This is a genomic window from Micromonospora orduensis, assembly GCF_006228125.1.
Taxonomy (GTDB): domain Bacteria; phylum Actinomycetota; class Actinomycetes; order Mycobacteriales; family Micromonosporaceae; genus Micromonospora; species Micromonospora orduensis.
Window position 1 is genome coordinate 1 of record NZ_VDFY01000157.1, and the last position, 103,599, is coordinate 103,599.

Sequence of the window (103,599 nt, forward strand, 5' to 3'; positions counted from 1 at the left end):
GCCCGGGGCGGGCTCGGGACGGCTCCGCCGGCCCACGGTGGGGGCCTGCTCGGCGGCGGCCGGCGTCGGCCGGACCGCGCGCAGGCCAGCGCCGGTGTTGCTCAGGCCAGCGCCGGTGTTGCCCAGGCCGGACAGCTCGCCGACCGATTCGCCACGGCGGGCGGCGGCGCGTCGGCCGGGGGTCGGCGCGGGCGTGCTCACGCGAGCGCCGAGAGCACTCACCAGCGCCTCGCAGCCGGCATCGCAGGCCCGGACCGAGGCGACCGCCTGGCGGACCGTCTCGGCCACCGCGGAGGTGAGCGCCCGGTTCACCGCCGCGCGGCGGGGCGTCTCGGAGATGGCGACCCGCAGCGCGGTCACCGCGTCGTTGATCTCGTCGGCGTCGGCCACCCCGTCCGCGGCGAGGTGCGCGGCGATGGCGTCCGCCGCGACGGACACCTCACGGCCCCGGGCGACGGTGCCGCCGAGCATGCCCGGCTCGGGAAGCGCGTCCAGCACCGCCAGGGAGACCGGCTCGGCCGGATCCGGGTACGCGCGCAGCGCCGCCGGATACAGCTCGCGCAGCACCTCGCGCAGCGCCACGGCGGCGGAGTGCCGACCACTGGCCAGCGCGGCGTGCGCGGCGAGCACCTGCTTGTAGCCGGCCAGGTCCCGGGGTGCGGGCAACGTGACCGCGGAGAGCGCGCCCGCCTGCAACGCGCGGGCCAGGCCCACGGCGCGTCGTTCGGCAGGCGGCGACTGCATCTCCTCCAGCGAGTCGTCGTCGGCGAACCGCTCGGCGAAGTCGTCCACCGAGTCGTCGTCGGCGATCGCCAGGGGTCGACCCGCCGCGCTCAACAGCGAGGTGACCGTGTGGTCGTCGCTGTCGGCGGCGATGGCCGCACCGCTCGGCCCGCCCGACCGCTCCACGAGCAGCGCGACGAGCTGGGCGTAGCCAGCGGCGTCGTCGCTGATCTCGCAGACATGCAGCAGACGGCCTGCGTCGTCGACCACAGCGGACGTCAGCGTCGAACCGGCCGAGGCCGGTCGGTCAGCCGAATCCGCCGAGGCCAGACCGCAGTACACGCGCACGAGCGCCACGGCGTCGTCCTCCTCCCGGGACAGGTCTTTCCTCTGCCAGCAACTGATGCTCCCCGGAACGGGTCAGTCGCGCCAGTCCACCACCGCAGAGATCTTGCCGACAATGGTGCGCCAGCCCAAACTTGCGGTCTGTGCCCCGATCTTCTTCAGCCGCCGACGGCCCATGAAGCCGCCGATCCCGCCGTTGACGGTCGCCCGCAGCGCCTCGTCCAGGTTGTCGAGGCTGGAGCCGGCGGAGAGCATGTCGAGTACCGCAGGCAGCCGCAACGCGTACGAGAGGTCACGGGCGATCTCGCCGGCCTCGATCAGCAGGGTCGAATCCCAGGCGTCGTGACCGCCGCGCAGGTTCTCCACGACGAGGTCGAGTTCGTAGGTGTCCTCGTCGAGCGGCGCGATATCTGCCGGCTCCACCCGTTCGGACAATTCATTCCAGCTGTCCAGTTGAGACAGATCATTGGGCGCGCCGGACCGGATGAAACTGACAAGCGACTCGGGCGTCTTGAACAGCAGCAACTTGCCCCGGTGGCTGAGGAAGACCGGCACCTCCTCGTCGTCCGCCTCGTCCGTGGCGTCCTCGTCGTCGGCCTCGTCGGTCTCGGTGTCGCCTGTCGCGTCGGCGTCCCGGCGGCGCCGCGACGGCTCGTCCTCGTCGCTCTCGGCGAACTCCTCGGCCAGCTCCTCGTCGAGGATGACGACGGTCTCGTCGTCCTCCTCCTCGATCACCTGACGGCGGGCGAGGAACGGGTCGTCCTGGTCGCGCTCGGTCACGTCGGTCGGGGTCAGCTCACCCGCCGGCCGGTACGCGCGCAGCGTGAAGCCGGTGCCGGCGGGCAGGGCGATCTCCACCGGGTCGATCCGCACCTCGTCCCAGAGCGACCGGTCGGCCGACGTCGACGCGCGGCCGGTGTCCTCGGTGTCATCTGGCTCGGCCGCGCCGGTGGTGTCGTCGAGCTCGGGCTCGTCGGCGTCGGGCCGTTGGGGCGACTGGCGGGCCACGCTGACCTCCGTGTGCTTCGGGTTGCCCACCCGCCGGTGTCTCGGACCGGCGAGTGACTCTGGGCACATACCCTAGTCGGCTGCTCGGGAAGACCGGAGCCCGCACCCCGATGGCGTCTCCCCGTACCGCCCGGGCCTGCGGATCGCCACCGGTGGCGCACCGGCCGCCTAACAAGTAGCGTAGCTACACATGAAGGCGCAGGAGCTGCACGGCCACCTCGACGCCCTGCTGCTCGCCGTCCTCGAACAGGGCGCGCTGCACGGGTACGCCATCATCGAGGCCCTGCGGGCGCGCAGTGACGGCAGCCTCGACCTGCCCACCGGCACCATCTATCCGGCGCTGAGGCGGCTGGAGCGGGCCGGGCACGTGGCGAGCACGTGGAGCACTGTCAACGGGCGGGAGCGGCGGACGTACCAGCTCACCGACGCCGGCCGGCGGGCGCTGGCCGGGGAGCGCGCCGGCTGGCGCGAGTTCCAGTCGACGGTCGGCCGTTTCCTCGACCCCGGCACCGCGCCCGGCGCCCCGGTCTGAGCGTGCCCGGCGCCCGGTGCGGTCGGGACGTCTCAGCGCGCGGTGGCCAGCACCCAGCCGCGTGCCGCGCGGGCCAGCGAGAAGTAGGCGGCGCCGGCCAGCACCACGCCGATGATCATCGGAGGCCAGCTCAGCGCCGCCTCCCAGAGGTCGAGTGACCAGGCGAAGAGCGCGCCGCCGGCCAGCACCCCCAGGGCCAGCACACCGGTCAGGGCGACACCCACCGCGCGCTGTGCGGTGGCCAGGCCCGGTCGTGCCGTACGGGCGCTCGCCGCGACCACCAGCAGACCGGCCACGGAGAGCAGCAGCGCGCCCATCCAGATCCAGTTGACCGTGGCGGAGAGCAGCAGGTAGACGGCCGGCGGGCGGGGGCCGTCGCTCCAGCTCGCCCCCCGCCAGGTCAGGTCGCCGGCGGCCACCCCCACCCCGGCGATCGCCAACATCCGCAGGGAGAACCCGCGCAGGGCGGCCGTCGCCAGCTCGGCCTGCCAGGACGGCAGCAGCTGCGCCGGTGAGCCGAACTCGGCCACCGCGCGGCGCTGCGCCTCGGTGGGCGGCACCCCGCTCTCCCGGTACGCCTCGACGGCGTCCAGCAATCCGTGCCGGGCCTCGGTGAGCAGGTCGGACTTCAGGCGGGCCGGGCCCTGCAACCGGGCGGCCAGTTTGCGCAGGTGCTCGTCGACCAACACGTCCTCACAGCGCGGCATGGCACCACCCTGCCACGACTTCGAGACGCCGACGTCCGGGGGAACCCTGGTCCGTCCCCGAGCCAGCTCAGGGGGCGAGCGCCAGGTACCCGCGTTCGGCAGCCTCCTGGAGCAGCCACTGGTCCCGGTACCAGCCGGGGGCGGCGACCAGGTCGACGTGCCGGCCGCGTTGGATCACCCGGCCGCCGTCGAGGACGACGATCTCGTCCAGCTCGGCCAGGCCGCTGAGCCGGTGGCTGATCAGCAGCACCGAGTGCCCGGCGGGGGTGGCGGCGAGGGCGGAGGCGAGCACCGCGTCCGCCGCGGCCGGGTCCAGTCCCTCGGTGGGCTCGTCGAGCACCAGCACGGGCGGCGCGGCGAGCAGCGCCCGGGCGAGCGCGAGCCGTTGCCGCTGACCACCGGAGAGCTGGCCGCCCTCCTCGCCGACCAGGGTGTCCCAACCCGCCGGCTGGGCGCGTACCCAGTCCAGCAGGCCCGCGGCGGCGGTGGCGGCGGCCAACTCGTCGTCGCCCGCGTCGGCGCGCCCGAGCAGGAGGTTCTCCCGCACGGTGGCGTGGAAGACGTACGCCTCGGCGAGCAGCCCGCCGACCGCGCGGGGCAACTCCTGCTCGGTGTACGTCGACAGGTCCCGGCCGCCCAGCTCGACCCGCCCGGACGTGGGCCGGACCGCCCCGGTCAGCACGGCGGCCAGGGTGCTCTTGCCGGCACCGCTCGGGCCGACCACCGCGATCCGTCGACCGGCGGGCAGGTCCAGGTCGATGCCGTCCAGGGCGGGTGCGGCACCGGCCCGGTACCGCACGGCCAGTTCGACGAAGCGCAGGTCGTACGGGCCGGCGGGGTGGGGGCTGCCCTCGGCGGTCGGGGGAGTGGGCACGTCCTCGTCGAGCAGGGCGGCCACCCGGGTCAGTCCGGGGCGCAGCTGGGTCCACTGTCGGGCCGCCGCGACCAGGGCCAGCGCCACCTCGACGGCGGCGAGCGAGCCGACGGCCAGCACACCGACGAGCACCCCCGGTACGTCGGCGGCCAGCGCGGCCAGCACCACCGCGCCGGCGGTCAGCCCGGCGACAAGCACCCCGGCCGCGTCCACCGCGAACCCGGTGGCGGCCAGCCGGCGTTCCAGCCGGGCCAGCCGGCCGGCCCGCTGCTCGGCGGCGCGCAGGGCGGCGTCGGTGGCGCCGAACGCGGCCAGGTCGGCGGCGCCGTGGGTGAGGTCGACCGCGTCGGTGGCCAGCGCCCCGCGCAGTGGGGCCACCTCTGCCGCGCTGCGTCGGGTGACCACGGTGGCCAGCGCGGGCAGCGCCACCCCGGCGACGAGCAGCCCGACGGCGAGCGCCGCACCGGCCAGCGGTGAGATCAGCGTCGCGCCGCCCACGGCCAGCACCCCGACCAGGGCCGCCGCCGAGCCGGGCACCAGCACCCGCAGTAGCAGGTCCTGGACTGCTTCGACGTCGGAGACCAGCCGGCTCAACACGTCCCCCGAGCGGTGCCCGGCGGTGCGGCGGGCGGCGAGGGTGGCGAAGACCCGGGCCCGTACTTCGGTGATCATGCGGAGCACCGCGTCGTGCCCGGCGAGCCGTTCGGTGTAGCGGAGGACGCCCCGGCTGATGGCGAGGGCCCGGACCGCGACGATCGCCACGGTGAGCCGGTCCAGGGGCGGCTGGCCGGCGGCGCTCATCAGCAGCCAGGTCGCCGTGGCCATCAGGGCGAGCCCGGCGAACTCGGTGGCGGCGGCGAGCAGCCCCGCGCCGACGAGCCGGTTCAGGTACGGCCGGGCCAGTCGCAGCACCGCACGTTCGGCGGCCGTCCGTCCGGCCGGTGGCGAGCCGATGTCAGGTGCCGCGGTCATCGGGCCACCTTCCCGATCGGCGTCGGTGTCAGCTCGGTGAGCCGACCGTCCTCGATCCGCAGGATCCGGTCGGCGTCGGCCAGCAGCGCGGGCCGGTGCGCGACGAGCAGCGCCGTCCGCCCGGCGACCAGCCGACGGGTGGCGTCGAGCACCACCGTCTCGGAGGCGGTGTCCAGACGGGCGGTGGGCTCGTCGAGTAGCACCACCGGGGCGTCGCGGAGGAACGCGCGGGCCAGGGCCACCCGTTGCCGCTGCCCGCTGGACAGTCCGTGGCCGCGTTCGCCGAGCAGCGTGTCCAGTCCGTCCGGCAGGCCGGCCACCACGTCGTCCAGGGCGGCGTCGCGTACCGCCGCGGTGAGCGCCTCCGGTGAAGTGTCCGGCGCGCCGAGGCGGATGTTGTCGGCCAGCGAGGCGGCGAAGAGGTGGGCGCGCTGCGGCACCCAGGCGAGCTGCCGACGCCAGGCGTCCGGGTCGGCGGCGGCGAGGTCCACGCCGTCGACGGTGATCCGGCCGCTGGTCGGGGTCACGAAGCCGAGCAGCAGGCCGAGCAGCGTGCTCTTGCCGGCGCCGCTCGGGCCGATGACGGCGATCCGTTCACCGGGTCGGATGGTCAGGGTCACGTCGCGCAGCGCGGTGGTCCGCTCGTACGCCACTGTCACCGACTCGAACCGGATCTCGCCCCGCCCGTCGGGGGTGGCCGCGCCCTCGGCCGCCCGGGGAGGGGTGGGCGTCGCCGAGACGGTGAGCGCCTCGTCCAGCGCGGCCAGCCCCTCCATGCTGGCGTGGAAGCGGCTGCCGGCGGCCCGCAGCGGCAGGTACGCCTCCGGGGTGAGCAGCAGCACCAGCAGCGCCGTCTGCAGGGCCAGGCCGCCGCCGAGCAGCCGGATGCCGACCGGCACCGCGACCAGCGCCACCGACAGCGTGGCGACCAGCTCCAGCACCAGCGCGGACAGGAACGCGATCCGGAGGGTCTTCATGGTGGCGACCCGGTGCCCGTCGGCCATCCGGCGGACCACCTCGGTCTGCGCCCGGGCGCGGCCGAACGCGCGCAGCGTGGGCAGCCCGGCGACCATGTCCAGGAAGTGCCCGCCCAGCAGGGAGAGCCGCCGCCACTGCCGTTCGGTGGCGGCCTGCGCCTGCCAGCCCAGCAGCGCCCCGAAGACCGGGATCAGCGGCAGCGTCAACGCGATGATCACCGCCGAACTCCAGTCGGCGAGGACGATCCGGGCCAGCACGGCAAGCGGCACCGTCACGCTGAGCACCAGCTGCGGCAGGTACCCGGTGAAGTACGCGTCCAGCGCGTCCAGCCCACGCCCGGCCAGGGTGGCGAGCTGACCGGCCCGCTGCCCGGCCACCCAACCCGGGCCGTGCCGGCCGACCGCGCCGAGCAGGTCGGCGCGCAGCGTGGCCTTGACCGTGGCGGCGACCCGCGCCGACACCGTCCCCTGCGCCCAGACCAGCGCCGACCGGGCGGCGACAGTGGCCAGGAAGCCGGCCAGCGCCGCCCGGTCCAGCCGCCCGTCGAAGGCGGTGGCCAGCACCGCCGCCAGCGTGGTGGCCTGCGCCACGATCAGCCCGGCGGCGAGCACACCCAGCAGCGCGAGCACGGCGAGGTCGCGCCGGGCCGCGGGGACCCGGCGCAGGAGACGCGGGTCGAAGGGACGGCGGTTCACCAGTACACCGGTGCCCTGCCGTCGGTCCGTCCCCGGAAAACCCACAAGCACATCGCCTGGAAGCCTAGTAGGGCCGGCAGCAGCGGCAGCGCCACCCAGGCGAGCAGCCGTAGCGTCGGCGTGCTCGCGGCCGCGTCGGCCACCGACAGCGAGGCGCCCGGGTCGGTCGTGGACACCAGCACGTAGGGCCACAGGGCCGCGCCGACCAGCGCCACAGGCATCGCCAGGGCCACGCCGGTGGCGGCCAGAGCCCACCCCGGCCGCCGTCGGCTGAGCGCCGCGCGGGCCGCCAGCAGCGCCACCGCCAGCAGCACCGGCAGGAGTACGGCCACCGCCGGTCGTTGGACGCTGTCGCGTACCCGAACGGAGAGCAGGCCCACGACGGTGGCCACGGCTACCGCGGCGAGCGCCACCGGCACCAGCCGGCGGGCGGTGCGACCGACCACTGCGGCGTCGGCAGCCGGCAGTCGCAGCGTGAGGAAGGCCGCACCGTGCACCGCGACAAGCGCGACCATGGCCAGCCCGGCGGCGGCCGTGAACGGGGTGGCCAGGTGCGCCATACCTACCACGTGCCCATTGGTCTGGCGGGGCACACCCTGGAGAAGCGCGGCCAGCAGGACGCCCCAGCCCAGCGCGGCGAGCACGCTGCCGACCACCACCACCCGGTCCCAGCGCGCCCGGATCCGCTCGTCGGCCGGCCGGCTGCGCAACTGCACCCCGACGGTGACCAGGATGACCCCGACCAGCGCTCCGGCGACCGCCGGATAACAGCCGGACAGCAGCTCGCCCTCCAGCATCGGGAACGCGCCGAAGAGGATCCCCACGGCCGCCACCAGCCAGACCTCGTTGCCGAGGAAGAACGGGCCGAGCGCGGTGAGGGCCGCCCGCCGCCCGGTGGGGCCACCACCCCGGGCGAGCAGCAGCCCGACGCCGTAGTCGTAGCCGGCGAGCACCAGGTAGCCGGCGAAGAAGAGGCCGAGCAGGGCGTACCAGGCGAGGTCCACGGGTGATCTCCTCAGGCGAGGGCGGGTTCGGGATGGGCCGGCTCGTTGGGCGGCGCCGGCGGACGGCCGAGCGCCGGGTCGTCCGCGCCGCGCGCCGCGTGCCGGGCGAGCAGCACCCAGTTGGTGACGGCGAGGGCGCCGAGCAGCAGGCTGAAGCCGATAAGCGAGGCGAGCATCACCGGCGCGCCGACCTGGGAGACGGCCTGGTCGGTGGGGAGCAGCCCGTACGCCACCCAGGGCTGACGGCCGACCTCACGGGCGATCCAGCCGAGGATCACCGCGACGAACGGCAGCGGCAGGGCGAGCAGGATCAGCCAGAGCGGGAAGCGCAGCCGGATGACCCAGTCCCGGAAGAGCAGCGGGAGCAGGAGCCAGACGCAGCCGAGGGTGAAACCGATCAGGATCATGAAGCCCAGCCCGACGTTCGCCAGCACCGGCGGGGTGTAGTCGCCGGGGCCGAACCGGATGGTCCACTCGGCGATCAGCTCCTGCGCCTCCGGACCCTGGCCGAACTTGGTGGGCTGCACCTCGCCGACCGGGCCGAACTGGGCGAAGCCGAAGCCCTGTACCAGCGTGATGGCCAGCGCCGCGGTGACCAGGCCGATCCGCAGTGAGGTGCGGAACAGCACGAAGTCGGGCGTACGCCGGATCAGGTGCCAGGCGCTGACGGCCGCCATCAGCATCCCGCCGACCAGCAGCGCGGCGGACACCACGTGCCCGAACGCCATGCCGAGGCTGGGGTTGGTGAGCAGCGCGCCGAAGTCGGTGAGGTGGGCGATCCCGTCGCGGACCTCGTACCCGACCGGGTGTTGCAGCCAGGAGTTGGCCACCATGATCCAGAACGCCGAGGCGTACGCGGTGAGGGCCACGCCCCAGAGCAGCGCGAGGTGGACGCCCCTGCGGAGCCGGTGCCACCCGAAGATCCACATCCCGAGGAACGTGGACTCCAGGAAGAACGCCACAAGCGTCTCGATGGCCAGCGGCGCGCCGAAGACGTTGCCGACGTAGCGCGACAGGCCGCTCCAGTTCAGCCCGAACTGGAACTCCATCACGATGCCGGTGGCGATGCCGAGCACGTAGTTGATGACGTAGAGCTGCCCCCAGTACCGGGTGAGCCGTTCCCACCTGGGGTTGCCGGTGAGCACCCAGGCGGTCTGCATCCCGACCAGCAGGGTCACCAGCCCGAGTGTGACCACCACGAAGAGGAAGTGGATCGAGGTCGTGGTGGCGAACTGCAGGCGGGCGAGGAGCAGGGTGTCCATGGCCGGCCCTCCGTAGGTTGGCTCACTTGTCATAGCCACCCTACACGTAGCTTGGCTACATGTCTGACTACTACATAGTGTCGTAGTAAATGCTACTACAACATGTAGTAAGTGAGGGAGGTCGCACTCGACCCCGCATCGGGGCGAGGGCCGTCAGCTCAGGACAGGAAGAGGGTGATCGGGAGGGCGACCAGTGTGGTGGCGACCGCGAGGGCGACGGCGCCGAGCACCCGGGGCGGCCGGTCGACGACCAGCAGGCGCTGCACCCGTACGTCCAGATCACGGTCGCCCACGCCCAGCGCGCCGGCCGGGGTGATCCGGTGACCGGCGGCGGCGAACCGGCGCAGCGCGCCGGCAAGGGGCGCCTCGGCGTGCAGCTCGCGCGCCTTGTCGTCGGCGCGCATCTCGACCAGCAGGGCGACCCGCTCGTGCGCGTCGCGCACCCAGCCGAACCACGGCAACGCCCGGCAGAGCGCGGTGAACGGCAGCAGCACCAGATCGTGCCGCTCGTGGGCGTGCGCCCGCTCGTGGCTGAGCACCGCGGCCAACTCCGCCCGGTCCAGCAGGCTCAACGTGCCGGCGCTCACCACCACCTGCGGCTTCACGCCCGGAAGGCAGTACGCGGCGGCGCTCGGATGGTCCAGCACGAGCGCGCCGGGTGCGGCCGGGTCGTCCCGGGCGACAAGGGTGAGCAGGTCCCGGTGGCGGCGCTGGGCGCGGACGGTGCCGTGGATGCTGCGCACGGTCGTGGTGAGCAGCACCGCGCCGATGCCGAAGCCCACCCCGACACCGGCCAGGTGGAGGGCGGTCTCCCCGACAGGCAGGGTGCCGTGCGCGAGATCGGAGGTCAGGGCGAGCAGCGCGCTTCCGGTCGGCAGGTCGTACGCGCTCAACCCGAGCGCCATCGGCAGGCCCATCGCCGACAGGCCCAGCGCCAGGCCGACCGCCTGCCAGCAGACGATCGCCACCCGGGGGCTGCGCCACGTCCAGGTGGAGCGGGCCAGCACCTGAGCGGTCAGATAGCAGGCCAGCATGGTGGCGGCGAAGTGCACGGCGTACGCCATGGCGCGCCCTACCGCTCCGCTGCCTCGTCGGCCGCCCGCCGGCCCGTCGGCCCGTCCACGCGATCGGTCAGCTCGGCCCCGCCGGAGGTGCCCGTCGCGGTCAGCCCGGCCTCGCTGCCCAGCGCCGCGCGCAGCACCTCGGCCTCGGTGCCGGTGACCGAGCGGGCGAATCGCACGAGCGCGGCGTCCCGGCTGCCGCCCAGGTCGAGGGCGTCGAGCATGAGCTGGGCGATGTGCGCCTCACGGCTGGCCGCCGGCCGGTACCGCCAGGCCCGACCCTCGCGTTCCCGCTGCACCATGCCCTTGCCGGCGAGCCGGTCCAGGACGGTCATCACCGTCGTGTACGCCAGCTCACGGCCGTCGAGCGCGTCGGCCACCTCGCGCACGGTCACGCCGTCCGACGTGCCCGGGACCACGTCCCACAGCACGTCCATCACCGCACGCTCAAGATCGCCCAACCGAGTCACAAACCCAATCCTACCCCCGGTAGTAGACCCCCTCGCCGTCCCGTCCCGCCGACGAGGGCGGGCGAAGAGCGGGCCGGCGGAGGGGCGGCCCGGCGCGGCAGTGCGCCACCGCACCGACGCGCCCTCGACCGCCAACCCGGCCCGAGGTAGTACCCGCGAGCTGACCCTCCCGACGGACCCGGCCCACGTCAGGTTTCCGCGGGAGCCCGCCCACGCAGGGATCAAGCCTGACCGCCCGGAGTGGGCGGGCTCCCCCGGAAAACCCCAAGGCCGGGAGCGAATCACACCCCCTTGGGGTGCCAGACCGTCTTCGTCTCCAGCAGAGTGGTCATCCGGGTCAGGCCCGGGTCGGCGGACCAGTCGTGGTCGGCCGGTGCCGGCCGGAGCACCCGCTTGAGGTTCTCCGCGGCCTTGACCTCCAGCTCGCTGGCGAGCGAGGCGTCGGTCACCCCGGTCAGGTCGATCGCGTTGACGTCCATGTGCGAGGCCAGCGTCGGCGCGGTCTCGGTGATCGCGCCGGTGAGGATGTTGACCACCCCGCCGGGCAGGTCGGACGTGGCGAGCACCTCGGCCAGCGTCACCGCCGCCAGCGGCTCCGACGGCGACGCCGCCACCACCACGGTGTTGCCGGTGACGATCGCCGGGGCGATCACGCTGACCAGGCCGAGCAGCGCCGGGCGTTCCGGGGCGACGACCGCTACCACGCCTGTCGGCTCGGGGGCGGAGATGTTGAAGTACGGGCCGGCGACCGGGTTGGCGCCGCCGTACACCTGGGCGAGCTTGTCGGCCCACCCGGCGTACCAGACCCAGCGGTCCACGGCCGCGTCCACCTCGTCGCCGGGGATGCCCAGGGCGACGAACTGCTCGCGGCGGCCCTCCAGCATCTCGGCGGCCCGGTAGAGGATCTGACCCCTGTTGTACGCGGTCGCGCCGGCCCAGCCCTTGACGGCGGCGCGGGCGGCGACGACCGCGTCCCGGGCGTCCTTGCGGGAGGCCAGTGACACATTCGAGGACTGCACGAGATACGACCGTCCCGACTCGCTGCGCGGGAACTTCCCGCCGATGAAGAGCTTGTACGTCTTGCGTACCGCGACCCGCTCAGACATTGAGGTACCCCTCCAGCCCGTGCCGGCCGCCCTCGCGACCGTAGCCCGACTCCTTGTAACCACCGAACGGCGAGGTGGGGTCGAACTTGTTGAACGTGTTGGCCCAGACCACGCCGGCGCGCAGCCGGTCGGCCATCCACAGGATCCGGGAGCCCTTGTCGGTCCAGATCCCCGCCGACAGCCCGTACGGCGTGTTGTTGGCCTTCTCGACGGCCTCGGCCGGGGTGCGGAAGGTGAGCACCGACAGCACCGGGCCGAAGATCTCCTCGCGGGCGATCCGGTGGGCCTGGGTGACGCCTGTGAAGATGGTGGGCGCGAACCAGAAGCCGCGGTCGGGCAGCTCGCACGGCGGTGACCAGCGCTCGGCGCCCTCGGCGGAGCCGGCGTCGGACAGCTCGCGGATCCGCTCCAACTGGGCGGCGGAGTTGATCGCGCCGACGTCGGTGTTCTTGTCCAGCGGGTCGCCCACCCGGAGTTGGGCCATGCGCCGCTTCAGCGACTCCAGCACCCGGTCGGCGACGTTCTCCTGCACCAGCAGGCGGGAGCCGGCGCAGCAGACGTGCCCCTGGTTGAAGAAGATGCCGTTGACGATGCCCTCGACGGCCTGGTCGATGGGGGCGTCGTCGAAGACGATGTTGGCGGCCTTGCCGCCCAGCTCCAGGGTGAGCTTCTTGCGGGTGCCGGCGACGGACCGGGCGATGGCCCGGCCGACCTCGGTGGAGCCGGTGAAGGCCACCTTGTCCACGCCGGGGTGCTCGACCAGGGCGCGTCCGGTGTCCCCGGCGCCGGTGACGATGTTGACCACACCGGCGGGCAGCTCGGCCTGCTGGCAGATCTCCGCGAACAGCAGCGCGGTCAGCGGGGTGGTCTCGGCCGGCTTCAGCACCACCGTGTTGCCCGCCGCGAGCGCCGGGGCGATCTTCCAGGCCAGCATGAGCAGCGGGAAGTTCCACGGGATGACCTGCGCGGCCACACCGATCGGCTGCGGGTTGGATCCGAAGCCGGCATGACCCAGCTTGTCGGCCCAACCGGCGTAGTAGAAGAAGTGCGCGGCGACCAGCGGCAGGTCGACGTCCCGGGACTCCCGGATCGGCTTGCCGTTGTCCAGGGACTCCAGGACGGCCAGTTCGCGGGAGCGCTCCTGGATGAGCCGGGCGATCCGGAACAGGTACTTCGCCCGGTCGCGGCCCGGCATCGGACCCCAGACCTTGTCGTACGCCTTGCGGGCGGCGCGTACCGCACGCTCCACGTCCTCGGCGCCGGCCTCGGCGATCTCGGCCAGCACCTCCTCGGAGGCGGGGTTGATCGACTTGAAGCTGCCACCGTCGGTCGGGTCGACGAACTTACCGTCGATGAACAGCCCGTACGAGGGTTTGAGGTCCACCACCGAGCGGGACTCGGGGGCGGGGGCGTATTCGAACATCGGCTATCAGTCCAGGGTGAAGTAGTCGGGACCGGCGTAGGTGCCGGTCGTCAGCTTGGTGCGCTGCATCAGCAGGTCGTTGAGCAGGCTGGACGCGCCGAAGCGGAACCAGTCCGGGTCGAGCCAGTCAGTGCCGACGGTCTCGTTGACCATCACCAGGTACTTGATCGCGTCCTTGGTGGTCTTGATGCCGCCGGCCGGCTTCACGCCGACCTGCCGCCCGGTGGCCGCCCGGAAGTCGCGGACCGCCTCCAGCATCACCAGGGTCACCGGCAGCGTGGCCGCGACCGGGACCTTGCCGGTGGAGGTCTTGATGAAGTCGCCGCCGGCCAGCATGGCGAGCCACGAGGCGCGGCGCACGTTGTCGTAGGTGGCCAGCTCGCCGGTCTCCAGGATGACCTTGAGGTGGGCGTCTCCGCAGGCCTCCTTGGTGGCCACGATCTCGTCGTAGACCTCCTTGTAGCGCCCGGCCAGGAACGCACCCCGGTTGATCACCATGTCGATCTCGTCGGCGCCGGCCGCGACGGCGGCCCGGGTGTCGGCGAGCTTGATCTCCAGCGGGGCCTGACCCGAGGGGAACGCCGTCGCCACACTGGCCAGGTGCACGCCGCTGCCGGCCAGCACCTCGGCGACGTACGGGACCATCGCCGGGTAGACGCAGACCGCGCCGACGTGCGGGCACGACGGGTCGGCCGGGTCCGGGCGCAGCGCCTTCGCGGCCAGCGCGCGCACCTTGCCGGGGGTGTCCGCCCCCTCCAGGGTCGTCAGGTCGACCATGCGGATCGCCAGGTCGATCGCCTGGGCCTTGGCGGTGGTCTTGATGGATCGGGTGCCGAGCTGCGCCGCCCGCTGCTCCGCGCCGACCTGGTCCACGCCGGGTAGGCCGTGCAGGAAGGTCCGCAGAGCGGTCTCGGATCGTCCCAGCTCGGAGAGTTCCGGCCGGGCCGACGTCGTTGTCGCCGTCATGCCCCGAAGTCTACGCACGAAACCCCTGAGTGATCTTGGTCACGCCGGGCCGCTCCGACGTGAGCGGCGTCGCTGCACCGAGCGCAGCCACACCGCGACGCCCAACGGACCGGTAGGTTGAGCGATCGTGGACGTACACGTCATTGACCACCCGCTGGCCCAGGCCCGGCTGACCGCCATGCGGGACGCGCGCACCGATTCGTCGACGTTTCGGGCGTCGCTGCACGAACTGACCACCATGCTGGTGTACGAGGCGGCGCGCTCCTTCCCCGTCGAGCGGTACCCGGTGCAGACGCCCGTCACCGGCACCGAGGGCACCCGGCTGGCCAACCCGCCGCTGCTGGTCCCGGTGCTGCGGGCCGGCCTGGGCATGGCGGACGCCGCGCTGGGGCTGCTGCCGGAGTCCTCGATGGGCTTCGTCGGCCTGGCCCGCGACGAGGAGACCTACGAGCCGCGCGCGTACATGGAGTCGCTGCCCCGGGACCTGGCCGGTCTGCCGGTGCTGGTGCTCGACCCGATGCTTGCCACCGGCGGCTCGCTGGAGCACTGCTGCCGGCTGCTCGCCGACCGGGGCTGCACCGACATCACCGTGCTCTGCGTCCTCGCCGCGCCGGTCGGAATCGAGCGCCTGGAACGCTCCGGCCTGCCGTTGCGCCTGGTCACGGCGTCGATCGACGAGGGGCTGAACGACCGCAAGTTCATCGTCCCGGGGCTCGGCGACGCCGGCGACCGCCAGTTCGGCGGCATGCCCCGGTTCTGACGCGTCACCCCGGTCGGTGCCGGGTCCGGCGGGTTCGCGCGCGGTGTGGCGCGGACCCGCTAGCGTCTCCGGCCATGACTGGTGTTGCGCTCGCCGAGGAGCTGCTGCTCCTCGCCTACGACGACACGACCGGCAAGGCGACCATGCCGCGGATCAGCCTGGACCTCGGCATGGCCGCGGCGGTGCTGGTCGAGCTGGCCCTGGCCGGTCGGATCGCGTACGCCGACGGCTCCCTGACCGTGGTCGACCCGATGCCCACCGGCGAGCCGGTCGCCGACGAGGTGCTGGGCCGGATCGCCGCCGACACCCCGCACACGCCGGCGTCCTGGGTGCAGCGTCTGCGGCACGGCCTGCGCGACCGGATCCTCGGCGACCTGTGCACCCAGGGTGTCGTCCGGGACGTCGACGAGACCGAGCTGGGCTTCATCCACGTGCACCGCTACCCGGTGGTGGACAGGTCCGTCGAGGCGGACACCCGCCAACGGCTCACCGAGGCGCTGACCGGCGTGGCGGCTCCGGACGAGCGGACCGCCGCGCTTGCCACCCTGGTCGTGGTGCTGCGGATGGAGACCGCGCTGGGGGTGAGCGGCGAGACCGCCGCCGACGCCCGCCGCCGGCTGGAGGAGATCGCCACCGGCGCCGGGTTCTCCGGCGAGGTGAGCGCCGACGACTCGGTGGTACGGCCGTCGGTGGGCCTGGTCGTGGCGGCCCTGGGCCGCGCCGTCGACCAGGCCCTCGGCCCCCGCCGCTGACCGTCGGGCCCACCCCGCGCGGCGTGCCCTTTGCTCTGCACCCACCTAGGCACCGCTCACCGCGCGGCGTGCCCTTTGCTCTGCACCCACCTAGGCACCACCCACCGACAGGTGCGTGGTGCCTCCGCGGGTGCAGAGCAAAGGGCGGACGCGTCGCGGGTGGGGCTGCGGGGTTCAGATGCCCAGGGCAGCGCTGACCTCGGCGCGCAGCGCGGTGACGGCCGACGCCGCGCGGCCGCGGGCCGCCGGGACGTCACCGTCCACGACCGGTTCCACCACCTCCAGGTACGCCTTGAGCTTCGGCTCGGTCCCGGACGGGCGGATCACCACCCGGGCCGTGGCGGTGCGCAGGATCACCACGTCCGACTCGGGCAGCAGATCCTTGGCGCTGTCCACCGGCTGCCCGAGCAGGGTCGCCGGGGTGGCTGCCCGGATCCGGGCCATCGCGTCGGCGATCAGCCGCAGATCGTCCACCCGGACGGAGAGCTGGTCGGTGTGGTGCACGCCGAACTCCGCGGCGAGCTCGTCCAGCCGGTCGGTGAGCGTACGACCCTGCGCCTTGAGGCCGGCGGCGAGCTCCGCCACGGTCAGCGCGGCCGTGATGCCGTCCTTGTCCCGTACGTGCTGCGGGGCGACGCAGTAGCCCAGCGCCTCCTCGTAGCCGAAGACCAGTGGCGCGCTCCCGCCGCCGGCCCGGACGATCCACTTGAAGCCGGTGAGCGTCTCGTCGTACGGCAGGCCCCGGGCCGCGCACATGGCCCGCAGCATGGACGACGAGACGATGGTCGTCGCGTACAGCCCGGTCACCCCGCGCCGCATCAGGTGGTCGGCGAGCAGGACACCGACCTCGTCGCCGCGCAGCATCCGCCAGCCGTCGCGGTCGTCCCGGACCACCACGGCGCAGCGGTCCGCGTCCGGGTCGTTGGCGATGGCGAGGTCCGCGCCGGTCGAGTCGGCGAGGGCGATCAGCCGGTCCACCGCGCCCGGCTCCTCCGGGTTGGGGAACGACACGGTGGGGAACGCCGGGTCCGGCTCGGCCTGGTCGGGCACCACACCGGGCACCGGGAAACCGGCGCGGGCGAACGCGGCGGTGAGCACCGCCGCGCCCACCCCGTGCAGCGGGGTGTACGCCACGGTCAGGTCCCGCGGCCCGTCCGGGTCGATCACCGCGGTCGCCTGTTCGACGTACGAGGCGACCAGGTCGTCGCCGAGCACCTGACCGGGCGCGCCCAGCGGCACCTCGGTCAGTGGGCCGACCGCCCGGATGGCGGCCTCGATGCCGGCGTCTGCGGGAGGCACGATCTGCGCTCCCGCGCCCAGCTCACCGCCCAGCTCGGCACCCAGGTAGACCTTGTAGCCGTTGTCCTGCGGAGGGTTGTGGCTGGCCGTCACCATCACACCGGCGACCGCGCCGAGCTGGCGCACCGCGTACGCCAGGACGGGGGTGGGCAGCGGGCGCGGCAGCAGCAGCGCGGGGCGCCCCACCCCGGTGGCCACCTGGGCGGTGCGCTCGGCGAACTGCCGGGAGCCGTGCCGGGCGTCGTACCCGATCACCAGGGGGCCGGTGCCGCCCTGGGCGGCGAGCCAGTCGACCAGGCCGGCGGCTGCCCGGGTGACCACGGCCAGGTTCATCCCGTTGGGCCCGGCGCGCAGCGGCCCGCGTAGGCCCGCGGTGCCGAAGGTGAGCGGCCCGGCGAACCGGTCGGCCAGGTCGGGGGCGCTCGACGGCAGCGCGTCGAGCACCGCCGTCAGCTCGTCCCGGCTGGCCGGGTCCGGGTCGTCGGCCAGCCAGCGCCGGGCTTGCTCGCGAATGTCGTCGATGTCAGTGGTGTCCGCCGCCATGCCCCTTGATAGCACGGCGGCGGATCACCGCTGTCGGTTCCCTCCGGCTCAGCCGTCCCCGGTGAGCTGGAACGTGCGCACCATCTCGTCGAAGATGGGCTTGCTCTCGGCGAACTTGGCGTCGGTGGCGGTCAGGTAGAACGAGTACGCCTTGCCGTCCTGCGCCACACCCCGCCAGACGCCGTGCCGCATGCTGTCGCCCTCGCCACAGGTGTACTCGAATTCGGCGGCCGGCTTGTCGGCCAGCTCCGTCTCCGTCGAGGTGATCTGGTTGTAGGGCTTGACGCAGGAGGTGCTCCTGGTCTTCAGACCGTTTTCGGCCGTCTCCGCCCACCGGGTGGAGCTGCTGGACCACTTCTCGGTGATGATGCGAACCTTGCGGCCGCTGTCCTCCGGGTCGATGTAGTCCGTGTAGGAACCGCCGGTGGCCTTCTTCCAGCCCTTCGGCACCATGACCTGGATGCCGCGGGCGGCGTGCTCCTGCATCTCCACTCCGGGGCCCGCGGCGGCGGACGGAGTGGGCTGCGCCTGCGGGGTGCTCGGGGCCGGGTCGTCGCCGCCGGAGAGCGCCACCGCCGTGATCAGCAGCACGACGGCCAGCCCGCCGGCCGCGGCGAGCTGGACCTTGCGTGGCCAGCCCTTGACCGTGCTGACCAGTTGGCCCCCGGTGGCGCGGACCTTGCCGAGCGCGCCACCACCCGACGGGGCGGGCGTCGTCCAGGGCTGGCCGGTGCCCGGCACCGACCACTGGTTGCCGCCGCCGTAGGTGCCCCCGACGCGCTGGGTGGCCTCCGGTGCGCCGCCGTACCCGACCTGCTGGGTGGCGTCGGACTGGTTGCCGTAGGTGACCCGCTGGGTGGCGTCCGGGTGCGCGCCGGCGTCCACCCGCTGGGTGGCGTCGGCGTTGCCGCCGTAGGTGCGCCCGACGGCGGGCCGCCCGGGGGCGGGCATCGCGCCGGTCGGCGTGTGCAGCGGGCCGGCCAGCGCGTCGGCGCTTGTCACGTCGAGCCCGGTGGCGCCGGTGGGGGCGGCCGGCTGCGGGCGCTCGCCGCGACGCAGCGCCGCCAACCGGTCGGTCAGGGACTCGTCGGGGGCCAGCATCGCCCGGCCGCCGATCTGGTTGTCCGGCTTCGGCTCCGGCTGCGCCGGCGGGTGTACGGGTGCGGGGCGCTGCTGCACCGGCACCACGGCGTACGGGTCGGTGACCGAGTGCACGGCGGTGGCGGTGCTGCCCAGCGGGCCGGCGAGCAGCTCGCGGAGCATGGCCCGGGAGGTGTGCACGTCCAGCCGGCGGGCCGGGTCCTTCTCCAGCAGGCCCATCAGCACCCGGGTCAGCGGGCCGCTGCGCTGCGGCGGGGCCGGCGGGTCCTCGACCACGGCGTGCATGGTCTCGATCGGGTCGCCCTTGTCGAACGGCGGCCGTCCCTCGACCGCCGTGTAGAGGGTCACACCCAGCGAGAACAGGTCGCTCGGTGGGCCGAACTCCTGGCCCATGGCCCGCTCGGGCGAGATGAAGTGCGGCGAGCCGAGCACCATGCCGGGGGTGGTGAGCTGCACGTCGGTGGGCATCCGGGCCACACCGAAGTCGGTAAGCACGCAGCGGCCGTCGGTGCAGATGAGCACGTTCGCCGGCTTGACGTCGCGGTGCAGCACGCCGATCGCGTGCGCGACCTCCAGCGCCCCGAGCAGCGCGATGCCGATCTTGGCGACGGCGCGGGGAGCGACAGGCCCGTCCTCGATCACCATGTCGGCGAGGCTGCGCGCGTCCAGCAGTTCCATCACGATCCACGGGCGACCGGCCTCGGTGACCACGTCGTACACCTGCACCACGGCCGGGTGCTGGATCGCGGCGGCGGCGCGGGCCTCGCGCAGGGTGCGTTCGTACATGGCGTCGCGGTCGCTGGGGGCCAGCCCCGGGGGCAGGACGACCTCCTTCACCGCCACGTCACGGCGCAGCAGCGTGTCTGTGGCGCGCCACACCGTACCCATGCCGCCGTTGCCCACCGAGGACCGCAGCGAGTACCGGTCACCGATGGTGGTGCCGGGTGCTGCGCGGCCGTTGGCGGGACTGACTGGTCCGCCGCTCCACGTCGGGATCTGAGTCACAGAAAAGCCACCGGGGGAAATCGAGGGGGCTGGGACACAACCCCCCTATCTTGCTGGGTCCGACGCCCGATATGAAAGCCGACGCGACGGGCGTTTATCGAAGTCGACAGAACGTGCCCTGTCGTTCACCTCCTGTCGACCGGTCGGGACGCAGTGTGCGGTATCCCTCACCCGACGACAAGCCCGGGCGTCCTACCATCCGGAGATGAGCGAACGGCGGTCTAGCGAGTCCGGTTTTCCGATCAAGGGCGTCTACACGGGTGCCGACCTTCCGGAGGACCTGGACTCCCGGCTGGGCGACCCCGGCGAGTTCCCGTACACCCGGGGCGTCTACCCCACCATGTACACCTCCCGCCCATGGACCATGCGCCAGTACGCCGGTTTCGGCACCGCCACCGAGTCCAACGCGCGATACCACCAGCTGTTGCGGGCCGGCACCATGGGCCTCTCGGTCGCCTTCGACCTGCCGACCCAGATGGGCTACGACTCCGATGAACCGATCGCGCACGGCGAGGTCGGCAAGGTCGGCGTGGCCATCGACTCCATCGAGGACATGCGGCTGCTCTTCGCCGACATCCCGCTGGACAAGGTGTCCACCTCGATGACGATCAACGCGCCCGGGTCGGTGCTGCTGCTGCTCTACCAGCTCGTGGCCGAGGAGAACGGGGTGCCCGGCGCGGCGCTCAACGGGACCATCCAGAACGACATCCTCAAGGAGTACATCGCCCGGGGGACGTACATCTTCCCGCCGAAGCCGTCCCTGCGCCTGGTGGCCGACACGTTCGCGTACTGCCGCAAGGAGGTGCCGAAGTGGAACACCATCTCCATCTCCGGCTACCACATGGCCGAGGCCGGCGCGACGCCCGCGCAGGAGATCGCCTTCACCCTGGCCAACGGCGTGGAGTACGTCCGCGCGGCGCTGGCCGCCGGGCTCGCCGTGGACGATTTCGCGCCCCGGCTGTCGTTCTTCTTCGTGGCCCGCACCACGCTGCTGGAGGAGGTGGCGAAGTTCCGCGCCGCCCGGCGGATCTGGGCCCGGCTGATGCGTGACGACTTCGGCGCCAAGGATCCGAAGTCGATGATGCTGCGGTTCCACACCCAGACCGCCGGCGTGCAGCTCACCGCCCAGCAGCCCGAGGTCAACCTGGTCCGGGTGGCGGTGCAGGGGCTGGGCGCGGTGCTCGGCGGCACCCAGTCGCTGCACACCAACAGCTTCGACGAGGCCATCGCGCTGCCCACCGAGAAGGCCGCCCGGCTCGCCCTGCGGACCCAGCAGGTGCTGGCGTACGAGACGGACCTGACCGCCACGGTGGACCCGTTCGCCGGCTCGTACGTGGTGGAGGCGATGACGGCCGAGATCGAGGCCGCCGCCGTGGAGCTGATGGAACGGGTGGCGGACCACGGGTCGGCGGTGGACGCCATCGAGGCCGGGTTCCAGAAGCGGGAGATCGAGCAGTCCGCGTACCGGATCGCCCAGGAGATCGACTCGGGCGAGCGGGTGGTGGTGGGGCTCAACCGGTTCACGGTGGACGAGGAGGAGCCGTACGAGCCGCTGCGGGTCGACCCGGCGATCGAGGCGGCGCAGGCCGAGCGGCTGGCGCGGTTGCGCGCCGAGCGGGACGCCGACGCGGTGGCGCGGGCGCTCGCCGACCTGCGGGCCGCCGCCGACGGTACGGAGAACGTGCTGTACCCGATGAAGGAGGCACTGCGGGCCCGCGCCACGGTGGGTGAGGTCTGCGGGACTTTGCGTGAGGTGTGGGGGCTGTACCGGCCGACCGATCGTTTCTGATCGCTCTTCTGTCGTTTTCCCAGTTCAAGCGGTGTTTGCGGGCTCCGGCGGGGCTACCGTGGAGAGCGGAACCCCGGGCGGCGCGGCCCTCGCGGGGGCGTTCGCGGTGTGCCCACCGCGGTTTGCGGGTACCTCGACCGGGTCGTCGGGACGCACACCCTGTGCGGTGACGGTGGTCCCTTGCGTGTGAGCGTCTTTCCGGCTCGTTGCGGAGCGTGGTCGGCTAATTGTCGGAGTGTCAGTTCATCACCCCGACTAATGCGACAATTCGCAACAGGGGCCGGTGACCGGCACCGAGATTCGTGACCGCCGGGACCGGTTACGCGTTGTAGGAGGTGAGGGGCAGATGACGGCCTTCGACCGCGATCTACCTGCTGTCCCGTACCTCTCCGAGCGTCCTCAGCAGGGCATACGTGACTCTGCGCGGTCCGATCATTACCGGAACGAGGTTGCGCAGCGTCACCGCCGGAGGTCTAGGCTGTCTGCTGTTCCCGATGATCCATCCATTTCTAGTGATCGAGAATTCGACGTGACGAGTGCGTTGACGCTGCCCACCGGCAGCCAGCTGGCGTCGTCCTGGCCGGAGCCGCCGCCCGGGTCCCAGCCGCTGCCCCGCGACCTGGACCACCTCCTCGCGCTCCGGGTACCCGGGCTGATCGCCACGCGCCGTCACATCCACTCGCACCCCGAGCTGTCCGGCACGGAGTTCGAGACGGCTGCCCTGATCGCACGGGAGCTGTCCCTGGCCGGCCTGCAACCTCGGCTGCTGCCCAAGGGCAACGGCGTGATCTGCGACATCAACGGCCGCCCCGACGGCCCGGTCGTCGCGCTGCGCGCCGACATCGACGCGCTGCCGCTGGACGACTCCAAGGACGTGCCCTACCGGTCCACGGTGGAGGGCGTCTGCCACGCCTGCGGCCACGACGTGCACACCACGATCCTGCTCGGCGTCGGCATGCTGCTGGCCCAGCTCGCCGACCTCGGTGAGCTGGACGGCCGGGTCCGGCTGATCTTCCAGCCGGCCGAGGAGATCCTGCCCTGCGGTTCGCTGGAGGTCATCGAGGCCGGTGGCCTGGACGACGTGGTGCAGATCTTCGCCCTGCACTGCGACCCGAACCTGCCGGTGGGCCAGGTCGGCCTGCGGGTCGGCCCGATCACCGCGGCCGCCGACAACGTCACCGTCCGGCTCTCTGGCCCCGGCGGGCACACCGCCCGTCCGCACCTGACCGTCGACCTGGTCGACGCGCTCGGTCGGCTGATCACCGAGGTGCCCGCCCTGGTCAGCCGCCGGGTGCCGGCCAACAGCGGCCTGCTGCTGGTCTTCGGCCACGCCTCGGCCGGCACCCGCTACAACGTCATCCCGTCCGAGGCCAGCGCGTCCGGCACCCTGCGGGTGATGGACCGCGACACCTGGGAGCAGGCCCCGAAGATCGTCGCTCAGGTGGTCCGGGACGTGATCGCCCCGACCGGCGCGACTGTCGACCTGGAGTACCTGCGCGGCCGGCCGCCGGTGTGCAACGACTCCCGGGCCATCCAGGTGCTGACCGCCGCCACCGGCGCCGCCCTCGGCCCGGAGGGGATCGCCGAGACACCTCAGAGCATGGGCGGCGAGGACTTCTCCTGGTATCTGGAGTACGTCCCCGGCGCCCTCGCCCGCCTCGGCGTCGGCCGCTCCGGCCCCAACGTCGACCTGCACCGCGCGTCCTTCGACGTGGACGAGCGGGCCATCCCGGCCGGCGTACGCGTCATGGTGCAGACCGCGCTGCGGGCACTGGCGGCGGCGCGCTGACCGGAGCGACCAGGGCCGGCGACCTGCGCCGCCGTCGCAGCACGACCAGCAGCACCGCCAGCGGTACGCCGAGCGCCACCAGCCACGGCAGCAGCGCGCCCAGCACCGTGAGCAGGACGGTCATCGAGACGACGAACGCCTTCCAGCCGCCCCGGAGCCCGACCAGGAAGCCGGTCTCGGCCTTCTCCTCGGTGGCCTTCGCGGCCGGCCCGGCCAGCGCCACGGTGATCGTGGAGAGGGCGGTCAGGTCGGCCAGGCGTCGCTTCTTGGCCTCCAGCGAGGCCAGGTCGGCCTCCCGGCGACCCAACTCGTTCTCCAACGACACCAGGTCGGCGATCGAGGTGGCGCGGGCCAGCAACCGGCGGGCGCTGTCCACCCGGGCACGCTGACTGGTGATCCGGGCGTCCAGGTCGACGGTCTCCTCGGTGACGTCCTGAGTGCTGATCTCCCGGCTCTGCTGCCGGCCGAGCTTCGCGATCTCCTCCACCACGCCGGTGAACGTCGCCGCCGGCACACGCAGCTCCAACTCCGCCACCGCGTCGGCGCTGCGTCGCTGGTCGCCGCCGACGAAGCCACCGGCCCGGGTGGCGACGGCGGCGACCTCGCGGGCGGCTGCGTCCACATCGTCCACCTGCACCCGCATCGCTCCGGTGTAGATGATCGCCCGCTGGTCGACCCGCAGGTCCGGTGCGCCGGCCCCGGCCGCCCCCGGCGCGCCCGCGGCGGCGTCCCGGCCCGCCTCGCCGTTGACCGCCGGCGCCTTGGCCGCCGAACCCGCGCTGTCCCGTGCCCCGCTGTCGCCTGCGCCGCAACCCGTCACGGCCAGCGCCGCCGCCAGTGTCGTCGCCGCCAGCAGCGCGCCGCGGCGTCGTCCCTCCCGTTTGTCCATCCCCGCTCCCATCGTTGTCAGCCGGTGTGGCGATACCTCGGACGCGGCGCGCGCGGCGGCTGGTTCCGGCAGACTGCGCTGAGGACATCACGATTCGATAATCGAGGAGTCACGATGCGACTCACCAAGTACGCCCACTCCTGCCTCCGGGTGGAACACGACGGGGGAGTGCTCGTCGTCGACCCGGGGGTGTTCAGCGATCCGGCCGCGTTGGACGGTGCCGACGCGGTGCTGATCACCCACCAACATCCCGACCACCTCGACCTGGCGGCGGTGCGCCTGGAACTCGACAGGCGGCCGTTCCCGATCCACGGTCCAGCCTCGCTCGCCGACACCCTCGGCGACGCGGCCGAGGCGCTGCGCCCGGTCACGACCGGCGAGTCGTTCACCGCCGCCGGCATCGCCATCCGCGCGTACGGCGGGAAGCACGCGGTGATCCACCCGGACATCCCGGTGATCGACAACCTCGGCTACCTGATCAACGACGTGGTCTACCACCCCGGTGACGCCCTGGTGGTGCCGGACGAGACACCTGTCGACACGCTCTTCGCGCCGATCCACGCCCCCTGGTCGAAGTTCTCCGAGGTGCTCGACTTCATCCGGGCGGTCGCACCCCGACGCGCGTACGCCCTGCACGACGGGCTGCTCAACGATAACGGGCTGGGTGTGCTCAACCGGCAGTACACGGCGATGTCCGGCACCGAGTACCAGCGGCTGGAGCCCGGTAGCCGGGTGGACGTCTGAGCGATGCCCGGCCCCTCACCGGAGCTGGTGCGACAGCTCTACCGCATCCCGCCGGACCGGTTCGTGGCCGCCCGGGACGCGGCCGTGGCCGAGGCCCGCCGGGCCGGCGACCCGACGACCGCCCGGGAACTGGCCCGGCTGCGTCGCCCCACGGTGGCCGCCTGGCTGGTGAACCTGCTCGCCATCCGCCGTCCCGAGCTGGTCGCCGACCTGGTGCAGCTCGCCGACGCGCTGCGGTCCGCCCAGCGGGATCTGCGCGGGCCTCGACTGCGGGAGTTGTCCGCCCAGCGCCGGGCCGTGGTCGGCGCCCTGGTCGCCGAGGTCCGCAAGCTCGCCGCGGCGGAGCCCGACGCGCCGCCGGTCGGCAAGCTGCCGCTGGCCGAGGTGGAGACAACGCTCAACGCGGCGTTGTCCGATGCCGAGGTCGCCGAACAGGTCCGGGCCGGGCGCCTGCTCCGGTCTGCCACGTACGCCGGCTTCGGCGAGGTGCCCCGACCTCAGCTGCGGCTGGTCACCGGCACCGACGAGAAGCCGGAGCCGCGCCAGCCGGCACCCCGACGTGTGCCCACCGAGGAGGCGGCCCCCGACCGGGCCGCCGAGCGCGCCGCGCGGGCCGCCCGTGCCGAACGGGACCGGCAGCGCCGGGCGCTGGATCGGGAGCTGGCCAAGGCCCGGGCCGATCAGCAGCGGGCCGAGGCCGAGTTGGCCGAGGCGAGCGGGCAGGAGCGGGACGGCGCCGAGGCGCTGGACACGATCGAGGCCGAGCTGGCCGAGTTGGAGCGCCGGCGGGCGGTCGCCGAGCAGGACCTCAGCCGGGCCAAACTCGCCCGCCGCGCCGCCGAGCGGGCGGTCACCGCGGCCCGGCGGCGCGCCGGCGAGGTCGAGGCGGCGGTGGAGGCGTTGGCGGCCGAAGAGGGGACTGCGGACTCCGCCGGCGGCGCGGCAGACTGACCATCGATGGACGACGACGAGCGGGCCTCCGGTCCGGCGGTTCCGGGCCGGAACAGGCCGGTGTGGGCGCTCGGATGACACCGGAGCAGGTCGCCGCCGCCAGCAAACCCGTCGTGCTCGACCTGGGCGACGCGTTCAGCCGCAGCCCGACCACGCTGCGGCGGGCCCGGCTGCTCGGCATCTCCGGCTGGGCTTTCTACATCAGCGGTCGGGCCGGCGCGCTCGGCGACGTACGTGCCGAGACGGCCGCCGCCGCCCTCGGCTTCGTCGCCCCGGACGCGGTCGCCGACGGATGGGACGCCGCCGCCCGGACCGTCCGCCCGATCGAGGTGGCCGCCGCGAGCTTCGCCGAGTGCTGCCAGTGGGGCACCCGGCAGCTCGGTCCGCTACCCGGGACCGAACGCCTGTCCGCGCTCGTCGAGCGGGCGGTGGGAGCGGCGGACGCCAGCGGGATGCCGCTCTTCGCCGCCTGGCGGGCCATGCCGCTGCCGGAGAACACCCCCGGCGCCCGCACCGCGGCCGGGTTACGACTGCTCCGCGAACACTTCACCGGCGCGTACCTGCTGGCCGTGCGCGCCGCCGGAATGACCCCGCTGGAGGCGGTGCTGGCCGGGCCGGAGGGGGAGGCCGGCGCGGTGGCCTGCGGCTGGTCCCCTCCGTACCCGCCGATCGGGCCGCTGGTGCGTCGGCGGCTGTGGGCGGAGGCGGTGACCAACCGGTTGGCCGCGCCGGCGTTCGCGGCGCTCGGCCCGGCCGACGGCGCCGAGCTGGTGGAACTGCTGCACCGCACCCGGGCCGCCCTGGGCTGAGCCGACCCTGCGGCGACGAAAAATGGGCGGCGCCGGAGCCGATCGGCTGTCAGGATCACCTGCCGTGACCCTCCCCGCAGGTTGGACCACGCGCCGACCCACCCTCGACGACGTTCCGGCGATCCTCGCGGTGGTGCACGCCGCCGACACCTTCGCCATCGGGCATCCCGACTTCGACGCCGAGGACGTGACGGCGTCGCTCACGGCGCCCTTCTTCGACCCGGCACGGGACTCCTGGCTGGCCGTGGACCCGGACGACACGGTGGTCGGCTGGGCGACCGTGGACAACCCGACAGGTGTCGGCCGGGAGTTCCTGGAGGTGTACGTCGACCCGACCCGGGGCGCCGCGCTCCGGGCGCCGCTGCTGGCCCGGCAACTCGACCGGGTCGCCGAACGGGCCGCCGAGCGCGGCCTGCCCGCCCTCACCGTCCGGTGCGCGGTCTTCGCCCCGGAACGCGACTGGGAAGCCGACCTGCGAGCCGCCGGGTTCACCCTGGCCAAGCGGTACGTTCGGATGCGTCGCACGCTGGCCGACCTGCCCGCCGAGCCACCCCCGCCACCCGGGGTGACCGTGCGTCCGGTACGCCCCGACGACGACGCCGACCTGCGGGAGTTCCACCGGATCCACGACATCGCCTTCGGCGACACCCCGGACCACGAACCGCTGTCGTACGAGCGGTGGCGGGCCCGGATCGGTGACCTGACCGCCTGGGACGAGTGGTTCGTCGCCGAGGTGGACGGGGTGCCCGCCGGCGCGTTGCAGTCCTCGGATCAGGCCCTGGACCAGCAGGAGGGCTTCGTGAAGAGCCTGTCGGTGCTGCCCGCGTACCGTCGGCGGGGTGTGGGTGCGGCGTTGCTGCGCCGCGCTTTCGCCCGCTACGCCGAGAAGGGCCGGGCGGCGGCCGGCCTCGGCGTGGATCTCACCAACCCGACGGCGCCGCTGTCGCTCTACCGGTCGGTGGGCCTGCGGGAGACCCGGTGGACCGACATGTACGAGCTGTCCGTCCCGGCCGCCGGTGTGTGATTGACGACGTCGGTGGGGCCCGACGGACGCGCCGGTCGGTGACGGTTGCAGACTGGGGGCGTGGGATACGCGCTACGCGGACGCGGTGCCGGTGGGGCGGGACCGCAGCTCGTTGACGTAGTCGTCCGGCGCGCCCGCCTTCTCGGCGGCGTTCGCGATCTCGGAGAGATACCACGACGTGGGCAGGCCACCCTCGTACCCGTCGAACACGTAGATCCACGCGGTCACGTCGCCGTCGAGGGTGGAGACCCGCACGTGCAGCTTGCGGTACGTGCCGGCGGTCGCCCCCTCCAGCTCGTCGAGCTGGGCCGCGTCGTACGGGTGGATGTCGTAGATCGCCACGAACACCCGGTCACCGGGCGACTCGACGAGGGTGCTCACCGCGCCCTCCCAGCCGATGACGTCCGCCCCGGCGAAGGTCAGCCGCCACCCCTCCAGCCAGCCGGTGCCCACCATCGGCGAGTGCGGGCAGTAGGCGCGCATCCGGGCGGGATCAAGGTTTGAGCCGTAGGAGGCGTGATGACGCACGGCGATGACGATAGCCCGCCGGACGGGTGGGGGAGAATACGACAGTGCGTGTCGAATGCGCTCAGGAGAAGAAAGTCACTGTGAGCATGGACGAAGGGCGAACGCTGTGAGCCAGATCGTGATCATCGGTGGGGGGCCGGCCGGGTACGAGGCGGCCCTGGTCGCCGCCCAGCTGGACGCCGATGTCACAGTCGTGGAGGCCGACGGCGCGGGCGGGGCGTGTGTGCTCTCCGACTGCGTACCGTCGAAGACCTTCATCGCCAGCTCGGGGGTGGTCACCGGCTACCGGGACACCGAGGAGTTCGGGGTGCACTCGGACGGCCTGGAGGCGGTCACCGTCGACGCGCGGGCGGTGCACGAGCGGGTCAAGCGGCTGGCGCTCGCGCAGTCCGCCGACATCCACGCCAAGCTGCTCAAGGCGGGGGTCACCTTCGTGGCCGGCACGGCCCGGCTCGGTGAGGACGCTCTCGGGCACACCCACCGGGTCGTCGTCACCCCCGCCGACGGCTCCGAGGAATACTCGATCGCCGCGTCCTCCGTGCTGGTGGCCACCGGTTCGACGCCCCGGCAGCTGCCCACCGCCGTGCCGGACGGCGAGCGCATCCTGACCTGGCGTCAGGTGTACGACCTGCCCGAGCTGCCCGAGCACCTGATCGTTGTCGGTTCCGGTGTGACAGGTGCGGAGTTCGCCAGCGCGTACCTCGCCATGGGCGTCGAGGTCACCCTGGTCTCCAGCCGGGACCGGGTGATGCCGCACGAGGACGCCGACGCGGCGTCCGCCATCGAGCGGGTGTTCCGCAACCGGGGCATGGAGATCCTCAACAACTCCCGGGCCGACGCGGTGCGGCGTACCGCCGACGGTGTCGAGGTGGAGCTGTCCGACGGCCGCAAGGTCACCGGCTCGCACGCCCTGATCGCGGTCGGTTCGATCCCGAACACGGCCAACCTGGGCCTCGCCGAGTACGGCGTGGAGCTGGGCCGGGGCGGCTACGTCACGGTCGACCGGGTCTCCCGGACCAACGTGCCCGGCATCTACGCCGCCGGTGACTGCACCGGGGTTCTGCTGCTGGCCAGCGTCGCCGCCATGCAGGGCCGGATCGCGATGTGGCACGCGCTCGGCGAGGCGGTCCGCCCGCTGCGGCTGCGGACCGTCGCGGCGAACGTCTTCACCGACCCGGAGCTGGCCACCGTGGGTGTCTCGCAGGACGAGGTGGACGCCGGGAAGGTGCCGGCCCGGCAGGTGATGCTGCCGCTGTCCGGCAACGCCCGGGCCAAGATGGACGACCTCTCCGACGGCTTCGTGAAGTTGTTCTGCCGGCCGGCCAGTGGTCAGGTGGTCGGCGGTGTGGTGGTCGCGCCGAAGGCCAGCGAGCTGATCCTGCCGATCACGATGGCGGTGGAGAACAACCTGACGGTCAACGAGCTGGCCCAGACCATCACCATCTACCCGAGCCTGTCCGGATCGATCACCGAGGCCGCCCGCCAGCTGATGCTCCACGAACTGGAGTAGTCCCTCCTCGACGGGTTCAGTCCCAGAAGCACTCCAGGTGGTTCTCCACCGTGATCGCCTCGGCCGTGGCGCAGAACGCCGTGGCGTCGGCGCTCAGGGCGGCGTCGATCCGTCCGGCGTAGATGCTCTCGATCGAGGTCCGGTAGTCCTCGCGGTCCAGGCTGACCACGTAACCGGCCGCCCGGACGTCGGGATGCGCGCACAGGAAGCGGAAGATCTCCCACACCGTCGGCGCGGCGTTCTGCCGGTCGTACGGGTCGACGAACCGTAGCTCAAGCAGCTCCGCCAACTCGCCGACGTCCAGGTCGTCGAAGGACGCGATGCCGCCCGTGTAGCCCGCCGGGGTCACGCCGACCAGCGGGTCACGCCGGGCGGCGTCGCGGTTGAACCGGAACTCGTCGGCCTCGGCCGGTGGCGGGGCACCGCAGAGCCGGGGGCGCTCCGCCGGTGCCGACGGTGTGGCGCCGGCGGCGCTCGGCGCGGTGTCGGCCCGAGGGGCGACCGCCGGGTCCGCCGCCGCGCAGCCCGTCGCCGACGCCAGGAGGGGCAGCAGGATCATTGCCCACTGGATCGGCCGTTTCCTGACCCTCACTGAGCCCGCCCCTTCGTCATTTCCGGAAGCGGGAGCCTAACCGGTGGTGACGCGCCTTGACGGGCCGGAATGAGCGAGGACGAGCGCCACCGCGGTCAGTACGCCGACCTCGGTGAGGATGAGGAGGCGTTCGGCCAGGCCGATCAGCACCCGGTCGCCCGGATAGGCGGACCAGATCATCGCGCCCGCCAGGGTGAGGCTGAGTAGGACCAGGGTTCGTATCGTCCCGGCGGCGGATGCCAGGTCGGGTCGGCGGGCGAGCAGCCAGCCGCCGACCGGGAGGGCCAGGAAGGCGACCACGGAGGCGTACCGGTGCAGGTACGCGGCGGTGGTCATGGTGGTGCCCGGTTCGTTCGTCGGCACCACCGCGGCCAGCAGCAGCCCGGCCACCCACGCGCCGAGCAGCACCTCGGCCATCCGACCGGAGCGTGGCCCGGGTGGGCCGGTACGGCGCAGGCCGTAGAGGAGTGCCACGGTGGCGAGCGCCAGCACCACCATGGCGACGTCGATGACGCCCCCTCGGTCGGAGACGGCGAAGTCGCTGATGGTCAGCGCCCACGGGTTGAGGTCGTCGTTGACTTCCAGGTGACCGATCACGGTGAGCAGCGCCGCCACGGTGATCCCGCCGAGGGCCAGCAGACCGGTGTTCCGGGTTCCAGGCATGCTTCAGCCTGTCGCCGCGGACACCCCAGCCGGATCCGGGATGCCCACCGAAATCCGCCCCCGGGACCACCCTTAGAGGCTCGCCCCTGCCCTTGTGGCGGCATGAGGTGCGTCGATCTTGGATCTGCGCGTCACCCGCCGTGCGGGTCCGTGGAGGCGGTGGATGGCACTCAATCGACGGGGACGTCGGCGGCGGCGCGGGCGTGGCGGGCGCTGACCAGGGTCATCGCCCATCCGGCCGCGGCGAAGCCGGCCGCCGCGGCGGTGGCGATGATGGCCAGCCGCCAGGCCGACTCGGTCAGTGCGGTGCCACCCAGGTGCCCGACCAGGGCGCCGTACGTGGCCCAGCCCACCGCGGCGACCGCCTCGTAGAGCACGAACAGCCGGTACGGGTAGCGGCTGCGGCCGGCCGAGAAGCAGGCCGCCATTCGGCCGCCGGGCACGAACCGGCAGAGCAGGATGACCATCGGCCCGGGTTGCCGGAGCCCATGGGTGACCCGGTTGGCCATCCGGCGGGCGCGGCTCGGCTCGGCGTGCCGGGGTGCCCGGCGGTCGGGCGCGCCTCGACCGAGCAGGTAGCAGGCCAGGTCGCCGGCGAACACGCCGAGCGCGCCGACGGCGATGGTGACCGGCAGGCTGAGCCCGCCGTAGACGGTCAACGCACCGCTGGTGATCATGACGATCTGGGTGGGGATGACCGGGACGAAGGCGTCCGCGATCAGCAGAGCGAGCAGCACCAGGTACGCCCACGCCGGCGATGCGACGTCAGTCAGAAGTTCGGGCACGCCTGCCACCTCGCCGGATGCGGCCGATTGGGTGTCTCGAGCCTGACGGCGTGTCCGGCGTCACCGTGGACAGCCCTGGCCCGGCGTGACCGTCGACACGGCCAGGCCACCCCTGTTCAACGAGGCGAACGGGCCTCGGGTGACGGTTCCGGGGACCGTCCCACCTCCGCCCGAGCGGTCGGCGGATCGGCGCTCGTCGGCGTACCGTTGTCGGCGCGGCTCCGCCCGTCGGGTCCCCCGTTCCTGACGATTTCGAGCCGCCAGGGCCGCCGGCGGGTCCCGCGCCGGCGGCCCACCCCTCCTGCGCCGCCGTTAATCCGGGTGCGTCCCCGAGCGCCCCGCGGGTAGCGTCGCCGTATGCGCAGCGCGGTAGTGGTGACCACGACGCCGGGTGTCCCCGGCGCGCCGCTCTGACGTAACCACAGTCGACCAGGCCCCGGGGCGATCCGCCCCCGACGGCCGCGCGGCGTTCGGTGGCCAGGTCGCCTCCGGGTCGTACCCGATCCAGGAGCCCGACATGATCGACCACCGTAGGCTCGGCCGCGAGCTGGACCTCTTCGTCTCCGATCCGCTGGCCGGCGCCGGCCTGCCGATCTGGCTGCCCGCCGGCGCCGCCGCCCGGCACGCCGTCGAGGAGTACGTCCGGGAGTTGGAGCGCCGCTGCGGCCACCAGCACGTCTACTCGCCGCCGCTGGGCAAGCGTGAACTCTTCGAACTCTCCGGGCATCTGGGCTACTTCGCCGACGACATGTTCCCGCCGATGCGGCTGAGCGCCGACGACGAGTTCGTGCTCCGGCCGGCGCTCTGCCCGCACCACGCGCTTGTGTTCCGGGCCCGGGGTCGCTCCTACCGGGAGTTGCCGCTGCGGGTCGCGGAGCTGGGCGGGATGTACCGCTCGGAGCGTTCCGGGGTGCTCGGTGGGCTGTCCCGGGTACGCGCCATCTCGCTCAACGACGCGCACACCTTCTGCGCGCCGGAGCAGGTGGGCGCGGAGGTCGTCGAGATCCTCGGGCTGATCCGGGCGGCGCACGCCGCGCTCGGCGTCCGCCCGGCCGGGTTCCGGCTGTCGCTGCGCGGGCCGGGCGGGAGGTACGTCGGCGACGACGCGCAGTGGGCGCACGCCGAGGATCTGCTCCGGGGAGCGCTGGCCGGGGTGGAGTACGTCGAGGCGCCCGGGGAGGCCGCCTTCTACGGCCCGAAGATCGACATCCAGATCGTCGACGCGGCCGGCCGGGAGTCGACCATCTCCACCATCCAACTCGACTTCGACAAGCCGGAGCGGTTCGACCTGTCGTACACCGATTCGGATGGCAGTCGGCGCCGGCCGGTCATGGTGCACCGCAGTCTGGTCGGCAGCATGGAGCGCCTGTTCGCGTACCTCATCGAGGTGCACGAGGGCGCCTTCCCGGCCTGGTACGCGCCGGTCCAGCTGGTGCTGCTGCCGGTGGACGACGGGCAGGTCGACGCGGCGAGGGAGCTGGCCCGGCGGGCCGTCGACGCCGGCCTGCGGGCCGAGGTCGACGTCGCCGGCTCGTTGGGCGCCCGGGTCCGGGACGCGGCCCGCCGCCGCGTCCCGTACCTCGGGGTGCTGGGTGCCCGGGAGGTGGCCGACGGGCACCTCGCGCTGCGTCTGCGCGGCGGCGACGCTCTGGCCCCGATGCCCGCCGGCGCCGCGCTCGCCCTGATCGGCGGGCAGGTCGCGGCGCGCTCGGCGGATCTGCTCCCGCCGGACTGACACGCTAGACCGACGCCGGTTGAGCGGCGGCGGCGGCCGGTTCCTCGTCTACCACGGCCCCGGTGAACTGGGAGCGGTAGAGCCGGTGGTACGCGCCCTGGGCGGCGAGCAACTGCTCGTGGGTGCCCTGCTCGACGATCCGGCCGTTCTCCATCATCAGGATCAGGTCGGCGTCGCGGATGGTGGAGAGCCGGTGCGCGATGACGAAGCTGGTCCGGTCCGAGCGCAGCGCCGCCATCGCCCGCTGGAGCAGCACCTCGGTGCGGGTGTCCACCGAGCTGGTGGCCTCGTCGAGGATCAGCAGCGACGGTTCGGCGAGGAACGCGCGGGCGATGGTGATGAGCTGTTTCTCGCCGGCGCTGACGTTGCTGCCCTCCTCGTCGATGACCGTGTCGTAGCCGTCGGGCAGGCTGCGCACGAACCGGTCCACGAAGGTGGCCCGCGCCGCGGCGACGATCTCCTCCTCGGTGGCGTCCGGCCGGCCGTAGGCGATGTTGTCGCGGATGGTGCCGCCGAAGAGCCAGGTGTCCTGCAGCACCATGCCGATCCGGCCGCGCAGGTCGTCGCGGCGCATCGTGGTGACGTCCACCCCGTCCAGGGTGATCCGGCCGGCGTCCAGCTCGTAGAAGCGCATGATCAGGTTGACCAGGGTGGTCTTGCCGGCGCCGGTCGGCCCGACGATGGCCACCGTGTGACCCGGCTCGGCGACCAGCGACAGGTCGTCGATAAGCGGCTTGTCCGGCTCGTAGCGGAACGAGACGTGTTCGAACTCGACCCGGCCGTGCGGGTCGGCCACCCGGGCCGGCTCGGCCGGGTCGGGCGTCTGCTCGTCGGCGTCGAGCACCGCGAAGACCCGCTCGGCCGACGCCACCCCGGACTGGAGCAGGTTGGCCATCGAGGCGAGCTGGGTGAGCGGCTGGGTGAACTGACGGGAGTACTGGATGAACGCCTGCACGTCGCCGAGGCTCATCGTGCCGGAGGCGACCCGCAGCCCACCGACCACGGCGATGGCCACGTAGCTCAGGTTTCCGATGAACATCATCGACGGCATGATGATCCCGGAGATGAACTGGGCGCCGAAGCTGGCCCGGAACAACTCCTCGTTCTTGGCGTGGAACGCGGCCTCCACCTCACGCTGGCGACCGAAGACCTTCACCAGCTCGTGGCCCGTGTACGCCTCCTCGATCTGGCCGTTCAGCTCGCCGGTGTGCGTCCACTGCGCGATGAACTGCTTCTGTGAACGCTTGGCGATCCGCTGGGTGACCAGCACCGACAGCGGTACGGCGACCAGGGCCACCAGGGCCAGCAGCGGCGAGATCCAGAACATCACGGCCAGTACGCCGATGACGGTCAGCAGGGACGTGAGCAGCTGGCTGAGGGTCTGCTGCAGGCTGGTGGAGATGTTGTCGATGTCGTTGGTGACCCGGCTGAGCAGCTCGCCGCGGGGCTGCCGGTCGAAGTACGGCAGCGGCAGTCGGTTGAGCTTCTCCTCCACCTCGGCGCGCAGCCGCAGCACGGTCCGCTGGACGACCCCGTTGAGCAGCCAGCCCTGCCACCACATGAGCAGGCTGGCCGCGAGGTAGAGCCCGAGCGCCAACAGCAGCACCCGGCTCAGGGCGTCGAAGTCGATGCCCACGCCGGGCACCACGTCCATCCGGGCCAGCATGTCGGCGAAGCTGGCGTTGCCGCTGGCCCGTGCGGCGGCGACGGCCTGCTCGGTGGTGGTGCCCGCCGGCAGCTGCCGACCGATCACGCCACTGAAGATCAGGTCGGTGGCGTGGCCGAGGATCTTCGGCCCGGCCACACTGAACCCGACGCTCACCAGGGCCAACGTGATGATCGCGGCCAGGTGCAGCCGATGCGGGCGGAGCCGACCCAGCAGCCGCCGGGCGGACGGCCCGAAGTTCATCGACTTCTCGGCGGGCATGCCGGCGCCCATCCACGGTGGGCCACCGCCCTGACGGCCGGGAGGCAGCCGCTTGGGTGTCGGGCCGTCCGGGGCCGACTTCTGCTCGGGTACGGCCGCGGTGGGCGGCGTCTCGCGCTCGGTCATGCCGGCACCTCCGTCGTCTGCTGGGAGGCCACGATCTCGGCGTACGTCGGGCAGGTCTCCAGAAGCTCCGCGTGTCGTCCCACTCCGACGACTCCTCCGTCCTCAAGAACGATGATCTGGTCGGCGTCCACGATCGTGGAGACCCGCTGGGCCACGATCACCACCGCGGACTGCGCGGTGACCGGCCGCAGTGCCGCCCGCAGCCGCGCGTCGGTGCCGAGGTCCAGTGCGGAGAACGAGTCGTCGAACAGGTAGATCTCCGGCTTGCGGACCAGGGCCCGGGCGATGGCGAGGCGTTGCCGCTGCCCACCGGAGACGGTGCTGCCGCCCTGGGCGATCGGCGCGTCCAGCCCGCCGGGCATCTGGGCCACGAAGTCCCGCGCCTGGGCGATCTCCAGCGCCGTCCACAGTTCCTCGTCCGTGGCGTCCGGGTTGCCGTAGCGCAGGTTGCTGGCGACCGTGCCGGTGAACAGGTACGGCCGTTGCGGCACCAGCCCGATCCGACGCCACAGCTCATCGGGGGCCAACTCGCGGACGTCCACACCGTCGACAAGCACGGCGCCGGCGGTGACGTCGACCAGGCGGGGGATGAGTGACAGCAGTGTCGTCTTGCCCGCGCCGGTGCTGCCGATGATCGCCGTGGTGGTGCCCGGGGTGGCCCGGAAGGAGATGTCCCGCAGCACCGGGTCGACCGCTCCGGGGTACTGGAAGCGCACGCCGCGCAGCTCCAACTCGGCCCGGCTGGGCAGCTCGGTGACCGGCTCGGGGGCGGGGACCACAGAGGAGTCCGTGTCCAGCACCTCGGTGATCCGCTCGGCGCAGACCGCGGCCCGGGGCACCATCATCAGCATGAAGGTCGCCATCATCACGGCCATCAGGATCTGCATCAGGTACTGCAGGAACGCGGTGAGCGCGCCGACCTGGATCGCGCCGGAGTCCACCCGCTGCGCGCCGAACCAGAGCACCGCCACGCTGGAGACGTTGAGCACCAGCATGACCACCGGGAAGATCAACGCCAGGAGCCGTCCGGTACGCAGCGCGGTGGCGGTCAGGTCGGCGTTGGCGACGCCGAAGCGGTCCGTCTCGTACGGCTCGCGGACGAACGCGCGGACCACCCGGATGCCGGTGATCTGCTCGCGCAGCACCCGGTTGACGGTGTCGATCCGGGTCTGCATGAGCCGGAAGCCCGGCACCATCCGACGGATGATCGAGCCGAGCGTGATGGCCAGCACCGGCACGCTTACCAGCATCAGCCAGGACAGCCCGATGTCCTCGCGCAGCGCCATGAACACACCGCCGACGCTCATGATCGGTGCCGCGACGAGCATGGTGCAGCTCATCAGCACGAGCATCTGCACCTGTTGCACGTCGTTGGTGTTGCGGGTGATCAGCGACGGCGCCCCGAACCGGGCCACCTCGCGGGCCGAGAAGCGGTTGACGTGCCCGAACAGCCTGGCGCGTACGTCCCGGCCGAAGCCCATCGCGACCCGCGCGCCGAGGTAGACCGCGGCGATCGAGCAGACGATCTGGATGAGGCTGACCAGCAGCATCCAGCCGCCGGTGCGCACGATGTAGTCGGTGTCGCCCCGGGCCACGCCCTGGTCGATGATGTCCGCGTTGAGGCTGGGCAGGTAGAGCGAGGCCATGGTGCCCACGAACTGGAGCAGCACCACCGCCAGCAGCGGTCTCTGATAGGTGCGCAGTTGGCCGCGCAGGAGTCGGATCAGCACGCCGGGTCCTTCGTGTCGGTGGGTCGTCCGGTCATCCGCGGGTCGTCCCCGCTGCCGATGACCTCGAGCAGGAACTCCCGGATGACCTGGGCCTTCGCCGGGTCGGCGTCGACCGAGGTGAGAGGGCGTCCGGAATGCATGAGTGCGCTGAGCGCGGCGACGCGCTCCCGCCCGGCGGGGGTGATGGCGAGCCGGATGCTGCGTCGGTCGTTGTCGTCGCGCTGCCGCTCGACCAGACCGTCGCGCTCGAGCGTGTCCACGATGCCGGTCAGGGTCGCCGGGCGTACGAACCCCTTCTCGGCGACCTCGCGGTGGGGCAGCTCGCCGTGTCGGGCGAGCGTCATCAGGGTGACCATGCCGGCCTGGGTGAGCCCGTGCTCCTCGGCGAGGTAGCGGTTCCAGCGCTGCCCGACGAGGTGCCCGGCCACCACCAGCAGCCGACCGAGCGGCACGTCCTGGAGGGTGACGAGTTCCACGAGAGCAGATTAGCTCCCTGATAATCAGGGGCCAAACGAAATACCGGCAGCCGTGGCGACGAACACGACCTGCAGGACGGTGCGCCGCCCGAGCGGGGTGACCGGGCGCCCGGCGAGGGTCAGCTTCCGGCGTGCGGCCGACACGTTGGCCGGGAACATCGCGAGCATCAGCAGGCCCAGCCCGGCGGCGGCCCAGCGGGCGGTGGCCGGAACGAGCAGCCCGGCCGCGCCCACGAGCTCCAGCACCCCGGTGAGCGTGACCAGCAGATCGGGGCCTGGCAGTCGGGGCGGGACCATCGCGATCAGGTCGGCCCGACGCTGCCCGGCGAAGTGCGCGACGCCGGTCAGCACGAACATCAGGGCCAGCCCGACCCGCAGGGCGGGGTGCCAGCCGTCGAGTGCGGAGATGCCGGCCAAGCCGGCGAGCCGGGCCAGCGCGGTGCCGACCACAAGGGCGATCAGGGGTGCCATCAGGATCCTCCTCGGCGTGAACTTGTCAGTGACAAGATTGCGCGCCGCGGTGGCATCTTGTCAATGGCAAGATAGGATCGCCGCATGACCTCGTCGCGCGGCTACCACCACGGCGACCTCCGTCGCGCCCTGCTCGCCGCCGCCGTGGAGGCGATCGACGAGGCAGGCCCGACGGCCCTGAGCCTGCGGGACCTCGCCCGGCGGGCCGGCGTCTCGCACGCCGCGCCGGCACACCACTTCGGCGACAAGGCCGGCCTGCTCACCGCACTGGCCGCCGAGGGCTTCGACCTGCTAGCCGAGGCGCTGGAGGCCGCCGACGACCTGCTGGCTGCCGGCGTGGCGTACGTCGACTTCGCCGTCCGGCACCGCGCGCACTTCGAGGTGATGTTCCGGCCCGAGCTCTACCGGGCCGACGATGCCGAACTGATCGCCGCACGGGGCCGCTCCAGCGCCGCCCTCCGCTCGGGAGTGGCGACACTGTCGACAGACGACGCGTCCGCCGACACCGACCGGGACGCGCTCGCCGCCTGGTCCATCGCGCACGGCTTCGCCACGCTCTGGCTGGCCGGCGCCCTGCCGGACCGGGTCGGCGCCGATCCCCACGACGCCGCCCGCACGGTTCTGCGGCGCCTGTTCGACTGACCGTCCGAGCCCTTCGGGCGCGTAACGCCCCGCTCGCCCGGCAGGCCCGCATCGGTTCTCCGACGCCACCCGGTACGCCGCCTCGCGGCCGCCGGCTTCCTCCTGATCGGCCTGGTGGCCTGCGCCCGGCTGCCCCGCACCCGCCCCGACCGGCGCTACCAGCTCGTCGGCAGCGGCATCCCCTCGGTGAAGCCGGCGGCGCTCTGCACACCCACGACGGCACGCTCGTGGAACTGCGTCAGGTTCCGCGCGCCGGCATAGGTGAAGGCGCTGCGTACGCCCGCGATGATCTCGTCGATCAGGTCCTCGACGCCTGGTCGGGTTGGGTCCAGGTACATCCGGGCCGAGGAGATGCCCTCCTCGAACACCGCCTTGCGGGCCCGGTCGTACGGGCTGTCGTCGGCGGTACGGGCGCTTACCGCCCGCGCCGAGGCCATCCCGAAGCTCTCCTTGTACCGACGCCCGTCCGGCTCGGTGTAGAGGTCACCGGGCGACTCGTAGGTGCCGGCGAACCAGGAGCCGATCATCACGTTCGACGCGCCGGCGGCGAGCGCGAGCGCGACGTCGCGGGGGTGCCGCACACCGCCGTCAGCCCAGACGTGCCGGCCCAACTGACGGGCGGCGGTCGAGCAGTCCAGCACGGCGGAGAACTGCGGCCGGCCCACCCCGGTCATCATCCGGGTGGTGCACATCGCGCCCGGCCCGACGCCGACCTTGATGATGTCGGCGCCGGCCTCGACCAGGTCGCGTACGCCCTCGGCGGTGACCACGTTGCCGGCCGCCACCGGGACGCCCGGGTCCAGCTTGCGGACCGCCTGCAACGCGGAGATCATCCGCGCCTGGTGGCCGTGCGCGGTGTCCACGACGAGCGTGTCCACCCCCGCCTCCAGCAGCGCGGCCGCCTTGCCGGTGACGTCACCGTTGATCCCGACCGCCGCCGCGATACGCAGCCGTCCCCGGTCGTCCACCGCCGGCGTGTAGAGAGTGGCCCGCAGGGCGCCCTGCCGGGTCAGCACCCCGACCAGCCGGCCGTCGGCGTCCACCACCGGGGCGAGCCGGCGACGGCCCGCGGAGAGCCTGTCGAAACCGGTACGCGGGTCCGCGTCCGCCGGAACGGTGTGCAGCTCGGTGGACATCACGTGCCGCAACTGGGCGAACCGGTCCACGCCCATGGTGTCCGCCTCGGTGACCACACCCATCGGCCGGCCCGCCTCGTCGACCACGATCACCGCGCCGTGCGACCGCTTCGGCAGCAGGTGGATGGCGTCGCCGACGGTCTCGGTCGGGCCCAGGGTGATCGGGGTGTCGTAGACCAGGTGGCGCTGCTTGACCCAGGCGACGACGTTCGCCACCACCTCGATCGGGATGTCCTGCGGGATCACCGCGATCGCGCCCCGCCGGGCCACCGTCTCGGCCATCCGCCGGCCGGCGACCGCCGTCATGTTCGACACGACAAGCGGGATGGTGGTGCCGGTGCCGTCGCCGGTGGACAGATCCACGTCGAGCCGGGAGCCGAGGTCGGAACGGGCCGGCGCCATGAAGACGTCGGTATAGGTCAGGTCGTGCGCGGGGACCGCGCCGTGAAGGAACCGCACCCGGCCATCATTGCCGCTCGTGGTCCGTCCCGCCGCCGGTGGTGTCCGAAACCACCCGCGACAAGCCGGTCACGCGATGGTGCAGATCGGGGCGCCGGAGGTGATCACGGCACCCACCTCGGCGGTGAGGCCGCTGACCGTACCCGCCTTGTGGGCGTGCAACGGCTGCTCCATCTTCATCGCCTCCAGCACCACCACCAGGTCGCCCTCGGCCACGGTGTCGCCGTCCGCCACCGCGATCTTGACGATGGTGCCCTGCATCGGCGAGGTCAACGCGTCGCCACTGACCGGAGCGCCGGCCTTGGCGCCGCCGCCACGCCGGCTCGGCTTGCGCGAGGCTGGTGCCGCGGTGGTCGTACCCCCGCCGAAGCCGGCGGGGAGGCTGACCTCAAGGCGCTTGCCACCCACCTCGACCACGACGGTGTCGCGTTCGGCCGGCGCCTCGGCGGTGCCGGCGGCGGCGGCGAACGGCGGCACGGTGTTGTGGAACTCGGTCTCGATCCACCGGGTGTGCACGGTGAACGGCGCGGCGGTGAACGCCTCGTCCCGCACAACGAGGCGGTGGAACGGCAGCGCGGTGGCCATGCCGTCGACCACCATCTCGTCGAGCGCGCGGCGGGCGCGCTCCAGCGCCTCGGTCCGCGTCTCACCGGTGATGATCACCTTGGCGAGCAGCGAGTCGAAGTTGCCGCCGATCACGTCGCCGGCCGAGATGCCGGTGTCCACCCGCACGCCCGGGCCGGTGGGCAGCCGCAGCGCGGTGACCGTGCCCGGGGCGGGCAGGAAGTTGCGGCCCGGGTCCTCGCCGTTGATCCGGAACTCGATGGCGTGCCCGCGCGGCGTCGGGTCCTCGGTGATCCGCAGCTTCTCACCGTCGGCGATCCGGAACTGCTCGCGGACCAGGTCGATGCCGGCGGTCTCCTCGGTGACCGGGTGCTCGACCTGGAGTCGGGTGTTGACCTCCAGGAAGGAGATCGTGCCGTCCCTGCCGACCAGGTACTCCACCGTGCCGGCGCCGTGGTAGCCGGCCTCCCGGCAGATCGCCTTGGCGCTGTCGTGGATCTGCGCCCGCTGGGCGTCGGTGAGGAACGGCGCGGGCGCCTCCTCGACGAGCTTCTGGTGCCGCCGCTGCAACGAGCAGTCCCGGGTGCCCACCACGATCACGTTGCCGTGCTGGTCGGCGAGGACCTGCGCCTCGACGTGCCGGGGCTGGTCCAGGTAACGCTCGACGAAGCACTCGCCCCGACCGAACGCGGCGACCGCCTCGCGGGTGGCCGACTCGAAGAGCTGGGGGATCTCCTCCATGGTCCGGGCCACCTTGAGACCGCGCCCGCCACCACCGAAGGCGGCCTTGATGGCGACCGGCAGGCCGTGGTCGACGGCGAACGCCATCACCTCGTCCGGGCTCTCGACCGGGTCCGGGGTGCCGGGGACCAGCGGAGCGCCGGCGCGCTGCGCGATGTGCCGCGCGGTGACCTTGTCACCCAGGTCGCGGATCGCCTGTGGGGTGGGGCCGATCCAGGTCAGCCCGGCGTCGATGACCGCCTGGGCGAAGTCGGCGTTCTCACTGAGGAAGCCATAACCCGGGTGTACGGCGTCCGCGCCGGACCGGGCCGCCACGTCGAGTAGCTTGTCGATGCGCAGGTACGTGTCGGTCGCGCTGTCCCCGCCCAGCGCGTACGCCTCGTCCGCGAGGGTGGCGTGCAGGGCGTCGCGGTCCGAGTCCGCGTACACGGCGACGCTGCCGAGGCCGGCGTCACGGCAGGCGCGGATGACCCGGACGGCGATCTCGCCGCGGTTGGCGATGAGTACCTTGCGCACCTTCGTGGCTCCTCCCGGGAAGTTACTGACGGGGAGTGTATCGGCCACCTGTGGTGGCCCTAACGATCGCTCAGTGTGGGATGTGGCACTGACCTTAGTCAAACTTGTCTATTACGCTTGTGTGGTGTCTGCGACTCGGATGATGATTCTCGGCCTGGTGCGGTGGATGCAGCCTGTGCACGGCTACGACGTGCGCCGCGAGCTGCTGAGCTGGAGCGCCGACAAGTGGGCGAACGTGCAGCCCGGCTCGATCTACCACGCGCTGCGCAAGCTCACCGAGGAGGGACTGCTCCGGGCGGTCGCCACCGAGCAGGTCGGCGCCCGTCCGGCCCGCACGACCTACGAGGTGACCCCGAAAGGGGAGGACGAGTTCGAGACCCTGCTGCGCAATCTCTGGTGGAACTTCACCGAGCCGGTCGACCCGTTCACGGCCGCCTTCTCCTTCCTGCCCGCGATGCCGCGGTCCGAGGCGGCCGCGGCGCTGCGCAACCGGGCCAACCTGCTGCGGGCCGGCATCGAGTCGATGCGCGCCTCGCTCCAGTCGGACTGGGTCCGCAACACCAAGCCGGTGCACGTCAGTTGGATGTTCGAGCTGTGGTCCGCGCGAGCGGACGCGGAGCTGGGCTGGTGTGAGCGGATCGCGGAGCGGATCGAGTCCGGCGTGTCATACCTGCCTGCTGAACTGGCGAACGCGGAGGGTTGGTCGGGCCGACGGGACGGCGAGGAGCGGATCGATCACGACGCGAAATAGTCAACCTTGACTAGAAAAGCTATATCGCGTTAGCCTGCTGTCGGCACAGCGGGGGAGTGCGCCGTCCGGCGTCGTCCCACTCGACGGCCGGTTCGACCGGCCTAACCGACCAGGAGCAGAAATGATCGAGACCAGGGGGCTACGGAAGTCGTTCCGCTCCCGCGCGGGTCGAGAGACGAAGACGGTTGACGCCGTGCGGGGGGTCAACCTCGAGGTCGCCGAGGGCGAGATCTTCGGCTTCCTCGGCCCGAACGGGGCCGGCAAGACCACCACGCTGCGGATGCTCGCCACGCTGATCGAGCCGGACGGCGGGGATGCCACCATCGCTGGCGCCGACCTGCGCAAGGACCCGGCGGAGGTGCGGCGTCGCATCGGGTACGTGCCACAGGGCGGCAGCACCTGGGACGAGTCCACCGCCCGCGAGGAACTGGTGCTGCACGCCCGCATGTACGGCATCGGCAAGGCCGACGCGCAGCAGCGCGCCGTCCGCGCCCTGGACGCCTTCCAGCTCACCGAGTACGCCGACCGCAAGTGCAAGACCTACTCCGGCGGTCAGCGCCGGCGGGTCGAGATCGCACTCGGCATCATCCACGAGCCGAAGATCGTCTTCCTGGACGAGCCGACCACCGGCCTCGACCCGCAGAGCCGGGCCCACATGTGGGACGAGATCCGGCGCCTGCGCAGCGACGGGATGACCGTCTTCATCACCACGCACTACCTCGACGAGGCCGACGCGCTCTGCGACCGGATCGCGATCATGGATCACGGCGAGGTGGTGGCCGAGGGCACCCCGGCCGAGCTGAAGAGGGAGATCTCCGGCGACGTGGTGCTCGTCGGTCTCGACGTGGCCGCCACCCCGCAGGCCGCGCAGACCCTCGACGGCGAGCCGTACGTCAACAAGCTGGAGACCGTCGACGAGGGCGGCCTGCGTCTCTACGTCGACGAGGGCGCCACCGCCATCCCGCAGGTGCTGCGCCGACTCGACCACGCCGGGCTGGAGCTGCGCTCGATCGAGCTGCACCGACCCAGCCTGGACGACGTCTTCCTGACCAAGACCGGCCGCTCGCTGCGCGAGTCCTGACCACCGGAGAGACGACTCATGAAATTCGCCCGTGACACGTGGCTGATCTTCCAGCGGCAGATCCAACTTCTGCTGCGCAACCCGGTCTGGGTCTTCGTCGGCGTCTTCCAGCCGGTGATGTACCTGCTGCTCTTCGCCCCGCTGCTCAAGCCCGCACTGAACGCGCCCACCCAGGCGGCCGCCTACAAGATCTTCGTACCGGGTCTGCTGGTGCTGCTGGCCATCTTCGGTGGCCTGTTCCAGGGCTTCGGCCTGATCGCCGAGCTGCGAGCCGGCGTCATCGAACGCTCCCGGGTCACCCCGATCAGCCGGCTCGCCCTGCTGCTCGGCCGCTCGCTGCGCGACGTGGTCTCGCTCCTGGTGCAGGCCGTCATCATCACGCTGCTGGCGCTCATCTTCGACCTACGGGTGTTCATCGGGGACCTGCTGTTGGCGTACCTGATGCTCGCCCTGATCGCGCTCATGACCTCGGCCGTCTCGTACGGCGTCGCGCTCAAGGTCAAGAGCGAGGACGCGCTGGCTCCGCTGATGAACACGGTGGCGCAGCCGGTGCTGCTGCTGTCCGGCATCCTGCTGCCGCTGACCTTCGCGCCCGGCTGGTTGCAGGGCATCGCCGACTGGAACCCGTTCTCCTGGGCGGTCGACGGCACCCGGGCGCTGTTCGCCGGTGACCTCGGCAGCGACAAGGTCTGGCAGGGCCTCACCATCACCGCGGTCCTCGCCGCGTTGGGTGTCTTCTGGGCCGCACGGCAGTTCGCCCGCAGCGTCCGCTGACGGTCGCTCGTTCCGGGGTGCCCTTCGTTGTTTCGGGGGCACCCCGATCCGCGTGCGGGTTTGGTGTCAACGCACCCGGGCGAGGGTGAGGCCGTCCGCGATGGGAAGCATCACCGGGTCCACCCGCACGTCGGCCAGCACCTCGTCATTGAACGCGGCGATGGCCCGGTCGTCGGCGTCCCGCGGGGCGATCACCCGACCGCCGCGCAGCACGTTGTCGACCGCGATCACCCCACCCGGACGCATCCGGGGCACCAGTTCCGCCCAGTACACCGGGTAGCCGGTCTTGTCCGCGTCGATGAACGCGAAGTCCAGGAAGCGTTCGTACGGCAGGTCCCGCAGCGTCTCCCCGGCCGGGCCGATCCGCAGGTCGATCCGGTCCTGCACGCCGGCGCGGGCCCAGTAGCGCCGGGCGATGCCGGTGAACTCCTCGGAGATGTCGAAGCAGGTCAGCCGCCCACCCTCGGGCAGCCCCCGCGCGATGGCCAGCGACGACAGCCCGGTGAACGTGCCGACCTCGACGGCCTGCCGCACGTCGAGCAGCCGGGTGAGGAACGTCAGGAAGGCGGCCTGCTCCGGCGCCACCTGCATGGTGGCGTGCTCCGGCAGCACCGACCGGGTCTCCTCGGCCAGGTCCCGGATGATCTCGTCCGGCGGGGCGCCGTGCGCGACCAGGTACGCGTGCAGCTCGTCGGTGAGCGGAATCGACTTGGTGGTCATGACCGGACGTTACCGAGCGGCTCCACGGATTGGCCGCCCGGCGCGACCTTTGTCCACAGGTCGGTGATCCGCAGGTCCAACTCGGCGAGGAGGCGGCGTAGCAGCGGCATCGACAACCCGACGACCGTGCCCGGGTCACCCTCGATCCGCTCCACGAACGGTCCGCCCAGCCCGTCGATCGTGAACGCGCCGGCCACGGCCAACGGTTCACCGGTGGCCACGTACGCGGCGATCTCGTCGTCGCTGATGTCGGCGAAGTGAACGGTCGTCGAGGCCACCGCCTCCGCGCGCCGCCCGGCGACCATGTCGATCAGGCAGTGCCCGCTGTGCAGGACGCCACTGCGCCCCCGCATCCGCAGCCACCGCCGGGTCGCGTCCGCCGGGTCCGCCGGCTTGCCGAGGATCTCCCCGTCGAACGCCAGCACCGAATCACAGCCGATCACCAGCGTCCGCTGGTCGACGCCGGCGTCGACCGGGCTCAGCCGGGTCAGCACGGCCTGCGCCTTGAGCCGCGCCAACTCCAGGCACAGATCCTCGGCCCGGTCGGTCACCACCAGCGACTCGTCCACCCCACTGACCAGCACGTCCGGCTCGATGCCGGCGGCCTGGAGAGACTTACGACGGGCAGGGCTCGCCGAGGCGAGCACGAGGCGGAGCGGCAGAGATTCAGACACGAACCCGACGGTACCGGCTGCGAGGCGGCCTGGTGGGTCGCCACCCTCGCGGGGCCTGGTGCGCGGCCTGGCCCTTGATCCACTCCATATCGCCGATGTGGGGCTATCCCACTGCCTGCGAGGAAAGCGCAATATCGGCGATATGGAGTCGATCAGAGCGCCCGGGTCGGTCAGCGACTGATTCTGGGCGGCGGATCATCACCGCGCCGACGACGTCGCGCCACCCACGCCCATCCAACGCCGGCGGTCACGATCACCGCGAGAGTGACCAGGCCACGAACGGTCGCACCATCGCCGTCATCACCAGGACGGGCGCCAGTCGTCGTGCTCGCCCCAGCACCGGCCGGAGCGCTCGCTGACTCAAAACCCAACGGAGGTACGTCTGCCGTCAGCGCCGCCACAAGATCGATGACGCCGTACCCGTACTCGTCGTCACGACCAGGCGGACCCTTGTCGACAGCCGTGGCCGTGAGCCGATGCGCGACCTCCCGCGCCGGCAGGTAGGGGTATTTCGACCTGATCAACGCCGCAGCCCCCGCCACAATCGCCGTTGCACTCGAAGTGCCAGTGCCCTTCGAGTACTTCCCGTCGTAGCTGGTGCTGTAAATGTCGACCGCCGGTGCAACCACATCGATCTCCGGCCCGGTAACCGAGATCGCAGCATGTTGCCCAGAGCGGTCCACACCGCCTACGGCGATCACACCTTCTTCGCTGGCCGGGTAGCGCACGTCAGCATCGGGCGGCCGGTTGCCAGCTGCCGCCACCACGACAATATTGGCATCCTGTGCCGCGTTTATCGCTTGCTGGAGCCTGACGCTGGCACCTGCAACGGCTGAAATGCTTATTACGTCCGCGCCTTTTTGTATCGCAAATTCGATACCCAAAGCCAGCGAATCTGGATCGCCGTCACCCTTGGGGGGAGTGTCGAAGATCGGAAGAATCTTCGCCTGTGGGGCGATTCCAAGGGCACCTCTGTCGTTCACTCCGTGAGCAGCAATGAGGCCGGCCATTGAAGTGCCGTGGCTGTCTCTATCCTGGCGACCGTCGCCGTTTCCGCCAGGTATAACATCGATGCCCGGTAGAAGATTATCTCGTATGTCGGGATGGGGGGCGACTCCGGTATCTGGGACTGCGATGATCACGCCGGATCCCTTGCTTAGGCGATGCGCCTCTGAGGTTCGCAGGTAGTTTAGATGCCATTGGTCGCCTCGTATCAAGTCGGCATCCCCTTCGGGAGCGTTCGAGCTTGTGGACGTCAGAATCGTCGCAATGGCCAAATTGAAGATGCTTACACACAGTGCCTTTTTCACTTGCTGAAGCCGATGGCCGGTCCTGGGTCGATCGGGCCGTCCCCCTTTGGTGGGAGAACCACGGGCGGGACGCCTTGATCGGTCTCCCAAGGATTATCCGGGTCCCATCGAGAGGGAGGGTCTTCGACTTGGGACGGCGTGCCAAGGCGAGGTGTCGTCCCATGATGCCCAGGCGCCCCACCTATCGGGAAGCTGCTTGGAGTTCCAATAAGATTGCGTCCAGTACCCGGCCTGGTCCCTGCTGCGCCAGTCGGTGCGGTCCCAGCTCCGCCACCGCCAATTACTCCACCGATTGGGTTAACCCTTTTAGGTGCGACCGCGTTATTGGAAGGTTGATTGGGGCCTACTCCCGGAATTCCACCGATCAGACCTCCAGCGGAGGGGGCGGGTCGGGCAGGTGACGCGTGAGGCTTTGCGTTGCCATCGGCTCCTCCGCCTACGGGACTGTTGGGGGTTCCAGGCTGGATCGTCCGAGGTGGTGTTGAGGGCAGACCCGAGGGAGGGGAGAGCATTCCCGACGTCAGCCCAAGAGCGATGTTGTGTGCAGAACCAGCGGACCCGGGTGGCTGAGCGACTGGAAGGGCCGCGACGTTCGGTGGCGCTGAAACTCCGCCTGCGGCCCCGCCGAGTACCGGGCCGACTCCCGGCGTTGTGGGTACAGGTCCTAGCCCTCCCCCGCTCGCACTCCCGCGGCGGACGGCAGGTGCCATTAGTGCAGGTACCGGCAGGACTGGCGGGATAATTGGCGCCGTGTAGTCGCCGTATACATCGGGGTTGTCTGGCTGCCGTGGGCTCTTCGGCACTGCTGGTGGTTTTTGGAGGGTTGCTTGGGCTTGTTGGAGTTCGCCGCTGAGGCCGAACATCATGCCCCGAGCCTGCACGTTCAGCCGTTCCAGTTCCGCGTCGGTCACAGGTGGCTCGGTGACCCGGCTTCCCATGATCGCCTTAGGGTTGGCCGCCGTCGTCTCGTACGCCTGCTTCTGTTGGAGTTTGTCCGCGTACTCCTCGTAGATCTTGCGGAGCGCGGCGCGGGTGGTGCCAATGGCCTGGGTGGCGGCGGACAGCGCGGTGTAGTTGGCGGCGGCGGCGTCGTGGGTGTGCCGCACCTTGTCGATGAGTTCGTCGAGTTGGGCGAGGTACGTGCGGGAGGCGGCGCTGGTCTCGGGGGGCCAGGCCGTGGCGAGCCCTCGCCGGTATTCCTGGAGCCGGCCGAGGTGGATCTGTGCCAGGTCGCAGACCTTGCGCCAGCCGGCGACCTGTTTCCAGTGGTTGGCGGTGTCGTGGTCCTGCAGGCACGCCCACATGCTGTTGACGTCCATGAGCTGCCAGTCGGTGCCGGCGGTGCGGCTGTTGCCCCGTTCGTTCATGGGAGCACCACCGGCCCGGTGGGGTCGCTGAGCATCGGTGTGGGCGTGGGGGTGTTGGGCAGTGCGGCGCCCGGGTCGGCGAGGGCCTGTCGCACGTCGACCACTCGGGCGGCGGAGAAGGCGTCGGTGTCGGCGTACCGGGTGGCGACGCGGTCGGCGGCCGCGGCGAGGTGGCCGGTGGCGCCTCGGACGGCGTACACCATGTCGGCGGTCGCCTGCTGTGTCTCGTGGTGGGCGTGCAGGAACGCGACCAGCTCGACGAACGCGTCGCACGGGTTGGGGATCTCGGCGGACATGTCGGCGGCGATGTACGGCAGGTGCGGCGCGTAGTTGCGTTCGACCTCGGCGGCGAGTTGGTCGGCGAACTCCCGGAGTTGGCGGATGTCAGCCTCGATACCGCCGTAGTTGCGCAGCCAGGGTGCTGGCCCGTCCTCTTCGGGGATCATCGATCCTCCCTACCGTCACCACACCGTTTCCCTGAGTGAGGTTAACGGCTTCCCGCGACCATGGCAGCCCCCGCGTGGCGGATCGTGTCAGCGGGGAAGGCCGGCGGTGCGCCAGGTGCGGGGGCTGGCCGGCCGGGCGCTGCGGGCCCAGGTTGAAACGGCCGTCGGCGCGGGGGTGGCGGCTGGCCGGGACCGGACGACGATGGCCCCCACCAGGGCGGCCAACTCCTCGGCGGTGGGCACGCCGCGGACGACCCGGAACAGCGGCTCTTCGGCAGACATGCCGCCAGGGTACGCGGCCGGAAGTTACGGGGGACGCACAGTGGCGTGCCGGCGGTGTGACGGCCGGACGGTCCGGGTACCGTCTCACCGATGTCGAACGCGCTTCCCCAACTCGTCGCTGACCGATACCGGCTTCTGTCGCCGCTCGGCCAGGGCGGCATGGGTCGGGTGTGGAAGGCGCGCGACGAGGTGCTGCACCGGGACGTGGCCATCAAGGAGTTGGTGCCGCCGCCCGGCCTCACCGACGAGGAACGCCGCGAGATGCGGGAACGCTCTCTGCGGGAGGCCCGGGCCATCGCCCGGCTCAACCACGCCAACGTCGTGCGCATCTTCGACGTGCTGCGCACCGACGGCGATCCGTGGATCGTCATGGAGTACGTGGCGTCGAAGTCGTTGCAGGACACGCTCGCCGAGGACGGCCCGGTGCCGGTGGCCCGCGCCGTCGAGATCGGCCTCGGGGTGCTGGGCGCACTCAACGCGGCGCACAAGGCGGGCGTCATGCACCGCGACGTGAAGCCCGGCAACGTGCTGCTCGGCGACGACGGCCGGGTGGTGTTGACCGATTTCGGTCTCGCCACCATCCCGGGCGACCCGAACGTCACCCGCACCGGCATGGTGCTCGGCTCGCCCGCGTACATCTCGCCGGAGCGGGCCAGGGACGGCACCGCCGGGCCGGAGGCCGACCTGTGGTCGTTGGGCGCGACGCTGTACGCGGCGGTCGAGGGCAAGTCGCCGTACGCCCGGCCGTCGGCGATCGGCACCCTGGCGGCGTTGGCCACCGAGCCGATCCCGCCGCCGAAGAACGCCGGCCCGCTCAAGGCCGTGCTCAACGGTCTGCTGCGCAAGGACCCGAACGAGCGGATCACCGCCGAGGTGGCCGAGCGGCTGCTGCGCCGCGCCGGTGGCAAGCGGTCGCGCGGGATCTCACTGCTCGATGGCGTACGCCGGCCGGGGCCGAACGGTCCGCGCGAGCCGCGCCTGCCGGTCGTGCCGGCCCCGCGACCCGCCGAGGAGCCCACGAACCGGCCGGTGTCGCCGCCCCCGCCGCCGGTCGCCGCGGAGACCTCCGCCGACGCCACGCCGACCGCCACCGTGTCGTCCGGTGCCGATGCCGAGCCGACCGCGCTGGTGCCGGCCGAGCCGACGGCGACGATCGACCCGCCGGCCACGCCGGACGCCGCGCCCACCGCGCCCGTCACGGCCGCGGCCAGCACGTCCGGCGGGGGTACGACGAACGACGCCGAGGACGACGAGCCGACTGTCGTGGACGGTCCTCCGGTGGCGCCGGAGCAGCGCAAGCCGTCGCTCCCGACGTCGGTGATGCCCCCGGTGAGTCCGGCCGGGCGTGCGGCGGTGCCGCCGTCGGACGGCACGAAACCGAACAACACGCGGCGCAACCTGCTGATCGGCGCCCTGGTGGCGGTGCTGCTGATCGGCCTCGTGGTGATCGTGCCGATGCTCACCAAGGGCCACGACGAGACCCCGCAGGCCGATCCGACCGGTGCTGCCGCGACGTCGGCGCCGGCACCGACGACCGCCCCGGCGGCGCCCCCGCCGACGAGCGGCGCTCCCAGTCCGACCGCGTCGGCCACGCCGTCGGTCGACCCGAACGCGCTGCCGGCGGGCTGGAAGCTGCACAAGGACCCGGCGGGCTTCACGCTGCCGATCCCCGACGGCTGGGTACGCAGCCAGCCCGACGGCAGCACTGTCGTCTTTGACCAGTCCAACGGGCCGGGCGAACTGCTGGTGCAGTGGACCTCCACGCCGGCGAAGGACGCGGTCAAGGACTGGCAGGACAAGGAACCGGACCGCAGGAAGTTCGTGAACAACTACCAGTACCTCAGCATCAAGCCGTGCGACTTCTGGAAGACCTGCGGTGACTGGGAGTGGCTGGAGACCCGGGACGGGCAGCGGATCCACGTCCGTAACCGTGGTTTCGTGACGGCCAGCAACCGGGGCTACGCGCTGCGGTGGGAGATCGCGGAGAAGGACTGGCAGGCCAACCTGCCGAACTTCGACCGGATCGCCAAGGGTTTCGTGCCCGACCGCAGGGACTGAAATTGATTCGCATGACCTTCCGTCGTCCGGGGTAATTGACCTTCGACGACGGAAGGAGGTACGACATGGGTTACCGACGGAGGGATGCCCGGCCCCGGCTGGCACTGTGGATGCTCGTCGCGTTCGGCGACGCGGTTCTGCTGCTGGTCGCCGTGGGGGTTCCGGCGCTCATCGCACTGCTCAGCGTCGTGGCCGTTGCCGTCTGCGGGGTCGGCGCGTGGCGGCTGACCCGGCGGGGTGCGCTGACTCCCGATGAGACTCCAGTGCCGGCGATGAGCCGACGGCGGGCCTGACCCGGAAACCGATGTGTGGCGGCAGCCGGACCGATTGTCGACCGTGTGGTGACAGTCGATCCCGCTGCCGCCAACGGCTCGGTCAGGTGTTGTTGGCCAGTGCGATCAGCCGGCTCCGGTCACCGTTCCAGTAGTTGCGGTCCACGTTGCCGCTGATCCCGGAGACGGCTCCCGTGCTGGTGTACTGCCAGAAGCTCCACACCGACGCGCCGGCCGGCAGGGCGCCCGGCGTGCTCGACCAGCGGGCCAGCCAGAGCGGGTGGTTGGCCCACGGGCCGGTCCAGCTGCCGGTGCACTGGTTCCACCAGCTCGTGGTGGTGTAGATGACCGCGTACCGGCCGGTGCGGGAGCGGTAGGTGTTCAGGAAGTCCTGGATCCAGTTGCGCATCCCGGTGGTGCTCAGCCCGTAGCAGTAGCCGCCGCTGTACGGGTTGCCCTCGATGTCCAGCGCCGCCGGCAGGGTGCGGCTGTCCGCCGACCAGGCGCCACCGTTGGACGCCAGGTAGTTGGCCTGGGTGGAGCCGGCGGAGATGTTCGGCCGGGCGAAGTGGTACGCCCCGCGGATCACCCCGGCGTTGTAGGCGTTCACGTAGTTCGCGTTGAAGTTCGGGTCCTTGTAGCTGGTGCCCTCGGTCGCCTTGATGAAGGCGAACTCGATGCCCGCGTTGCGGACGCTTGTCCAGTTGATCGTGCCTTGGTAGCGGGACACGTCGACGCCAGGGGTGGTGGCCGCCGCCGCCGGGCTGGCGGTCGCGACGAGGGCCGCCGCCGCGGTGGCGAGGACGGTGAGGCCGGCCGCGAGTACGCGGCGCAGCGGTGAGTCGGTACGGGCCATGGGTGCCTCCAGGGACGAGCTGTCTATTGATGCCCATCTTTGGAGATAACTGCCCTAGATCGCAAGAGTTGTCGAGGAAACTTTCAGCGACGGCTGTCGAGCAGGTGCCTCGGGAGTGGCACGGAACGCCGCCGGTAGGCTCGCGCCCCATGATGTCGATCGACGGGCTGGGCGAGAAGTGGGACACGCTGTTCGGCGCGCAGCCGGACCCGCCCCCGCTGCTGGTATTGATCACCGCCGCCGCCGTCGCGCTGGTGGTGGTGTCCACCCGACTGCCGTGGCGGATCGCCCGCAACGCCATCACCATCGCCCACGAGGGCGGGCACGCGCTCGTCGCCCTGCTCACCGGCCGCAAGCTGCGCGGCATCCGGCTGCACTCGGACACGTCGGGGCTGACGCTCTCCGCCGGTCGACCCACCGGGCCGGGCATGATCCTGACCCTGCTCGCCGGCTACGTCGCCCCGCCGCTGGTCGGGTTGGCCGGCGCCTGGCTGCTCGGCGGTAACCGGATCACCCTGCTGCTCTGGGTGGCGGTGGCGCTGCTGCTCGCCATGCTCATCATGATCCGCAACGCCTTCGGCGTGGTGTCGCTGCTGGTCACCGGCGCGCTGGTGTTCGCCGTCTCCTGGTACGCCACCCCGCAGGTGCAGGCCGCGTTCGCGTACGCCGGGGTGTGGTTCCTGCTGCTCGGCGGGGTGCGTCCGGTGGTGGAGCTGCAACGGCTGCGCTCGCGTGGCCGGATGCCCGCCTCCGACGCGGACCAGCTCGCCGGGCTGACCCCGTTCCCGGCGTTCTTCTGGGTCATGGTCTTCGCCCTGGTCAACGTGGCCGCCCTGATCACGGGCGCCCTGCTGTTGGCGGGCCCGATCCTCACCAGCGCGGGCCTGACGATCTAGCCGCACCGGGCAGAATGGGGCCATGCGATATGTGATCATCGGGGCCGGCGCGGTTGGCGGAACGATCGGGGCGCGGCTGGCGGAGGCCGGCCGCGACGTGACAGTGGTGGCCCGCGGGGCGCACCTGGACGCGATCCGTGATCGGGGTCTGACCCTGCGGCAGCCAGACGGTGACATCACCGTCCGGCTCGACGCCGTGGACCGGCCCGGTGACCGTCCCCTGCCCGCCGACACGGTGCTGGTCCTCACCGTGAAGTCGCAGGACACCGCCGGGGCGTTGGCCGCCTGGGTGGACGCGCCGGTGGCCGGCGGCGGTACGGCGGGTGAGCGGTTGCCGCTGGTCACCGCGCAGAACGGGGTGGCGAACGAGCGGGCCGCGCTGCGGCTCTTCGCCGACGTGCACCCCGTCTGTGTCTGGTTGCCGGCCACCCACCTGCAACCGGGTGTGGTGGTGGCCAACGGGTACCCGCATCCGGGGATGCTCCACATCGGGCGGTACCCGGACGGCGCCGACGACACCGACCGGGCCGTCGCCGCCGACCTCACCGCCGCCGGCTTCGTCGCGCCGGTACGCGATGACGTGCTGCGCTGGAAGTACGGCAAGCTGCTCAGCAACCTCGGCAACGGCCTCCAGGCGCTGCTCGGGCAGGACATCCCCGACGCGCTGGCCGAGCGGGTACGCGCCGAGGGCGTCGCCGTACTCGCCGCCGCGGGCATCGCGCACACCTCCCCGCAGGAGGAGAAGGCCGAACGCGGCGACCTGGTCGGGCAGCGCCCGGTGGCTGGCGAGGCCCGTTCCGGCGGCTCCACCTGGCAGAGCCTGGCCCGGGGCACCGGCTCCACCGAGGTCGACCACCTCAACGGGGAGATCGTCCTGCTCGGCCGTCTGCACGGCGTACCGACGCCCGCGAACGCGGCCGTGCAGCGTGCGGTACGCCGGGCGGTCCGGGAGCGCATCGGTGCTGGCGCGTTTCCGCTCACCGAGTTGGAGAAGATGATCGCCTGACCGGGGCAACCGAGGACCCCGCCCGGCGCGTGTTCCCTGCGACCGACACGGGGAGGTAGCGGGTGCCGGACGTCGACGGGTTCGACGAGTTCTACCGGGGGAGCCGGCAACGGCTGCTCGGGTTCGTCTACGCCCTGACCGGCGATCGGGTCGAGGCGCAGGACGCCGTGCAGGAGGCGTACATCCGGGCGTGGCAGCGCTGGTCGACGGTCAGCCGGTACGACGACCCGGAGGCGTGGGTGCGGGTGGTGGCCAGCCGGGTCGCGGTCAGCCGGTGGCGCAGCCTGCGCAGTCGCGCCCGGGCGTACCTGCGGCACGGGGCCACCGAGACCGTTCCCGGGCCGGGCACCGACACGATCGAGGTGGTCGCCGCGCTGCGCCGGCTGCCCGAGGAGCAACGCACCGCCATCGCCCTGTACTACCTGATGGGCATGCCGGTCGCCGAGGTGGCCCGGGAGACCGAGGCGCCGGTCGGCACGGTCAAGGCCCGACTCTCCCGGGGGCGCGTAGCGCTCGCCGGCCTGCTCGCCGTCTCTGATCTGGAGGAGGCCACCGATGCGTGACGAACTGGCATTCGTCGAACGGATCCACCGCGAGTTGAGCGACGTGCGCTGGCCGGAGCCGCAGGAGATCCGTGCCCGGGCGCGGCGGCGCAGCCGGCGCACCATCGTGGCGGCGACTGTCGCGCTGACACTCGTGGGGGGCTCCGCCGCCGCGATGGCGGGAGGTGGCCGAGGGGCGGTGCCGGCTCCGGTCTCCGCGACCACACCGACGCCGGCGCGCGGTGAGATCGCCGACGACTCGCTGCTGCGGCCGACCGACCTGGCGCAGCCGGCTCAACGGGAACTCAGCCAGTCCGGGTTGGGGGAACCGATCCTCATCGACCACCTGCTGGGCTACTGCCGCGAAAGTCAGGGGATCACGCCGGTCTGGCAGACGTCCCGCTGGTCCCGGTCACAGACGCTGCTGCGCGAGCACCGGGTGGGAGCGGCCACCCTCGGCGGCGTGCTGCTCACCCAGGACCTTTACCGGGTGACGCCGGAGCTGGCGAGGTCGTTCCTCGCCGACCTGGACGGCATGGTGGCGCCCTGCGCCGAGTGGCGCGGCGTCGGACCGTACGAGTTGGCCGGGAAGGCAGGCGTGGGGGAGGCGGTGCACCGCTGGGCGGTGGTCGACCGGAACTTCGCGGGCGACGGGGCCTCGCTGGTGCGGCACACGGTGTCCCGGCCGGTGGACCGGGCAACCGGCGCGCCCCTCGCTGACGAACCGCAGTCGACAAGCACGGCGATCGTCCGGGTCGGTGATCTGATCGCCGTGCTCAGCGTCGGCCAGGGCGGTACCGAAGCCGACCTGCGCCGGATGGCGACGGTTGCCGCCGGGCGGATGTGCCTCGCCGCCAACCCGCCCTGCTGACCCCAACGGATCAGAGCGGGATGTTGCCGTGCTTCTTCGGCGGCAGGGTCTCCCGCTTGGTGCGCAGGACACGCAGCGCCCGGACGATCTGGGTGCGCGTCTCGTGCGGCGGGATCACCGAGTCGATGTACCCGCGCTCGGCGGCCACGTACGGGTTGGCCAGGGTGTCCTCGTACTCGGCGATCTTCTCGGCGCGGACCGCCGCCGGGTCCTCGGCGCCGGCCAGCTCCGAGCGGTAGAGGATGTTCACCGCGCCCTGCGCGCCCATCACGGCGATCTGCGCGGTGGGCCAGGCGAAGTTCAGGTCCGCGCCGAGGTGCTTGGAACCCATCACGTCGTACGCCCCGCCGTACGCCTTGCGGGTGATCACGGTGACCTTGGGGACGGTCGCCTCGGCGTACGCGTAGATGAGCTTGGCGCCCCGGCGGATGATGCCGTCCCACTCCTGGCCGGTGCCGGGCAGGAAGCCGGGCACGTCCACGAAGGTCAGTACCGGGATGTTGAACGCGTCACAGGTGCGGACGAACCGGGCGGCCTTCTCCGAGGCGGCGATGTCCAGGGTGCCGGCGAAGTGCATCGGCTGGTTGGCCACCACGCCTACCGGCCGCCCTTCGACCCGGCCGTAGCCGACCACGATGTTCTGCGCGTAGAGCGGCTGGACCTCCAGGAACTCCCCGTCGTCCAGGACGTGCTCGATGACCGTGTGGATGTCGTACGGCTGGTTGGCCGAGTCCGGGATCAGCGTGTCCAGTTCCCGGTCCTCGTCGCTGACCTCCAGGTCCGCGGGGGCCTCGAAGACGACGGGCTCGTCGAGGTTGTTCGACGGCAGGTACGACAGCAGGGCCTTGACGTAGTCGACCGCGTCGTCCTCATCGGTGGCGAGGTAGTGCGCGTTGCCGCTGCGCGTGTTGTGCGTGCGGGCCCCACCCAGCTCCTCCATGCCGACGTCCTCGCCGGTCACCGTCTTGATCACGTCCGGGCCGGTGATGAACATGTGCGAGGTCTGGTCGACCATCACGGTGAAGTCGGTGACCGCCGGGGAGTAGACCGCGCCGCCCGCGCAGGGACCCATGACCAGCGAGATCTGCGGGATGACGCCGGAGGCCCGCACGTTGCGGAAAAAGATCTCGCCGTAGAGGCCGAGCGAGACGACACCCTCCTGGATGCGGGCGCCGCCGGAGTCGTTGATGCCGACCACCGGGCAGCCGATCTTCATGGCGAGGTCCATGACCTTGACGATCTTCTCGCCGAAGACCTCGCCGAGCGAACCACCGAAGACCGTGAAGTCCTGGGCGAAGACGCAGACCTGCCGGCCGTCGACAGTGCCGTAGCCGGTGACGACGCCGTCGCCGTACGGGCGGTTCTTCTCCAGGCCGAACGCCGTGGACCGGTGCCGGGCCAGTTCGTCGAGTTCGACGAAGGAGCCCTCGTCGAGCAGCATCTCGATCCGCTCGCGGGCGGTCTTCTTGCCCCGGGCGTGCTGCTTCTCGACCGCGCGCGCCGATCCGGCGTGCACCGCCTCGTCGACCCGGCGCTCCAGGTCCGCCAGCTTGCCCGCGGTGCTGTGGATGTTGGTCCCGGTCTCGGTAGTCACCCAGGGAATATAACGATGGTTCAGGTCGACGCGGCTGTGCAGTACGCCTCAATGCCTCCCCGGGCGTCGCCGTAGGCTGACGGGATGCCGGGCTCCCCGTACACCGATCTGGACCGCCCGCCGCTGTCGGCGGCCCGGCTGCGGCGCGCGCTGGTCGCGCCGAACGGGCCATGGGCTCGGCTGGAGCTGCACGCCGAGACCGGCTCCACCAACGCGGACGTGGCCGCGGCCGCCGCGGCCGGTGAGCCGGAGGGCCTGGTCGTCGTCGCCGAACGGCAGACCGCCGGGCGTGGCCGGCGCGGCCGGGTCTGGCAGTCGCCGCCGCGTGCGGGCATCGCGACGAGCGTGCTGCTGCGGCCCGGCGAGGCCGTTCCGGACCGCGGCTGGCCGGCGGCGCCACCCACGGGGTACGGGTGGCTGCCGCTGCTCGCCGGTGTCGCGCTGGTCGAGGCGGTGGCCCGGCTGGCCGAGCTGGACGCCAGCCTGAAGTGGCCCAACGACCTGCTGATCGGCGACGCGAAGTGCGCCGGAGTGCTAGCCGAGGCGGTGCCCGGCCGCTCGCCGGCACAGCCGCCGGCCATCGTGCTCGGCGTCGGGCTCAACGTGACCCTGTGCGCCGACGAGTTGCCGGTGAACCCGACCGGGCTGCCGGCCACCTCGCTGCAACTGGCCGGCGCGGCGGCCACCGACCGTGATCCGCTGCTGCGGGCGCTGCTGCGCTCGGTCGCCGACTGGTACGACCGCTGGCGCTCGGCGGGCGGCGACGCGGTGGCCAGCGGCCTGCGCGACGCCTACCTGGCGGTCTGCGCGACTGTCGGCCGTGAGGTGCGCGTCCTGCTGCCCAACGGCGAGGCGCTGACCGGCACCGCCACCGGAGTGGACCCGGACGGTCAACTGCTGCTGACAACCGCGACCGGCGACCGCACCCTGGCCGCCGGCGACGTCCTCCACCTGCGCTGATCTCCACCCGGTAGTGGGGCCGCGTGGCGGATGTTGTGGTGGGGCTTGGGGGGTTTACCGTCTGCGCGTCGAGAAAATGGCGTTGGAGGTTGTCGTGGCGTTTCCCGAAGACGTGCTCACCAAGGACGAGCACGTCGTGCTGCACCTGCATCCGCACTGGAAGGCGCTGATCCGGCCGATCGTGGTGCTGGTGCTGGCCATCGCGGCGGTCGTGGTCGGCGTGCTCCTTCTGCCCGAGAGCAGCGGGGGGTCGATCGCGCTGGCCGTGATCGGGGTGATCGCCCTGGTCGCGGTGCTCTGGCTCGGTCTGTGGCCGTTCCTGGTCTGGCGTACCACCCACTACCTGTTCACCAACGAGCGCGTGCTGCTCCAGCAGGGCGTCTTCTCCCGGGACCGGCGGGACCTGCCGCTCACCCGCATCAACGACCACTCGATGAACCAGCACTTCCTCGAGCGGCTGCTCGGCTGCGGCACGCTCACCATCGAGTCGGCCGGCGAACGCGGCCAGTCGGTGCTGGCCGACGTGCCGGGTGTCAGCCGGGTGCAGACCACCCTGTACGAGCTGGTCGAGGCACAGCACGACAAGCACTCGCTGGGCGACGGGGAGATGCGCGACATCCTCGCCGACATGCGCGAGGGCAAGCCGTTGCGCGACACCACGACCTGATCCCGAACGGCTGAGATCGTTCCGGCGTACGCGCCGGGGTGGTCTCAGCCGGTCGGTCCGGTCCTGGTCGGCTCGGTCCTGGTCGCGCTGGTCTCGGTCTGGTCGGGCTCGGTCTGGTCGGGCTCTGCCGCGTCCGCCTCGGTCGGGTCTGCCTCGGTCGGGCGCAGGGCGAACCAGCCACGGAACCGGGTCCGCAGCACCTCCTGCTGGGGCCGGCCATCCGGGCCGAGGCGGAGCATGGTGCCGGTGAGGGTGGCCGTACCGAGCCCGGGGCGGGCGGTCGACGGTCGCGCGCCCATCACGTCGACCCGTACGGCGAGCCGGTCCCCGGCGCGCACCGGGGCGAGCCAGCGCAGCTCCTCCAGGCCGGGGGAGGCGTCCGCCGCCGCCCGGGACAGCAGATGGTCGACGTACGCCCGCATGAAGAGGCTGACCGTGTAGAAGCCACTGGCGATCACGCCACCGTGCCGGCTGGCGGCGGCCAGCTCCTGGTCGACGTGGTACCACTGCGGGTCGAAGCGGCGGGCGAAGGCGACCATCTCGTCGCCGTCCACGGTGACCACGCCGAGATCGACGGTGAGCCCCGGGACGAGATCCTCGAAGAACAGTTCGGCGGGAGCTCCGGTGCCGGACCGGGCGGCGGGTGTCGTCACCGGCGGGGTGAGCGGCGCGTGCCGGCGTGCAGTTCGGCGGCGAGCGCCGCGTCCAGGTCGGCGGTGAGACCGGCGGTAAGCGGCGTGGGCCGGCCCTGAACGGGTGTGGCGCTCGGGTCCGGACGGTCGCTCGCCTGTGCCTCCTCCAGCTCGGTGACGGACTCGGCGAGTTCGGCAACCGGGTCCATGCCGGCCATCGTGTCCCATTCGTCGCGAGGGATGTCGTGCCAGGTGGGCTCGGTCCTGGTCTCCGCCTCGGCCGTTACGACAGGCTGGAAGACGAACGTCCGGTAGGACCAGAACCGGAACAGCGTGGCCAGCAGAACACCGGCGGTCTTCGCCACGTTCAGGGCGAGGAGCCCGTGGACGCCGAGCCCGTACTTGGCCGCCGCCACGGCCCCGAGTTCGATCAGCAGACCGGCGCCGTTGAACAGGAAGAACAGGACGTACTCCCGGCGAAGTGCCGATTTCGGGCGATCCCGGTACGTCCAGTGGCGATTCATCAGATATGACGTGATCGTGGCGACAAGGGTCGCGATCACGGTCGCCTTCAACTGACCGTTGACGAAAACGGTAAGTGCAAGGACATTGAACACCGCGTAATTGATGACGGTGTTGATGCCGCCGACGATGCCGAACTTGAGCGCCTCGTGGATGAACTTCTGCCAGCGCTCAGGCAGCAGACGGACAAGACGCATGCGAAACACCTTAGGGCAGTCGGAGAGGCCGGCGATCACCGGCTGGACGAGAGTGGGCGGCAGGTCACGCCCCGTGATCACGGTCGTGCTCGACCTGCGGAACGGTCCGGGTTCCCGCCTCGACGAAGACGAACCGCCGGTAGGACCAGAATCGGAACAGCGTGCCGAGGCCCGTGCCGACGACGAAGCTGGCGATGTTGTCGGCCAGCGGCGTCTGGAAAACGGCCGGCCAGATGCTGCCCAGCCCGTACCGGCTGATCGCGAGGCAGGCCACCGCGATGCCGAGACCGACTGCGTTGAAGAAGAAGAACAGCGCGTACTCCCGGGCGGGGTTGCTGCGCTGGCGGTGCCGCCACGTCCAGAACCGGTTCCCGACGAAGGCGACGGTGGCCGCGATCACGGTGGAGATCGTCTTCGCGGTCACCTGCTCGACCCCGCGCACGGTGGTCAGGTAGTTGAACAGCGCGAAGTCGAGGAGGAAGGCGACCCCGCCCACCGTGGCGAATTTGCTCAACTCGCGAAAGAGGTGACCGAAGCGGTCGAGCAGCGCCCGAAGCGGACCCCGTCGGGTCTGCCGGGGGCCCGGTTGCTCCCCGGTCATCGTGGCGGCCACGGGCCGAGCCTACCGGCTGGTGACCAGTCGGCGGGGGAGCAACGACGAGTAGGCGTCGACGCTCGTGCCGGCCGGTCACCGGGTGCGCCTCCGCTGCACACAGCGTAACCAAATGGGAGGACTGACCCGCCTCCGAACGGGAATCCACGGATCGGTCGGCGGGGCAGGTCCACGACCGACCGCACCTCACATCGGCCGGGGTGCACAACAAGATTTGCGTGAAACTGCGCGGGAAAGCGGGTATCAGCTCGTGATGCCGCAGCGTGGCCGTACCTTGTGCAGTTCTTCACAACCAGTCCCACTGACTCGGAAGGCTGCCCGGTTTACGCTGAGCCCAATCCCAGGTTTCCACGAAGCGACGCATCGCGCCGCTGAGACTCGTGCATCCCATAGATCGGTCAGCGTCGACCACAAGGAGATGTGTCATGGTTGCTCCGGCTGTTGTGCGGGGTATCGATCAGGCCCCGACGTCCCATCCGAAACTGCTCGCCTGGGTCCGTGAGGTCGCAGAACTGACCACCCCCGACCGGGTCGTGTGGGTGGACGGGTCCGACGAGGAGTGGCGTCGCCTCACCGATGAACTGGTCGAGGCCGGCACGCTGATCCGTTTGAACCCGGAGAAGAAGCCCAACTCGTTCTACGCGCGCACCGACCCGACGGATGTCGCCCGGGTCGAGGAGCGCACCTTCATCTGCTCCGTCGACGAGGCGGACGCCGGCCCCACCAACAACTGGATGGCGCCGGCCGAGATGAAGCGGACGATGACCGAGTTGTACCGCGGCTCGATGCGGGGCCGCACGATGTACGTCATCCCGTTCGTGATGGGTCCGGTCGAGGCCGAGAGCCCGATGTTCGGCGTCGAGATCACCGACAGCCCGTACGTGGTCGCGTCCATGCGCATCATGACCCGGATGGGCGCGAAGGTCCTCGAGGCGATGGGGAACGACGCGGACTTCGTGCACGCGTTGCACTCGATCGGCGCGCCGCTCGCCCCCGGTCAGCAGGACGTGGCGTGGCCGTGCAACGAGACCAAGTACATCTCGCACTTCCCGGAGACCCGGGAGATCTGGTCGTACGGCTCGGGTTACGGCGGTAACTCGCTGCTCGGCAAGAAGTGCTACTCGCTGCGGATCGCCAGCGTCATGGGGCGGGACGAGGGTTGGCTCGCCGAGCACATGCTGATCCTCAAGATCACCTCGCCGGAGGGCAGGGTCCACCACATCGCCGGCGCCTTCCCCTCGGCGTGCGGCAAGACCAACCTGGCCATGGTGGAGCCCACCATTCCGGGCTGGAAGGTCGAGACCATCGGCGACGACATCGCCTGGATGCGGTTCGGCCCGGACGGCCGGCTCTACGCGGTCAACCCGGAGTACGGCCTGTTCGGCGTCGCGCCCGGCACCGACTGGAAGACCAACGCCAACGCCATGCGGACGCTGGACCGGGGCAACTCGGTCTTCACAAACGTCGGCCTCACCGACGACGGCGACGTCTGGTGGGAGGGCATGGGTGAGCCGCCGGCGCACCTGATCGACTGGAAGGGCAACGACTGGACTCCGGAGAGCGAGGGCCTGTCCTCGCACGCCAACAGCCGGTTCTGCACCCCGATCACGCAGTGCCCGATCCTCGCCGACGAGTACTTCGACCCGAACGGCGTGCCGATCGACGCGATCCTCTTCGGTGGTCGCCGCAAGGACACCATCCCGCTGGTGACCGAGGCCCGTGACTGGGTGCACGGCGTCTACATGGGTGCGACGCTCTCGTCGGAGACGACGGCCGCCGCGTCCGGTGCGGTCGGCGTGGTCCGCCGGGACCCGATGGCGATGCTCCCGTTCATCGGCTACCACGCGGGCGACTACTTCCGGCACTGGATCGAGATGGGCAAGGGCGCCGACGGCGACGAGGCGAAACTGCCGAAGATCTACTACGTCAACTGGTTCCGCAAGGACCCGGAGGGCTCGTTCCTCTGGCCTGGCTTCGGGGAGAACGCCCGGGTGCTCAAGTGGATCGTCGAGCGGATCGAGGGCAAGGCCGACGCGGTGGAGACCGCGGTGGGCATGGTCCCGGCACCCGACGCGCTGGACGTCGAGGGCCTGGACATGACTCCGGAGGACGTCCGGATCGCGCTCAAGGTCGACCCGGACGAGTGGCGCAACGAGCTGCCGATGATCACCGAGTGGTTCGAGAAGTTCGGTGACAAGCTGCCCGGCGTGCTGTGGGCCGAGTTGGACGCGCTGCGCGCCCGGCTGGACGCCGCGCAGCCGCAGCGGTAGGTGTGAACGAGGCCCTTCGCGGGCATCACCTGATCCCATGAGGACGGCCGCCGAGACCGAGGTCCGGCGGCCGTCCGCCGTCCGGGTGCTCACCTTCCTGCTCGCGACGACCGCGGCGGCCACCGTCGTGGTCGAGCTGCTCAACTGGTGGTACGCCCCAGAGCAGGGCTTCGGGCTGGCCGTACGCACCGGCTGGGCGATGCTGCGCTCGTTCGGCTTCCTGCTGCTCATCGGGCACGTCCGTCGGGGCCGTACGGTGGCCCGCCCGTTCGGGTTGATCCTCGCGGTCACCACGATCTTCGCGGTCGGCCGGCTGATCGTGCCCCGGCAGGGGGTGCCACCGCTGCCCGGGCTGCTCGGCTTCGGCGTCCTCACCGCGCTCTGCGTGGCGGTGGTGTGGCTGCTCTACCGCTCGTCGGCGCTGGCCGGGCACCTGGTCCGACATCGGCCGAGGCTGGTCATCGACCGGGACGGCATCTCCTGGCGGGAGACCCCGCCGCGCCGACCGCAGGCCAGCGCCTGGCTGCTGACCAGCCGGGTGGCGGCGTTCACCTACAGCCCGCTGATGCTGGTGCCGGCGCTGGTGGCCGGCGGCTCCATCCTGGACGGCCGGCTCAGCGCCGTACCGGCCGTGCTGTTCTGGTTCGGCGCCGGTATCGCCGCCAGCTACGCGGTGCTGTTCTGCACCGCGTTCCTGATGCGCGGCAAGGACTGGGCACGCGGCCTGCTGGTCGCCGTCACCCTGGTCGTGCTCGCGGTGGACCTGCCTCTGTGCTGGTGGCTGCTGGGGGTCGACGGTCTGGTCCGCGACGGAGGCCCCCTGGTCGCGGCGGCAGGGCTGACCCTGTACGGCCTGCGCCGCGCCGCCCACGCGCCCGACGCCGCCCAACCTGAACCCCAACCCTGATCGCGGCGGGGCCCCGCACCGACGCCGCTGGGTGCCGACCCGGCGGCCGACCACGCCCAGCCCCTGCCCAGTCCCTGCCTAGCCCCTGCCCAGCCCCTCCTTTGCTCTGCACCCCGATAGGCGACGGTCGCGGACGGTAACTGTCGCACCCGTGGGTGCAGAGCAAAGGGGGTGGGTGAGACGGGCCGGCCCGGTGCGGGAGCGGTCTTCGCGGGCGGTCAGGGGGCAGGATGACGGGTGGCATCGGTCACAGCGGTCGGCGTCCGGGCGGCTGCGGAGATTGCCCGGCCTGGCCGGCCGCAATGCCGACCGGGTCGCCCGGCGGGAGCGGCCGCGCCGCGTCGGACTGGAGGGAGGCGTGTGGTGGGCGACGAGTTCGACGTGGTGGTGGTGGGGGCGGGCCCGGCCGGAGCGGCCGCCGCGCTGACGGCCCGGCGAGCCGGAGCAAGTGTGCTGCTGCTGGACCGGGCCGAATTTCCCCGGGACAAGGCGTGCGGCGACGGGATCGCGGCGCATTCGGTAGATGTGCTCGCCGAGCTGGGGGTGCCCGAGGCCGTCGCGGGTTACGCCCCGCTGCCCGCGCTGCGCATGGTCGCCCCGGGTGGCGGGTCGGTGGCCCGGGCGTTGCCCCGACCGGCGTACACCGTGCCCCGGGAGGTCTTCGACGCGCGGCTGGTGGCGGCGGCGGTGGCCGCCGGGGCGCAACTGCGGCGGCACACCGTACGCCGGGTCGAGCCGCGCGCCGACCGGGTGGTGCTCGACGGGGCCGTGTCCGGTCGGGTGGTGGTGGGCGCGGACGGCGCCGGGTCGGTGGTGCGTCGGGCGCTCGGCCATCCGGTGAACCCGGACCGGCACCTCGCGCTGGCCATCCGCGGGTACGCTCCGGCGCTGCCCGGGCCACCCGAGCAGCTCATCGTCACCTCGAAGGCGCGCTGGCCGGCGTACGCCTGGTCGTTCCCGATCGGCGACGGGCGGGCGAACGTCGGGTACGGGGAGGTGCTGCGTGGCGAGCCGCTGAGCCGCGGCTACCTGCTGGACCGGTTGGTGGCTCTGCTGCCCGGCACCGACCTGGACCTTGTGACGGCGCTGCGTGCCCACCATCTGCCGCTGTCCACCCACCGACCCGCACCGGGGCAGGGTCGCACCCTGCTGGCCGGCGACGCGCTGTCGTTGATCAATCCGTTCACCGGCGAGGGCATCTTCTACGCGCTGCTCTCCGGTGCGCTGGCCGGTTCGGCGGCCGCCCGTGCGCCCGAGACCGCCGCCCGCCGCTACGCACACGGGCTGCGCCGCCGCCTCGGCACCCATCTGCGGCACAGCTCGGTGGCGGCGTGGTTGGCGCGGCGTCGGCGGGTGGTCGACGCGGCGGTGCGGGCGGCCTGTCGGGACGACCGGGTCTTCGACGACGTGGTCGAGTTGGGGCTGGGTGACGGGCGGCTCACCGCTCGTACCCTGGCCATGATCGGCGCCGGTCTGCCCGGCGGTGATCGGGCTCCGAGGCGGTGATCCGGCTAACGGGTCGCTACGCTGCTAGGTGATGACGCTGCGGAACCTTATCTACTCCGTGTACGAGCGCCGGCTCACGGCGAAGCTCGCGGGTAAGCCGGTGCCCCGGCACGTTGGGGTGATGTGCGACGGCAACCGTCGGTGGGCGAGGGAGATGGGCTTCGTCGACCCGAACGACGGGCACCGGGTCGGCGCGGCGAAGATCAAGCATGTCCTCGGCTGGTGCGACCAGGCCGGCATCGGGCACGTGACCCTCTACCTGCTGGCCACCGACAACCTGCGCCGCCCGGCCAGCGAACTGGATCCGCTGCTGAAGATCATCGAGGATCTGGTGGTGGAGCTGGCCGAGGAGGGCAACCCCTGGCGGCTGCGCATCGTCGGGGCGCTCGACCTGCTGCCGGCGCAGACCGCGACGGCGCTCAAGGGCGCCGAGGAGCGCACCCGCGACCGCAGCGGCGGCGCGGAGGTCAACATCGCGGTCGGCTACGGCGGCCGGCGGGAGATCACCGACGCGGTCCGCTCGCTCCTGCTGGAACACGCGGCCGCCGGCGGCACCATCGAGGAACTGGCCGAGGTGCTCGACGTCGAGCACATCTCCGAGCACCTCTACACGCGCGGCCAGCCCGACCCCGACCTGGTCATCCGCACCAGTGGCGAGCAGCGGCTGTCCGGGTTCATGCTGTGGCAGTCCGCGCACTCGGAGTTCTACTTCTGCGAACTCAACTGGCCGGATTTCCGGCATATCGACTTCCTGCGCGCCCTGCGCTCGTACGCCACGCGCCAGCGCCGCTACGGCGCCTGACCCGGGCCCGCCGGGGACCCGGTCAGGGCAGGTGGGTGAGCGCCTCGGTGAGGAAGTCACCCAGGGCGTCCGGGGACTCGATGGTCAGGTCGGCGGCGTTGGCCACCTCGTGACCGGTCTCCGGGTTGGCGACCGCCACGCAGACACCGAAGAAGTCCGGGTCGGCGGCGGCCCGGGCGCGCAGCGCGGCGAACGCCTTGATGTCCGAGACGTCGTCACCGAAATACCACGCGCCTGTGGCGTCCCGGATGACCTCGCCGATCACCATGCCCTTGTCCCGGTCGACGGGGGGCTTGAGCTCCAGCACCATCCGCCCGGCCTGCACCCGGAGCCCCAGCCGGTCAGCCTGCGCCTGCCCCCACTGCTGCACCGTCGAGCCGAGCTGCGGCGCCGTACGCCAGTGCAGCGCCACGGAGAGCCGCTTGAACTCGACGAGCGTGCCGGGCGGCAGCTCCGCGCGGGCCAGGTCGGCCAGCTCCGCCATCGTCGGCACCCAGGGCAGCGCGGCGGGCTCGGTGACGATCTCGCCATCGGAGTGGCTGTGCTCCAGGCCGTAGAGGCCGTAGAGGTCCACGCCGGTCAGCCCGCCGAGGCGTTCCCGGAGGAACTCGACAGGTCGGGCGGAGACGATCGCGACCCGTTGCACGACCGGCGCCAGCGCCTCGATCGCGGCCAACGCCCGGGGAGCGGGGCGTACCGCGGTCGGGTCGTCGTCGACGGGCGCGAGTGTCCCGTCGAAGTCGAAGAAGAGGACCGTCCCGGCGGCCCGACCGGCGGTGGTTCGCCAGGCCTGGTCGGCGTTCAACGGGGTCCTCGGCTGCTGATTGCCCAGATTCAACGGCGGCACGCGCGTCAGCGTACCCCGGCGCCCGGGGCTCATTCCTGGCCGAGCGGACCCACTCGGCGGCGCTCGGTCAGCGTTCGGCGGCTCCCCGACCGCGGCGTCCGAACGGCACCACCGCCGCGTCCTGGCCGTGGCTCAACAGGTAGCCCTCCACGAACCCGGTGTTGCGGTCCCCGGTGTGGCTCTCGATCTCGTTGAGGCGTGCCACCAGGAACTCGGTGAGGGCGCTGATCCGGTCGTTGAGGCGCTCGTGCAGCTCGGCGACGACGGCCAGGATGACCGCGGTGCCGGCGCTGATGAGCACGAGAAGGTTGACGAGCAGCGGAAGCTGCCCGCCGTTGACCACGAGGGTCACGACGTTGCCGGTCGCCCACAATGTCATCGACACCGTGGCGACCACGACTGCCAACCACTTCAGGGTCATGGACAGACCCCTCCTTCTGTCCCGCAGGGCTGGGTTCGGCCTTGTCCCGTCCCCCCGCCGACGACGAGCCCAAGCAGTACGAATAGGGACGCTAGCGTGCCCGTTCCGGCCCCGGAGCGAAACGAATGAACCTGACCAGGCGTTCTTTCGCCATCTGAGGAACTAGCCTGCTTGATTGCCCCTTTTTCGGACATCGACCGGCAACGTTGGGCGATATGCGAGGTACCTGATGATCTCGCGGATGTGGAACTTCTCCGCGTCCGACACGTCCGGGTCGATGAGCCGGCGCAGCAGCGCCTCCACGTCGGGGTCCATCGGAGGGGCGGGTTGGGCGGCGCGCGGGCCGTTCGCGGCGCGGTCCCAGCCGAGCGCGGCGAAGGCGGCGGCCGGGTTGAGCCCCAGACCCTCGCAGAAGGCGACCACCCGTTCGGCCTCCGGGTCGCTGGCCCAGTCGCCCCGGACCCACCGGTTGATGGTCTGCCGGGACACGCCGGTGCGCCGCGACACCTCGGTGCCGCTCCAGGCCCGGGTCGCCCGCGCCTCGTCCAGGGCGCGGCGAACGAAGGTGGCGAAGGCGATCTTCCGCGCATTGGCCGTCTCGGTCACCCCGTGACCGTACGGCGAGGCATCGGCGGACGTGCGTCCGGGCGCGCCTCTGTCACGCGAACGTGACAGGCCTCTCGGATTTCCGGTAAACGATCCAGTGCCACTCTTGAGGGGTCTCACCCGGGCAGAATAGATGCCCGTAGTGGTGAAGGTAAACGGACGAAAAGCTGATACTGTCACGCTCATGGGACAACCTACGGTGTGTCACGTGCATGAGACGACTGGTGCTCACATGCGTCACGCCCCCGGTTCCGAGGGGGCGTGGTGACCGAGCTCGCCACCCGAGCCCAGGCCTTCGGGCTGATCGCCGAGGGGGTCGCCGCAGGGCTGACCGCCCCATGGCGCCTCTACCTCGCCCGAGGCTGCCGCTATCTGTCATTGAGTGTCGGCGACCGCACCGAGTGGAACGCCTGGCGTACCCATCTCGGCTGTCCGGAGCTGAGCGTCCGCGTGTACGACGCCGGCGGCGAGATCCGCCGGTCCTCGGTCGCCGAGGTCGTGCTGGACGGCTGCCGGATCAGCGTCGAGCTGGTCGAGGAGGTCAGCACCGACGACCTGGACCGGCTGCTCATCGCGGACCCCACCACCATCGAGCCGGAGGAGCGATGATCCGGCGACCGGGCCGGGCCGGAGCCGCCCGATGAGCCCTTTCCTCGCGGTCTTCCTCGTCCTGGTGCTCGGTGCCACCAGCTACGCGGCCGGACGGCTGCACGGTCAGCTCAGCTACCGCATCGGCTACCGCTTCGGTTACCGGCAGGGCTACTTCGACGGCGACCGGGGGGCCTGGAACCGGCGGCGGCGCGACGCCCAGGCGGCGATCGCCTCCGCCCTGTCGGTGTCCCCGGCCGGTGTCGTGCGCTCGGCCGGCACGGTCGCCCGTCCCGGCACCACCTACACCGGCTCGTCGTTCACCGCGCCGGCCGCCCCGATCACCGGGCGGCACCCGACCGGCACGCTCGTTCGACGGACCGGCTGAGCCGGCCGGCGGGCCGCCACGAGCGCGGTCCCGTCGACCGGCGCCACGATCGCGGTGCGTCGTCCGCGGCGGACACGCACCGTCGGGGTCACGTCAGACCGGTGACGGTGACCCCACCGGCCGGGATGCGCGCAGGGGGCATGCATCCCGGCCGGATCCGCCGCGCCCGGCTCGCGCCGTGGCCGGTGGACGACCCGGCGTTCACACGGCCGTCTCCGGAGATCCACGATCGCCCTCTAGCCGCGACGGTCCGGCGCGGCTAGCGTCTAGGCATGGCACGGGGTTCTCCCGAGCCAGCCGGTCCGCCCGGATCTGCGACCTCGCACACGGGGTTCCGCATCCGACCCCGTGTCCCCGGGCACCGGAGGAGGCGGAACACGGGTGGCGGGTGCCCATCCGTCGGAGCAGGCCTGTGACGACTCGCCGTACCACCGCCGGTGCCGATCAGACCCCGGCCGCGACTGCCACGACCCGCCGCGCCACCAGGAGCCGCCGTACGGCGGCGACCGCGCCGGCCGACCCCAAGGAGCCGCGACCAGCGGGCCAGGCGTTCGTCCTGGACACGTCCGTGCTGCTCTCCGACCCGGCGGCGTTCCACCGGTTCGCCGAGCACGAGGTGGTGCTGCCGCTGGTGGTCATCACCGAGTTGGAGGGCAAGCGGCACCATCCGGAGCTGGGCTGGTTCGCCCGGCAGTCGCTGCGCATGCTCGACGAGTTGCGCGTCCGGCACGGCCGACTGGACACGCCGGTGCCCGCCAACGACGCCGGCGGCACCCTGCGGGTGGAGCTGAACCACACCGACGACGGGGTGCTGCCACCCGGCTTCCGGACCGAGAGCAACGACGCCCGGATCCTCTCCGTGGCGCTCAACCTCGCCGCGGAGGGGCGGGAGGTCACGCTCGTCAGCAAGGACATGCCGCTGCGGGTCAAGGCCGCCTCGGTGGGCCTGCGGGCCGACGAGTACCGGCACGGCCAGGCCAGCGACCCGACCTGGACGGGCATGTCCGAGCTGGAGCTGGGTGAGGAGCAGATCTCTTCGCTGTACGCGGGGGAGACGCTCGACGTGGACGAGGCGGCCGGGCTGCCGTGCCACACCGGCCTGGTGCTGCACTCGACGCGCGGCTCCGCGCTCGGGCGTGTGCTGCCGGACAAGTCGGTCCGCCTGGTCCGGGGGGATCGGGAGGCGTTCGGGCTGCACGGCCGGTCGGCCGAGCAGCGGGTCGCCCTGGACCTGCTGCTCGACGAGTCGATCGGGATCGTCTCGCTGGGCGGGCGGGCCGGTACGGGCAAGTCCGCGTTGGCGCTCTGCGCCGGCCTGGAGGCGGTGATGGAGCGTCGCCGGCACAAGAAGGTGATCGTGTTCCGCCCGCTGTACGCCGTCGGTGGCCAGGAGCTGGGCTACCTGCCGGGTTCGGAGTCGGAGAAGATGTCGCCGTGGGCCCAGGCGGTCTTCGACACGCTCGGGGCGGTGGTGCACGAGAACGTGCTGGAGGAGGTCACCTCGCGGGGCATCCTGGAGGTGCTGCCGCTGACCCACATCCGGGGGCGCAGCCTGCACGACGCCTTCGTGATCGTGGACGAGGCCCAGTCGCTGGAGCGGGGGGTCCTGCTGACCGTGCTGTCCCGGATCGGGCAGGGCTCCCGGGTCGTGCTCACGCACGACGTGGCCCAGCGGGACAACCTGCGGGTGGGGCGGCACGACGGGGTGACAGCCGTGATCGAGGCGCTCAAGGGTCATCCGCTCTTCGCCCACGTCACGCTCAGCCGTTCGGAGCGGTCGCCGATCGCCGCGATGGTGACGGATCTTCTGGAGGACATCCCGCTGTGACGGTGGTTTTGTAGGGGTTTATCCACATTTTACGTGTGGTGCAGATCACAAAGCGTGCGGTCCGTTTCCCATCGGCCTCACTGTGCGCGATGGTGTCCCACGAGCGCCCACGCACCACGAGCATCGTTGACGATCGTTCGTCCCGGGACGGACGGCATAGGCGAAGGTAGGTGCGTCGGCGCGACCGGCAACCGGTCGGGGCGCTCGCGGCACGGTCGACGGCCAGATGTGGCCGGGCGCCGCGCCGCGTCCTTGCCCCCGACGAAGGGACCGCTTCGTGAGTCGGCTGTGGAGCCGGTTGGGTGCCCGTACGGCCGCTGTCGCGCTGCTCTCCGTGGGCGTCGCCGGTGGCTTCTACCTGGGCGAAGACCGAGAAACCCAGCAACAGGGCCTGACCGAGCAGGTCAGCCTCGAAGTCGACCGGGCCGACCTCGCGTACCAGCGCGAGCGGCACGCCGCCCACCAGGTGCAGTTCGCCAAGCAGCGGGCCGCCGAGTACCAGGCCAAGCTGCGGGCGGCGCAGGCTGCCAAGGAGGCCGCCGAGCGGGCCCGCAAGGCCGAGGCCGCCGCGGCGTCCCGCAAGCGCGAGCGCGACGCGGCCAACGCGGCCGCCAAACCGTACGACGGGCCGATCCCCGCGTCCTGCGCGGAGTACAGCGGCAACCGCAAGACCGGTTGCGCGCTGATGATCGACGCGGGCTTCGGCATCGCCGAGTTCCCGTGCCTGGAGAAGCTCTGGACCAAGGAGAGCGGCTGGAACCACAAGGCCAGCAACTCCTCCTCCGGGGCGTACGGCATCCCCCAGTCGCTGCCGGGCAGCAAGATGGGCTCGGTCGCGGACGACTGGCGTACCAACCCGGCCACCCAGATCAAGTGGGGGCTGGGCTACATCAAGGGCAGGTACAAGACGCCCTGTGGCGCCTGGAACTACTTCCAGAACAACGGCCACTACTGACGTCATCGACGGCGGGGCGGGTGGCGACCACCCGCCCCGCCGTCGCGCGTACACCCGGTGGGCGGACGGGACGCGAGTGGCGGCGGACCCTTTTTGCTGATAGCAGTTGGGGGGTGAGCCTGCACCCGCCAAGCGGCGACCCCTTCCGGTTCGGCACCGAGGCGTTCTACGCCGCGCTCGGCCGGGCCTTTGTCGCCATGTGCGCGGTGGTCCCGTTCCTCTTCCTCATCGAGGCCGTCGACCAGGGGCTCGCGTTCGGCCTCGACGCCACGGCCGGCATCATCCCGCACCGCATCGACGGCCTGGACGGGGTCTTCTTCTCCCCGTTCCTGCACCACGGCTTCGACCACCTGTACAGCAACAGCATCCCGCTGATTCTGCTCGGCACGTTCGTGCTGGCCGCCGGCGCCCGTCGATTCCTCTGGTCGACCCTGGTCATCATCCTGGTCAGCGGGCTCGGCGTCTGGTTCACCGGTTCGCCCAACTCGGTGGTGGTCGGCGCCAGCGGGGTGATCTTCGGTTACCTGGGCATCCTGCTCACCCGGGGCATCGTCGAGCGCAGCTGGTGGAACTTCGCGGTCTTCCTGCTGGTCGGCCTGCTCTACGGCTGGCAGCTCGTCGGCATCCTCCCCACCGACGAGCGGATCTCCTGGCAGGGCCACCTGTTCGGGCTGCTCGGCGGGGTGGTCGCCGCGATCCTGTTCCGTCGTCGCCGGCCCACCGTCGACGGGCCGGACTACTCCGGGTCCACGCTCAGCCTGCCCTGACCGGGCTCGTCGGCGCGCCTCTGGGACATGCTTGCCCGACCGCTGCCACCCGCCTACGGTCGAGATCAGCAAGCGTTGATCCGTGAGCGGAAAGCGACGGTACGCCATGCGTGAGGTCGACATCGCCGTGATCGGGGCCGGGCCGTCCGGCCTCTTCGCCGCGTACTACGCCGGGTTCCGGGGGTTGTCGGTGGCGGTGATCGACGCGCTGCCCGAGCCCGGCGGCCAGGTCACCGCCATGTATCCGGAGAAGCTGATCCTGGACGTGGCCGGGTTTCCCGCGGTCAAGGGCCGGGACCTGGTGGCGAACCTCGTCGCCCAGGCGGCGCCGTTCGGCCCGCAGTACCTGCTCGGCACCCGGGCCGAGAAACTCTCGTACGCCGACGAGCGGCCGGTGCTCGGCCTGGCCGGTGGTGAGCAGCTCGGCTGCGGCGCCGTGGTGGTCACCGGCGGGCTGGGCAGCTTCAGTCCTCGGCCCCTGCCCTGCGCCGACGCGGCGCCCGGCAGCGGCATCGTCTACTTCGTGACCGAGCCGGCCGAGCTGACCGACCGGGACGTGCTGATCGTCGGTGGCGGTGACTCCGCCTTCGACTGGGCGTTGGCTCTGCAACCGCTGGCCCGTTCGGTGACCCTCGTACACCGGCGGGAGAAGTTCCGGGCGCACGCCTCGACGGTCGCCCGGGTGCTGTCCCTGCCGGTCCGGGTGGTGGTCAACGCCGAGGTCACCAGGCTCTTCGGGGAGGGTGCGGTGACCGGGGCCGAGGTAACCGTGCGCGGTGGCGCGACCGAGACGTTGCCGGTCGACACAGTGGTCGCGGCGCTCGGTTTCACCGCCGACCTGGGCCCCCTCGCCGAGTGGGGGCTGCGGCTGGACCGTCGGCACATCCTGGTGGACAGCGCCATGGCCACCAACCTGCCCCGGGTCTTCGCGGCCGGCGACATCACCGAGTACCCGGGCAAGGTCCGGCTGATCGCCACCGGCTTCGGCGAGGCGGCGACGGCGGTCAACAACGCGGCAGTGGCCATCGACCCGAGCGCCCACCTCTTCCCGGGGCACTCCTCCGACGCCGGCTGACCGTCGGTATCGGACACTGACCGCTCCGTGTCCGGATCGAGACGGGCTGCCCGGAGCCTGGGGGGATGACGGATCCCGAGACACCGCACGACGGCGCGCCGACGACGTTGTCCTGGCTCTGCCACCCCACCACCCTGCTCGCGTTGGCCCTGCTGCTGGTCAACGACCACGTGCTGAAGCATGCCTTCCCGGGCCCGTTGACCGGCAAGCTGAGCGACGTCGCCGGCCTGGTGCTCGCCCCGCCGCTGGTCGCGGTGCTGCTGACCCTCCTGGTGCCGCGGTTGCCCGCCCGGGCCGCCGCGCTTGTCGCCCTGGCCTCGGTGGGCGCCGGGTTCGCGGTCGTCAAATCCAGCGGGTACGCCGCCGAACTGGCCTCGTCGGCCTGGACCGTGCTGGCCGGACCGTCGCTGGTCCGGGCCGACCGGACCGACCTGCTCACCCTGCCGGCGCTCGCCCTGGCCTGGTGGAGTTGGACGCGTTCGCGCCGACGGCCGGTGCGTCGCCGGACCGCCCGGACGGTCCGGCTGCTTGTGGTGCTGCCGCCCGCGGTGCTGGCGGTGGCCGCCACCAGCGCGGTCTACTACCCCTACGCCGTGGGCACCGCCCTGCTCGACGGTCAACCGGCGATCTCGACCGGCTCGGGATACAACAGCCGGGACTGGCCGACCCGGCCGGCCGACGGGTCGTGGTCGGTGAGCGAGAACCGGGGGATCACCTGGCGCCCCGCCACCGCGAGCGAGGAGCAGCGGCTGTCCGGCCAGGGCGCCGGGCAGCGGCAGGCGTGCGTGCCGGCCGAGCCGCAGCGGTGCTACCGCGCGGTCGAGGGTCACCTGCGGGTGGAACAGAGCGACGACGCGGGTACGACGTGGCGGGTGGCGTGGGAGGTGTCGGACGCGCGCCGCGAGGAGCTGGCCCGCCGCTCCTACAACCCGGGCGACGTCCGGCGGCACTTCGCCTCCCGCGACCTGATCATCTATCCCGCCGCTGGCGGAGGCCACGAGGTGCTGGTCGCCAACGGCCGGGACGGCATCCTGCACCGCGGGTCGGACGGCGCGTGGCAACGGAAGGGCTTCCTGGAGGGGCGGTTCTCGACGCAGGCCCGCTGGGAAGACCCGCCCCCGATGGACGGGGGCGGCCCCGGTGACCGCCAGACGGACCTGCTGCTCGCCGTGGCGCTCGCGCTGACCCTCGGCTGCACGGTCACCGTACTCGCCGGTCACCTGGCGATCCGCCGCGGTGAGGGTCCAGGCTGGTGGGGGTTCGCCGGCGGCCTGTCGATGCTGATCGCGGCGGCGGTGTTGACCGCGGTCTGGGACCGCGAGGACGACGGCCTCACGTTCATGGCCCTGACGGCTGTCACTCTGCCGATGGGCGTGCTGACAGCGGCGGCTCTGCTCGTCCGGGCCCGCTACCAGGGTGCATCGTCCCGGTGGATCGGGTGGGCGCTGACCGGGCTTCTGCTCACCGCGCTCCTGTCCGGGCTGCCGCTCGCCGGATGGCTGGTCGGCAACCCTCCGCAGAGCAGGATCGCGGTGGCGATCGCTCTACTGGCCACGGTGCCGGGCGTGTTGCTGGCCATCCGGATCTCCCGGCTGGTCGACCCGGCCCGCGCGTACGAACGCCGGTACCGGCCGCGCCCGCCGTACCCGCCTGATCCGAACGCGCCCTATGCGTACCCGCCCTATCCGCATCCGTCACACCCTCCGCGCTCACCGGCGGTGCCTGATCCGCCCTACCCGTCGCAGCTGCCACCGCGCTGACCGTGCGGCAGGCGGCCTGGTCAGCGGCGGGCGGGAGGCGCCAGCGCGGCGATCAGCACGGCCACCATCGTCAGCGCGGCGCCGAGCAGGGTGTTCGGCCCGGGATGCGAGGCGGCCGTGGGCAGCACCAGGTCCAGCAGGACCGCCCCGACTATCTGACCGGCGATGGTGGCCAGGCCGAGCAGCAGGACACCTGTGAAACGCACGATCGCGGCGGCGATGGCGATGAACACGATGCCGATCGGGCCGCCCAGGTAGAGCCACGGCTCGCTCGGCAGGTGGCCGGTCGGCCAGCCGCGTACGGCGATGTCGATCGCGAACGCGACGAGCAGGGTGGCCGTGCCGACGGCGAAGTTGACGAGGGTGGCGGTCAGCGCGCTCTCGGCCGCCGCCCGGACCCGTCCGTTGACCGCCTGCTGCCAGGCGGTGCCCACCCCGGCGAGCAGCGGCAGGAGGGCCAGCAGCAGCGTGCCCGGGGCGCCCAGCCGGTCACCGACCGCCAGGACGACCGCGAGCACGGTGAGCACCGCACCGGCCAGCCGTTGCCGGGTGACCGGCTGCCGCCCGGTCGGACCGATGCCGGCCCGGTCCACGGCGAGGCTGCTGCCGCTCTGCCCGGCGACCACGGCCACGGTGAAGACGGCCACCCCCAACGAGCCGATGGTCAGCCCCTGGGAGGCGACCAGGAACGCCCCGCACATGCCACCGAGGCACTGCCACGGCCGGAGCGTCCCCGTCGCGAGCGCCCGCCGCACCGAGACCAGGCCACGCCGCCCGCCGGGGGTGGCGGGCACGAGCACCAGCAGCACCAGCAGACCCAGCCCGAACGAGACCACCGCGGCGGCGAACCCGTCGGCCAGGCGTACGCCCAGCTCGCCGTTGATGCGGGACTGCACCGCCACCGCGACCCCGGAGAACGACGCCAGCGCGACGCCGGCGATCCGGCGGGTCGCGGAGAGTGCCTGCGGTGTAGCGGTGCCGGTGTCGATCACTCCTGCTCGGCCAGCGGTCGGCCGTCGAAGTCGACGGCCGAGTACAGCGCCAGCTTCTCCAGACGGTGGTACGAGTCGATGACCCGGATCGTGCCGCTCTTGGAGCGCATCACGATCGACTGGGTGTACGCGCCGCCGGCCCGGTAGCGCACCCCGCGCAGCAGGTCGCCGGAGGTGACGCCGGTGGCCACGAAGAAGCAGTTGTCCCCAGTGACGAGGTCGTCGGTGCCGAGCACCCGGTCCAGGTCGTGCCCGGCGGCGAGCGCCTTCTCCCGCTCCTCGGCGTCGCGCGGCCAGAGCTTGGCCTGCATCGCCCCGCCCATGCACTTCAACGCGCAGGCGGAGATGATGCCCTCCGGGGTGCCGCCGATGCCCATGAGCACGTCGACGTCGGACTCTCCCCGCGCCGCGGCGATCGAGCCGGCGATGTCGCCGTCGGAGATGAAGCGGATGCCCGCCCCGGTCCGGCGGATCTGCGTGACGAGGTCGTCGTGGCGGCTGCGGTCCAGCACACAGACCGTCACCTCGGAGACGTCGGTGCCCTTGACCTTCGCGATCCGGCGCAGGTTCTCGGCCACCCCGGCGTTGATGTCGATCACGTCGGCGTACGCCGGGCCGACGGCGAGCTTCTCCATGTAGAAGACCGCGCTCGGGTCGAACATCGCGCCCCGCTCGGAGACGGCGAGCACCGCGAGGGCGTTCGGCATCCCCTTGCTCATCAGCGTGGTGCCGTCGACCGGGTCGACGGCGACGTCCACCTCCGGACCGGTGCCGTCGCCGACGTGTTCGCCGTTGAAGAGCATCGGCGCGTTGTCCTTCTCGCCCTCGCCGATCACCACGACACCGCGCATCTGGATCGAGTTGATCAGCTTGCGCATGGCGTCGACGGCGGCTCCGTCGCCGCCCTCCTTGTCGCCCCGGCCGACCCACCGGCCGGCGGCCATCGCCGCGGCCTCGGTGACCCGGACCAGGTCGAGGGCAAGGTTGCGGTCGAGATCCTGTGGGATCCGCGTCCTGGTGTTCGTCATGACGGCTCCTCCTCGCGACGGTGCGGGGACGACCGGTGGCAGGGCGTTCCCCGCCGCCGGCTCTGTCGCTGATCCTCACACGATGGCCGACCGGGCGTCGGCGCGGGGCGGTGATGGCCCGGATACCGCCGGTCGGGCGGCTGCGAAGATGACAGGGTGGAACCCGCACAGCCAGCTGACCGCGTACCCGCCGACCGCACGCCGCCGGACGGCCAGCCGCCGGCCGCCGGCCCCGCCGGCCCCGGTGGTGAGCCTGCCGCGACCGTCCCGACGTCCCCGTCGGACGGCGAGCCGGCCCTGGTCGAGCCCGGGCCGACGGCCGAGCCGGCCCGGGGCGACGCCGCCACCGAGACCGGCGAGTGGCCGGCGCCACCGCCACGACGGGAGTCCGCCAGGTCCGAGCGGTCGCCGAAGGACATGGCGATCTCGCTGCTGGTGCTGCTGGTCCCGATCGCGCTGCTGCTGGCGTTCTACCGGGGGTTCCTCGGCGGCGACCAGGCCACCACCGTCGACCCGGCCCCGGCGATCGAGCAGGCCCGTTCGGCGAACGTGTTCCCGGTGAGCCAACCGCAGGGGCTCGGCTCCGACTGGCGCACCGTGAGCGCGCGCTACCAGACGGTAGACGGGGGCGCGAACCTCCGGATCGGCTATCTCACACCGGAGGGGCGGGGCGTCCAACTGGTGCAGAGCAGCGTGCCGGCGGAGCGGCTGCTGCCCGCCGAGCTGACCGACCAGGGGCAGCCGCAGGGGCCGACGGTACTGGCCGGGCGGACGTGGCAGCGCTACACCGCCCGGGGCAACCAGCAGGCACTCGTTCTGCTGGAGCCGACGCGAACGGTGCTGGTCATCGGCGACGCCCGGGACAACGAGCTACGCGACCTCGCCGGCGCCCTGCGCTGAGACCGGATTCCGCCGATCGGCGGACCCGGACGGCGGCGAAGATCCGTTAGGCTCCCACGGCTCAGATCCGGCAGATGTCACAGCCGGATACTTTTCCCTGTCTTGGAGTGGAATCTTCGTGAACATTCGACGGTGGAGCTACGGCTTCCTCGCCGCCACACTGCTCGTGCCGGCTCTCGCTGCGTGCGGTTCCGACACGGACGACAAGCCGGCCGCCTCGGGTTCGTCCCCGTCCGCCCCGTCGGTCCCGGCCGACCCCAAGGAAGCGCTGCTCGCCTCCACCAAGGAGCTCGGCAAGGGCGACTTCACCTTCACCCTGGCGGGTGCCGACACGACCGGCGGCGGTCTGGTGCACAAGCCGAGCAACAGCGCGCAGTTCACTGTGAAGTTCGGCGACGCGTCCGAGGACGTGTCGCTCGAGATGGATCTGATCTACATCGACTCGGAGAGCTGGGTGAAGATGGACATGGGCGGCGCCATGGCCGCCGCCATCCCCGGCGCGACGAAGAACAAGGGCAAGTACCAGCACCTCGACAAGACCAAGATCAAGGACGTCAAGGATCTCCAGCTGGACCCGGAGACGCTTGACCCGCTCGCCAGCGACGCGCTGGTCAAGGGCGTGACCGAGGTGCAGAAGACCGGCGAGGGCACCTACGCCGGTAAGATCGACATTACCGCCGCCACCGAGTCCGCAGCCCTCGACGAGGAGGTTGTGACCGCGCTGGGCGCCCAGGCCAAGGCGCTGCCGTTCACCGCCAAGCTGGACCCGCAGGGCCGGCTCACCGAGCTGGTCATCGCGGTTCCGGCCGCCGGTGAGACCGCCGCGCACGAGATCAAGATCGGTTACACCGGCTACGGGACCGGCGCCGGCGCGCAGAAGCCGCCGGCGGACAAGGTCGTCGAGGCGCCGGCCGAGACGTACGAGATGTTCAAGTAGGTCTGATCGGCGGAACCGGGGTGGCCGTTGGCCGCCCCGGTTCCGCCGTTGCGGGTCCAACCCTTTCGAGCAACCGGACAGAAGGGTGATTGTCCGACGGGCCGGCAGGGAACAGAGAGGGAGTGACCCTGGGCACGCTGCTCGGCCCGGGTCGCGCGGCGCAGCCGACGGTGCTGCTGCGTCGCCCGGTTTCCGGCGCCGTCCAGGTCGTCGGGTGACCCTCTTGGGAGACACGCATGACTGTTCGACGACTCGGCGCAGGCCTGGTAGCCGCCGCCCTGTTCACGCCCGCCCTGGCCGCCTGCGCCAGCGGCGGCACCGGCACCGCCGGATCGACGGCGTCCCCGACCGTGAGCGCGCCCGGCTCGGCGAGCCCGTCCGGTGGAGCACCGGCGGCGGGCGACGCCAAGCAGGCGCTGCTCGACTCCACCAAGGAGATCAGCAACGGCAACTTCCGGTTCAGCCTCACCGCCGCCGGCTCCACCGCCGAGGGGCAGGTGCACCAGCCGAGCCAGAGCGCGGCAATGAAGATCGCCATCGGCGGCCCCTCGTCCGATCTGGCGATGAAGCTCGACGTGATCCACTTCAAGCCGGACAGCTGGGTCAAGCTGGAGCTGACCGGCCCCACCGCCAACAGCCTGCCCGCCATCAAGCAGCTCAACCTGGGCAAGTACCAGCACCTCGACCAGGCCCGCATCAAGGGCAACCGCAACCTCGGCTTCGACTTCGACAAGGTCGACCCGGCCGGCAGCGCCGTGCTGACCCAGGGCATCACCGAGGTACGCAGCACCGGCACCGGCGCGTACGCGGGCACCATCGACGTCACCAAGGCGGCCGAGGCCGGCTCGCTGAACCCCGCCACCATCGCCGCGCTGGGCGCCCAGGCGAAGACCGTCCCGTTCACGGCGAAGGTCGACCCGCAGGGCCGGCTCAGCGAGCTGGTGTTGCAGCTCCCGGCCGCCGGGCAGACCACGGCGCAGGAGATCCGGATGACGTACTCCGACTACGGTGCGGCCACCGCGGCCCAGAAGCCGCCGGCGGACCAGGTCGTCGAGGCGCCAGCCGAGCTGTACAGCCTGTTCAATTGACGTACGCGGGCGGGGCGGCTCCGGTCGCCCCGCCCGCGGTCAGGAAGCGGGCTCCTGCCGGGCGGCGTCGATCCGCGCCCGGGCGCCGTCCAGCCAGCGCTGGCAGATCACCGCCAGCGCCTCGCCGCGCTCCCAGAGCGACAGCGACTCCTCCAGGGACGTGCCGCCGGCCTCCAGCCGCTCGACCACGGAGGCCAACTCGGCGCGGGCCTGCTCGTAGCTGAGCCGCTCGTCCGGCCCCGCCTTCGTGTCGTCAGTCATCGCGTCCCATCTCAGCACACCCCGTCGTTCTCATCGCGCCCCGCCGCTCAGCCGTCGACGGTGGCGGCCAGTTCACCCTCGGCCAGCCGTACCCGCAGCGGGTCGCCCTTGCCGACCTCGGTCGCCGCGCGCACCACGTGGCCGTCGGCGCGCTGCACGATCGCGTACCCCCGGTCGAGGGTGGCGGCCGGGGAGAGGGCGCGCAGCCGGGCCAGGGTGTGCCGCAGTTCGTCGTCGGCGGCGGCGAGCCGGTGGTCCAGGCAGCGACCGGCCCGCTGGCGCAGCGCGGCCAGGTCGGTCGCCCGGTGCTCCACAATCACCTGGGGTCGGGCCAGCGCCGGCCGGGACCGCAGACTGTCGAGCCGGTGGGCCTCCCGGTCGACCAGGTTGCGGACCGCCCGCTGGAGGCGGTGCCGGGCCTGACCGATGAGGCGTACCTCCTCGGTGAGGTCGGGGACCACCCGCTTGGCCGCGTCGGTGGGGGTGGACGCACGTACGTCGGCCACGTAGTCGATCAGCGGCGCGTCCGTCTCGTGGCCGATCGCGCTGACCACCGGCGTACGGCAGCCGAACACGGCCCGGCAGAGCGCCTCGTCGGAGAAGGGCAGCAGGTCCTCGATGCCGCCACCGCCCCGGGCGATGATGATCACGTCGATGCTCGGGTCGGCGTCGAGCACCTTGAGCGCGTCGACGATCTGCGGCACCGCGGACGGCCCCTGCACCGCCACGTTGACGGTCCGGAACTCCACCGCCGGCCAGCGCCGCCGGGCGTTGGTCAGTACGTCCCGTTCGGCAGCCGAGGCACGGCCGGTGATCAACCCGACCCGGCCGGGCAGGAACGGCAGCCGGCGCTTGCGGGCCCGGTCGAACAGGCCCTCGGCGGCGAGCAGCTTCTTGAGCTTCTCCAGCCGGGCCAGCAGCTCACCCAGGCCGACCTGGCGGATCTCGTCGGCGCGCAGGCTGAGCGTGCCCCGGGCGGCGTAGAACTCGGGCTTGGCGTGCAGCACCACCCGGGCGCCCTCACGCAGCTCGGGCGCACCGATGTCGAGGACGTCCCGGTTCGTTGTCACAGTCAGGCTCAGGTCGGCCGACGGGTCGCGCAGGGTGAGGAAGACGGTGCTGGCGCCGGGGCGCCGGCTGATCTGCGCCACTTGGCCATCCACCCACACCCAGCCCAGCTTGGCGATCCAGGCGCCCACCTTCTGGCTGACCACCCGGACCGGCCAGGGCTCCTCCGCGCTGCTTCGCCCACCCTCGGTCACCCGACCACCCTACGGCCCACCCCACCTGGCCCGTCGATCATGAAGTTGTTGCCCTCCGCGCCGGCGTGTCGGGGCAACAACTTCATGATCGACGCGGGAAGGGGTTGGGGTCGCGGGCGGTGGCGGGTGACGGGGCGGCACGTAGGATGGGTGGGTGACTGATCTCCGGACCGGCAAGCGCGTGATCCTGGCCAAGCCCCGCGGCTACTGCGCGGGTGTCGACCGGGCGGTGCAGACCGTCGAGGAGGCGCTCAAGCTCTACGGCGCCCCGATCTACGTGCGCAAGCAGATCGTGCACAACAAGCACGTCGTGCAGACCCTGGAGGCCCAGGGTGCGATCTTCGTGGAGGAGAACGAGGAGGTGCCCGAGGGCGCCACCGTCATCTTCTCCGCGCACGGCGTGGCGCCGGAGGTGTACGAGCAGGCCAAGGCGCGTTCGCTGAAGGCGATCGACGCGACCTGCCCGCTGGTCACGAAGGTGCACCAGGAGGCGAAGCGGTTCGCCGCCGAGGACTACGACATCCTGCTGATCGGCCACGAGGGGCACGAGGAGGTCATCGGCACCGCCGGTGAGGCCCCCGCGCACATCCAGCTCGTGGACGGCCCGGACGACGCCGACAAGATCACCGTCCGCGACCCGGAGAAGGTGGTCTGGCTCTCCCAGACCACGCTCTCGGTGGACGAGACGCTGGAGACGGTGGCCCGGCTCAAGCAGCGGCTGCCCCTGCTCCAGTCGCCGCCCAGCGACGACATCTGCTATGCCACCTCCAACCGGCAGCACGTGGTCAAGGAGATCGCCGCCGACTGCGACGTGGTGCTCGTCGTCGGCTCGACGAACTCCTCCAACTCGGTCCGCCTGGTCGAGGTCGCCCTGGACGCCGGCGCCCGCGCCGGTCACCTGATCGACTTCGCCCACGAGATCGACGACGCCTGGCTGGAGGGCGCCACCACGGTCGGCCTGACCTCCGGCGCGAGCGTCCCGGAGGACCTGGTCCAGGACGTGCTGGCCCACCTCGCGGCGCGCGGCTTCGGCGACGTGCAGGAGATCACCACCGCCAACGAGCGGCTCACGTTCTCGCTGCCGCAGGAGCTCAAGCGCGACATGAAGGCCGCCGCCGCGGCGCGCGGCTGAGTGCCGGCGGGAACGGCTCGGCGACACGGTACGTCGGATACGGGTATGAGGACTCTTCGGCTCGTCGTACCCGCCCTCGTGCTGTGCGCCGCACTGGCCGCCTGCGGCGAAACGAACGACCCCACCACCCCCGGCCCGAGCGCGCCGGCGACCGGCCAGCCCAGTCCGGAGCCGTCGCCGTCCACGGCCGTACCGGCGACCCCCGACCCGGGCGTGACCACCACGCCGGGACGCCGGCCGAAGCCCGGTGGCCCCACGCTGCCGCCGCCGGTGGGCGCGACCACGCTCACCGGCACGGTCACCGCCGGTGTCGAGCCGAACTGCGTGCTGCTCGACGGGTACCTGCTGCTGGGTGGCCCCCGGGACGTGCTGCGCGCCGGCGCGAAGGTCACCGTCACCGGTCGGGTGGAGGCGGGCGTGATGACCACCTGCCAGCAGGGCACCCCGTTCCAGGTGGAGACGGCCCAGCCAGCCTGACTCAGGGACGGCTCGGCTCGCCGGCCGCCACCTCGTCGTCTGCCGCGTCGACCAGCTCGGGTGCCTGCGGTTGCCGGGGCGTCAACTCGACCTGCGCCGGCGTGGCCAACTCGTCGTCCGAGACGCCCAGCTCGGCGAGCTTGCGGGCGCTGACCAGCACCCGTGCCTCCAGCGACCCGACCGCCCGGTTGTACGCGGTCACCGCCCCGGCCAGCGACGACCCGAGCTTGCCCACGTGGTCGCCGAGCGTGGACAGCCGGCCGTACAGCTCCCGGGCCAGGGTGTGCACCGCCAGCGCGTTGCGGGCCAACGCCTCCTGCCGCCACGAGTAGGCCACCGTGCGGAGCAGGGCGACCAGGGTGGCCGGCGTCGCCAGCACCACGTTGCGGGCGAAGGCGTGCTCCAGCAGCGACGGGTCGCGCTGCAACGCGACGTCGAGGAACGGGTCGGCGGGCACGAACAGCACCACGAACTCCGGTGAGTTGTCGAACGCCGACCAGTACGACTTCGCGGCCAGGGCGTCCACGTGCCCCCGCAGGTGCCGGGCGTGCGCGTCGAGGTGGGTGTCCCGGCCGCGTTCGTCGCGGGCCTCCATCGCCGTCAGGTACGCGTCGAAGGGCGCCTTCGCGTCCACCACCACCGACCGCCCGCCGTGCAGCCGGACCACGAGATCCGGGCGGACGACCTGCGCGTCGGTGGCGGCGGTGACCTGCTCGGAGAAGTCGCAGTGCTCCAGCATGCCGGCCGCCTCGACGATCCGGCGTAGCTGGTGCTCACCCCACCGGCCCCGCACCTGCGGCGCGCGCAGCGCCGCCACCAGCTGCTTCGTCTCGGTACGCAGCTCGCCGGAGACCGCGCTCATCGAGCGCACCTGCTCCCGCAGCTCGGCGTACGCGTCGACCCGGTCGTGCTCCAGCTCGGCCACCCGCTGCTCGTAGCGCCGCAGGGTCTCGTGCAGCGGAGCGACCGCCCGGGCCACCGCCTCCTGGGACTGTGCGGTCGCCTCGTAGCTCAACGCCCGCATGGACTGCTCCAGCCGCCCCTCGCCGTCGCGGGTGGCGGCCAGGGTGGCGTCGAGGCGGGCGATGTCGGCCACCGACCGGGACCGGGCCGCGAGCCAACCCACGGCACCGCCGACGCCGAGGCACACGATCACCAGCAGCAGCGTCGAGACGTCCATCACCGGAGCTTGCCAGACGGGTACGACGTGACACCCGGGGGTACGTTCGTTGACATGGAACTTGTGCTCTGCCTCGCGGTCGTGCTGGTCGGCGCGCTGGGCGCCGGGGCGCTCATCCGCGCTCAGGCCACCGCCCGTCGACGCACCGAGCTGGGCGACGCCCGCGCGGAGGCGCACCGCTGGTACGAGCGCCTCGGCGGCCAGTTGATGAACCTGCAGGGCGAGGAGCCGGCGGTCCGGCAGGCGCTCGCCGACGCCGGCGAGCGGTACAACGCGGCGGGTTCGCAGCTGGAGCAGGCGTCCACGCCGCACCAGTTCGCGCTGGCCCGGGAGACTGCGCTGGAAGGGCTCGCGTACATCCGGGCGGCGCGTACCGCGCTGGGCATCGATCCCGGTCCCGAGCTGCCGACGCTGGCCGCCGCGCGCGGTGTCGGGCAGCTCACCAAGGAACGGACGGTCGACGTGCAGGGGCAGACCTTCCGGGCCGGTCCGCAGCCGGGTCGGGAAACGCCCTACTACTACCCGGGTGGGCGTTACCAGGGCCGTCCGGTGCCGGCCGGCTGGTATTCGACGCCGTGGTGGAAGACGGCGTTGGGCGCGGGCGCCGGTGTGCTCGGCGGCATCCTGATCGCCGACGCGCTGTTCTCGCCGGCCTTCGCCGACCCGGGGTACGGGTACGACGAGGGCTACCAGGAGGGCTTCGGCGACGGCGTCGACCAGGGCGGGGACGGCGGCGACCAGGACTTCGGGGGTGACCAGGGTGGCGACGTCGGCGGTGACGTCGGCGGGGGCGACTACGCAGGCGGTGACTTCGGCGGAGGCTTCGGCGGTGGTGACTTCGGGGGCGGTGACTTCGGCGGGGGCGACTTCTGACCGTCGGTGAACGACGTGTGAAACAGGCCCCGGTCGTGGCGACCGGGGCCTGTTTCGTCGTTCCGCCTGATCAGCCGGTGTTGCGCATACCGGCGGCGATGCCGTTCACAGTGGTCAGCAGCGCGCGCTCCAGGGCGGTGCCGTCGCTCGGCGCGCGGCGGCCGCCCGGCGCGGTGGCCACCGCCCGGCCGGCGGCGCCCGAGTCGCGGTACTGCCGCAACAAGGCCACCTGGAGGTGGTGCAGCGGCTCCAGGTAGGTGTCGCGTACCGCGAGGGTGCGCTGGAGCACCGGCGAGTTCTCCAGCAGGGCGGGGGAGGCGGTCACCGCCAGCACCTCCCGCTTGGTCAACTCGTACTCCCGCTCGATCTGCTCGAAGATCGGGTGCAGCTTCTTCGGCACCAGCGTCTCGACGTACCGCCGGGCGATGCTCAGGTCGGTCTTGGTCAGCATCATCTCGACGTTCGACAGGAACGTGCGGAAGAAGTGCCAGTTGCGGTGCATCTCGGCCAGCACGTCGGCCAGCCCGGCCTCGCGGGCGGCGGCCAGCCCCGAGCCGACACCGAACCAGCCCGGCACGATCTGCCGGGTCTGCGTCCAGCCGAACACCCACGGGATGGCCCGCAGACCGGACAGTCCCGCGCCGGTGTTCGGGCGCTTCGCCGGCCGGGAGCCGATGTTCAGCGCGCCGAGCAGCTCGGTGGGCGTGGACGCCCAGAAGTACGCCGGCAGGTCCGGATCCTCGACAAGCGACCGGTACGACCGGAAGGCCGACTCGGACACCACGTCCATCGTCGCGTCCCAGCGTTCCAGCATCTCGGCCGGCTGCCGGGGTGCGGTGTGCAGCAGCGTCGCCTGGAGCACCGCGGCGAGGGTGAGTTCCAGGTTCTCCCGCGCCAGCGAGGGCAGGGTGTACTTGTCGGAGATCACCTCGCCCTGCTCGGTCACCTTGATCGCGCCGTCGAGCGTGCCGTACGGCTGGGCGAGGATCGCCTCGTGCGTCGGCCCGCCGCCACGCCCCACCGTGCCACCCCGGCCGTGGAACAGCCGCAGGTGCACACCGTGCCGGGCGGCCACGTCCCGCAACGCGCGCTGCGCCCGGTGGATCGACCACTGGCTGGTGGTGATCCCGGCCTCCTTGTTGGAGTCCGAGTAGCCGAGCATGACCTCCTGCACGTCACCCCGGGCCGCCACCAGCGCCCGGTACGCGGGCAGTGACAGCAGCTCGTCGAGGAGTTCCCCGCCGGCGTTCAGCTCGGCGGGGGTCTCCAGCAGGGGCACGAACCCGATCCGGGCGCGCCCGCTGTGCACGTCCACCAGCCCGGCCTCGCGGGCCAGCACCACGGCGGCCAGCACGTCGTCCACGCCCAGGGTCATCGAGATGATGTACGACTCGATGATCTCGCTGCCGAACCGGTCCTGTGCCTCGCGGATCGTGCTGAACACGTCGAACGTCTTGCGCGTCGCCTCGGTGAGCGGAGTGTCCAGGGTGGACAGCGGGCGGCGGCCGGTCAGCTCGTCGGCGAGCAGCTTGGTGCGTTCCAGCCGGCTGAGCGCCGGGTACTCGGACACCTCACCGACAGCCTCGTACAGCTGGGCGAGCACCGCGTGGTGCGCCTCGGCGTGCTCCCGTACGTCCATGGTGGCCAGGTGCAGGCCGAACGCGGACACCGTACGGATGGTGGAGGCCAGCCGGCCGACGGCGGTGAGCTGCCCGGAGTTGCGGGCCAGCGAGGCGCGCAGCAGCTCCAGGTCGGCGACCAGCTCGGCGGAGCCGCGGTAGTCCCGTCCCGGCACGTGCGCGGTGCCCATGCGCAGCCGTTGCCGGGTGTTGGCCAGCTTCGCCTTCACGCAGCGCGCCTTGAGCCGGTACGGCTCCTCGGCGTTGACCCGGCGGAAGCGCTGCGCCACCTCGGGCAGCGCGTCCAGGTCGGCGGCGAGGCTGGCCGAGAGGTCCAGCGACACCCCGCGCAGCCGACGGGAGACGGACACCTCGTTGATCAGGTGGTCCATCGCCTTCTCGGTGGCCGCGATGCCGTGCTCGTGCTGGATGGTCAGCACCTCGCGGGTGACCGCCGGGGTGACGAACGGGTTGCCGTCGCGGTCGCCGCCGATCCAGGTGCCGAAGCTCAGCGGGCGGGCCGTCGGCGAGGTCTCCACGCCGAGCACCCGCAGCGTGTCGGCCAGGTCGTCGAGCACCTGCGGAGCGGCCTCGGCGTACAGGTCGCGCAGGTAGTAGATCGCGTTGCGGGCCTCGTCGGTCGGGTCCGGTCGGTCCAGCCGCAGCTCGTCGGTCTGCCACATCAGGTCGAGCAGCTCGGCGAGGCGGCGGTTGGCCGGGCCCTCGTCGCTGGCGCCGTAGAGGATCGCGTTGGCGGTCTCGGTGTCCAGCTCGTCGGCGATGGCCCGCAACTTGGACAGGATCGAGCGGCGCGCCGCCTCGGTGGGGTGCGCGGTGAAGACCGGTCGGACGGCCAGCCGGCGGGCGGCGTTGGCGATCTCCTCGGCCGGTACGCCACGCTCGGCGATCATCTTGGCGGCCTGGTCCAGCCAGCCGCCCTGCACCGCGCGGCGGCGGCGCAGGTCCCGGGCACGGTGCACCTGCTCGGTGATGTTGGCCAGGTGGAAGTAGGTGGAGAAGGCCCGCGCGAGCTTGGTGCCGGTGGTCACGTCGAGCCCACCGAGCCGCTGGGCGGCCGCCGGCGCGTCACTGCGGACCTGGGCGCGGATCTCCTCGACGAGGTCGAGCAGCGGGCGGCCCTCCTGGCGGGCCAGGGTCTGCCCGAGCAGGGTGCCGAGCCGGCGGATGTCGGCGCGCAGCGCGGCGTCCGGGCCGTCGTGGTCGTGCTGGTCGGTCACGATGCGCTCCTTACGTTGGTACGAAGGACAGCGCTGTCCGACTCCCTGGATCGTATCCGCGCGGACCCGGATGACAGGAGGGGCCCCGCCGTATCTCCTGTCCCGCAAGGGCCGATTCGGACGTGATCTCAACCACCGTCCCGGGTCGGGGTGGGGTGGGAGGCGCCGGCCCGGCGGCCGCGGACCAGGCTGGCGGTGACCAGTCCGACCGCGCCGAGGACCGCCCAGAGGGCGAGCGCCGCCGCCGGCCAGCCCGCCGACCGCCAGTCGAAGTACACAGCCGCCTTGGTGAGGTCGTTGGCGAGTCCGGGGATGTTCCACCGGTGCATGCCGCGCAGCAGCGTGGGCAGGAACTCCGGCGCGTAGATGCCGCCCGAGCCGGGATTGCCGAGCACGACGAGGAGCAGGATGACAAGCGCGGTGCCGGCGACCCCGAGCCATCCCTGGATGGCGCTGGCGAGCATCGCGGCGGCGAAGACGGCGAGCGCGCCGATGGCGGCGATGGTCGGGACGTCGTGGTGCCAGATGCCCAGGCCGGGGCCGACCACGAGCGCGCCGGCGATGCCGAGCAGCACGCTGTAGACCGCGAGCGCGGCGATCCGCAGCCCGGCCCGACGCGCCGTTCGCGGGGTGGTGCCGGCGGAGATGCCGAGCACGGTGGAGGCGAGGTACCCGCCGAGCACGAACCCGACGTTCAGGTAGAACGGCACCACCCCGCGCGGGTCGGCCGGGGGGACCGGCACCTCGTCGACGACCTCGAGCGGGGTGTTGGAGCGGGCCGCCGCGGTCGTCAGCACCTCGCGGATCGCGCTTGTCGCGGAGGGGCCGGACGCGCTGGCGACGGTGAGGAGCAGACCGCTGTCCCGGCTGCTGAGCACCGCGTACACCGAGCGGCTGAGCAGACCGTGCTCGGCGGCGCCCGGGTCGTCGTACCCGATGGGTTTGATGATTGTGGTCTGGTCGCGCACCGCGGCGAGCGTCGCCTCGGCGCGCTGGTCGCCGGCGGCGACGCCGACCGGCAGGTCCCGGGGTGTGGGTTGGTGCAGCGCACCCACGTAGGCCGCGATGAATGCGGTGGCCAGCGCGAGGGTGCCGAGGAGCAGCCCGATGCTGCGCGGCGCCCAGTCGCGGGATCCACCCTGCGGTGCCTGGTCCACCTTGTCAGCCTATGGCCCGTTTGGGGATCCGCCGGGCGAAAACCGGTTGGCCGGGCGGCTAGCTTCTGATCATGGTGTCGCTGAGTTATCCGCCGAAACCGCGGCCGGGCGACCGGGTCGCGGTCGTCTCGCCCTCCGCCGGCCTACCGGCCGTCTTCCCGCACGTGTACGAGTTGGGGCTGCGCCGGCTGCGCGAGGAGTTCGGCCTGGAGCCCGTGGAGTACCCGACCACCCGCGCGGCGGGAGCGGACCCGCGCGACCGGGCCCGCGACCTGACCGCCGCCTTCGCCGACCCGGGCATCACCGCCGTGCTCGCCACCGTCGGCGGAGACGACCTGATCACGGTCACCCCGCACCTCGACGACGACGTGCTGCGGGCCAACCCGAAGCCCTACTTCGGCTACTCCGACAACACGAACGTGCTCAACCACCTGTACCGGCTGGGGATCGTGGCGTACCACGGCGGGTCGGTGCTTGTGCACCTCGGCCGCCCGGGTGCGCCGCACCCGCTCACCTTCGACTCGCTGCGCGCCGCGCTGTTCACCACCGGCTGGTACGACCTGACCCCCGCACCGTTCTGGGGAGACCGGCCGAACCCGTGGCACGAGCCCGAGATGCTTGCGTACGAACCGGAGATGCTGCCCGGATCCGGCTGGCGGTGGCACGGGCCGGCGCGGGTGGTGCGGGGACGCACCTGGGGCGGCTGCCTGGAGATCCTGCACTGGCTGATGGCCACCGACCGGGTGCCGACCGTCGACCAGCTGACCGGGTCCGTACTCGTCTTCGAGACGTCCAACGAGCTGCCCGGCGCGCGGGAGGTCTTCCGGATCGTGCGGAACATGGGAGAACGGGGACTGCTCGCCGCCTTCCCGGCCGTCGTCGTGGGCCGGCCCAAGGCGTGGGACTTCGACAAGCCGTTCTCGGTGCCGGAACGGCTCGCGTGGGGCGAGGCCCAACGCGACGCGATCATCCGCGCGCTCGCCACCTACAACCCGGACGCCGTCGTGGTCTTCGACGTCGACCTCGGCCACACCGACCCGCAGCTGATCATCCCGTACGGAGGCGAGATCCGGGTCGACGCCGTCGACCACCGGATCGCGGTGCGCTACTGACCGGTGCCGGCTCGGGCTGTCTCGTCCCGGGTCGGGCTCTGGGTGAATGAGCAATTTTGTTCAAGACCGGGGTGGGCGCGCGTCGGCAGGATGGTCCGTGTCGGTCCGGGAGCCGCCAGCGACAGCTGGCGGAGCGCGGCACGCGGACCTGTTCGGGGAGGTCCGACGCCCCGACCGGACCTGTGGCGGGCCGCCTCGGCGCGCGCCCGTGGAGGTGCCGTACACCCCACGTGCGGCACCTCCACGCTGTCGTTCCGCCAGTCGTGGCCCGGCGCGCGGTCGCCCGGGTGCGATGTGCGGCCGGTCAGGCCGTTCCGCTCGGGTCGTCGCCAGCGGCGGCGGTGAGCAGCCGGCGCAGTCGAGCCGGTGGATGACCGACCTGCTCGCGGACCACCCGGGTCAGGTGTGCCTGGTCGGCGAAGCCGTACTCGGTGGCGAGCGCGCCGAGCGGGCGGCTGTCGGGCTCGGCGAGGGTGTTCAGCACCTCCCGCACCCGTAGCCGGTTCCGGTAGGCGGTCAGGCTGCTGCCGGTCATGCGCTGGAACACCCGACTGAGGTGGTGCGGTGAGCTGCCCACCTCGCGCGCCACCTCGTCCAGACTCATCGTGAAGCCGGAGTTGGCAAGCACCTCCCGGGCCCGGTCGGCGAGCCGCCGGTGCGCGGCCAGTGTCGCCGGTCGTCGCCGTACCGCCCGCTCCACCTCGGCGTCCACGTCATCCGAGCTGAGGGCGCTGTGGTGCAGCAGGCGGGCCAGGAACCGTTGCAGCCGTTCGGCCATCTCGAACCCGTCCAGCCCGCGCCGGAACTCGGCCACCAGCAGGCGGTGCGCCAGGTCCAGCGTGGCGTCCGAGGTGCCGGCCCAGCCGCGCTGGTCCAGCCAGCGCTCCGCGTCCTTGCGTTCCGCCAGCACCGCCGGATCGATCTCCAGGCAGGTGTACGAGTCGCCGCAGCCGAACGGGTGCGCCACCGACATCTCGTCGCCGGGCCGGGTCACCAGTACCGAGGTGGCGTCGGAGAGCCCGACCCGTCCGTTGAGCCGACGCCGGTACGCCCCGGAGCGGCCCAGCACGATCTTGTGGCGGTCCTCGGCGGCGGTCTCCGTCCAGCCGTGGTCCTCGACGATGCAGTGCACCTGGTAGATCAACATTCCGTCCGGGTGCCCCAGCACCCGCCACCGCGCGGGCGTGGTGCGGCGGCGCGGATCACTCCCGGTGCCTTCTGCGGGCATCGCTCCCCCTGGCTCACGACCGGCATGGCGATCTTTCGCTCTCCCACGATGGTGTCGGCTAACCCGCCCCCGGTCCACCCCTCATTTCGACCGGGACGCTCGGCCTCGGCCCGGTGGCGTCAGCCGTCGACCACGGCGAAGGCGCGGACCGGGAAGGTGCCCACACCGGCCACCATCGGCGGGGCCGCGGTGAACCGGAAGCCACTCGGCGGCAGCGCGTCCAGGCCGGTCAGATGCTCCACGATCGGGATGCCGGCGGCCAGCAGAGCGCTGTGCGCGGGGCGTTCACCACCTGCCGCCGCGCTCATGTCGTCGATGTTGCTCGAGTCGATCCCGACCAGGGCGGCACCGGCATCGACCAGTGCCCGGGCAGCCTCCCCGGTGAGATGCGGCGCCTCCGGCGCGGCGTACCGCTCGGTCCCGAAGTGCGCATCCCACCCCGTGTGCAGCAGCACCGCGTGCCCCGCCACCTCGTACGGCGCCAGCATCAGCCGGTCCACCGCCCGGGCGCCCGCGGGGACCCGGACCACCACCCCGGGCAGGTCGGCGACCCGGTCCAGCGGCACCCCGGTCAGGTCGTCGCCGGCGGCCCACCGGTGCGCCGGAGTGTCCAGGTACGTGCCGGTGTTGGCGACCATGTCGATCCGGGCCACCCGGAACTCGGTGCCCTGGGCGTAGTTCGCCCGGGACTCCGCGAAGGTCAACCAGTCACCGATCCGCGGCGCCGGCCAGCCGGGCAGCGTCACCATCCCGTCGCTGATCACATGGCTCAGCTCGACGAGCCGGCGGCCGGTGCCGGGCACCCCTGTCACACCCCGGCCCCCCTTGTGCGGCTCCTCGACGATCGTCTTTGCGCTGATCCTTACGTCGGAGACCATCAGCAGCCCGAGGTGCCGCACGAAGAGCGCGGCCAGATCCTCGTCACCGATCTCCCGACCCTGGATGTCCAGCCGGAACCCCTCGGTGCGCAACCCGCCGCCGTTCGCGAAGCTCACCTCCGCGTCGAACTGCACCCGCCACTTCCCACCCATGCCCAAACCCGATCACGACCCCCCGCCCCGGTCAAGATCCGCACACTCCGCCGCCCCGGCGGGGCCGGGTGCGTCGCGCGGCGGGTTCCTTACGTGTTGACGCGGCGGGGTCCTCGCGCGCTGCGCGGGCGGGGGTCCTCGCGCGCTGCGCGGGCAGGGGTCCTCGCGCGCTGCGCGGGCAGGGCTCCGCGTGCGTTGCGAGGTGCGTTCCGCGCGTTGTGCGGCGGAGATCCGTGCAACTTCAGGGAAAGTGCTGCTTCAGCGCGCCGTGATGCCGCAGTTTCCCTGAAGTTGCGCGGATCTTGTGGTGAGGGCGGGTGGCGTGGCCACCGGGCCGCGGTGGTGGGGTGCCGCGCGGGGCTCGGCCCCAGGATCGAGCACGATCTTGGCGCGGGGCGCGGGGCGCGGTGTTGGACCTGGGGCGGAAGGGGGTGGCTGTCGGTGGACGGGGCTAGTCTTGTTGTCGTGCACCCCCCGTCCGACCGGACGAGGGGCAGCCGTCGTGTGCGTCGACTCCCCTGGAAGTGATCACATGCTCACCGGTCTGTTCTCCGCCGCCCTGGCCGACCCGGGGCTGGCCCGGGCGCGTGACCTGGCGCGCTCCGGTGCCGCCCAGGTCGACGGCCTCGACATCACCGCCCCTGCCGCGTTGCGCCCGTTCGCCGTCGCGGCGGTCGCCGCCGACAACGAGGGGGCCGGGCGGCCCGTGCTGGCGGTGACCGCCACCACGCGGGAGGCCGACGACCTGGCCGCCGCGCTGGGCGGGTTGCTGCCGTCCGAGCAGGTGGTGGTGTTCCCTTCGTGGGAGACGCTGCCCCACGAGCGGCTGTCGCCCCGTTCGGACACCGTCGGGCGGCGGTTGGCCGTTCTGCGTCGGCTGGCGCACCCGGAGTCGACCGACGCTCACGGCGGCACCGGGCCGCTGCGGGTGGTGGTGGCGCCTGTCCGTTCGCTGCTCCAACCGCAGCTCAAAGGGCTGGGCGATCTGGAGCCGGTGCAGCTCGCGGCCGGCGAGGAGGCGGACCTGGAGGAGGTCGCCCGTCGGTTGACGGACATGGCGTACGCGCGGGTGGACCTGGTCACCAAGCGGGGCGAGTTCGCGGTGCGCGGTGGGATCCTCGATGTCTTCCCGCCCACCGACGAGCACCCGTCCCGGGTGGAGTTCTGGGGCGACGAGGTGGAGGAGATCCGCACCTTCGCCGTCGCCGACCAGCGGACGATCGAGCAGGTCCCGCTGCTGTGGGCGCCGCCCTGCCGGGAGCTGCTGCTGACCCCTGAGGTGCGGGGCCGGGCGGCCGCGCTGGCGCAGGAGCACCCGGAGCTGGCGGAGATCCTGGACAAGCTGGCCGAGGGCATCCCGGTGGAGGGCATGGAGTCGCTGGCCCCGGTGCTGGTCGGCCCCGACTCGCTGGAGCTGCTGCTGGACGCGATGCCGGCCGGCACCCACGTGCTGCTGTGCGACCCGGAGCGGATCCGCACACGGGCGCACGATCTGGTGCGTACCTCGGAGGAGTTCCTGCAGGCCAGCTGGGCCGCCGCCGCGGTCGGCGGCCAGGCGCCGGTGGATGTCGGCGCCGCCGCCTTCCGCACCCTCGCCGAGGTGCGCGCCGCCGCCGGCAGGCTCGGCCAGCCGTGGTGGACGCTGTCCCCGTTCGGCCTGGTGGAGGCGGAGACCGCCGGGACGCGCCAGCCCTGGGAGGACGCGCCCGAGCAGGCGTCGGTCACCCCGGACGACGCCATCGCGGTGACCCTCGCCGCCCAGCCGGCCCCGCTCTACCACGGCGAGACCAGCCGGGTCGTCGACGACCTCAAGCGGTGGGCCGGCGAGGGCTGGTCGATCGCGCTGGTCTTCGAGGGGCACGGCCCCGCCCAGCGGGCGGTGGAGGTGCTGCGCGACGCCGGGCTGGGCGCCCGGTTGGCCGAGGAGGTGCCGACCGCGCCCGCACCCGGTGACCTGGTGGTCACCTGCGGGGCGCTGAGCAGCGGGTTCGTCGACGAGGCGTCCCGTTTCGTGGTGCTGACCGGCAACGACGTGACAGGCGGTCGGGGCACCTCGACGCGGGACATGCGCAAGATGCCGAGCCGGCGGCGCAACACGATCGACCCGCTTGAGCTCAAGGCCGGCGACTTCGTGGTGCACGAGCAGCACGGCATCGGCCGGTACGTCGAGCTGGTGCAGCGCACCGTCAACGGCGCGAGCCGGGAATACCTGGTCATCGAGTACGCGGCCAGCAAGCGCGGCCAGCCCGGCGACCGGCTGTTCGTCCCCACCGACCAGCTCGACCAGCTCTCCCGCTACGTGGGCGGCGAGCAGCCCACCCTGCACAAGATGGGCGGCTCGGACTGGCAGAAGTCCAAGGCCCGGGCCCGCAAGGCGGTCCGGGAGATCGCCGCGCAGCTCATCCAGCTGTACGCGGCGCGCAAGGCGTCCAAGGGGCACTCGTTCGGCCCGGACACGCCCTGGCAGCGGGAGTTGGAGGACGCGTTCCCCTGGCAGGAGACGCCCGACCAGCTCGCCGCGATCGACGAGGTCAAGCGGGACATGGAGCAGACCGTCCCGATGGACCGGCTGATCTGTGGCGACGTCGGCTACGGCAAGACCGAGATCGCGGTCCGGGCGGCGTTCAAGGCGGTGCAGGACGGTAAGCAGGTGGCGGTGCTGGTGCCGACCACCCTGCTGGTGCAGCAGCACTACAACACGTTCGCCGAGCGGATGAGCCAGTTCCCGGTGCAGATCCGGCAGCTGTCGCGGTTCCAGACCGCGAAGGAGACCGAGCGGACGCTGGAGATGGTCGCCGACGGCACCGTCGACATCGTCATCGGCACGCACCGGCTGCTCCAGACGGCGACCCGGTTCAAGCAGCTGGGTCTGGTGATCGTCGACGAGGAGCAGCGCTTCGGCGTCGAGCACAAGGAGCACCTGAAGACGCTGCGCGCGTCGGTCGACGTGCTCAGCATGTCGGCCACCCCGATCCCGCGCACCCTGGAGATGGCGATCACCGGCATCCGGGAGATGTCCACCATCGCCACCCCGCCGGAGGAGCGGCACCCGGTGCTCACCTTCGTCGGCGCCCAGGACGACCGGCAGGTGGCCGCGTCCATCCACCGTGAGCTGCTCCGCGACGGGCAGGTCTTCTACCTGCACAACCGGGTCGAGTCGATCGACCGGGCGGCCCGGCGGCTGCGGGAGCTGGTGCCCGAGGCGCGGGTCGCGGTGGCGCACGGCCAGATGAGCGAGGACGCCCTGGAGAAGGTCATGGTCGGCTTCTGGGAGAAGGAGTTCGACGTCCTGGTCTGCACCACGATCGTCGAGTCGGGCATCGACATCCCGAACGCCAACACGCTGATCGTGGAGCGGGCCGACCTGCTCGGCCTGGCCCAGCTGCACCAGATCCGGGGCCGGGTCGGCCGGGGCCGGGAGCGGGCGTACGCGTACTTCCTCTACCCGCCGGAGAAGCCGCTCACCGAGCACGCCCACGAGCGGCTGGCCACCATCGCGCAGCACACCGAGCTGGGTGCCGGCATGTACGTGGCGATGAAGGACCTGGAGATCCGGGGCGCCGGCAACCTGCTCGGCGGCGAGCAGTCCGGGCACATCGAGGGCGTCGGCTTCGACCTGTACGTGCGGATGGTCGGCGAGGCGGTGTCCGCGTTCAAGGGTGAGCGGTCGGAGGACGAGCCCGACGTCAAGATCGACCTGCCGGTCGACGCGCACCTGCCGCACGACTACGTGAGCGTGGAGCGGCTGCGCCTGGAGATGTACCGCAAGCTCGCCGAGGCGCGCGACGAGGAGCGGCTGGGCGAGGTGATCGCCGAGATGACCGACCGGTACGGCGAGCCGCCGGCCCCGGTGCAGAACCTGGTGGAGGTGGCCCGGTTCCGCCTGCTGGCCCGCCGCTACGGCCTGACCGACGTGTCGATGCAGGGCAAGCACGTACGGTTCGGGCCGCTGCCGCTGCCCGACTCGAAGCAGTTGCGGCTCAAGCGCTACCACCCGGACGCGGTCTACAAGCAGGCCACCGATCAGGTCAGTGTGCCCCGGCCGACGACCCGCCGGGTCGGTGGTGAGCCGCTGCGCGACCAGGCGCTGCTCCAGTGGTGTGCTCAGTTGCTCTCCGATGTGCTGGGTGCTCCCGCCCCGCTCGCCGTCGCGGCGACGTGAGGTGGGGCCGGCGCGGTGCGGTGGGGGCCGTCACAGCGAGCGGGAGGGCATGAGAGAGTGACGGGCATGCGTGCTCGCCGTGTGATCGCCGCCGCCAGCGTCGCGGCTCTGGGTGTCCTCTCCCTCGCTGCCTGCGGGAAGTCCGCGCCGGACGTCGCCGCGTACGTCGGTGACACGACGTACTCCCTGGACCGGGTCGACGCGATCTACGACGACGTGCAGGCGAAGTACGGGGAAGCCGTCCGCCGGGAGGCCGGCCAGGCGGGCGCGTCGCCGTCGCCCGAGCAGCTGCGTTCCGCCGTCACCCGGCAGGACGTGGTGAACCTGCTGGTCAGCCTGGACCTGGGCAAGCGGGTCGCGGCGGCGAAGAACCTCCAGGTGCCCGACGAGGTCAGCCCGGAGCAGTTGGAGCAGAACCTGCGGGTGCCGGCCAGCACCGAGTACGCCAAGCTCTGGAGTGAGTGGATCGACCTGCTCCAGGCGCTCAACCAGCAGCTTCCGCCGGCCGACCTGAGCGACGACTCCTTGATGGCGGTCTACGACGCCCTCACGAAGACCGGGGCCATCCAGGGCGGGATGCAGGTGGCCGACGTGCGGCGGGCCTTCGGCGACGGCGGTTTCGTGCGTAGCGCCACCGCGCTCAGCGCCGCCCTGGAGGAGGAGGCCGACCGGGTCGACGTCACGATCAACCCGCGTTTCCGGGCGGTGGGCGTGCCGTCGGTGGTGAGCACCGGCCAGTCGTTGGTCTTCTACTCGCTGCCGTACATCAACGAGGAGGGCCCGGTCACGGACATCTCCACCCCGGAGTCGGTGCCGTCCAGCGGCAGCCCGGACGCCGAGGGCACGGCCAGCTGAGCATGACGGCACGGATCGTCCTGCTGGTCACCTCGCCCCGACTGCCCGCGGGCCTGCTGACCGCGGCCGCCTGGGACGTGGTACGTCAGCATCCGGTGCTGACCGGCGCGGAGAGTGAGCTGGTCACGGCCGTGCGCCAGGCGGGCGCCGAGGTGGCCGTGGTGGACGGCCCGGCGACGCAGCGGCTGCTGGACCTGGCCGCGGCGCACGGTACGGCGGTCTGGTTGGCCGGCCCGGCCGGCGACGAGGCGCTGGCCCGGGAGTTGGGTCTGCGGCTGGCGCGCGAGCCGGGGCTGGCCGAGATGGAGCTGATGTACGGCTCGTGGGACCCGCCGGGTGCCCGTCTGCTGGACGCGGTGGCCGTGATGGACCGGCTGGCCGGGCCGGGTGGTGATCCGTGGAAGCGGGCGCAGACGCACCGTAGCCTCGCCCGGTATCTGCTGGAGGAGAGCTACGAGGCGTACGACGCGATAGGCGCCGACGACACCGACGCGCTCCGCGAGGAGTTGGGCGACGTGCTTCTCCAGGTGGTGTTGCACGCGCGGCTCGCCGAGGAGCTGCCCGAGGGTGAGCGGTGGACCATCGACGACGTGGCCGGAGGCCTGGTCGACAAGATGGTCCGGCGCAATCCGCACGTCTTCGCCGGGGCGGAGGCGGGCACGCTGGAGGAGATCACCGCCAACTGGGAGCGGATCAAGCGGGCCGAGAAGGCGCGCGACTCGGTGCTGGACGGGGTGGCGCTGAGCCAGCCCGCGCTGGCCCTTGCCGCGCAGATCCTGGACCGCGCCGCCCGTATCGGCCTGGCCGTCCCACCTCCGCTGGCCGACACCCAGGTGGACGAGGAGGCGAGGCTGGGAGCGAGCCTCCTGACCACGGTGGCCGCGGCCCGAGAGGCCAACCTGAACCCGGAACACGCGCTCCGCCGCGCGACCCTGGCGTACGCCGAGGCCATCCGCGCCGCCGAAGGCAGTTGACGGGCCGGATCCTGACGCAAGCACCTTGATCAACCTGGCCGGCGGACGACGGTCGGTAGGGTGGTCGGGTGGAGGCGTTTGGGGTTCTCGCTGAGCGGGTTGTCGAGGCTTTACTGGAGTCTCGGCCGGGGGTTGCCACCTCGGTGGGGGATCACCGGTTCGACGACCGGCTGCCGGATCTGTCCGCCGGGGCGGTCACCGGCGATCTCGCGATGCTCTCCGACGCGGCGAACGCGCTGTCCGAGCTGGACCCGGACTCGCTCGACGTCGACGAGCAGGTGGACCACGCGCTGCTCACCTCGTTCGTCGACCGGGAGTTGTTCGAGCTGACCGAGATCCGCTCCCACGAGTGGAACCCGCTGCGGCACAACCCCGGCCCGCTGCTGCACCCGCTGCTGGCCCGCCCGTACGCCCCGGCCGAGGTGCGGCTGACCCAGCTGGCCGGCCGGCTCGCCGCCGTACCCGACGCCCTCGCCACGGCCCGCGCGACCCTGCGGGACATGCCGCGGATCCACGCCGAGACGGCGGTCGGGCAGTTCACCGGCACGGCCGCGCTGATCCGTGACGAGTTGCCGGGGCTGATCGCCCAGGCGCCGGGCAGCCTCGACCGGGTGGAGCCGGCGGCCACCGCCGCGATCGCCGCGATCGAGGAGTTCGTCGCCTGGCTGCGCGCCGGCCTCGCCGCCGACGCCGGGCCGGGCCGCGACCCACGGCTGGGCCGTCGCCGCTGGGAGGCCCGGCTCTGGCACACCCTCGACACCGAGCTGGGCGCCGCTGAGATCCAACGCCGCGCCTGGGCCAACCTGGACCGGGTCACCGACGAGATCCGCGCCGCGGCCGTCGAGCTGGTCGGTGGCCGGGCCGACGACGAGGCCGTACGCCGGGCACTGGACGTGCTCGCCGCCGAACACCCCGACGACGCGACAATCGTCGAGCTGGCCGGCGTCACCCTCGACGAGGCGACCGACTTCGTCCGCCTCCACGACCTCGTCAGCCTGGTCGACGACAGGTGTGTCATCCAGGAGATGCCGGAGTTCGCCAGGGGCGTCGCCGTGGCGTACTGCGACTCACCGGGCCCGCTGGAGACCGCGAACGTCCCCACCTTCTACTGCATCGCCCCCACCCCGTCGGACTGGCCGGCGCAGCGGGTCGAGTCGTTCTACCGCGAGTACAACGACCACATGATCCGCAACCTGACCGTGCACGAGGCGATGCCGGGGCACTTCCTCCAGCTCGCCCACGCCCGCCGCTACGTCGGTGGTACGCGGGTGCGGGCGCTGGCCGAGTCCGGCCCGTTCATCGAGGGCTGGGCGGTGTACGCCGAGGAGCTGATGGCCGGGTTGGGCTTCGGCGGGCTGCCGGTGCGGTTGCAGCAGCTCAAGATGCAGCTGCGGATGACCATCAACGCGCTGCTCGACCAGTTGGTGCACGCCGAGGAGCTGCCCGAGGCCGAGGCGATGGCGCTGATGACCGGGCGCGGCTTCCAGGAGGAGGGCGAGGCGGCCGGCAAGTGGCGCCGGGCGTTGCTCACCTCCACGCAGCTGTCCACCTACTTCGTCGGGTACAGCGAGGTGGCCGAGATCGCCGCCGCCCGCCCGGACGGCGTGTCGACGCGCGAGTGGCACGACGCGATGCTCGCCCACGACTGCCCGCCCCCGCGCCACCTGCGCACCCTGCTCGGGGTCTAGGGAACCCCCGCGCCGCTCATGAACCGCCCGGGCGGCGGTCCACCACGTTCGCGCCCGCGGGCGGGTCGAACGCGTCCTGCCGGACCGTCTCGGAGTAGCGGCTCAGCGCCAGTTCCATCGGCTTGCCGTCGACCGGCCCGGTGAAGCTGCCCAGCACACCCTCGGTGGTCACGCAGGCGGTGAAGTCGCCGTCCGACCGTTGCACCTCGACGCAGGTGGCGTGCCGCCCGGCGACTGTGGTGTCGGTCTGCTTGATGACCGCCTGCGGGTCGAGCGCGGCGGCGGTCAGCAGCCCCACCACCACCGGTGGGGTGGCCAGGCCCTGCTGGTTCGCCTCGGTGAACAGCGACACGGTGGGCTTGCCGGCGGGTGTGGGCGGTGCGACGAGCGTGCACTCGGTGCGAGGTCCGGTGCCCGTGCACCGGGTGACCGCCTCCGGGGTGACGGTGAGCCGCCCACCCGGGTAGGTGTACGACGAGCGGGCCGGGTCCTGCGCCTGCACGATCGCGGCGCTCCGGCCGCCGGGGAGCTGGTAGTCGGCCGAGTAGGTCAGTTCCAGCGCCCGGTCGAGGCGGGCGGCGAGGTCGTTGACGAGTTCGGAGCGCTCCAGGGCGACTCCGGCGTCCTCGAATGTCTGACAGCCGGTGACCGTGAGCGACGCGATGACCGACACGGCGAGCATGCGGAGGGTGGTCGAGGCGGCGGGCATGACGACAAGCCTGGTGGATCTGGTCCGCGCAGCGCAAACCAGTTGCCGGTTGACGCCCGGAAATCCGGGAATGTCCGTCAGTCCGGGGCGGGTCGGGTACGCGGGCGACGCCGTGCCCTTTCCCGTGGCCCGATACGCTGCGTTCAACACCTGCCTCAGCCGCACCGTCGCGGCCCACCCACGGACCGGATCACAACAACGAGGAGCGACTCAGTGGCAACCATCGAGGGAATCGTCGCCCGGGAGATTCTCGACTCGCGGGGCAACCCCACGGTCGAGGTCGAGGTCGGCCTGGACGACGGCACGGTGGCCCGCGCCGCGGTGCCCTCCGGCGCCTCCACCGGCGCGTTCGAGGCGATCGAGCTGCGCGACGGTGACGCCGACCGCTACCAGGGCAAGGGCGTGGAGAAGGCGGTCTCCAACGTCGAAGACAAGATCGTCGACCAGATCATCGGGTACGAGGCCAGCGAGCAGCGGCTCATCGACCAGAAGATGCTCGACATCGACGGCACCGACAGCAAGTCGGAGCTGGGCGCGAACGCCATCCTCGGGGTCTCCCTGGCGGTGGCGAAGGCGGCCGCCGGCAGCGCTGAGCTGAGCCTCTTCCGCTACCTGGGCGGCCCGAACGCGCACCTGCTGCCGGTGCCGATGATGAACATCCTCAACGGTGGCGCGCACGCCGACTCGAACGTCGACATCCAGGAATTCATGATCGCGCCGATCGGCGCGCCCACGTTCCGTGAGGCGCTGCGTTCGGGCGCGGAGGTCTACCACGCGCTGAAGTCGGTGCTGAAGAAGAAGGGCCTGTCGACGGGGCTCGGCGACGAGGGCGGCTTCGCGCCGAACCTGCCGACCAACGCCGCCGCCCTGGACCTGATCGCCGAGGCGGTCGAGAAGGCCGGTTACCGGCTCGGCACCGACATCGTGTTCGCGCTCGACGTGGCGGCGACCGAGTTCTTCGACAACGGCACGTACACCTTCGAGGGCGCCGGCAAGTCCGCCGAGGAGATGAGCACCTACTACACCAAGCTCGCCGACGAGTACCCGATCGTGTCGATCGAGGACCCGCTGGCCGAGGACGACTGGAGCGGTTGGCAGACGCTCACCGCCTCGATCGGCGACCGGGTGCAGATCGTCGGCGACGACCTGTTCGTGACCAACCCGCAGCGCATCGCCCGCGGCATCGCGGAGAAGGCGGCGAACGCCGTCCTCGTCAAGGTCAACCAGATCGGTTCGCTGACCGAGACCCTGGACGCGGTGGACCTGGCCCACCGGGCCGGCTTCAAGTGCATGATGAGCCACCGTTCCGGCGAGACCGAGGACACCACGATCGCCGACCTGGCGGTGGCCACCGGCTGCGGTCAGATCAAGACCGGTGCGCCGGCCCGCTCCGACCGGGTCGCCAAGTACAACCAGCTGCTCCGGATCGAGGAGGAGCTGGCGGACGCGGCGCGCTACGCGGGCGCCGGCGCGTTCCCGCGCTACCGTTCGGCCTGAGACGTGGTCGGGAAGCCCCACCGCGGGGCTTCCCGGCAATCTCTGTAACGCATGAAGCCTCGGGGGAGGGGTGTGACGATGCAGCAGCGGCGCACACCGGGTGGTCAGCGTCCCGCCCGCCGGCCGGGTCAGTCCGGCCGGCCGGGTGGCGGCCGGGGCACCCGTGGGTCGGTCCGCGAGACCGGTGTACGCGCCGAGCCGCGGGG

At 72.1% G+C, this 103,599-nt stretch carries 93 protein-coding genes and 3 pseudogenes; 47 read left to right on the plus strand and 49 right to left on the minus strand.

Going from position 1 to position 103,599, the window contains the following annotated elements:
* Together FHG89_RS15165 and FHG89_RS15170 are read right to left on the minus strand one after the other, a co-directional pair.
* Positions 1-1,104 (minus strand): annotated as a pseudogene (locus FHG89_RS15165) (transposase); the annotation flags it as partial.
* 39 nt (positions 1,105-1,143) lie between these two features.
* Entirely contained in the window at positions 1,144-2,106 is a 963-nt protein-coding gene (locus FHG89_RS15170; protein WP_139585031.1) for a DNA primase, read from the minus strand.
* A gap of 160 nt (positions 2,107-2,266) precedes the next feature.
* Between FHG89_RS15170 and FHG89_RS15175 the strand changes: the two genes are divergently transcribed.
* A complete protein-coding gene (locus FHG89_RS15175; protein WP_139585032.1) occupies positions 2,267-2,608 on the plus strand; it encodes a PadR family transcriptional regulator in 342 nt (113 codons plus the stop codon).
* 32 nt (positions 2,609-2,640) lie between these two features.
* On the opposite strand, the gene FHG89_RS15180 is transcribed toward FHG89_RS15175, so the two are convergent.
* The 10 genes from FHG89_RS15180 to deoC all read right to left on the minus strand — a co-directional run bounded on the left by FHG89_RS15180 (position 2,641) and on the right by deoC (position 14,126).
* The gene (locus tag FHG89_RS15180; protein ID WP_139585033.1) at positions 2,641-3,315 is read right to left on the minus strand and encodes a permease prefix domain 1-containing protein; all 675 of its coding nucleotides are present in this window, start codon (positions 3,313-3,315) and stop codon (positions 2,641-2,643) included.
* Between the two features lie 67 nt (positions 3,316-3,382).
* Entirely contained in the window at positions 3,383-5,161 is a 1,779-nt protein-coding gene (cydC, locus tag FHG89_RS15185; RefSeq protein WP_139585034.1) for a thiol reductant ABC exporter subunit CydC, read from the minus strand.
* Positions 5,158-6,834, minus strand: coding sequence for a thiol reductant ABC exporter subunit CydD (gene cydD / locus FHG89_RS15190; protein WP_139585035.1), 1,677 nt, complete (start codon positions 6,832-6,834; stop codon positions 5,158-5,160). The genes cydC and cydD overlap by 4 nt, the downstream gene beginning before the upstream one ends.
* Entirely contained in the window at positions 6,831-7,838 is a 1,008-nt protein-coding gene (locus FHG89_RS15195) for a cytochrome d ubiquinol oxidase subunit II (protein ID WP_139585036.1), read from the minus strand. The genes cydD and FHG89_RS15195 overlap by 4 nt, the downstream gene beginning before the upstream one ends.
* 11 nt (positions 7,839-7,849) lie before the next feature.
* Complete coding sequence (locus FHG89_RS15200) at positions 7,850-9,100, minus strand: cytochrome ubiquinol oxidase subunit I (protein WP_139585037.1); 1,251 nt, start codon at positions 9,098-9,100, stop codon at positions 7,850-7,852.
* Positions 9,101-9,258: 158 nt separating this feature from the next.
* Positions 9,259-10,164: a M56 family metallopeptidase gene (locus FHG89_RS15205; RefSeq protein ID WP_139585038.1), complete on the minus strand. Its 906-nt coding sequence runs from the start codon at positions 10,162-10,164 to the stop codon at positions 9,259-9,261.
* 8 nt (positions 10,165-10,172) lie between these two features.
* The gene (locus tag FHG89_RS15210) at positions 10,173-10,631 is read right to left on the minus strand and encodes a BlaI/MecI/CopY family transcriptional regulator (RefSeq protein ID WP_139585039.1); all 459 of its coding nucleotides are present in this window, start codon (positions 10,629-10,631) and stop codon (positions 10,173-10,175) included.
* A 281-nt stretch (positions 10,632-10,912) separates the two neighbouring features.
* Positions 10,913-11,737 carry an aldehyde dehydrogenase family protein gene (locus FHG89_RS15215; protein ID WP_139585040.1) on the minus strand — a complete coding sequence of 275 codons (825 nt, stop codon included), beginning with the start codon at positions 11,735-11,737 and terminating at the stop codon, positions 10,913-10,915.
* Positions 11,730-13,160 carry an aldehyde dehydrogenase family protein gene (locus FHG89_RS15220; RefSeq protein WP_139585041.1) on the minus strand — a complete coding sequence of 477 codons (1,431 nt, stop codon included), beginning with the start codon at positions 13,158-13,160 and terminating at the stop codon, positions 11,730-11,732. The genes FHG89_RS15215 and FHG89_RS15220 overlap by 8 nt, the downstream gene beginning before the upstream one ends.
* A 6-nt stretch (positions 13,161-13,166) precedes the next feature.
* Positions 13,167-14,126 carry a deoxyribose-phosphate aldolase gene (deoC, locus tag FHG89_RS15225; RefSeq protein ID WP_139585042.1) on the minus strand — a complete coding sequence of 320 codons (960 nt, stop codon included), beginning with the start codon at positions 14,124-14,126 and terminating at the stop codon, positions 13,167-13,169.
* Between the two features lie 127 nt (positions 14,127-14,253).
* Between deoC and upp the strand changes: the two genes are divergently transcribed.
* Both upp and FHG89_RS15235 read left to right on the plus strand, forming a co-directional pair.
* Positions 14,254-14,886 (plus strand): uracil phosphoribosyltransferase, encoded by a 633-nt coding sequence (upp, locus tag FHG89_RS15230; protein WP_139585043.1) that lies wholly within the window; start codon positions 14,254-14,256, stop codon positions 14,884-14,886.
* A 74-nt stretch (positions 14,887-14,960) separates the two neighbouring features.
* On the plus strand, positions 14,961-15,638 hold the full coding sequence (locus tag FHG89_RS15235; protein ID WP_139585044.1) for a GOLPH3/VPS74 family protein: 678 nt from the start codon (positions 14,961-14,963) through the stop codon (positions 15,636-15,638).
* A 174-nt stretch (positions 15,639-15,812) separates the two neighbouring features.
* Here FHG89_RS15235 and FHG89_RS15240 read toward each other — a convergent pair whose 3' ends face one another.
* Together FHG89_RS15240 and FHG89_RS15245 are read right to left on the minus strand one after the other, a co-directional pair.
* Entirely contained in the window at positions 15,813-17,480 is a 1,668-nt protein-coding gene (locus FHG89_RS15240; protein ID WP_139585045.1) for a phospho-sugar mutase, read from the minus strand.
* A gap of 48 nt (positions 17,481-17,528) precedes the next feature.
* Positions 17,529-19,586: a serine/threonine-protein kinase gene (locus FHG89_RS15245; protein WP_139585046.1), complete on the minus strand. Its 2,058-nt coding sequence runs from the start codon at positions 19,584-19,586 to the stop codon at positions 17,529-17,531.
* 205 nt (positions 19,587-19,791) lie between these two features.
* On the opposite strand from FHG89_RS15245, the gene FHG89_RS15250 reads away from it, so the two are divergent.
* Both FHG89_RS15250 and FHG89_RS15255 read left to right on the plus strand, forming a co-directional pair.
* Positions 19,792-21,375, plus strand: a complete 1,584-nt coding sequence (locus FHG89_RS15250) for an acyl-CoA mutase large subunit family protein (RefSeq protein WP_139585047.1) — start codon at positions 19,792-19,794, stop codon at positions 21,373-21,375.
* Between the two features lie 529 nt (positions 21,376-21,904).
* Positions 21,905-23,164: an amidohydrolase gene (locus FHG89_RS15255; protein ID WP_139585048.1), complete on the plus strand. Its 1,260-nt coding sequence runs from the start codon at positions 21,905-21,907 to the stop codon at positions 23,162-23,164.
* Here FHG89_RS15255 and FHG89_RS15260 read toward each other — a convergent pair.
* Positions 23,121-24,074 (minus strand): DUF4349 domain-containing protein, encoded by a 954-nt coding sequence (locus tag FHG89_RS15260; protein ID WP_139585049.1) that lies wholly within the window; start codon positions 24,072-24,074, stop codon positions 23,121-23,123. The genes FHG89_RS15255 and FHG89_RS15260 overlap by 44 nt on opposite strands.
* 93 nt (positions 24,075-24,167) lie before the next feature.
* Between FHG89_RS15260 and FHG89_RS15265 the strand changes: the two genes are divergently transcribed.
* The 4 genes from FHG89_RS15265 (at position 24,168) to FHG89_RS15280 (ending at position 27,581) form a co-directional block, all read left to right on the plus strand.
* A complete protein-coding gene (locus FHG89_RS15265; RefSeq protein ID WP_139585050.1) occupies positions 24,168-24,797 on the plus strand; it encodes an MBL fold metallo-hydrolase in 630 nt (209 codons plus the stop codon).
* A gap of 3 nt (positions 24,798-24,800) precedes the next feature.
* Positions 24,801-25,748, plus strand: a complete 948-nt coding sequence (locus tag FHG89_RS15270; protein ID WP_139585051.1) for a hypothetical protein — start codon at positions 24,801-24,803, stop codon at positions 25,746-25,748.
* Positions 25,749-25,822: 74 nt separating this feature from the next.
* On the plus strand, positions 25,823-26,557 hold the full coding sequence (locus FHG89_RS15275; protein WP_139585052.1) for an SCO6745 family protein: 735 nt from the start codon (positions 25,823-25,825) through the stop codon (positions 26,555-26,557).
* A gap of 64 nt (positions 26,558-26,621) precedes the next feature.
* The gene (locus FHG89_RS15280) at positions 26,622-27,581 is read left to right on the plus strand and encodes a GNAT family N-acetyltransferase (protein ID WP_139585053.1); all 960 of its coding nucleotides are present in this window, start codon (positions 26,622-26,624) and stop codon (positions 27,579-27,581) included.
* Positions 27,582-27,653: 72 nt separating this feature from the next.
* Here the strand turns inward: FHG89_RS15280 and FHG89_RS15285 are convergent, their stop codons facing one another.
* Positions 27,654-28,109, minus strand: a complete 456-nt coding sequence (locus FHG89_RS15285) for a gamma-glutamylcyclotransferase (RefSeq protein ID WP_139585054.1) — start codon at positions 28,107-28,109, stop codon at positions 27,654-27,656.
* A gap of 106 nt (positions 28,110-28,215) precedes the next feature.
* Between FHG89_RS15285 and FHG89_RS15290 the strand changes: the two genes are divergently transcribed.
* Complete coding sequence (locus FHG89_RS15290; protein ID WP_139585055.1) at positions 28,216-29,619, plus strand: NAD(P)H-quinone dehydrogenase; 1,404 nt, start codon at positions 28,216-28,218, stop codon at positions 29,617-29,619.
* 16 nt (positions 29,620-29,635) lie between these two features.
* Here FHG89_RS15290 and FHG89_RS15295 read toward each other — a convergent pair whose 3' ends face one another.
* The 3 genes from FHG89_RS15295 to FHG89_RS15305 form a co-directional block, all read right to left on the minus strand.
* On the minus strand, positions 29,636-30,178 hold the full coding sequence (locus tag FHG89_RS15295; RefSeq protein ID WP_139585056.1) for a hypothetical protein: 543 nt from the start codon (positions 30,176-30,178) through the stop codon (positions 29,636-29,638).
* Positions 30,179-30,247: 69 nt separating this feature from the next.
* Positions 30,248-30,874: a DUF998 domain-containing protein gene (locus tag FHG89_RS15300; RefSeq protein WP_139585057.1), complete on the minus strand. Its 627-nt coding sequence runs from the start codon at positions 30,872-30,874 to the stop codon at positions 30,248-30,250.
* A 170-nt stretch (positions 30,875-31,044) separates the two neighbouring features.
* Positions 31,045-31,659: a DedA family protein gene (locus FHG89_RS15305; RefSeq protein ID WP_139585058.1), complete on the minus strand. Its 615-nt coding sequence runs from the start codon at positions 31,657-31,659 to the stop codon at positions 31,045-31,047.
* 517 nt (positions 31,660-32,176) lie between these two features.
* Here FHG89_RS15305 and thrS point away from each other — a divergent pair.
* Positions 32,177-33,394 (plus strand): threonine--tRNA ligase, encoded by a 1,218-nt coding sequence (gene thrS, locus FHG89_RS15310; protein WP_139585059.1) that lies wholly within the window; start codon positions 32,177-32,179, stop codon positions 33,392-33,394.
* Between the two features lie 4 nt (positions 33,395-33,398).
* Here thrS and FHG89_RS15315 read toward each other — a convergent pair whose 3' ends face one another.
* From FHG89_RS15315 to FHG89_RS15330, 4 genes are read right to left on the minus strand one after another with little or no spacing between them, the layout of a single operon-like run.
* A complete protein-coding gene (locus tag FHG89_RS15315; protein WP_139585060.1) occupies positions 33,399-35,447 on the minus strand; it encodes an ABC transporter ATP-binding protein in 2,049 nt (682 codons plus the stop codon).
* The gene (locus tag FHG89_RS15320) at positions 35,444-37,177 is read right to left on the minus strand and encodes an ABC transporter ATP-binding protein (RefSeq protein WP_139585061.1); all 1,734 of its coding nucleotides are present in this window, start codon (positions 37,175-37,177) and stop codon (positions 35,444-35,446) included. Before FHG89_RS15320 ends, FHG89_RS15315 begins: the two co-directional genes overlap by 4 nt.
* A complete protein-coding gene (locus tag FHG89_RS15325) occupies positions 37,171-37,653 on the minus strand; it encodes a MarR family winged helix-turn-helix transcriptional regulator (protein WP_139585062.1) in 483 nt (160 codons plus the stop codon). The genes FHG89_RS15320 and FHG89_RS15325 overlap by 7 nt, the downstream gene beginning before the upstream one ends.
* Before the next feature lie 24 nt (positions 37,654-37,677).
* Positions 37,678-38,124, minus strand: a complete 447-nt coding sequence (locus tag FHG89_RS15330; protein WP_139585063.1) for a DoxX family protein — start codon at positions 38,122-38,124, stop codon at positions 37,678-37,680.
* Positions 38,125-38,208: 84 nt separating this feature from the next.
* On the opposite strand from FHG89_RS15330, the gene FHG89_RS15335 reads away from it, so the two are divergent.
* Positions 38,209-38,766 (plus strand): TetR/AcrR family transcriptional regulator, encoded by a 558-nt coding sequence (locus FHG89_RS15335; RefSeq protein WP_139585064.1) that lies wholly within the window; start codon positions 38,209-38,211, stop codon positions 38,764-38,766.
* Positions 38,733-39,027: pseudogene (locus tag FHG89_RS34455) on the plus strand (hypothetical protein); the annotation flags it as partial. The gene FHG89_RS15335 and the pseudogene FHG89_RS34455, both read left to right, overlap by 34 nt.
* Here FHG89_RS34455 and FHG89_RS15340 read toward each other — a convergent pair.
* Positions 38,922-40,361, minus strand: a complete 1,440-nt coding sequence (locus tag FHG89_RS15340; protein WP_139585065.1) for a GuaB1 family IMP dehydrogenase-related protein — start codon at positions 40,359-40,361, stop codon at positions 38,922-38,924. The pseudogene FHG89_RS34455 and the gene FHG89_RS15340 overlap by 106 nt on opposite strands.
* Before the next feature lie 69 nt (positions 40,362-40,430).
* Positions 40,431-42,182: an acetyl/propionyl/methylcrotonyl-CoA carboxylase subunit alpha gene (locus FHG89_RS15345; protein WP_139585066.1), complete on the minus strand. Its 1,752-nt coding sequence runs from the start codon at positions 42,180-42,182 to the stop codon at positions 40,431-40,433.
* Positions 42,183-42,321: 139 nt separating this feature from the next.
* Here FHG89_RS15345 and FHG89_RS15350 point away from each other — a divergent pair, with 139 nt between their 5' ends.
* From FHG89_RS15350 to FHG89_RS15360, 3 genes are all read left to right on the plus strand, one after another.
* Positions 42,322-42,933 carry a PadR family transcriptional regulator gene (locus FHG89_RS15350; RefSeq protein ID WP_139585117.1) on the plus strand — a complete coding sequence of 204 codons (612 nt, stop codon included), beginning with the start codon at positions 42,322-42,324 and terminating at the stop codon, positions 42,931-42,933.
* 121 nt (positions 42,934-43,054) lie between these two features.
* Complete coding sequence (locus FHG89_RS15355; protein ID WP_139585067.1) at positions 43,055-44,014, plus strand: ATP-binding cassette domain-containing protein; 960 nt, start codon at positions 43,055-43,057, stop codon at positions 44,012-44,014.
* Between the two features lie 18 nt (positions 44,015-44,032).
* On the plus strand, positions 44,033-44,788 hold the full coding sequence (locus tag FHG89_RS15360) for an ABC transporter permease (RefSeq protein ID WP_139585068.1): 756 nt from the start codon (positions 44,033-44,035) through the stop codon (positions 44,786-44,788).
* Positions 44,789-44,854: 66 nt separating this feature from the next.
* Here the strand turns inward: FHG89_RS15360 and FHG89_RS15365 are convergent, their stop codons facing one another.
* The 5 genes from FHG89_RS15365 to FHG89_RS15390 form a co-directional block, all read right to left on the minus strand.
* Positions 44,855-45,508, minus strand: a complete 654-nt coding sequence (locus FHG89_RS15365) for an O-methyltransferase (protein ID WP_139585069.1) — start codon at positions 45,506-45,508, stop codon at positions 44,855-44,857.
* Positions 45,505-46,182, minus strand: coding sequence for a Maf family protein (locus tag FHG89_RS15370; RefSeq protein ID WP_139585070.1), 678 nt, complete (start codon positions 46,180-46,182; stop codon positions 45,505-45,507). The genes FHG89_RS15365 and FHG89_RS15370 overlap by 4 nt, the downstream gene beginning before the upstream one ends.
* A 170-nt stretch (positions 46,183-46,352) precedes the next feature.
* Positions 46,353-47,492 carry a type VII secretion-associated serine protease mycosin gene (gene mycP / locus FHG89_RS15375; RefSeq protein ID WP_425280181.1) on the minus strand — a complete coding sequence of 380 codons (1,140 nt, stop codon included), beginning with the start codon at positions 47,490-47,492 and terminating at the stop codon, positions 46,353-46,355.
* A gap of 1,363 nt (positions 47,493-48,855) precedes the next feature.
* Complete coding sequence (locus FHG89_RS15385; protein ID WP_139585072.1) at positions 48,856-49,305, minus strand: hypothetical protein; 450 nt, start codon at positions 49,303-49,305, stop codon at positions 48,856-48,858.
* Between the two features lie 87 nt (positions 49,306-49,392).
* Positions 49,393-49,587: an acyl-CoA carboxylase subunit epsilon gene (locus FHG89_RS15390; RefSeq protein WP_139585073.1), complete on the minus strand. Its 195-nt coding sequence runs from the start codon at positions 49,585-49,587 to the stop codon at positions 49,393-49,395.
* Between the two features lie 90 nt (positions 49,588-49,677).
* Here FHG89_RS15390 and FHG89_RS15395 point away from each other — a divergent pair, with 90 nt between their 5' ends.
* Positions 49,678-51,645, plus strand: coding sequence for a serine/threonine-protein kinase (locus FHG89_RS15395; RefSeq protein ID WP_139585074.1), 1,968 nt, complete (start codon positions 49,678-49,680; stop codon positions 51,643-51,645).
* A 65-nt stretch (positions 51,646-51,710) separates the two neighbouring features.
* Positions 51,711-51,938, plus strand: a complete 228-nt coding sequence (locus tag FHG89_RS15400) for a hypothetical protein (protein ID WP_139585075.1) — start codon at positions 51,711-51,713, stop codon at positions 51,936-51,938.
* A gap of 82 nt (positions 51,939-52,020) precedes the next feature.
* Here FHG89_RS15400 and FHG89_RS15405 read toward each other — a convergent pair whose 3' ends face one another.
* On the minus strand, positions 52,021-52,773 hold the full coding sequence (locus FHG89_RS15405; protein ID WP_139585076.1) for a GH25 family lysozyme: 753 nt from the start codon (positions 52,771-52,773) through the stop codon (positions 52,021-52,023).
* Between the two features lie 149 nt (positions 52,774-52,922).
* On the opposite strand from FHG89_RS15405, the gene FHG89_RS15410 reads away from it, so the two are divergent.
* From FHG89_RS15410 to FHG89_RS15425, 4 genes are all read left to right on the plus strand, one after another.
* Complete coding sequence (locus tag FHG89_RS15410) at positions 52,923-53,669, plus strand: M50 family metallopeptidase (protein WP_139585077.1); 747 nt, start codon at positions 52,923-52,925, stop codon at positions 53,667-53,669.
* 22 nt (positions 53,670-53,691) lie between these two features.
* Positions 53,692-54,675, plus strand: coding sequence for a ketopantoate reductase family protein (locus FHG89_RS15415; RefSeq protein WP_139585078.1), 984 nt, complete (start codon positions 53,692-53,694; stop codon positions 54,673-54,675).
* Between the two features lie 62 nt (positions 54,676-54,737).
* Entirely contained in the window at positions 54,738-55,238 is a 501-nt protein-coding gene (locus tag FHG89_RS15420; protein ID WP_139585079.1) for a sigma factor-like helix-turn-helix DNA-binding protein, read from the plus strand.
* Positions 55,231-56,088, plus strand: a complete 858-nt coding sequence (locus FHG89_RS15425) for a hypothetical protein (RefSeq protein WP_139585080.1) — start codon at positions 55,231-55,233, stop codon at positions 56,086-56,088. The genes FHG89_RS15420 and FHG89_RS15425 overlap by 8 nt, the downstream gene beginning before the upstream one ends.
* A gap of 10 nt (positions 56,089-56,098) precedes the next feature.
* Here FHG89_RS15425 and FHG89_RS15430 read toward each other — a convergent pair whose 3' ends face one another.
* Positions 56,099-57,682 carry an acyl-CoA carboxylase subunit beta gene (locus FHG89_RS15430; RefSeq protein ID WP_139585081.1) on the minus strand — a complete coding sequence of 528 codons (1,584 nt, stop codon included), beginning with the start codon at positions 57,680-57,682 and terminating at the stop codon, positions 56,099-56,101.
* An 84-nt stretch (positions 57,683-57,766) separates the two neighbouring features.
* Here FHG89_RS15430 and FHG89_RS15435 point away from each other — a divergent pair, with 84 nt between their 5' ends.
* Together FHG89_RS15435 and FHG89_RS15440 are read left to right on the plus strand one after the other, a co-directional pair.
* On the plus strand, positions 57,767-58,642 hold the full coding sequence (locus FHG89_RS15435; protein ID WP_139585082.1) for a biotin--[acetyl-CoA-carboxylase] ligase: 876 nt from the start codon (positions 57,767-57,769) through the stop codon (positions 58,640-58,642).
* Between the two features lie 94 nt (positions 58,643-58,736).
* Entirely contained in the window at positions 58,737-59,309 is a 573-nt protein-coding gene (locus FHG89_RS15440) for a PH domain-containing protein (RefSeq protein WP_139585083.1), read from the plus strand.
* A 44-nt stretch (positions 59,310-59,353) separates the two neighbouring features.
* Here FHG89_RS15440 and FHG89_RS15445 read toward each other — a convergent pair whose 3' ends face one another.
* The 4 genes and pseudogenes from FHG89_RS15445 to FHG89_RS33785 all read right to left on the minus strand — a co-directional run.
* Positions 59,354-59,962 carry a MaoC/PaaZ C-terminal domain-containing protein gene (locus tag FHG89_RS15445; protein WP_208760987.1) on the minus strand — a complete coding sequence of 203 codons (609 nt, stop codon included), beginning with the start codon at positions 59,960-59,962 and terminating at the stop codon, positions 59,354-59,356.
* Entirely contained in the window at positions 59,959-60,660 is a 702-nt protein-coding gene (locus tag FHG89_RS15450) for a GtrA family protein (protein WP_139585120.1), read from the minus strand. The genes FHG89_RS15445 and FHG89_RS15450 overlap by 4 nt, the downstream gene beginning before the upstream one ends.
* A 64-nt stretch (positions 60,661-60,724) precedes the next feature.
* The gene (locus FHG89_RS15455) at positions 60,725-61,261 is read right to left on the minus strand and encodes a GtrA family protein (RefSeq protein ID WP_139585121.1); all 537 of its coding nucleotides are present in this window, start codon (positions 61,259-61,261) and stop codon (positions 60,725-60,727) included.
* Positions 61,262-61,473: 212 nt separating this feature from the next.
* Positions 61,474-61,563: pseudogene (locus FHG89_RS33785) on the minus strand (GtrA family protein); the annotation flags it as partial.
* A gap of 135 nt (positions 61,564-61,698) precedes the next feature.
* On the opposite strand from FHG89_RS33785, the gene FHG89_RS15465 reads away from it, so the two are divergent.
* The 4 genes from FHG89_RS15465 to FHG89_RS15480 all read left to right on the plus strand — a co-directional run bounded on the left by FHG89_RS15465 (position 61,699) and on the right by FHG89_RS15480 (position 66,758).
* The gene (locus FHG89_RS15465) at positions 61,699-63,543 is read left to right on the plus strand and encodes a phosphoenolpyruvate carboxykinase (GTP) (RefSeq protein WP_139585084.1); all 1,845 of its coding nucleotides are present in this window, start codon (positions 61,699-61,701) and stop codon (positions 63,541-63,543) included.
* Between the two features lie 37 nt (positions 63,544-63,580).
* Positions 63,581-64,450 (plus strand): hypothetical protein, encoded by an 870-nt coding sequence (locus tag FHG89_RS15470; protein WP_139585085.1) that lies wholly within the window; start codon positions 63,581-63,583, stop codon positions 64,448-64,450.
* Positions 64,451-64,813: 363 nt separating this feature from the next.
* Positions 64,814-65,956 (plus strand): NAD(P)/FAD-dependent oxidoreductase, encoded by a 1,143-nt coding sequence (locus tag FHG89_RS15475; RefSeq protein ID WP_139585086.1) that lies wholly within the window; start codon positions 64,814-64,816, stop codon positions 65,954-65,956.
* Between the two features lie 31 nt (positions 65,957-65,987).
* On the plus strand, positions 65,988-66,758 hold the full coding sequence (locus FHG89_RS15480; protein WP_139585087.1) for an isoprenyl transferase: 771 nt from the start codon (positions 65,988-65,990) through the stop codon (positions 66,756-66,758).
* Positions 66,759-66,780: 22 nt separating this feature from the next.
* Here the strand turns inward: FHG89_RS15480 and otsB are convergent, their stop codons facing one another.
* The 3 genes from otsB to FHG89_RS15495 form a co-directional block, all read right to left on the minus strand.
* Entirely contained in the window at positions 66,781-67,605 is an 825-nt protein-coding gene (gene otsB, locus FHG89_RS15485; protein WP_139585088.1) for a trehalose-phosphatase, read from the minus strand.
* 67 nt (positions 67,606-67,672) lie between these two features.
* Positions 67,673-68,026: a hypothetical protein gene (locus FHG89_RS15490; protein WP_139585089.1), complete on the minus strand. Its 354-nt coding sequence runs from the start codon at positions 68,024-68,026 to the stop codon at positions 67,673-67,675.
* Positions 68,027-68,188: 162 nt separating this feature from the next.
* Positions 68,189-68,632: an XRE family transcriptional regulator gene (locus FHG89_RS15495; RefSeq protein ID WP_139585090.1), complete on the minus strand. Its 444-nt coding sequence runs from the start codon at positions 68,630-68,632 to the stop codon at positions 68,189-68,191.
* Between the two features lie 264 nt (positions 68,633-68,896).
* On the opposite strand from FHG89_RS15495, the gene FHG89_RS15500 reads away from it, so the two are divergent.
* The 7 genes from FHG89_RS15500 (at position 68,897) to FHG89_RS32990 (ending at position 75,993) form a co-directional block, all read left to right on the plus strand.
* Complete coding sequence (locus FHG89_RS15500) at positions 68,897-69,241, plus strand: hypothetical protein (RefSeq protein ID WP_139585091.1); 345 nt, start codon at positions 68,897-68,899, stop codon at positions 69,239-69,241.
* Positions 69,242-69,272: 31 nt separating this feature from the next.
* Positions 69,273-69,608 carry a hypothetical protein gene (locus FHG89_RS15505; protein ID WP_074316807.1) on the plus strand — a complete coding sequence of 112 codons (336 nt, stop codon included), beginning with the start codon at positions 69,273-69,275 and terminating at the stop codon, positions 69,606-69,608.
* Positions 69,609-70,020: 412 nt separating this feature from the next.
* A complete protein-coding gene (gene phoH2, locus FHG89_RS15510; RefSeq protein WP_139585092.1) occupies positions 70,021-71,436 on the plus strand; it encodes an RNA 5'-3' helicase PhoH2 in 1,416 nt (471 codons plus the stop codon).
* A gap of 277 nt (positions 71,437-71,713) precedes the next feature.
* The gene (locus FHG89_RS15515; protein ID WP_139585093.1) at positions 71,714-72,391 is read left to right on the plus strand and encodes an aggregation-promoting factor C-terminal-like domain-containing protein; all 678 of its coding nucleotides are present in this window, start codon (positions 71,714-71,716) and stop codon (positions 72,389-72,391) included.
* 113 nt (positions 72,392-72,504) lie between these two features.
* Positions 72,505-73,158, plus strand: a complete 654-nt coding sequence (locus FHG89_RS15520; protein WP_139585094.1) for a rhomboid family intramembrane serine protease — start codon at positions 72,505-72,507, stop codon at positions 73,156-73,158.
* 106 nt (positions 73,159-73,264) lie between these two features.
* Entirely contained in the window at positions 73,265-74,233 is a 969-nt protein-coding gene (locus FHG89_RS15525) for an NAD(P)/FAD-dependent oxidoreductase (protein ID WP_139585122.1), read from the plus strand.
* 65 nt (positions 74,234-74,298) lie between these two features.
* Positions 74,299-75,993: a hypothetical protein gene (locus FHG89_RS32990; RefSeq protein WP_167517436.1), complete on the plus strand. Its 1,695-nt coding sequence runs from the start codon at positions 74,299-74,301 to the stop codon at positions 75,991-75,993.
* 20 nt (positions 75,994-76,013) lie between these two features.
* On the opposite strand, the gene FHG89_RS15535 is transcribed toward FHG89_RS32990, so the two are convergent.
* Positions 76,014-76,985 (minus strand): DMT family transporter, encoded by a 972-nt coding sequence (locus FHG89_RS15535; RefSeq protein WP_139585095.1) that lies wholly within the window; start codon positions 76,983-76,985, stop codon positions 76,014-76,016.
* Positions 76,982-78,013, minus strand: a complete 1,032-nt coding sequence (gene glpX / locus FHG89_RS15540) for a class II fructose-bisphosphatase (protein WP_139585096.1) — start codon at positions 78,011-78,013, stop codon at positions 76,982-76,984. The genes FHG89_RS15535 and glpX overlap by 4 nt, the downstream gene beginning before the upstream one ends.
* A gap of 156 nt (positions 78,014-78,169) precedes the next feature.
* Between glpX and FHG89_RS15545 the strand changes: the two genes are divergently transcribed.
* From FHG89_RS15545 to FHG89_RS15555, 3 genes are all read left to right on the plus strand, one after another.
* The gene (locus FHG89_RS15545) at positions 78,170-78,913 is read left to right on the plus strand and encodes a DUF4245 domain-containing protein (protein ID WP_139585097.1); all 744 of its coding nucleotides are present in this window, start codon (positions 78,170-78,172) and stop codon (positions 78,911-78,913) included.
* 118 nt (positions 78,914-79,031) lie between these two features.
* Positions 79,032-79,850, plus strand: coding sequence for a hypothetical protein (locus FHG89_RS15550; protein WP_139585098.1), 819 nt, complete (start codon positions 79,032-79,034; stop codon positions 79,848-79,850).
* 236 nt (positions 79,851-80,086) lie between these two features.
* Positions 80,087-80,938: a hypothetical protein gene (locus FHG89_RS15555; protein WP_139585099.1), complete on the plus strand. Its 852-nt coding sequence runs from the start codon at positions 80,087-80,089 to the stop codon at positions 80,936-80,938.
* 39 nt (positions 80,939-80,977) lie between these two features.
* Here the strand turns inward: FHG89_RS15555 and FHG89_RS15560 are convergent, their stop codons facing one another.
* Complete coding sequence (locus tag FHG89_RS15560; protein ID WP_139585100.1) at positions 80,978-81,199, minus strand: exodeoxyribonuclease VII small subunit; 222 nt, start codon at positions 81,197-81,199, stop codon at positions 80,978-80,980.
* A 47-nt stretch (positions 81,200-81,246) separates the two neighbouring features.
* Positions 81,247-82,461, minus strand: a complete 1,215-nt coding sequence (gene xseA / locus FHG89_RS15565; RefSeq protein WP_139585101.1) for an exodeoxyribonuclease VII large subunit — start codon at positions 82,459-82,461, stop codon at positions 81,247-81,249.
* Between the two features lie 154 nt (positions 82,462-82,615).
* Between xseA and FHG89_RS15570 the strand changes: the two genes are divergently transcribed.
* Both FHG89_RS15570 and FHG89_RS15575 read left to right on the plus strand, forming a co-directional pair.
* Complete coding sequence (locus FHG89_RS15570; protein WP_139585102.1) at positions 82,616-83,593, plus strand: 4-hydroxy-3-methylbut-2-enyl diphosphate reductase; 978 nt, start codon at positions 82,616-82,618, stop codon at positions 83,591-83,593.
* A gap of 45 nt (positions 83,594-83,638) precedes the next feature.
* Positions 83,639-84,070, plus strand: coding sequence for a hypothetical protein (locus FHG89_RS15575; RefSeq protein ID WP_139585103.1), 432 nt, complete (start codon positions 83,639-83,641; stop codon positions 84,068-84,070).
* Between the two features lies 1 nt (position 84,071).
* Here the strand turns inward: FHG89_RS15575 and FHG89_RS15580 are convergent, their stop codons facing one another.
* A complete protein-coding gene (locus tag FHG89_RS15580) occupies positions 84,072-85,250 on the minus strand; it encodes a DNA recombination protein RmuC (protein WP_139585104.1) in 1,179 nt (392 codons plus the stop codon).
* 54 nt (positions 85,251-85,304) lie between these two features.
* On the opposite strand from FHG89_RS15580, the gene FHG89_RS15585 reads away from it, so the two are divergent.
* A complete protein-coding gene (locus tag FHG89_RS15585; protein WP_139585105.1) occupies positions 85,305-86,123 on the plus strand; it encodes a hypothetical protein in 819 nt (272 codons plus the stop codon).
* Between the two features lie 70 nt (positions 86,124-86,193).
* Here FHG89_RS15585 and ppc read toward each other — a convergent pair whose 3' ends face one another.
* Positions 86,194-88,980 carry a phosphoenolpyruvate carboxylase gene (gene ppc / locus FHG89_RS15590; protein WP_139585106.1) on the minus strand — a complete coding sequence of 929 codons (2,787 nt, stop codon included), beginning with the start codon at positions 88,978-88,980 and terminating at the stop codon, positions 86,194-86,196.
* Between the two features lie 128 nt (positions 88,981-89,108).
* A complete protein-coding gene (locus FHG89_RS15595; RefSeq protein ID WP_139585107.1) occupies positions 89,109-90,137 on the minus strand; it encodes a hypothetical protein in 1,029 nt (342 codons plus the stop codon).
* 71 nt (positions 90,138-90,208) lie between these two features.
* On the opposite strand from FHG89_RS15595, the gene FHG89_RS15600 reads away from it, so the two are divergent.
* Positions 90,209-91,249 carry a S66 family peptidase gene (locus tag FHG89_RS15600; protein ID WP_139585108.1) on the plus strand — a complete coding sequence of 347 codons (1,041 nt, stop codon included), beginning with the start codon at positions 90,209-90,211 and terminating at the stop codon, positions 91,247-91,249.
* A 304-nt stretch (positions 91,250-91,553) separates the two neighbouring features.
* Here FHG89_RS15600 and FHG89_RS15605 read toward each other — a convergent pair whose 3' ends face one another.
* Both FHG89_RS15605 and FHG89_RS15610 read right to left on the minus strand, forming a co-directional pair.
* The gene (locus FHG89_RS15605) at positions 91,554-92,477 is read right to left on the minus strand and encodes a helix-turn-helix domain-containing protein (protein ID WP_139585109.1); all 924 of its coding nucleotides are present in this window, start codon (positions 92,475-92,477) and stop codon (positions 91,554-91,556) included.
* A gap of 119 nt (positions 92,478-92,596) precedes the next feature.
* Complete coding sequence (locus FHG89_RS15610; protein ID WP_139585110.1) at positions 92,597-93,508, minus strand: cyclase family protein; 912 nt, start codon at positions 93,506-93,508, stop codon at positions 92,597-92,599.
* Positions 93,509-94,040: 532 nt separating this feature from the next.
* Between FHG89_RS15610 and mfd the strand changes: the two genes are divergently transcribed.
* From mfd to FHG89_RS15630, 4 genes are all read left to right on the plus strand, one after another.
* The gene (gene mfd / locus FHG89_RS15615) at positions 94,041-97,670 is read left to right on the plus strand and encodes a transcription-repair coupling factor (RefSeq protein ID WP_139585111.1); all 3,630 of its coding nucleotides are present in this window, start codon (positions 94,041-94,043) and stop codon (positions 97,668-97,670) included.
* A 66-nt stretch (positions 97,671-97,736) separates the two neighbouring features.
* A complete protein-coding gene (locus tag FHG89_RS15620) occupies positions 97,737-98,525 on the plus strand; it encodes a SurA N-terminal domain-containing protein (RefSeq protein ID WP_139585112.1) in 789 nt (262 codons plus the stop codon).
* Positions 98,526-98,527: 2 nt separating this feature from the next.
* On the plus strand, positions 98,528-99,499 hold the full coding sequence (locus FHG89_RS15625) for a nucleoside triphosphate pyrophosphohydrolase (RefSeq protein WP_139585113.1): 972 nt from the start codon (positions 98,528-98,530) through the stop codon (positions 99,497-99,499).
* Positions 99,500-99,567: 68 nt separating this feature from the next.
* On the plus strand, positions 99,568-101,187 hold the full coding sequence (locus FHG89_RS15630; RefSeq protein WP_139585114.1) for a DUF885 domain-containing protein: 1,620 nt from the start codon (positions 99,568-99,570) through the stop codon (positions 101,185-101,187).
* A gap of 16 nt (positions 101,188-101,203) precedes the next feature.
* On the opposite strand, the gene FHG89_RS15635 is transcribed toward FHG89_RS15630, so the two are convergent.
* On the minus strand, positions 101,204-101,896 hold the full coding sequence (locus FHG89_RS15635) for a hypothetical protein (RefSeq protein ID WP_139585115.1): 693 nt from the start codon (positions 101,894-101,896) through the stop codon (positions 101,204-101,206).
* 213 nt (positions 101,897-102,109) lie between these two features.
* Here FHG89_RS15635 and eno point away from each other — a divergent pair, with 213 nt between their 5' ends.
* Positions 102,110-103,393: a phosphopyruvate hydratase gene (gene eno, locus FHG89_RS15640; RefSeq protein ID WP_139585116.1), complete on the plus strand. Its 1,284-nt coding sequence runs from the start codon at positions 102,110-102,112 to the stop codon at positions 103,391-103,393.
* Positions 103,394-103,599 lie beyond the last annotated feature (206 nt).

Coding starts and splice junctions, on each gene's coding strand:
- FHG89_RS15465 (WP_139585084.1), top strand. CDS start 61,699: ATGGTTGCTCCGGCTGTTGTGCGGGGTATCGATCAGGCCCCGACGTCC.
- FHG89_RS15555 (WP_139585099.1), top strand. CDS start 80,087: ATGACTGTTCGACGACTCGGCGCAGGCCTGGTAGCCGCCGCCCTGTTC.
- FHG89_RS15360 (WP_139585068.1), top strand. CDS start 44,033: ATGAAATTCGCCCGTGACACGTGGCTGATCTTCCAGCGGCAGATCCAA.
- FHG89_RS15365 (WP_139585069.1), bottom strand. CDS start 45,508: ATGACCACCAAGTCGATTCCGCTCACCGACGAGCTGCACGCGTACCTG.
- FHG89_RS15270 (WP_139585051.1), top strand. CDS start 24,801: ATGCCCGGCCCCTCACCGGAGCTGGTGCGACAGCTCTACCGCATCCCG.
- FHG89_RS15450 (WP_139585120.1), bottom strand. CDS start 60,660: ATGCGTCTTGTCCGTCTGCTGCCTGAGCGCTGGCAGAAGTTCATCCAC.
- FHG89_RS15335 (WP_139585064.1), top strand. CDS start 38,209: ATGACCTCGTCGCGCGGCTACCACCACGGCGACCTCCGTCGCGCCCTG.
- FHG89_RS15605 (WP_139585109.1), bottom strand. CDS start 92,477: ATGCCCGCAGAAGGCACCGGGAGTGATCCGCGCCGCCGCACCACGCCC.
- FHG89_RS15350 (WP_139585117.1), top strand. CDS start 42,322: ATGATGATTCTCGGCCTGGTGCGGTGGATGCAGCCTGTGCACGGCTAC.
- cydC (WP_139585034.1), bottom strand. CDS start 5,161: ATGACCGCGGCACCTGACATCGGCTCGCCACCGGCCGGACGGACGGCC.
- FHG89_RS15215 (WP_139585040.1), bottom strand. CDS start 11,737: ATGTCTGAGCGGGTCGCGGTACGCAAGACGTACAAGCTCTTCATCGGC.
- FHG89_RS15205 (WP_139585038.1), bottom strand. CDS start 10,164: ATGGCGTACGCCGTGCACTTCGCCGCCACCATGCTGGCCTGCTATCTG.
- FHG89_RS15250 (WP_139585047.1), top strand. CDS start 19,792: ATGAGCGAACGGCGGTCTAGCGAGTCCGGTTTTCCGATCAAGGGCGTC.
- FHG89_RS15220 (WP_139585041.1), bottom strand. CDS start 13,160: ATGTTCGAATACGCCCCCGCCCCCGAGTCCCGCTCGGTGGTGGACCTC.
- FHG89_RS15295 (WP_139585056.1), bottom strand. CDS start 30,178: ATGATCCTGCTGCCCCTCCTGGCGTCGGCGACGGGCTGCGCGGCGGCG.
- FHG89_RS15395 (WP_139585074.1), top strand. CDS start 49,678: ATGTCGAACGCGCTTCCCCAACTCGTCGCTGACCGATACCGGCTTCTG.
- FHG89_RS15585 (WP_139585105.1), top strand. CDS start 85,305: ATGGAACTTGTGCTCTGCCTCGCGGTCGTGCTGGTCGGCGCGCTGGGC.
- FHG89_RS15405 (WP_139585076.1), bottom strand. CDS start 52,773: ATGGCCCGTACCGACTCACCGCTGCGCCGCGTACTCGCGGCCGGCCTC.
- FHG89_RS15435 (WP_139585082.1), top strand. CDS start 57,767: ATGCCGGGCTCCCCGTACACCGATCTGGACCGCCCGCCGCTGTCGGCG.
- FHG89_RS15610 (WP_139585110.1), bottom strand. CDS start 93,508: ATGGGTGGGAAGTGGCGGGTGCAGTTCGACGCGGAGGTGAGCTTCGCG.
- FHG89_RS15200 (WP_139585037.1), bottom strand. CDS start 9,100: ATGGACACCCTGCTCCTCGCCCGCCTGCAGTTCGCCACCACGACCTCG.
- FHG89_RS15400 (WP_139585075.1), top strand. CDS start 51,711: ATGGGTTACCGACGGAGGGATGCCCGGCCCCGGCTGGCACTGTGGATG.
- FHG89_RS15175 (WP_139585032.1), top strand. CDS start 2,267: ATGAAGGCGCAGGAGCTGCACGGCCACCTCGACGCCCTGCTGCTCGCC.
- FHG89_RS15490 (WP_139585089.1), bottom strand. CDS start 68,026: ATGACCCTGAAGTGGTTGGCAGTCGTGGTCGCCACGGTGTCGATGACA.
- deoC (WP_139585042.1), bottom strand. CDS start 14,126: ATGACGGCGACAACGACGTCGGCCCGGCCGGAACTCTCCGAGCTGGGA.
- FHG89_RS15240 (WP_139585045.1), bottom strand. CDS start 17,480: ATGGCGGCGGACACCACTGACATCGACGACATTCGCGAGCAAGCCCGG.
- FHG89_RS15315 (WP_139585060.1), bottom strand. CDS start 35,447: ATGACCGAGCGCGAGACGCCGCCCACCGCGGCCGTACCCGAGCAGAAG.
- FHG89_RS15505 (WP_074316807.1), top strand. CDS start 69,273: ATGAGCCCTTTCCTCGCGGTCTTCCTCGTCCTGGTGCTCGGTGCCACC.
- FHG89_RS15625 (WP_139585113.1), top strand. CDS start 98,528: ATGACGGCACGGATCGTCCTGCTGGTCACCTCGCCCCGACTGCCCGCG.
- FHG89_RS15425 (WP_139585080.1), top strand. CDS start 55,231: ATGCGTGACGAACTGGCATTCGTCGAACGGATCCACCGCGAGTTGAGC.
- mfd (WP_139585111.1), top strand. CDS start 94,041: ATGCTCACCGGTCTGTTCTCCGCCGCCCTGGCCGACCCGGGGCTGGCC.
- FHG89_RS15560 (WP_139585100.1), bottom strand. CDS start 81,199: ATGACTGACGACACGAAGGCGGGGCCGGACGAGCGGCTCAGCTACGAG.
- FHG89_RS15410 (WP_139585077.1), top strand. CDS start 52,923: ATGATGTCGATCGACGGGCTGGGCGAGAAGTGGGACACGCTGTTCGGC.
- FHG89_RS15265 (WP_139585050.1), top strand. CDS start 24,168: ATGCGACTCACCAAGTACGCCCACTCCTGCCTCCGGGTGGAACACGAC.
- thrS (WP_139585059.1), top strand. CDS start 32,177: ATGATCGACCACCGTAGGCTCGGCCGCGAGCTGGACCTCTTCGTCTCC.
- FHG89_RS15525 (WP_139585122.1), top strand. CDS start 73,265: ATGCGTGAGGTCGACATCGCCGTGATCGGGGCCGGGCCGTCCGGCCTC.
- FHG89_RS15300 (WP_139585057.1), bottom strand. CDS start 30,874: ATGCCTGGAACCCGGAACACCGGTCTGCTGGCCCTCGGCGGGATCACC.
- FHG89_RS15180 (WP_139585033.1), bottom strand. CDS start 3,315: ATGCCGCGCTGTGAGGACGTGTTGGTCGACGAGCACCTGCGCAAACTG.
- FHG89_RS15575 (WP_139585103.1), top strand. CDS start 83,639: ATGAGGACTCTTCGGCTCGTCGTACCCGCCCTCGTGCTGTGCGCCGCA.
- FHG89_RS15600 (WP_139585108.1), top strand. CDS start 90,209: ATGGTGTCGCTGAGTTATCCGCCGAAACCGCGGCCGGGCGACCGGGTC.
- FHG89_RS15415 (WP_139585078.1), top strand. CDS start 53,692: ATGCGATATGTGATCATCGGGGCCGGCGCGGTTGGCGGAACGATCGGG.
- FHG89_RS15355 (WP_139585067.1), top strand. CDS start 43,055: ATGATCGAGACCAGGGGGCTACGGAAGTCGTTCCGCTCCCGCGCGGGT.
- FHG89_RS15275 (WP_139585052.1), top strand. CDS start 25,823: ATGACACCGGAGCAGGTCGCCGCCGCCAGCAAACCCGTCGTGCTCGAC.
- FHG89_RS15235 (WP_139585044.1), top strand. CDS start 14,961: ATGACTGGTGTTGCGCTCGCCGAGGAGCTGCTGCTCCTCGCCTACGAC.
- FHG89_RS15455 (WP_139585121.1), bottom strand. CDS start 61,261: ATGACCGGGGAGCAACCGGGCCCCCGGCAGACCCGACGGGGTCCGCTT.
- FHG89_RS32990 (WP_167517436.1), top strand. CDS start 74,299: ATGACGGATCCCGAGACACCGCACGACGGCGCGCCGACGACGTTGTCC.
- FHG89_RS15580 (WP_139585104.1), bottom strand. CDS start 85,250: ATGGACGTCTCGACGCTGCTGCTGGTGATCGTGTGCCTCGGCGTCGGC.
- FHG89_RS15330 (WP_139585063.1), bottom strand. CDS start 38,124: ATGGCACCCCTGATCGCCCTTGTGGTCGGCACCGCGCTGGCCCGGCTC.
- FHG89_RS15480 (WP_139585087.1), top strand. CDS start 65,988: ATGACGCTGCGGAACCTTATCTACTCCGTGTACGAGCGCCGGCTCACG.
- FHG89_RS15620 (WP_139585112.1), top strand. CDS start 97,737: ATGCGTGCTCGCCGTGTGATCGCCGCCGCCAGCGTCGCGGCTCTGGGT.
- FHG89_RS15390 (WP_139585073.1), bottom strand. CDS start 49,587: ATGTCTGCCGAAGAGCCGCTGTTCCGGGTCGTCCGCGGCGTGCCCACC.
- glpX (WP_139585096.1), bottom strand. CDS start 78,013: ATGACGAACACCAGGACGCGGATCCCACAGGATCTCGACCGCAACCTT.
- FHG89_RS15470 (WP_139585085.1), top strand. CDS start 63,581: ATGAGGACGGCCGCCGAGACCGAGGTCCGGCGGCCGTCCGCCGTCCGG.
- FHG89_RS15385 (WP_139585072.1), bottom strand. CDS start 49,305: ATGATCCCCGAAGAGGACGGGCCAGCACCCTGGCTGCGCAACTACGGC.
- FHG89_RS15635 (WP_139585115.1), bottom strand. CDS start 101,896: ATGCCCGCCGCCTCGACCACCCTCCGCATGCTCGCCGTGTCGGTCATC.